Source organism: Streptomyces sp. CNQ329 (assembly GCF_000482585.1).
The window spans coordinates 57,672-151,282 of the sequence record NZ_AXVU01000012.1; the positions used below are offsets into that span (position 1 = coordinate 57,672).

Sequence of the window (93,611 nt, forward strand, 5' to 3'; positions counted from 1 at the left end):
CCGGCTCCGCCTCGGCGATCCACGGGCCGTCGCCGGACGGGTCGACGATGCCCTCCTCCAGCCACGTGTACGCGTCGTCCAGCACCCGCCGCACCACCTTGCGGTCCAGGTCGTCGGTGTTCGTCCACAACCGGCCGAAGAGCTCCTCGACCCGGATGCGGGCCTGCCGGCAGAAGGCGTCGGCCAGCTCGTACGCCTCCTTGCCGTGCCCGCCGCGGCCGGGGGCGGTGCGCAGCATCTCGGCCCGTACACACGCGGCGCTCATCGCGAACAGCTCCGCTCCGATGTCCACCACCCGGCCGAGGAACCCCTGCTTGGTCTCCATCTTCCCCTGCCAGCGGGACATCCCGTAGAACGTCGAGCGCGCCAGCCGGCGGGCGTTGCGCTCGACGAAGCGCAGGTGGGCGGAGAGGTCGCGGTGCCCGGGCGGGTGGAACTCGCCGTACGTCCGCGGCACCTGCCCCTTGCCCGCGACCAGCTTCGGCAGCCAGCGGGCGTAGAAGCCGCCGGCCCGCGCGCCCGCGCGGGCCTTCTCGGAGAGGTTCTTCTGCGGGTCGATGAGGTCGCCGGCGACCTTGAGGTGGGCGTCCACCGCCTCGCGGGCGATGAGCAGATGCATGATCTCGGTCGAGCCCTCGAAGATCCGGTTGATCCGCAGGTCCCGGACGATCTGCTCGGCCGGGATCGACTTCTCGCCGCGGGCGGCGAGCGACTCGGCGGTCTCGTAGCCGCGACCGCCGCGGATCTGGATCAGCTCGTCGGCGATGAGGCTGGCCATCTCCGAGCCGTAGAGCTTGGCGAGCGCGGCCTCGATGCGGATGTCGTTGCGGTCCTCGTCCGCCATCTGCGACGACAGATCGAGCACCGCCTCCAGCGCGAACGTCGTCGCCGCGATGAAGGAGATCTTCGAGCCGACGGCCTCGTGCCTGGCGACGGGCCGGCCCCACTGCTCGCGGGCGGCACCCCAGCCGCGGGCGATCTTCAGGCACCACTTGCCCGCGCCCACGCACAGCGCGGGCAGCGACAGGCGCCCGGTGTTGAGGGTGGTCAGCGCGATCTTCAGGCCGGAGCCCTCGGGGCCGATGCGGTTGGCGGCGGGAACGCGCACCTGGTGGAAGCGGGTGACGCCGTTCTCGATGCCGCGCAGGCCCATGAACTGGTTGCGGTTCTCCACGGTGACGCCGTCGGCGGCGGCCTCGACGACGAACGCCGTGATGCCGCCGCGGTGCCCCTCCGTCTTCGGCACCCGCGCGGTGACGACGAGCAGGTCGGCGACGACGCCGTTGGTGGTCCAGAGCTTGACGCCGTCGAGCAGGTAGTCCGCGTCGGGCCCGTCGCCGTCGGGGACGGCGGTGGTGGCCAGCCGGGCGGGGTCGGAGCCGACATCGGGCTCGGTGAGCAGGAACGCGGAGATGTCGGTGCGGGCGCACCGGGGCAGGAACTCCTCCCGCTGCTCCTCGGTGCCGAAGAGCTTCAGCGGCTGCGGCACGCCGATCGACTGGTGCGCCGAGAGCAGCGCGCCGATGGCGGGGCTCGCGGTGCCGACGAGGGCGAGGGCCTTGTTGTAGTAGACCTGCGTGAGGCCGAGACCGCCGTACTTCCGGTCGATCTTCATGCCGAAGGCGCCGATCTCCTTCAGCCCGCGCACGGTCTCGTCGGGGATCAGCGCGTCGCGCTCGATCCGGGGCCCGTCGATGTGCGTCTCGCAGAAGTCGCGCAGCTTGGCGAGGAACTCCTCGCCCCGCTCGACGTCCGCGGGGGCGGGCTCGGGGTGGGGGTGGATGAGGTCGAGGCGGAAGCGGCCGAGGAACAGCTCCTTGGCGAAGCTGGGTTTGCGCCAGTCCTGCTCGCGTGCGGCCTCGGCGACCTCCCTGGCTTCCTTCTCGGAGACGGACGGCCGTGTGGATGATGCGGTCATGAGGAACTCACCTCGCCGCTGCGTAGGGGTTACCAGCCGGTGCTACTTGTGCGTATGTACCCGATTCGGCCGGATGACACCACCCCGTGCGCGCCAATCGGGTGCCCGCACGCCGTCTGCGCCCCCGCACGGCCGCCTCCCGGCGCCCGCAGGGCCGCTCCCCGGGCACCGTGCCGGCGCTTTCGCGCGCCGCCCGTCGCCCTCCAGGGGCTCCGCCGCAACCCCTCCGGCCTCCCGCACAGCCCTCTGCTCTCCGGGCTCCCCGCCTCTCCCCGCACGCCCGCCCAAGGGTAGGCTCCCCCACCGACAAGATCACCCGGCCGGCTGCGCTCCGGGCGCGCGTCACGGGCCACAGCGTGCCCCGCCCGGTAGCCCGGCCTTCCGCTGCCTGTCCCGGCCCGCGACCCACGCGACAGAGGACCGGCAGAGGGCCGGCAGAGGGCCGGCAGAGGGCCGGCAGCCCGGCCCGTATCCCCGTGCCGCGCCCCCTCGCCGCCCTACCCTGCCGTCGCGTAGCGACGCGCCCGCCGAGTGCTACGCGCCGGACAACGCACCCTGCCCCGCCGACCGCCTACCGTGGGCAGCAGAGGTACTTGCACTCTCCGGAGGGACTCTGCCGTGACTTCCACACAAGCGTTCTGGCTCGCCGGCCGGCAGGCGACCGGCGAGGACACCCTAGACGTCACCTCGCCCTGGGATGGCCGCAAGGTCGGCACGGTGAGCATCCCCACCGACGCCCAGATCGAGGAGGCCGTCGCCGCCGCCCACGCGGTGAAGGACGAGTTCGCCGCCACCCCCGCGCACGTGCGCGCCGCGGCGCTCGACCATGTGACCAAGCAGATCGCCGCGCGCTCCGAGGAGATCGCCCGGCTGATCTCCGCCGAGAACGGCAAGCCGATGAAGTGGGCCCGCGGCGAGGTCGGCCGCGCCGTGTCCACCTTCCGCTTCGCCACCGAGGAAGCCCGCAGGTGGAACAGCGGCAGCGGCCAGCGGCTCGACACCGACCCGGGCGGGGCAGGCAGGCTGGCCTTCACCCGGCGCTTCCCGTACGGCCCGGTCCTCGGCATCGCGCCGTTCAACTTCCCGCTGAACCTGTGCGCCCACAAGGTCGCCCCGGCCCTCGCCGTCGGTGCCCCGATCATCCTCAAGCCCGCCCCCGCCACCCCGCTGTCGGGGCTGCTGCTGGGCGAGCTGCTGGCGGAGACCGACCTGCCGGCCGGGAGCTGGAGTGTGCTGCCGGTGCCGAACGACCGGATGCCCGACCTCACCGAGGACGACCGGCTGCCGATCATCTCCTTCACCGGCTCCGACAAGGTCGGCTACGCGATCCTGGAGGCCGTCCCCGGCAAGCGCGTCACCCTGGAGCTGGGCGGCAACGGCGCCGCCGTCGTCCTGGCCGACTACGCCTCCGAGGCCGACCTCGACCACGCCGCGCGGCGGATCGGCACGTTCGCCAACTACCAGGCGGGCCAGTCGTGCATCTCCGTCCAGCGTGTGATCGCCGACGCCTCGGTGTACGAGCGCCTGGTGCCCAAGATCGTCGAGGCCGTCGAGTCGCAGGTGACCGGCGACCCGGCGGACGACGCCACCGACGTCGGCCCGATGGTCAGCGAGGCCGCGGCCCAGCGGCTGGAGTCGTGGGTCGAGGAGGCCGTGGGCGCCGGTGCGCGGGTGCTCACGGGCGGCAAGCGGGACGGTGCGTCGTACGCGCCGACCGTGCTGACGGACGTGCCGGGCGGGGTGAAGATCTCCCGCGAGGAGGCGTTCGGGCCGGTGGTGACGGTGCAGCGGGCGGACGGCGAGGAGGCCGCGTTCGCGGCGGTCAACGACTCGAAGTACGGCCTGCAGGCGGGCGTGTTCACGCACGACCTGCAGTGCGCCTTCCGGGCCCAGCGGGAGCTGGAGGTCGGCGGCGTGATCGTCGGCGACGTCCCGTCGTACCGGGCGGACCAGATGCCGTACGGCGGCGTGAAGCGCTCCGGCGTGGGCCGCGAGGGCGTGCGGTTCGCGATGGAGGACTACACCTACGAGAAGGTCATGGTCTTCACGGGCCTTGACGCGCTCTGACCACACCCCGCACCGACGGCGGCCGCAGGACCCCCGGGACACCCGGGGGTCCTGCGCGTTTCAGCCAACCCGGGAATAACTACGAATTAATCAGTGACAGGCCCCTGACAAGGAAGGGCCCGGCCTCTAGATTGCTCGGCGACCGCCAACACCCAGGCTCCCAGGGGGGATTCACCACATGAGACGCATACGCGCCCGGCGGCGCGCGGGCGTGGCCGCCGTCCTGCTCTCGCTCACCGCGACACTCGTCTCCGGCGCCACGGCCGCCGAGCCGGACCCCGGGATGCAGACCGCCGCCCGCCCCGCCGCCGTCGCCAAGCCCGTCATCAACGGCCCCGTCTTCAACGACCCGCTCGGCTCCGCCGCCGAGCGCAGCGCCGTCTTCACCCAGCTCATCGCGCTCATCGACGCCACCCCCGCCGGCCAGACCATCCGCGCCTCGGTGTTCGAGCTGGAGGACTCGGCCGTCGCCGACGCCCTCATCGCCGCCCACGGCCGCGGGGTCGCGGTGAAGCTGATCGTCGACGACAACACCCGCGACAAGGGCAGCGCCGCCTGGACCTCGCTGCGCGCGGCGCTGGGCACGGACGACACCAGGGCGTCGTGGATCGTGGTCTGCGACGACCGGTTCGAGGACCCCGGCGAGGACAACGTCCAGCGCGGCTGCCTGCCGACCCCGCCGCCGGGACCCGCGTACAACCACAACAAGTTCTTCGTCTTCACCAGGGTCGGCCCCTTCGACGACGGGACCGCCTACGACAAGGTCGTCTTCCAGTCCTCCTCCAACCTCAACGACTGGTACAAGAACGAGTCGTACAACGACGCCGTGACCTTCACCGACGCCACGGTCCACGACGGCTACGCCACGTTCCACGAGGACCAGCGCCGGCTGCGCCACTCGGCGACCGGCGACAACACGTACTACTGGTCCACTCCCACCGGCTCCGCCTACCGCGCGTTCTTCTTCCCGCGCGGCGACTCGAACTACGGCAACCCGGCCACCGACACCATCGTCAACGCCCTCGACGAGGTGACGTGCGCGTACACCGGCACGGACGGCAAGCGGCACCAGACCGACATCCGCATCGCCATGTTCCAGTTCCTCGGCTCCCGCAAGCAGGTGGCCCAGAAGCTGGCCGAAAAGCGCGCCCAGAACTGCTGGGTCGACGTCGTGTACAGCGAGGGCGACGCGACGGTCGAGGGCATCCTCGACGACGCGGGCATCCAGCGGCAGTACTGCAACTTCAACAACGGCCCGGGCATCGACGTGCGTACGCACACGAAGTTCTGGCTGCTGGACGGCGACTACAACGGCAGCATCACACCGCGCGTGTACACCGGCAGCCACAACTGGACCGGATCAGGGCTCCGCTCCGCGGACGAGGCGATGGTGAGGATCACGAGCGCCGACTACCACGCGAAGTACCTGTCGTACTTCTACAAGATCCGCGACACCTGCAAGGCCCGTACGCCGTGAGCAGCCCGCGGCCGGCCCGGGGCACGTGCACCCCCGGGCCGGCCGCCGGGGCCGCGCCCTACGCCTTGAGGGCCAGCCACAGCTCCATCCGCGTGTCCGGGTCGTCGAGCGAGCGCCCGAGGATCTCCTCGACCCGCCGCATCCGGTAGCGCAGCGTGTGCCGGTGCACGCCGAGGTCGGCCGCCGCCGCGTCCCACTGCCCGTGCCGCGACAGCCACGCCCGCAGCGAGGCGACGAGGTCGCCGCGGCCCCGCTCGTCGTGCTCGCGCAGGGCGCGCAGCGTCCCGTCCGCGAACGCCTGCACCGCGTCGTCCGCCAGCAGGTCGACCACCGAGCCCGCCGTGACGTCCTCGTGCTCCACCAGCACCCGGCCGCGCCGCCGCGCCACCGACAGCGCCTGCTCGGCCTGCTTGTACGCCACCGTCGCCACCGCGGGCCCCGCCGGCGCCGACACCCCGGCGACCAGCGGCAGCGTCCCCTGCCCCGCGCCGGACCCGCGGGCCTGCCCCACCGCACCCGGGTGCGCGGCCTCGACCCGCCCGGCGTGCTGCGCGACCGCCTCCGCGACCGCGCCGCCGTCCGGGGCCAGGACCACCAGCCGGCCGGCGTCGGGCACCGCGAGGAACGTCTCGCCGGACCCGGCCGCGGCGGCGTCCAGCGTGTCGGCCAGCTCCCCCAGCGCCTCGGGCAGGGGCTCCGGGTCGCCCTCGCCCACCGGGGCCACCGGAGAGGCGGCCTCGGCGACGAGAAGGCGTACGGGCGCGTCCAGGAGCCCTCCGTACAGCGGTCCGGCGACCGCCCGCGCGTGGTCGGGCTGGCCGGCGAGCAGCAGCCGCAGCACGGCGGTGCCGAGGCGCTGCTCGGCGGCGGAGAAGGCGCTGGAGCGCTCGGTGACGAGGGTGAGGAGGGAGACGGCCGCGTGGACGGCGTAGCGCTCGGCGGGGGCGAGCTTGCCGCCGGTCCCGACGGCGAGCACGCCGCAGCAGCGGCGGCCGGAGCCGAGGGACTGCAGCTCGACGCGGTCCTCGGCGGCCTCGGCGGCGGCGCGCGGGGGGTGGTCGGCGAGCGCGCGGTCGGCGCCGGCCCGGTCGGCACCGGGCACGTCGGCGGAAGCACCGCCGGAGGAGCCGGTACCGGAAGGAGTGGCGCCGGAGGAGGCGGCACGGGAGGGAGGAGCGCCGGACGGGCCACCGCCCGGGGAAGACGGGGCGCCGCCGGAAGAAGCAGCGAGGGCGGGAGCATCCGGCGCGGCGCCGCCGGCCGGGTCCGTCGCCGCCCCCTCGGTGCCCGCGTCCCGTGCCGCGGCCTCCTCCGCGCCCTCCGGCTCCCCGGCCGGTACGCCCGCCACCACCGCGCTCGCCGGCGCGGGCCGCCGCCGCAGGCGCGCCACGTCGCCCTTCAGCGCCTCCGCCCGCCCCGCCGCCCGGGCCGGTGAAACCGCGAGCACCTCGCCCGCCGTGTCGTACAGCGCCGCCCAGCCGCGTACGTGCGCCGCGAGCCGGCCGACGACCGTCGCCGGGCCGTCCGCGCCCAGCGCCGCCCGCGTCAGATCCCGCTGCGCCTCGAAGCCCCGGGTCAGCGCCCGGTACTGGTCGGCGGCGATGGCCGCCGAGACCACCTTGGAGATGGCGATGAACGGCGTCGTCCGCGGCACCTCCAGCAGCGGCACCCGCGCCTCGCGGGCCGCCGTGAGCAGCGCCTCCGGGACCGTCTCGAAGTTCACGCCGACCCCGAACCCGACCCCGACCACACCGGCGTCGGCCAGCCGCCGCATGTAGCGGCGCATGGCGTCGGCGTCCTCGGCGTCGAGCTTGAGCGCGGTGGTGAGGATCAGCTCCCCGCCTTCGAGGTACGGCACGGGGTCGATCAGCTCACTGGTCTGCGCCCAGCGCACGGCCACGCCCAGATCGTCCGTGCCGGTGAGCACGGAGAGCTTGAGGGTGGGATGACGGACGAGGGAGGCGAGCGTGGGCATGGCACCTTCTGGCTGCTGCGGCGGCGGGGCCGCCGTGCTGTTCGTTCCTTGACTGCGCGACCGCCTCGGCCGGGCCGGTTCGTACACGACCGGCCCCTGACCGCCCCCGTCCGACCACGACCGGTGCACTGCCCCGCCGGGGTCCGACGATCCACACCGCCTCCGCCCTTCGCGGAGGTCTCCGACCGCTTGCAGACTGCCGCTCTGTCTTACGCCGCTCCGTATGAACGGCTTTGGCCATTGTGCCTCAGTGGTGCAAGTTGACGAGCACCGGAGGCGTCCGCTCACCGCCCACGGTCGTCACGGAGAGCACCGCGTGCCCGGGCGGGAGCGTGTTCGCCAGCTCCGAGGCCGACCAGCGCTCCCGCTGCACCCTGCGCACCGTCACCGAGCGGCTCGTGGCTTTCGTACCCGTGAAGACCTGCCGTACCCATCTGACCAGCCGCCGGATCAGCCCGCCGGATGATTTCGGGACATGCGTGACGTCCTCCGTCTCGACCCACTCCGCGCCCCACGCGTCCGCGAAGTGCCGGCCGTCCCAGGTGCTGACGCCGGTCAGCACCATCCGGCAGCCGACCGCGGCCAGCAGCGGGCCCCGCACCGGCTCCGCCACGTCGGCCATGCCGTGCAGCCCGAGCACCACGCCGGCGTGCGCGGCGCGCAGCCGGCCGATGGCCCGTACGGACTCGGGACTGGCGGTGCGCGCGGCGTCGTCGAGGACGAGGGCGGCGAAGAGGGAGCGGTCGGTGCGGGCCGGGACGGCGGCGGTGAACTGGGCGAGGAGCAGCCGGGCCAGCACGCGCGACGCCTCGGCGTGCGTACCCTCCGGCAGCACGATCCGTACCCGCATCGGGTGCTCCAGCGCGCGCATGGAGAACTGGCGGCCGCGGCCACGGGTGTCGAAGAACCGCGCGAAGGCGGGGCGGTCCAGCACCGCGAGCCGGGCGGCGAGGAGGGCGCCGACGTCGCCGGGGCGGGAGAGCTGGCGCTCGCGGGCGTCCAGCTCGCGGAGGGCGGCGGCGGCGCGGTCCGCGGCGTTGATGCCGGCGTGGGTGCCGGCGTCGATGCCGATATCGGTGCCGGTGTCGGAGTCGATGCCGATGTCGGTGGCGGAGGGGCCGCCGGGGGCCGCCGCGACGGCGGCGCAGTCGCGCCGCAGGACGGCGAGGGCGGCGCGGTCGCCGTCGAGGAGCCCGCGCAGCTCGGCGACGCCGGGGAAGGAGCCGTACGCCGTCTGGTAGGCGCCGATGAGCTGACCGAGGGCGGTGACGGCCGGCCGGCTGTGCGCCCAGTCGGCCTCCTCGCCCCCGAGCAGGGCCTCGGCGAGCAGGGCGGCGGCCTCGTCGGGGTCGGCGGTGCCGCCATAGAGGTCGAGGTCGTGGGGGGAGGAGGGATCACCGAGGCGGATGACGACGTCGTACGCGTCCTCGTCACCGGGCGGCGCGCCGGCGGCCCCGGCGACGACGACGGCGGCCCGGCCGGCGAGGGCCTGCAGGCAGAGCAGCTCGGCGACGGGGCCGGTGACGCGGTCGGCGACCACGTTGCCGGCGGGGCCGACGGCGAGTAACCCGGTGCCGAGGACCCCGGCGTCGAGGGCGACGCCGCCGCCGCGGTAGACGTGCGGGTTGCGCTTGTCGTCGGGGGCGGCGCCTATGCGGACCTGGCCGGTGACGAGGTCGTGCAGGTACGCGCGCCGGCCGATGTCCCGCAGCCCGGAAGGGTGCGGGCAGGCGGCGGGCCCGTCACGGCGCACGGAGTCGGCGAACGCGCGCAGCCGCTCGGGGCGGGCCCGTACGGACTCCCAGGCCCGCGTGATCCGCGCCAGATCGACGTCGTTCATCCCCCCGGCCCGCGCGGCCCCACCCAGCACCTCGGCCTCCCCCACAAGCCCGGCAGCCCGCAACTCGGGCCACGCCACGGGATCTTCCGCCTCGGCGTCCTCCGGGTCCCCGTCGGGCTGCGGTGAGCTGAGGACGGGCTGCAGGAAGCGTGTCCACACCTCGCGCCACCGGCCGAGGCGGCCGAAGACATATCCGAGCAGCGTGAGGAACAGCCCGTAATAGATGTATCCCGCGAGGACCATCGGACGGGACCCCCGCCAGGCGTCCAGAGTGATCCAGTCGAACGGCCACAGCCAGAATTCGATGACTCCGTTCCAGCACAGCGACCACACGATCAACCCGCTGAGCAGCGCAAGCGCGGCACCGCCGAGCAGTTGCCGGTCGGAGGCCCGGTCCGGGTCTTCGGGCGGCCGGGGTACGTGCCCGTACCGCCAGATCCCCGGCTCGACCTCCGGCCGCGGCGTGCGCATCCACTGGACGAACGGGTTCTCCCACGCCCCGGCCCCGCCACCCGCCACGGCTCCGGGCCGCGTCTCCGTTCTCCCTCCCCGCGACTGCGACGGCACCGCGGGGCCGATGGGCGGCTGCGCGGGCCACGCGGGACGACGGGGCCGATCCCCGTGCTCCGGTCCCGAATTCCGCGGCCCGAACCGGCCGTCCTCGCCCATGTTGCGCTCTTTCCTTCCTCGGGGCCCGGTCCCGTCCCCGGTGCCGGCCCCGGCCTTGCGTTCCTGTGCCCCGTCCGGGGCCGGGCGGCAACTCCGCGCCGTCCCGCCCAACTTAGCGCGTGCCGCCCACCGACCCGGTGCCCGTCCGGGGGACGCGTCAACCGTTCCCCGTGCGCTCACGCGCGCCCCCCGCGGTCACACATCCGCCCGGTGTGTCGTCCTCAGAGCATGGGAATCCTCACTTCCGCACCCCCGCCCGTCGACCGCCCAGGCCACCTCGCGAAGGAGGCGATGAGCATGCCGCATCACGACAATCTCGCCCAGGCGTTCGAGGACGAGCGGCCCCGGCTGCTGCGGGTGGCGTACTCCACCACCGGCTCCCTCGCCGAGGCCGAGGACTGTGTGCAGGAGTCCTGGCTGCGGCTGCGCCGGGTGCCCGACCCCGGTGCGATTCGCGATCTGCGCGGCTGGCTCACCGCCACCGTCGGGCGGCTCGCGCTCGACGCGCTCGGCAGCGCCCGTTTCCGGCGCGAGCGGTACGTGGGCACCTGGCTGCCGGAGCCGCTGGTGGAGCAGGCCGGGGGCGTCGGGACCGATCCGGCCGAGCAGGTGACGCTCGACGAGTCGGTGAGCATGGCCCTGCTCGTGGTGCTGGACGAACTGTCCCCCGCACAGCGCACCGCCTTCCTCCTCCACGACGTCTTCGGCATGCCCTTCGGCGAGGTCGCCGAGGTCGTCGGCCGCTCCCCCGCCGCCGTGCGCCAACTGGCCTCCCGGGCGCGGCGGCAGATCGAGCAGAGCCGTCCGCACTCGCCCGCTCCGCGGGCGGAGCAGTCGCGGCTGGTGCGGTCGTTCGCCGCCGCGTGCCGGGAGGGCGACCTGGAGGGGCTGGTACGGCTGCTCGATCCGGAGGTGGCATGGCGCGGGGACGGGGGCGGGCTGGTGTCGTCGCTGCCCGGTGTGGTGCGGGGCGCGGAGCGGGTGGCGCGCGGGCTGATCGCGTTCGGCCGCGGGCCGATGCCGCCCGGCACGATGCACGTGGCCACCGTCAACGGGGCCGCCGGGCTGGTGTTCTACACGCCGGGGGGCGAGGTGTCGGTGGCCTCGTTCACCGTGGGCGGGGGGCGGATCACAGCGATCGACGTGCAGCGCAACCCGGAGAAGCTGAGGTCGCTCCGCTTCCGGGGGGCGTAGGCGCCCGTACGGGGGCCGGGTGGGCGTCCCCACGGGCCCGGAGCCCGGCCCGTACCGGGGCGGGGCGGGGCCCGCGCGAGGCCCGCCCCGCGCCGTACGCCCGCCCCCGCTCCGCCGTACGCCCGCGCCGCCCTCGCCGTACGATCCCCGTGTTTGCCCAGCTCACCCGCTCCCTGTCCACCGTGGACAAAGCGACACGGCACACCGCTCCCCCGCGGAGCATGCCCCCGCCCGGTGCCCGGCCCTAGCCTGCGAGGGAGAACATCGTCGTCCGGACCCGGAGGAGATCCCCCATGACCAGCGCTTCCGCCACCGCAGGCGCCGCGCTCCCCCAGGAGCGGCGGCTTGTCACCCCGATCCCGGGGCCGAAGTCCGAGGAGCTGATGGCGCGCAAGCACGGCGCCGTGGCGCAGGGCGTGGGCACGGTGATGCCCGTCTTCGCCGCCCGTGCCTCCGGCGGCGTCGTCGAGGACGTCGACGGCAACCGGCTCATCGATTTCGGCGCCGGCATCGCCGTCACGTCCGTCGGCAACAGCGCCGAGGCCGTCGTCCGCCGCGCCTCCGCGCAGTTGGCCGACTTCACGCACACCTGCATGATGGTCACGCCGTACGAGGGCTACGTGGAGGTCTGCGAGCAGCTCGCCGAGCTGACCCCGGGGGACCACGCCAAGAAGTCGGCGCTCTTCAACTCCGGCGCCGAGGCCGTGGAGAACGCCGTCAAGATCGCCCGGTCGTACACCGGCCGCCAGGCCGTCGTCGTCTTCGACCACGGCTACCACGGGCGGACGAACCTCACCATGGCGCTCACCGCCAAGGACATGCCGTACAAGCACGGCTTCGGCCCCTTCGCGCCGGAGATCTACCGCGTGCCCGTCGCCTACCCCTACCGCTGGCTGACCGGCCCCGAGAACTGCGCCGAGGAGGCGGCCGCGCAGGCCGTCGACATGATCAGCAAGCAGGTCGGCGCGGAGAACGTGGCGGCGATCGTCATCGAGCCGATCCTCGGCGAGGGCGGCTTCATCGTGCCGGCGCCGGGCTTCCTGCCGCGGATCGCGCAGTTCGCGAAGGACAACGGCATCGTCTTCGTCGCGGACGAGATCCAGTCCGGCTTCTGCCGTACGGGCCGCTGGTTCGCCTGCGAGGAGGAGGGCATCGTCCCCGACCTCGTCACCACCGCCAAGGGCATCGCCGGCGGGCTGCCCCTCGCCGCGGTCACCGGCCGCGCGGAGATCATGGACGCCCCGCACGTCGGCGGCCTCGGCGGCACCTACGGCGGCAACCCGGTGGCGTGCGCCGCCGCGCTCGGCGCCATCGAGACGATGCGCGAGCTCGACCTGAACGCCAGGGCCCGGCGCATCGAGGAGATCATGAAGGGCCGGCTGACCGCGCTCAAGGAGAAGCACGACGCCATCGGCGAGGTGCGCGGGCGGGGTGCGATGCTGGCCATCGAGCTGGTCAAGCCGGGGACGAAGGACCCCGACCCGCAGCTCACGGCGGCGCTGGCCAAGGCGTGCCACGCGGAAGGGCTGTTGGTGCTGACCACCGGGACGTACGGGAACGTGATGCGCTTCCTGCCGCCGCTGGTGATCGGCGAGGATCTGCTGGCCGAGGGGCTGGACATTCTGGAAGGGGCGCTCTCGCGGAACGCGTGAGGCAGGCGGTACGGGCACGGCGCACCCCGCGCCGGCAGGCGGTGCGGGGTGCGCGGCGGGCACCGGAGCCCGCGCCGCGGCGCTGGACCGTCGCGGTGTGGGCACTCCTCGGCTGCGCCGTGCTGTACGGGGTGCTCGCCTGGCAGGTCGCGGTGGACGGGCCGGTGCGCGAGCTGGACGAGCGCACCGGCCCCGCGCTGGCGCGGCACGCCCCGCCGGGTGCGGAGCTGCTGGCCGATCTGGGCGGGGTGGTCGTGGCGCTGCCGGTGCTGGTGGCGGCGATGCTGTACGCGGTGTGGCGTACGCCGGTACGCGCCGGGGCGCCGCCCGCCAGCGGGGCACGGACCGCGACCGCTCCCGTACACCGCGGCACGCACGGACTCCTCCGTCTCCCGCACCGCCTCCTGCGCCGCGTCCCCGCCGCCGCCCGGGTGCCGCTGCTCGCCGGCGCCGCCGCGTTCGCCGTCCTGCCCGCCGTCGTCCTGCCGCTGAAGTCCGCGCAGGCCCGGCCGGGTCCGAAGGGCCCGCTCGCCGACGACTACGCCGGATTCTTCCCCTCCGGCCACTCCACCACCGCCGCGGTCGCCTACGGCGCCGCCGCGCTGCTCCTGCTGCCGCTGCTCCGCTCCCGCGCCGCCCGGCGGCTGCTGGTCGGCGCGGCGGGGGCGGCGGTGGCGGGAACGGGGGCGGGGCTGGTGTGGCGGGAGTACCACTGGCCGCTGGACGTGGTGGCGGGTTGGTGCCTGGCGGGGGTGCTGCTCGCGGGCTGCTGGTACGGGGCCGCCCGGCTCGCCGTGTACGCCGCGGCACGTGTCGTGGCGGCCCGGCCGGACCGCCTCCGCCGGCCGCGCCGCCCGTAGCGTCCGGGCCGTCCGCGGGGTGCGCCGCCGTGTACGCCGCGGCAGGCGCCGGGGTGCGTCAGGCGGGCCGGCCGCGGCCGGGGCCGTCGAGGTCCGTCCACCAGTACGCGTACTCGTACGGCCCGCCCGGTGACACCTCGAACTCGAGCTCGCCCGGCGCGTCGTCCAGCACGAAGCGGTACACGGCGACCGCGACGCGGTCCTCGGCGAGGGTCAGCGGCAGCCCGTGGCCGCTCTCCTGCTCCAGGTTCCCGCCGTCGGAGCCGAGCGGGTATGCGCTGACCTCGCTGTTCGCCAGCGTCGCCAGCTCACCGGTGCGGTTGTCGACCCGGACCCGTACCTCCAGCAGGCCGCCCCGCACGCGCTCGGCGTCGAGGGTCACGTCGAGGCCGTCCTCGTACCCGATGGTCCGGCCGGCCTCGACCGCGTTGTCCGTCTCGGGCGAGACGGGGGCGAAGAGGTCGACCGCGAGGACGACCAGCAGGATGCTCATGCCGATGCCGACGACGGTCGCGACGGCGCCGAGCCAGATCCCCGCGAGCCCGGAGCCCCTGTTGCGCGCCTCGCCGCGCCGCACACGGCGGAGGGTGACGATGCCGAAGCCGATGGCGAGGCCGCCGAGGATGACGGCGAGAGGGCTGAGGAGGAGCGTGAACGCGAGCACGGCGCCGATGACGCCGAGGATCATCGCCGCGATGCCGGAGCCGCTGCGCGGCCCCTCGGGCGGCACCCAGGTGTAAGGGCCGGGGAGGAAGGGCTTCGGGCCGTACGGGCCGGGGCCGGCCCCGGGCTGCGGGCGCTGCCAGCCGGGCGCGAGGGGAACGGGCGGACCGCCGTCGGGCGGGGACACGAAGGCGGCGTCGGGGGCCGCCCCGGGATCCGCGGGTGCGGCGGGCCCGGCGGGAACGGGGTCCGCGGAAACGGAAGCCGGCTCGTTCACCGCCCCCGTTTCCCGGCCCGCGCCGGCGCCCGCGGAGACGCCGGCTTCCGCATCCGCGCGCGTGTCCGCATCCCGGTCCCCGCCGGCCGCCGTGCCGGCCTCCGCCCCGGCGGGCACCGGGTGGGCGGGGTCCCCGGCCTCCCGGTCCTCTTCCACGCGAAGCGCGCCCCGCCCGGCCGCGTCGTCCCGCCGGTCCGTGTCCATGCGCTCAACTGTACGAGCCGTCGGTCCTGGGCCGGGGCTGCTCACCCCGTGCCGCCGGGCGGCCACGGCAGCGTCCCCGACCGGTCCTCCATGACCTGCACGCTCGTCCCCTCCTCGCGGTCCGCGGGCTTCTCCTCCTCGTCGTCCCCGGAGAAGATCACGCCCGCGAGGGTCAGCACGATGACCGCCGCCGCGCCGGCGAACGCCACCGCGCCCGTCGCGATGCCGATGACCGCGTTGCGCCCCGCGCCGACCCCGTCGCGCCGTGCGCGGCTGCGCGCGACCAGGCCGAGCGCCAGCGCCGCCGGGCCGAGCAGCACCGAGAGGACCACGCCGTAGACGGTGGGCAGGAGGGTGACGCCGACGATGCCGCACACCATCGCCTTCGTGCCCGGACCGGCCGGCCCCCGCCGTGTCCCGGCGGCGGCCGGCGCCGGTGGACTGCTCGCCGCCATATCCGCTCCCTCCGCTGCCCTCGCGCCGCGCGCCCGCGCGTGCGCACATGCTACGGAGCGGGGGCGGCCCCGTCAGTCCGTTGGCCTACGATGATGCGATGGCCGATCTCGACTCCTTCATCGCCGGTCTGCCGAAGGCCGAGCTCCACGTCCACCACGTCGGCTCCGCGTCGCCCCGGATCGTCGCCGAACTCGCCGCGCGGCACCCGGACTCCACGGTGCCCGCCGACGCCGCCGCGCTCGCCGACTTCTTCACCTTCCGCGACTTCGCCCACTTCATCGAGATCTACCTCTCGGTCGTGGACCTCGTCCGCGACCCCGCGGACGTGCGCCTGCTGACGTACGAGATCGCCCGCGACATGGCCCGGCAGAACATCCGCTACGCGGAGCTGACCGTCACGCCGTACAGCTCCACGAGCCGCGGCATCCCCGAGCGCGCCTTCCTCGACGCCCTGGAGGACGCCCGGCGCAGCGCCGAGTCCGAGCTGGGCGTCGTGCTGCGCTGGTGCTTCGACATCCCCGGCGAGGCCGGGCTGGCGGCGGCCGAGGAGACCACGCGGATCGCCGTCGACATCGGCTGCGAGGGGCTCGTGGCCTTCGGCCTCGGAGGCCCGGAGATCGGCGTGCCGCGCGGGCAGTTCAAGCCCTACTTCGACCGCGCGATAGCCGCCGGGCTGCGCAGTGTCCCGCACGCCGGCGAGACGACCGGGCCGCAGACGGTCTGGGACGCGGTCACCGAGCTGGGCGCCGAGCGCATAGGGCACGGCACGAGCGCGGCGCAGGACCCGAAGCTGCTGGCGCACCTCGCGCAGGCGGGCATCGCGCTGGAGGTCTGCCCGACCTCCAACGTCGCGACGAGGGCGGTCCCTTCGCTGGACGAGCACCCGCTGCGGCAGATCGTGGACGCGGGCGTCCTCGTCGCCCTCGGCAGTGACGACCCGCCCATGTTCGGTACGGACCTCAACACGGAGTACGCGGTGGCCGCCCGCCTCCTCGGCCTCGACGAGGCGGGGACGGCGGCCCTGGCGAAGAACTCGGTCACGGCGTCGTTCATGGAGCCGGCCGCGAAGGCGGCGCTGACCGCGGAGATCGACGCGTACGTCGCGGCCTGGCCCGCGACCGCCCCCGCCGGCGGCACCCCCCTGCCCGCGACCCCGCCCGCCCCGTGACGCGCGCCGCGCCCGCTGTGCTGGCCGTCGCCCACCGCGGCGATCCGTACGTCGTCCGCGAGAACACCATCGGCTCGCTGCGCTCGGCGGTGGCGGCGGGCGCGGACGCGGTGGAGTTCGACGTGCGGCTGACGCGGGACGGCGTGCCGGTGCTGCTGCACGACCGCACGCTGCAGCGGCTGTGGGGGCAGGAGGTGACCCTGGCGTCGCTGACGTACGCGGAGGTCGAGGAGCGCTCCGAGGGCGGCATCCCGACGCTGCGCGAGGCGCTGAAGGTCATGGCGGACAGCCCGGGTGTCCGCTCGTTCATCGACCTCCCGGACCCCGCGGCGGCGGAGCCCACGATCGCCGAGGTGCTGGAGAGCGACGCGGCGTCGCGCACCTACTACTGCGGCGGCACGGCCGCCCTCCTCACCATCCGTGCCGCGGACCCCGACGCGGAGATAGCGCTGACCTGCTCCTCCCCCGTCCCCTATCGCACGGGCCTGCTCAGGCGGCTGCGCCCGCAGTGGCTCAACTACCGCTTCGGTCTCCTCGACGAGGCGACGGTCCGTGAGGACCACGCGGCGGGCTACCGGGTGTCGTGCTGGACGGTCGACTGGCCGCGCAACTGGCGCCGCCTGACGGCCATGGGCGTGGACGCCATCACCAGCAACCGCATCTCCGGCCTGCGCCGCCACCTGGGCTCCTGAGGCGGCCGGCGACGCGGCCACGGGCGGGGGAGGCGGTGGCGGTCCCGTCCCCGGCCATCGCCTTCAGCCGTCCGGCGGCGGTGTACCCCGCCGCGCGACGGCGGGCGCCGCGCGGCGCGGGCTCGGCCGCCCCGCCGCGCGGCTCTCTTCCGCTCCGCACGCCGGCCGTCCCGGGCGGCGTACGGGCCTCAGCGTCCGGCCTTCGCCGGCACCGGGGTTCCGTCCCCCGCGGGCGGTGTCCCGGGTGTCGCCGGCTCCGGCTGCGGGGTGCCCGCGGCGGGGACGCGGCGCAGCAGGGTCACCGAGAGGACCGCCGCGGCGACCGCCAGCGCCGCCGCGACCGCCGCCGCCAGGTTCAGGCCGCTCGCGAACGCCGCCTTCGCCTGGGTCAGTACCGCGTCCCCGAGCGCCGCAGGGAGGTCCTCGGCGGCGGTCAGCGCACCCGGCAGGGTGTCGCGGGCGGCGGCGTCCGCGCCCTCGGGTACGCCGGCGGGGACGGAGTCCGCCATGTCGCCGCGGTAGACGGCGGTGCCGACGCTGCCCAGCAGGGCGATGCCGAGGGCCACGCCGAGATCGCTGGCCGTGCTGTTGACCGCCGACGCGGCGCCCGCCTTCTCCGGCGGGGCGGAGCCGATGACGAGGTTCGTGGCCAGCGCCATCACCGGCGCGATGCCCGGGTAGAGCAGGGAGAAGCCGGTGATCAGCATCGGCAGGCCGCCCACGCTGTCGACCTGGGTGAGCACCACGTATCCCGCCGCCGACAGCACGCTGCCCGCCGCCACGACGTACCCCGGGCGCACCCTGCGGGCGATCACCGGCGAGAGCATCGAGACGATCACCAGCAGCACCGCCGCCGGAAGGATCCACAGCCCCGCTTCCAGCGGCGTCAGCCCCTCGACGAGCTGCAGGTACTGCGTGAAGAGCAGGTACACGCCGCCCAGCGCGACCGCGCTGAGGAGGAAGACCCCCAGGGAACCGCTGAAGGTGCGGTCGCCGAACAGCCGCATGTCGAGCAGGGGGTCGGTCAGCCGGAGCTGCCGCCGGACGAAGACGGCCGACAGCGCGACGCCGAGCACGAGGGCGGCGATCGCGGTGGCGGTGACGCCGTGCGCCGCCATCTCCTTCACGCCGTAGACGACGGGAAGGACCGTGACCACCGACAGCGCCACGCTCGGCAGGTCGAGCCGGCCCGGCTGCGGCGCCCGGTACTCGGGCACCAGGATCGGCGCCGCGAGCAACACCAGCGCCATCACCGGCGCGCCCGCCAGCAGCGCGGCGCCCCACCAGAAGTTCTCCAGCAGCAGTCCGCCGACCAGCGGGCCGACGGCCACGCCGACGGACACCGAGGCCGCCCACAGCCCGATGGCGGTGGCCCGCTGCCCGGCGTCCCGGAACATGGTGCTGATCAGCGACAGCGTCGACGGCATCACCGCCGCCGCGCCGATGCCCATCACCGCGCGCGCCGCGATCAGCGCCTCCGCGCCCGGCGCGAACGCCGCCGCCGCCGACGCCGCGCCGAAGGCGGCGGCGCCGAAGAGCAGGATGCGGCGGCGGCCGACGCGGTCGCCGAGGGTGCCCATGGCGACGAGCAGGCCGGCCATCATGAAGCCGTAGATGTCGTTGATCCAGAGCAGTTGGCCGCTGCTGGGTTCGAGGTCGGCGGCGATGTCGGGGGTGGCGAGGAACAGCACGGTCATCGTGACGAACAGCAGGATCGTCGGCGCGAGCAGCACCGCGAGGCCGAGCCACTGCCTGGGGCCGGCGCGCAGCGCGCCGTCCTCCGGGGCGATTGCGGACATGTTTCTTCTCGTTTCGGGGTTCGGGGACGGTCGTGATCAGAAGGGGTACGGCGTGTGGGCGCGGGCGGTGCGCAGTGCGCGGGCCCACCAGATGAGTTCGTCCAGCGCGTCGTCGGGACAGTCGGTCTCGTGGACGATCAGCGCGTGCGCCTCGGCGAGGTCGGCGCGCAAGGCGCGGGCGGTCTCCTCCCCCGCGCGTACGTGCAGCGCCACCGGCCGCGCCTTGAAGGCCCCGGCGCACCACACCAGCGCGCGCTGGAGCGGTCCGGCGGGATGCGGCCGGGCGCCGGCCGGGGCCACGACGACGAATCCGTCGGCCGCGTCCAGCCACGGCCGCAGCTCGCGCACGGCGGGCGGCTCCGGTGCGCCGCAGGGCAGCACGCCGGGACACGGCTCCGGCAGGCACGCCGCCGCGAGGTCGATGAGGTCGACCTCCAGCCGGGCCCGCCGCCCCGCGAGCCCGGCGAGCCGCCGGGCCTCGGCGCCCGCCGCGGGGCCGGGCCCGAGACCGCCGAGGACGGTCAGCCGCAGCGCCGCGTCTGCACTCATCCCGGGCCTCCTCCCGCTCGCGGTGACGACGGGAACCACCGTCCGGCAGAGCACTCCAGGTCTCCTTCGGATCCGCTTTCGATCCGCTTCAGGGCCGCTGCGGGCAGGCGGAAACCACGGCTCGGGGCGGTGTCGGCGGGCTGGGTTACCGTGAACGCATGCGCTTCGGGGTGCTCGGTCCGCTGGCGGTGTGGACGGCCGGCGGCCGGGCTGTCCGCGTACCGGAGGTGAAGGTCCGCAGCCTCCTGGCCGACCTGCTGATCCACGCGGGCCGCGTGGTGCCCGCCGACCGGCTCGTGCACGATCTGTGGGGCGACGCCCCGCCCGCGAACCCCGCGGGGGCACTGCAGACCCGCGTCTCCCAACTGCGCCGCGCGCTGGAGGACGCCGAGCCCGGCGCCCGCGCGCTCGTCGTCTCCCGCCCGCCCGGCTATCTGCTGGACGCCGGGCCGGAGGCCACGGACACCGGCCGCTTCGCCGCCCTGACGGCCGCCGCCCGCCGAGCCGACGGCCCGGGGGCGCGCGCGGCGATGCTCGCGGACGCGCTGGCGCTGTGGCGCGGCGAGGTGCTGGCCGACTTCGCCGACGAGGAGTTCGCGCAGGCGGAGATCGCGCGGCTCGGCGAACTGCGGCTGACGGCGCTGGAGGAGCAGGCGGAGGCCCGGCTCGCTCTCGGCGAGCACGCGCTCCTCGCCGACGAGCTGGGCGACCTCGTCGCCCGTCACCCGCTGCGCGAGCGGCTGCGCGCCGCCCAGTTGCGCGCGCTGTACCGCGCCGGCCGGCAGAGCGAGGCGCTGGCGAGCTACGGCCGGCTGCGCGTGCAGCTCGCGGAGGAGCTGGGCCTGGACCCGGGCCCGGAGCTGGTCGCGCTCCACCGGTCGATCCTGGAGCAGGACCCGGCGCTCGGCGCGCCGGAGCGGGAAGGGGCGGCGGTACGGGGCAACCTCCCGGCGCCGCACGGTGAGCTGATCGGCCGCGACGAGTCGGTGACGGCGGTACGGGAGCTGCTGGCCACGGGCCGGCTGGTGACGCTGACCGGGCCCGGCGGGGTGGGCAAGACCCGGCTGGCGCTGGAGACGGCCCGCGGGCCGGCGGGGGCGTTCCCGGACGGGGTGTGGCTGGTGGAGCTGTCGGCGCTCGCACCGCCGCGGCCCGCCGCGGCGCCCCCGGACACCGGCGCCGGCGCCGCCCCGGGCGCCGACGAGGCGGCGGAGGTCGTGGCCGCGGCGCTGGGGCTACGGGATGAGACCGCCGGCGGCGGTCTGCTGACCGGTACCGGCGGTGCCGCCCCGGCCGAGCGGCTGGCGGAAGCCCTGCGGACGAAGCGGACGCTGCTGGTCCTCGACAACTGCGAGCACGTCGTGGACGCGGTCGCGGCCCTCGCGGCCCGGCTCCTGGCCGCCGCGCCGGGCGTGCATCTCCTGGCGACGGGGCAGGAGCCGCTCGGCGTCGGCGGCGAACGCCTGTGGCCGGTGACGCCGCTGGACGTCCCGCCGCCGGTGGCAGCCGCGCCGGCGGCGGTGCGCCCGGCCCCGGACACGACGACCGCGGCCGGCGCACGGGGCGCCGCCCACCCGGCCCCCGGTCCGGCCGCCGCCTCCACCGCATACGGCACCGCCGCCCCGGCCGCCCCCGGCCTCGCCGCCCTCCGTGTCTCCGGTGCCGTGCGGCTCTTCACCGAACGCGCGGCCGCCGCCGCGCCCGGCTTCGCCCTCGACGCCTCCAACGCCGCCGCCGTCGCGACCGTCTGCCGCCGCCTCGACGGCATCCCCCTCGCCCTGGAGCTGGCCGCCACCCGCGTACGGGCCCTCGGCGTCCACGAGCTGGCCGCCCGCCTCGACGACCGGTTCCGGCTGCTGTCCGCGGGCCCGCGCGATGCGCCCGCCCGGCAGCGCACCCTGCGCGCGATGCTCGACTGGAGCTGGGAGCTGCTGACCGCCCCCGAACAGGCCGTGCTCCGCCGCCTCTCGCTCCACGCGGACGGCTGCACACTGCGCGCCGCCGAGGCGGTCTGCGCGGGCGACGGTATCGAAGAGGGCGAGGTGCTCGGTCTCCTCGCCCGCCTCGTCGACCGCTCCCTGGTCATGACCGCTCCGGGCGACGGGGTGGTCCCCGCGCGCTACCACCTGCTGGAGTCCGTCGCCGCCTACGGCCACGAACAGCTCTGCGAGGCCGGGGAGTTCGCCTCCGTACGCCGCCGCCACACCGCGTACTACGCGGCCCTGGCCGCCGAGGCCGAGCCGCAGTTGCGCGGCCCCGCCCAGCGCCAGTGGCTGCTGCGGCTCGACGCCGAGTCCGCCAACATGCGCGCGGCGCTGGAGGACGCGGTACGGTCCGGTGCCGCGGCGGCGGCGCTGGGCCTGGCCAACGACCTGGCGTGGTACTGGGTGCTGCGCGGCCGGCTCGGCGAGGGCCGCCGCTTCCTCACCACGGCCCTGGCCGCACCCCCGGCACGGCCCCCCGCGGCCGGTGCCGAAACCGATGCGGAAGCCCGTGCCGCAGCCCCAGCCGCAGCCGCAGCCGGGAAGGGGGCACCTGCTCCCGGCCGGGACCTCTCGGCGGCCCGTACCGCCGCCCTGACCTGGCGCGCCGCCATGACCCTCCGCCTCGGCGAGCCCCTCACCGCCGACGACCTGCCCGCGGTCCGCCCGCCGCCGCCCGCCGCCCTCGCCGAACTGGCCGCCGGAGCCCGCGCGGACGCCTTCCTCGGCCTCACCCGGCTCGGCCTCGGCCCGCTGCCCGGCGACGACGACCCGCTGGGCCGCGCCGAGGAGGTCTTCCGCGCGCTCGGCGACCAGTGGGGCACCGCCGCGGTGTCCGGCACCCTCGCCCGGCAGGCGGTGCTCCGCGGCGACCTGCCCGCGCTCGCGGAGTACGGCCGGCGGAGCATGGCGCTCTTCGCCGGGCTCGGCGACCGCTGGGGCCAGTTGCACGCGACGTACGCCCTCGGCACGTACGCGGAGATCACCGGCGACTATGCGCGGGCCGCCCGGCTGCACCGCGAGGGCCTGCGGATGGCCGAGGACCTGGGGCTGTGGTCGGAGGTGTCGGACAAGCTGTCGATGCTCGGCCGCGTCGCGCTGCTCACGGGCGACGCCGCACGGGCCGACGAACTCCACGGGCGCGCCGCGCGGCTGGCCGCCGAGCAGGGCTACGTGGTGGGCGAGGAGTTCGCGGGTATCGGCCTGGCGATGGGCGCCCGCCGGCAGGGCCGCCTGCGGGAGGCGGAGGCGCATCTGCGGCGCTGGCTGGACTGGGACCGCACGATCGAGTCGGACGTGGGCACCGCCCTGATCCTCGCCGAACTGGGCTTCCTCGCGGAGCTGGCCGGGGACCCGGAGCAGGCCCGCGCCCACCACCGCGAGGGCCTGTCCTTCGCCCGCCCCACCGGCGACCCCCGCGCCGTCGCCCTGGCCCTGGAGGGCCTGGCGGGCGCGGAGTCCCTGGCCGGCGACGCCACCGGGGCCGCCCGCCTCCTCGGCAGGGCCGCCGCGCTGCGCGCCTCCGCCGGGGCCCCCCTCCCCCCGGCCGAACGCACCGACACCGACCGCATCACGGCGCGCCTGCGCGCGGCGCTGAGCCCGGCGGACCTGGCGGCCGAGCTGGCGAAGGGCGAGTCGGCGGACTGGGCGGACCTGCCGACCGGGGAGGCGTGAGCGTAGGGGCCGGGTGCCCGGGCCGGCGGCGGCAAACCCGGGTCAGCCGCCGTCGCGCAGGCCCCAGGGCGAGCCGTATGCCGTCAGCAGGTCCAGGAAGGGCTTCGGCGGCAGGGCTTCCGGGCCCAGGACGCCCGCGGCGGTCCACCGGCCGGTGGCCAGGAGTTCCAGGGCGATCACCGGGTTGATGCCCGTCTGCCAGACCACGGCCTGGACGCCGTCGCGGGCCATCGTCTCCTCGTTGTCCGCCACGTGGTAGAGGTACGCCTCCCGCGGCCCGCCGTCCTTCGTGCCGCGCAGCCACGTCCCCGCGCACGTCCTGCCGCGCATCCGGTCCCCGAGGGTCGCCGGGTCCGGGAGACACGCGGCGACGACGTCGCGCGGCGAGACCTTCGCGTCGCCGACCGCGACGGGGGCGGTGCGGTCCAGCCCCAGCTTGTGCAGCGTCTTGAGGACGTCGATGAACTCCTCCCCCAGCCCGTACTTGAAGGTGACCCGCCGCGCGTCGATCCAGCGCGGCACGAGGAGCACCTCCTCGTGCTCGACGTTGACGCACTCCACCGGCCCGATGCCGGCGGGGAAGTCGAAGACCTCCGGTTCGCTGAAGGGCTCGGTGGTGTACCAGCCGCGGCCGGCGTCCCAGATCACCGGCGGGTTGAGGCACTCCTCGATCGTCGTCCAGATGGAGAAGGAGGGCGCGAAGCCGTAGCCGTCCACGGTGAGGTTCGCGCCGTCGCGTACGCCGATCTCGTCGACGGTGTCGAAGAGTTCGTCCGCGGCGTAGCGGGCGAAGACATCGGAGAGGCCGGGTTCGACGCCCATGCCGACGAGCGCGAGGCGGCCGGAGGCCGCCCAGCGGTCCGCGGCGGCGAACTGCTCGTCGCCGAGCTTCACGCCGCACTCCTCGTACGGGCGGACGGGGTGCGGGCGGGACAGGGACATCGCCATGTCGACATAGGCGGCGGCCCCTTCGTAGGCGGCCTCGAAGAGCGGCATGACGAAGCGCGGGTCGGTGGCGTTGAGGAGCACGTCGCAGCGGTGGGTGCGCAGCAGGGCGGCGACCGCCGTCCGGTCCGCGGCGTCCACCCGGGCGGCGGTGAACCGGGCGCCGGACGGGCCCGGGTGGGCGGCCCGTACGAACGCGACCGCCGCCTCGGCGCGGCCGAGGTCGTAGTCGGCGACGACCATCGCCTCGAAGAAGTCGCGGCCTGCCGCGATGCGGGTGATCGCCGTGCCGACGCCGCCCGCGCCCACCAGCAAGATGCGCATTGCCCTCTCCCTGCCTGCGTCAACTGTCGAAGCCCATGCCCATCCGGTCCAGCGCCCTGAGCCACAGGTTCCGCCGGCCGCCGCCCGCGTCCGCCCGCGCCAGCGACCACCGCGTCAGCCCGATGCCGGCCCACGCCAGCGGCTCCGGCGGGAACGGCAGCGGCTTGCTGCGCACCATCCGCAGCTCCGTACGCTCCGTGCGCTCGCCCGCGAGCAGGTCGAGCATCACCTCGGCGCCGAAGCGGCTGGCGCCGACGCCGAGGCCGGTGTAGCCGGCGGCGTACGCGACGCGGCCGGCGTGGGCCGTGCCGAAGAAGGCGGTGAAGCGGGAGCAGGTGTCGATGGCGCCGCCCCAGCGGTGGGTGAAGCGGACGCCGGCGAGCTGCGGGAAGCAGCGGTGGAAGTGGCGGGCGAGCTTCAGGTGGGTCTCGGGACGCTGGTCGTACTCGGCGCGCACCGCGCCGCCGAAGTGGTGCACGGCGTCGTAGCCGCCCCACAGGATGCGGTGGTCGGCGGTGATGCGGAAGTAGTGGAACTGGTTGGCGCTGTCGGCGAGCCCCTGGCGGCGGTGCCAGCGCACGGCGTCGCGCTGGGCGGCGGTCAGCGGCTCGGTCATCAGCGCGTAGTCGTACACGGGGGCGACGTAGGGGCGGACGCGGCGGACGAGGTTCGGGAAGGCGTTGGTGCCCAGCGCCACGTGCGGCGCGCGGACCCGCCCGTACGGGGTGCGCACCTCCATCGCGCCGCCGCGCGCCCGCGCGCCCCGGCCGCCGGCGGAGCGCAACGCCCCGCCCCCGCCGCCTCCTCCGCCCGCGGGGGCGAGGGCGAGACCGGGGGTGTGTTCGTAGATCCGTACGCCCGCCTCCAGGCAGGCCCGTTTCAGCCCCCAGGCCAGCCGCGCCGGGTGGACCATCGCGACGCCGTCGCGGTCCCAGAGCCCGCCGAGGAACGTCGGCGAGTCGACCTCGGCGCGGACCGCGTCCCGGTCCATCAGCAGCAGCCCCTCACCCAGGCCGCGGCGGGTCGCCGCTTCGGCGAACTCGCTCAGTTCGTCGAGCTGGTACGGCTCGGTGGCCACGGTGATCTCGCCGGTGCGCCGGAAGTCGCAGTCGATGCCGTACCGGTCGACGGCCGCGCCGATCGCGTCCAGGTTCCGCGCGCCCAGCCGCTCCAGGGTCCCGATCTCCTCGGGCCAGCGCTCCAGCCCGTTGCCGAGGCCGTGGGTGAGGGAGGCGGCGCAGAAGCCGCCGTTGCGGCCGGAGGCCGCCCAGCCGCACTCGGCGGCCTCGATGAGGACGACGTCGCGGCCGGGGCCGCGCTCCTTGGCGAGCAGCGCCGTCCACAGGCCGCTGTAGCCGCCGCCGACGACGAGCAGATCGGCCTCCTCGGCGCCGGTGAGCGCGGGCAGCGCCGCGGGCCGGTCGGGGTCGTCGAGCCAGTACGGCCGCGGGACGGCCGACGCCAGGGAGTGCGCGGGGTCCGTCATGCCCGGGACCTCCGCCGCGCCCCGACGACCTGCCCGGCCACCACCAGCGCCAGCGCCGCCACGAACATCGCCGTGCCGATGACGTTGACCTGCACCGGGATGCCGCGCTGCGAGGCGCCCCAGACGTACATCGGGAACGTGACCGTGGAGGGCCCGGCGTTGAACTGCGTGATGATGAAGTCGTCCAGCGAGATCGCGAAGCTGAGCATGGCCCCGGCCGCGATCCCCGGCGCCGCCAGCGGCAGCGTGACCCGGAGGAACGTCTGCAGCGGCCCTGCGTACAGGTCCCGGGCCGCCTCCTCCAGCCGGGGGTCCATGCTCGCCACCCGCGCCTTGACCGCGACGACGACGAAGCTCAGGCAGAACATGATGTGCGCGATGAGGATCGTCGTCACGCCGAACTCGACCCGCATGTTGAGGAACAGGGTGCCGAGCGAGGCGGCCATGACGACCTCGGGCATCGCCATGGGCAGGAAGATCAGCGCGTTGCCCGCGGCCCGGCCGCGGAAGCGGTGGCGGGCGAGCGCGAAGGCGGCGAGGGTGCCGACGGCGGTGGCGACGGCGGTGGCGGTCAGCGCGATCCGCAGGCTGAGGCCGACGGAGTCGCACATGCCGGCGACGCCGCAGGGGTCCTTCCAGGCGTCGGCGGAGAAGGACTGCCAGGTGTAGTTGTAGCGGCCCGCGGGGTCGTTGAAGGAGAAGACCAGCACGACGACGTTGGGCAGCAGCAGGTAGACCAGGGCGAGGGTGCCGGCGATGACGACGAGGTGGCGGCGGATCCAGCGCATCACACCAGCTCCTCGGTGCCGGTCCGGCGGATGTACACGGTCACCATGATCAGGATGGCGGCCATGAGCAGGAACGACATCGCCGCCGCGGTCGGGTAGTCGAGCACGTTGAGGAACTGCTTCTGGACGGCGTTGCCGACCATCTGCTCGTTCGGGGAGCCCAGGAGCTGGGCGTTGATGTAGTCGCCGGAGGCGGGGATGAACGTCAGCAGCGTGCCGGCGACGACGCCGGGCATCGACAGCGGGAAGGTGACCCGGCGGAAGACGGTCGGCGGGCGGGCGTAGAGGTCCCGCGCGGCCTCGTGCAGACCGGGGTCGATCCGCTCCAGCGAGGTGTACAGCGGCAGGATCATGAAGGGCAGGAAGTTGTACGTGAGCCCGCAGACGACCGCGAGCGGGGTGGCGAGCAGCCGGTCGTCGGTGGTGAGTCCCAGGGTCGCGGTGATGTCGAGGACGTGCAGGGTGTCCAGGGCGCCGACCAGGGGGCCGTTGTCGGAGAGGATCGTCTTCCACGCGAGGGTGCGGATGAGGAAGCTGGTGAAGAACGGAGCGATGACCAGGACGAGGAGCACGCCCCGCCAGCGCCCGGCGCGGAAGGCGATCATGTAGGCGAGCGGGTAGCCGATGGCCAGGCACAGCACGGTGGCCGCGGCGGCGTAGCCGAAGGAGCGGGCGAAGTGCTCGGCGTACTGGTCGAGCGCCTCGGTGTAGTTGGCCCACCGCCAGGTGACCTCGAAGCCCTCCTCGAAGGAGCCGGACTGCACCGAGGTCGACGCCTGGTAGACCAGCGGCGCGGCGAAGAAGACCAGCAGCCACAGCGCGGCGGGCAGCAGCAGCCAGTACGGGGTGAGCCTGCGGCGCCCGCGGCGCGGGGGCGGAGGGCCGGGCGCGCCGGGGGTGGCGTCGGGCGGGGCGGCGAGCGCGGTCACAGGGCCTCCTCGCCCGTGCCCGCGTCGATGTCCTCGTCGCCGTCGAGACCGAAGGTGTGCGCCGGGTTCCAGTGCAGGACGACCTCCGCACCCGGCACGAGCCGGGGGTCGCGCTCGATGTTCTGCACGAACACCGACAGCTCGGGGCAGACGGGGCTGTCGACGACGTACTGGGTGGCGGCGCCCGTGAAGGAGGCGTCCGCGACCGTGCCGGATATCCGGTTGCGGCCGTCGGGGACGGCGGCGTCGCGGTGGGCGAGAGAGATCTTCTCCGGCCGCATCCCGGCGAGCACCCGGCTGCCCACGGCGGTGGACCGGGCCCGGCAACGGGCCGCGGGCAGCACCAGCTTGACACCGCCGGCGGCGGACAGCAGCAGGTCCGCGCCGGCGGTGCCGGCTATCTCGGCGGCGATCAGGTTGGACTGGCCGAGGAAGTTGGCGACGAAGGAGCTGGCGGGGTCCTCGTACAGCTCGACGGGGGCGCCGAGCTGCTCGACCCGGCCGGCGTTCATCACGGCGATGGTGTCGGCCATGGTCATGGCCTCCTCCTGGTCGTGCGTGACGTGCACGAAGGTGATGCCGACCTCCGTCTGGATCCGCTTCAGCTCCAGTTGCATCTGCCGGCGCAGCTTCAGGTCGAGGGCGCCCAGCGGCTCGTCCAGCAGCAGCACCTCGGGCCGGTTGACGACCGCGCGGGCCAGCGCGACGCGCTGCTGCTGGCCGCCGGAGAGCTGGTGGGGCTTGCGGCGCGCGAGGTGGCCGAGTTCGACCAGTTCCAGGGTCTGCTCCACGTCCTTGGTCACGGACCGGATGCCGCGGCGGCGCAGCCCGAAGGCGACGTTGTCGTGGACGTCGAGGTGGGGGAAGAGGGCGTAGCTCTGGAAGACGGTGTTGACCTTGCGCCGGTGCGGCGGCAGGGCGGTCACGTCGTCGTCGCCGAGGCGTACGGTGCCGGTGGTGGGCTGCTCCAGCCCGGCGATCATCCGCAGCGTGGTGGTCTTGCCGCAGCCCGACGCGCCCAGGAGGGCGAAGAAGGAGCCCCGGGGGACGGTGAGGTCGAGGGGGTGCACGGCGGTGACATCGCCGAACCGCTTGCTGATCCCGGTGAGCGTGACGCCCGCCCGCTGCTTCGCCACCGCGCTCACGCCCCGATCACCTTGGACCACTTGTCCTGGTAGGCGGTCTCCTTGTCGTCGTTCATCGACATGAAGACCCGGCCTTTGCCGATCATCCGCCGGTCGGGGAAGATCAGCGGGTAGTCGGCGAGCGAGGCGTCGATCTTCTTCATCTCCGCGCGGGCGCCGACCACCGGGCAGATGTAGTTGACCCAGGCGGCCAGCTCGGCGGCGACACCGGGCCGGTAGTAGTAGTCGATCAGCTTCTCGGCGTTGGTCTTGTGCCGTGCCCTGGCGGGCACGAGCAGGTCGTCGGTGGCGTAGAGGTAGCCCTTGTCGGGGATGACGAACTCGATGTCGTCGGTCTCCAGCTGGAGCTGCACGATGTCCCCGGCCCACGCCAGGCAGGCGGCTATGTCGCCCTTGACCAGCTCCTCCGTGTAGTCGTTGCCGGTGAAGCGGCGCAACTGGTCGTCGTCCACGGCCTTCTGGACCCGGGCGAGGGCGGCGTCGAAGTCGTCGTCGGTGAACGTCGTCGGCGACTTGCCCATGTCGATGAGCGTCATGCCGATGGTGTCCTGCATCTCGGTGAGCAGCGCCACCCTGCCCTTGAGCGCGTCGTCCTCCATCAACTGGGCGACGGAGGCGACCTCGCGGCCCCCGGTGGCCTTCTTGTTGTACGCGACGACCGTGGCCAGCCCCGCCCACGGCATGGTGAACTGCCGCCCCGGGTCGTGCGCCGCGTTGCGGAAGCGCGGTTCGAGGTTGACGTTGGCGTGCGGCAGGTTCCGCGGGTCCAGGCGCTGCGCCCAGCCGTGCCGGATGAGCCGGCCGGCCATGAAGTCGGACAGGCACACCAGGTCGCGGCCGGTGTCCTGGCCGGCGGCGAGCTGCGGCTTGATGCGGCCGAAGAACTCGACGTTGTCGTTGACGTCCTCGGTGTACGTCACGCGGATGCCGCTGCGCTCCTGGAAACGCTCCAGGGTGGGGCGGACGTTTTCGTTCTCGTCGTCGACGTCGATGTACAGCGGCCAGTTGGAGAAGGCGAGTTCCTTCTCCTTCGCCGAGTAGTCCTTCGCCGCGGCGGCTTCGCCGTCCGCGCCGCCGGTGCCGGCGGCGGGGATGCCGCACGCGCCGAGCACGGGCAGCGCCGCGGCCCCGGCCAGCGCGCCGCCCGCGGCGAGCAGCCGGCGCCGGGACATCGCGGCCCGGCCGCTGGTCAGGCTGCGCTCCCAGGCCCTCGCTACGGGTTCGGGGAGTGAGGCGAACGGATCCATGGAAGTCGGCCTTCCTCGGGGACGGGCCAATGGGCGGCGGGGCGCGTGGTGCGGGACGCCGGGCGGCGCGAGCGGTGCGCGGCGGCGGTGCGCGGGCGCCGGGCGCTCAGAGGGTGAAGACGGTGCGGTGCCACTCCTTGCGCGCGGTCCCGGTGATGTCCTGCATCACGTGCTTGATCTGGGTGTACTCCTCGAAGGAGTACGCGGACATGTCCTTGCCGAAGCCGGAGGCCTTGTAACCGCCGTGCGGCATCTCGCTGATGATCGGGATGTGGTCGTTGAGCCACACGCAGCCGGCCCGGATCTCCCGGGACGCGCGCGCGGTGCGGTAGGCGTCGCGGCTCCAGGCGGAGGCGGCGAGGCCGTAGGGGGTGTCGTTGGCGAGCGCGATGCCCTCGTCGTCGGCGTCGAAGGGCAGCACGGCGAGTACGGGCCCGAAGACCTCGCTCTGCACGATCTCGCTGTCCTGCGCGGCGCCGGTGACCAGGGTCGGTTCGTAGTACGCGCCCTTCAGGTCCGGCGCCCGGCCGCCGGTCACCACCCGGGCGCCGGCGGCGCGGGCCCGGTCGACGAAGGCGGCGACGCGGTCGCGCTGCGCGTACGACACGAGGGGGCCGAGGTCGGTCGCGGGGTCGAGGGGGTCGCCGAGCCGGACGCGGGCCATCAGCGCGGCGACGCCGTCGGTGAAGGCGTCGTACAGGGGGCGCTGGACGTACGCGCGGGTGGCGGCGGTGCAGTCCTGGCCGGTGTTGATGAGCGCGCCGGCGACGGCGCCGTGCACGGCGGCCTCCAGGTCGGCGTCGTCGAAGACGACGAACGGGGCCTTGCCGCCCAGCTCCAGATGGAGCCGCTTGACACCGGGGCCGGCCGCGGCGGCGAGGGCGGCGACGCGGCGGCCGACCGCGGTGGAGCCGGTGAACGAGGTCATGGCCACGTCCGGGTGGGCGACGAGATGCTCACCGGCGTCGGTCCCGGTGCCGCAGACGACGTTGACGACGCCCGCGGGGATGCCGGCGTCGGCGGCGGCCTCGGCGAACATCAGCGAGGTCAGCGGCGTCAGCTCGCTGGGCTTCAACACGATGGCGTTCCCCGCGGCGACGGCCGGCAGCACCTTCCAGGCGGCCATCTGCAGCGGGTAGTTCCAGGGCGCGATGGAGCCGACGACGCCGACGGGCTCGCGGCGGACCGCCGAGGTGTGGCCGGCGCTGTACTCCGCGGCGGCCCTGCCCTCGGGCAGCCGGGCGGCGCCGGCGAAGAACGCGGCGTTGTCGACGGTGCCGGGAACGTCGAACTCCGTGGTCAGCCGGATCGGCTTGCCGCACTGCAGCGACTCGGCGTACGCGAACTCCTCCGCCCGCTCCGCCAGCAGCCCCGCGAGCCGGTGCAGCGCGTCGGAGCGTTCGCCGGGCGTCGCGGCGCCCCAGCCGGGCTGCGCCGCCACGGCCGCGGCGACGGCGGCGTCGACGTCGGCGGGCCCGGCCGGTTCGTAGCGCAGGATGCCGGCGCCGTTCGCCGGGTCGGTGACGGTCTGGGAGCGTCCTGACGTGCCGGGGACGAGGCGGCCGGCGACGAACTGCGCGCCGGGTGCGAAACGTTCCGCCGCATCGAGGCGAGGGGCCATCGAACCACTCCGGATGTCGTTTCGGCCGGGGTTGATGGCTGATCATGACAGGGTGAGCTATATCCGGCAAGGGATTCCGTCGTCTTCATTTGAAGACGCGACGGAATCAGTCTTCGAGGGCCTTCCCGGACACCATCGTCCAGTCCAGACACCGGCGCTGGAACGCCGCCTCCTCCCCGAGCAGCACCAACTGCTCCATCCCGTACGCGCGCACCGGTCGCGCCATCCGCACCGGACGGTCCGCCGCCCCGGCCGCGCCCCCGGCCGCCGCCCGCACGCCGCGGCCCCGCTCCCGTACGGCCAGCACGCCCTGGCGCAGCAGTGCGCGGAAGATCGCGGGCAGCACCTCCGCCGGCAGCCGCTCGTCGGTGCAGACCCCGGCGGCGTCCAGGAGACGAAAGGTCCCCGGGAAGACGCTGCACCGCGCCCACAGCAACTGCTCCCCGGGCGTGAGCAGGCGGTGCGTCCAGCGCAGCGAGGCCCGCAGCGAGCGCTGCCGGGCCGGCCAGCGGGGCTCCTCGACGGCCAGGTCGAGGCAGCCGGCGGGACGCGAGATGCACTCCAGCAGCCGGTCGGGGCAGTGCCGGGCGAGCTGGGAGGCGGCGATCCTGGCCGCGAGCGGCAGGCCCTCCAGCAGGTCGCCGGCCGCACGCAGGGCCTCGCGGTCGGCGCCGGCGAGCGTGCCGTGCGGCGCCAGGCTCTCCAGCAGCGCCACGGAGTCGTCGGGCGCCAGCGGCTCCAGCCGCAGGGTCGCCCCGCGGGGTCCCGGCCGCCGCCGCGCCCCGCCGACGCCACCGGGGACCGCGGCTCCGGCTCTGGCTGCGGCTCCCGGACGGGAGACCCCGCGGGGGCCGGCGCCCAGCGGCAGCCGGCTCGTGGCCACCACCCGCAGCCCCGTCCGCTGCCGCAGCAGGGCCTCCAGGCCCTCCGCCACCGCCCCGGAGACGTGCTCGCAGGTGTCCACGAGCAGCACCGCCGCCCGCCACCCGCTGTCCGGCAGCCGCCGCGCCGCCTCCGCCAGCCGCCGGTGCACCGCCGCCGCCTCGCGCACCGGAGCCATGTCGACGCGCAGCACCTCCGGCGCGGAACGCCCGCGCCCGAGCCGGCCGATCGCCTCGGCGGCGAGCGCGCTCTTGCCGACCCCGCCGGGGCCGGTCACCGTCACCAGCCGCGTATCACGTAGGAGTTCCCCGAGGCGTACGGTGTCCGCCCGGCGTCCGATCAGCGTCATGTGGCCGTGCCCATCGTCCAGGCTGTGTCTCTGCGTCCCTGCGTCTCTGCGTCTCGGCGTCTGTGCGTCGTCGCGGGGACCAGCCTGCACCGCGGGACGGCCGCGGACATCGGTAGCCCGCGCGGATCGGTATACGTATCCGCGCGGGCCGGGTCCGCGGCCTACCTAGGTAGGTGTGCGGGGGTGGCGCTCAGAGCGCCGTCATCACGTGCTTGATCCGGGTGTAGTCGTCGAAGCCGTACGACGAGAGGTCCTTGCCGTAGCCGGACTTCTTGAAGCCGCCGTGCGGCATCTCGGCGACCAGCGGGATGTGGGTGTTGATCCACACGCAGCCGAAGTCCAGCGCCTTCGACAGCCGCATCGCCCGGCCGTGGTCCTTGGTCCACACCGAGGAGGCCAGCGCGTACTGCACGCCGTTGGCGAACGCGAGGGCCTGGTCCTCGTCGGTGAAGGACTGCACGGTGATCACCGGGCCGAAGACCTCGTTCTGGATGATCTCGTCGTCCTGCCGGAGCCCCGAGACCACGGTCGCGGCGTAGTAGTAGCCCTTGTCGCCGACCCGGCGGCCACCGGCCTCGACGCGCGCGTGCGCCGGGAGCCGGTCGACGAAGCCGGCGACCCGCTCCAGTTGCGCGGAGTTGTTCAGCGGGCCGTAGAGCGCGTCGGCCTCGCCCGGGCCGGTCTTCGTGTCCGCCGCCGCCTTGGCCAGGGCGGAGACGAACTCGTCGTGGACGGACTCGTGGACGAGCACGCGGGTGGCGGCGGTGCAGTCCTGGCCGGCGTTGAAGTAGCCCGCCACGGCGATGTCCTCGACGGCCTTGGCGAGGTCGGCGTCGTCGAAGACGATGACCGGCGCCTTGCCGCCGAGCTCCAGGTGCACCCGCTTGAGGTCCTTGGCCGCGCTGCCGGCGACCTCCATGCCCGCCCGGACCGAGCCGGTGATGGAGGCCATCGCGGGGGTGGGGTGCTCGACCATCAGCCGGCCGGTGCCGCGGTCGCCGCAGACGACGTTGAAGACGCCCTTGGGCAGGATGCCGCCCATGATCTCGGCGAGCAGCACGGTCGCGGCGGGGGTGGTGTCGGAGGGCTTGAGCACCACCGCGTTGCCCGCGGCCAGCGCGGGGGCGAACTTCCAGATCGCCATCATCACGGGGTAGTTCCAGGGGGTGACCTGGGCGCAGACGCCGATCGGCTCACGGCGTACGTACGAGGTGAGGCCGTCCATGTACTCGCCGGCGGACCTGCCCTCCAGCATGCGGGCCGCGCCGGCGAAGAACCGGATCTGGTCCAGCATCATCGGCAGCTCTTCCTCGCGGGTGAGCTCCAGCGGCTTGCCGGTGTCCCGGCACTCGGTCTCCAGCAGCTCGTCCGCCCGGGCCTCCAGGGCGTCGGCGACCTTCAGCAGGGCCAGTTGCCTGGCCGCGGGGGTGGCGTCGCGCCAGCCGGGGAAGGCGGCGGACGCGGCCTGCATGGCGGCGTCGACGTCGGCGGCGCCGGACAGGGGCGCGATCGCGTAGACCTCCTCGGTGGCCGGGTCGACGACGTCCATGGTCCGGCCATCGGCGGCGTCCCGGAACTCCCCGTTGATGTAGTTGCGCAGACGGCGCGGTTCGATGGTCACTGCGACCCTCCAGTACTCGGTCCGCTGATGCGCCCCACCCTAACGGCGGGAGATTTGCCCGTCACGGGGCGCCTGAACAGGAAGACTTCCGCCGGCGCCCCCGGCCCCGCCGACCCGGCCGTCTTCCCGTCCTCGTACGAGATTGACAGCTCAAGCATGACGTAACAAGCGAATCCATTGCTAGTACGCCATTCATCCACGGATTCAGTTTCCCAGCCCTTGCGGCGCGCTCCGGCGCTCAGGCAGAGTGACGGCGTGGCCACTCATGACAAGAAGCAGGCGGGCTCGGCGCTGGACGACGTCTCGCTGAAGATCGTCGAGCAGTTGCAGCAGGACGGCCGCCGCTCGTACGCGGCGATAGGCAAGGCGGTCGGCCTCTCCGAGGCCGCCGTCCGCCAGCGGGTGCAGAAGCTGCTGGAGCAGGGCGTCATGCAGATCGTCGCGGTCACCGACCCGCTGACGGTCGGCTTCATGCGGCAGGCGATGATCGGCGTCACCGTCGACGGCGACGTCGAGCCGGTCGCGGACGCGCTGGCCGGCCTCGACGAGGTCGACTACGTGGTGGTGACCGCCGGCTCCTTCGACCTGCTCGCCGAGGTCGTCTGCCACGACGACGCCCACCTGCTGGAGCTGATCAACAAGCGGATCCGGGCCCTGCCCGGCGTCCGCGCCACCGAGAGCTTCGTCTACCTGAAGCTGCGCAAGCAGACCTACTCGTGGGGAACCTGATAACCGTGAGCAAGGACAGCACCGCCGCATCCGGCGCCACCCCCTCCGCCACCTCGACGACCGCGTACGACCACCTGTGGATGCACTTCACCCGGATGTCGTCGTACGAGAACGCGCCCGTGCCCACCATCGTCCGCGGCGAGGGCGCCTACATCTACGACGAGACGGGCAAGCGCTACCTCGACGGCCTCGCCGGCCTGTTCGTGGTGCAGGCCGGCCACGGCCGCACCGAGCTGGCCGAGGCCGCCGCCAAGCAGGCCGCGGAGCTGGCGTACTTCCCGATCTGGTCCTACGCGCACCCCAAGGCCGTCGAACTCGCCGAGCGGCTCGCGGCCGGCGCGCCCGGCGACCTGAACAAGGTGTTCTTCGCCACCGGCGGCGGCGAGGCGGTCGAGACCGCCTGGAAGCTGGCCAAGCAGTACTTCAAGCTCACCGGCAGGCCCGGCAAGCACAAGGTGATCTCCCGCGCCGTCGCCTACCACGGCACCCCGCACGGTGCCCTGTCCCTCACCGGCCTGCCGGGACTCAAGGCCCCCTTCGAGCCGCTGGTCCCCGGCGCGCACAAGGCCGCGAACACCAACATCTACCGCGCCCCCGTGTACGGGGACGATCCGGAGGCGTTCGGCCGCTGGGCCGCCGACCAGATCGAGCAGCAGATACTCTTCGAAGGCCCCGAGACGGTCGCCGCGGTCTTCCTGGAGCCGGTGCAGAACGCCGGCGGCTGCTTCCCGCCGCCGCCCGGGTACTTCGCGCGGGTGCGGGAGATCTGCGACACGTACGACGTGCTGCTCGTCTCCGACGAGGTCATCTGCGCCTTCGGCCGGCTCGGCCACATGTTCGGCTGCGAGAAGTACGGCTACGTGCCCGACCTGATCACCTGCGCCAAGGGCCTGACCTCCGGCTACTCGCCGCTCGCCGCCTGCCTCGTCTCCGACCGCGTCGCCGAGCCCTTCTACGCCGGCGGCAACACCTTCCCGCACGGCTACACCTTCGGCGGCCACCCGGTCTCCTGCGCGGTCGCGCTCACCAACCTCGACATCCTGGAGCGCGAGGACCTCTACGGGCACGTACGCGCGCACGAGGAGGCGTTCCACGCCACCCTGCGCCGGCTGCTCGACCTGCCGATCGTCGGCGACGTCCGCGGCAGCGGCTTCTTCTACGGCATCGAGCTGGTCAAGGACAAGGCCACCAAGGAGACCTTCACGGCCGAGGAGACCGAGCGGGTGCTCTACGGATTCCTGTCCGGGGCGCTCTTCGACAACGGCCTGTACTGCCGCGCCGACGACCGCGGCGACCCGGTGGTGCAGCTCGCCCCGCCGCTCGTCGCCGACCAGGCGGTCTTCGACGAGGCGGAGCAGATCCTGCGGGGCGTCCTCACGGACGCCTGGGCGCAGCTCTGAGGCCGCCGCGGCCCCTCCGGCGCGGGCGGCGGGCGGTCCGTCCGTACGAGCGGACCCCCCGGCGCGCCGCCCGCCGCCTCACCTGCGCCTCCGCCGCCCCTTCCTAGGGTGCGAGTGACCGGATCCCCTCCGTCCTCGTTCCACCACCGTGGGGGCGTACGGGACCCGGGGAAAGAGGTGTGCGATGACCACGGCGACCACGGGGACCGCCCCACCCGACGACGACGTGCTGTGGGCCCGCTCGCTGCACTACGCCCATGGCGGCACCCCGGCGCTGGCCGGGGTCTCCCTCGGCGTCGCACGGGGCGAGATCCTCGCCGTCACCGGGCCGCGCGGCAGCGGCAAGACGACGCTGCTGAAGTGCCTGTCCGGGCAACTGCTGCCGCAGCAGGGCGAGGTGTGGTTCAACAGCGGCCCCGTGCACACCCTCTCGCCCGGCGCCCGCGAGCGACTGCGCCGCGACCGCTTCGGCTGGATCGGCACCCGCCCCGAACTGGTCCCCGAGCTGACCGCCTGGGAGAACGCCGCGCTGCCGCTGCTGCTCGCCGGCGAGACGCATCGCGCCGCGCGGAGCACGGCCATGGAGTGGCTGGAGCGCATGGACGCCGCCGGCGTCGCGCGCTGCCGGCCGGGGGCGCTGCCGCAGGAGCTGCGCCAGCGCATCGCCATCGCCCGGGCGCTGGTCGCCTGGCCCGACGTGGTCTTCGCCGACGAGCCGACCGCGCCGCTGCGGCGTGCGGAAGGGATGCAGGTGCTGCGCACGCTCGTCGCGGCGGCCCGCTCGCACGGGATGAGCATCGTGCTGACCGGAGCGGAGGGCGACCCGGCCGTCACGGCGGCGGCGGACCGGGCGCTCGCCCTGGTCGACGGGTGCGAGGCCGGTCGCGCACGATCAGGTGCGGCGCAGGTCGCGTACGAGGACGGGCGTACGGGCGGGAGGGCCGCGGGGCGGGCGGGGGCGAGGGGAGCCGCGGGGGGCGCGGAGGACCCGCGGGACTCGGAGGACTCGTGCTCAGTCTCCGCCTAGCCCGCGGCTCCCACCCGCTGGTGCTGCTGCGCCGGCTGCTCGTCGCCTGCGCCTCGGCCGGGGTCGGCTTCCTGCTGCTCAGCGCGCTCGGCCACGCCTCCCCCGGGCACCTGCTCTGGTGCGCCGCCCCCCTGGCCGCCACCGTCCACTTCGCGGTGGCCGTGGCCCGTACCGACCCGCACGCCACGCCGTCGCCGGGGCTGTCCTCCGCGGGCTTCGGACCGACCGCGGCGCCGGCGGTCGCCGCGGTGACGACGGCGGTGTCGTGCCTGCTGGGCAGCGCGCTGGCGCTGCTGTTCTTCCTGCACCTGCGCGGCGACCTCTCGGGGCTGCCGTTCGACGGCGCCGCCGCCGCGCTGCTCGGCGCGGGCGGCCCGCTGCCCGCTGTCGGCACGCTCACGCTGCTGGCGTGCGTGCCGGCGCTGGCCACGGCGGCGAGCGCGGCGAGCCTGCGCCCGCGGCGGACGGCGGCCCAGGGCTCCGCCGCGGCGGCGGCCCGGGTGCGCGCCCGGCGCGAGGCGGCCGCCGCGGCGGGCGTCGAGGTGGACGCGCCGCGGCCGGGCGGCGCCGCGGGGGACGACCCGCCGGTCCCCGCCGACCTGCCGTGGGGCATCGCGCTGGCGACGACGGGCCTGGCCCTCGGCGCGTACGCGGGCGGCTTCACGGACGCCGGCGACGGCGCGGCGCTGAAGCTGCCGCTGCCCGGTGGCTCCGGCGACGCGGCGCCCGCGGTCGTCGCGGGCTGGGCGCTGATCGCCGCGGGCCTGGTCCTCGCCGGGCCCGGCATCGTGCACCTGTGCGGCCGGCTGCTGTGTGCGCTGAGCCCGGGGGCGCTGCGGCTGCTCGCCGGACGGGTGCTGCAGCAGGAGGCCCGCCGCGTGGGCCGTCCGCTGGGCGCGCTGTGCGCGGTGGCGGCGGGCGGGGTGCTGAGCACGCTGGTGTGGCCGGACGGCGACGGCGCCCGGTCGCTGGGCCCGCTGACGGTGCTGGGCGCGAGCCTGGTGGTGGGCTGCGCGCTGGCGACGGTGTGCATGGCGGCGCTGGAGGCCAGGCGTGCCCGTACCCACGTCACGACGGCCCTCCTGCGCATCGGCGCCTCCCCCCGGCTGCTGCGCCGCGCCGCCCTGCTGCGTACGGCGCTGCTGCTGGTGGTCTTCGCGCCGCTGGCCGTGGCACTGGGCGAGCTCGCGGCGCTGCCGCTGCGATGAAGCCCGTCCCGTTCTCACGTCATCGGTGCCGGTACGACTGCCCGCCGGCGACGGCATGGAAGCCGCGGCCGTTCACGGCCTGAGGAGCTGCGCGAAATCGGTGACGTGCGTCCCGTAGCGCACGTTCCACCCCTCCAGGATGGCCGCCTTCAGAATCTCCAGGTCCACGTCCTCCCGGCGCCGGGGGGAGGGCGTCCCGGGCGTGTGCTCGTAGTTCCACGCGATGACGTCGAGGAACACGGGGGACTTCAGTTTCCAGCCGCTGGACAGCAGCGCCTGTGCGAGGGCGGGGTAGGGGGTGTGCTGCGGATTGCCGAGCCAGTCGCGCAGATCGGACTCCGGGACGCTGAAGTCCACGCCGCTCTCTCCCAGCGCACGAAGGGTGTCTGCGGGAGGCGTCTCGGCCGGGGCCGGTACGGGCGACGGCAACGGACGCCCGTCCGGCGGTGTGTGCGGGTTATAGCCGTTGGTACGGAAGATGCAGAAGATCCGCGGCTCAGTGGCCTCATAGGGGCCGAAGCGCGTGGCATGGACCTCATCCGTCGTACGGGTGATGTCGAACTCGAGGTGCAGGTCGTCTTCGCGCGGGTAGTTGTTGTCGTAGACCCACAGCTTGACCTTTTGACCACTTTGCTCGTAGGCGTAGGCGAGCACCTGGTGGTTCTCGCCGATATCGAGCGAGTCCGTCTGGATCAGCCCGATCGGGGAGAGCCTGCCCGCGTCGATGTCGTCGCGGATACGGGGCCACTCGTCCCGGTAGGTCACCCAGGAACGGCCGCGGGCCAGACCCAGGAGCTGGATGACACCCTCGTCACCGTTGGGATAGTGGGGCGACGAATAGCCCAGCCACCGGTGCCCGGAGCCGGTGATGTCGAAGCTGTCGAGCAGCCGGTCCCTGATGAACTGGAAAAGGGGATCGGCTTCGGAGTCCGGGGACGTCGTCGTTGCGGGCGGCAGCTTGCCGGCGGCGAAGTAGTCCATGGCACCGAACGTCATGCCACCGCACATGCCGGCGCGGGCCTTCGTGATGGGCAGCCAGCCGTCGTCGACACGGGCGATGCCGAGCAGGCCGGCGAGTTCGTCGTCGAGCTCGTCGAGCAGCCGATTCCAGAGGAACCCCACGGTCATCGCCGGAAGGCCGGCGTTCCAGCTGTTGGAGAACTGAAAGCCGTTGACCGACGGGGTGAAATCGGGGACTCGACGGCGTGCGGTGTCCCGGAAGCGAACGGTGAGCCGCGCGTGGTGGCCCTGGCCGCCGCTGTACGACGCTTCGAACCCCTGCGGCGCCTCGATCTGGAAGGTGTTGGCGTACTGCGACTCGATGAGAGGGCTGTTGAAGCGTATGAAGAACTGCCGCGTCGGGTCGCCGTTCACGTGGTAGTAGACCTTGCCCTCGGTACCGCTTGTGGGCACGCCGATCAGGTCTCCCTCGGCTCGCCATTCCGCGACGGAACCGGGGGCGATGGGGGTGGCCCGAGAGGGAAACCACGGAGAGGTCCAGTCGCCCGACCACATCTTGTCCGTGGCCCAGACGAGGGGAACAGAGGAATCATTGCGGACCTCCACCGCCATGCGTATGCGTGACACCGTGATCGCCTCGCTTCACAGTCATCCGGGCGCGGCGAACCTCAAGCGCCCGCCATACATCCGTACTGCCATGCCCCGATTGCTCCGCGGCCTTTCCGGCCTCGCGATTCGATCTTTCCGTGCCGATGAGGGCGCCCGGTCGGCGGCGCTCACCCCGACTGCCGGCCGTGGAGGCCTTCCCGTGCGGAGCCATGTCATTTACAGACTCCGACGAGGGTTACGGCGGTGCAACTCGGGGCCGCGGGGAGCGCGCCGCCCGGATGCCGCCCGGTCCTCTCCCCCGGGCGGGGGACCCCCTGTCCCCCGCCGGAGTGCGGGCGGTTCGCTCGCTCGCGTGACGATCCGCGGGACGCCCGCCGCCTAGCCTCCCGGCATGACGACGTACGCAGACATTCCCGGCCGGCGCGTGCCCGCCGTTCTCCTCGGGCTGCTGGTGCTGGTGCTCGCCGCGTGCGGGGCGGACCGTGACGGGGACCGGGACGTGGGAGGCGACGGCGGGTCCGCCGGGGCGCGCACGCAGGGGCGCGCCGGTGACCCCGCCGCCGGCGCCGTGGAGAAGTACCTCGACGAGGTCTGGCCCGAAGGCGCTCCCGGCACCGTCGTCGCCGCGCGCGGTGGCCGGCCGGTGACCTGCTCCGGTCGCGGGCCGGCCGATCCCGAAACCGGCACCCGGGCCCGCTGCGACACCGTGTACGACATCGCGTCGATGACCAAGCAGTTCACCGCCGCCGCGATCGTCAAGCTCCAGACCGAGGGCCGGCTGCGCACCACCGACCGCATCGGCCGGTACTTCGACGGCGTTCCCGCCGACAAGCGCGGCATCACCCTGCACCACCTCCTCACCCACACCGCCGGCCTCCCCGAGGCCGTCGGGGACGACTACGACCCCCTCTCCCGCGACGAGTTGGCCGCCGCCGCCTTCGCCGCCCCCCTCGACAATCCGCCCGGCCGACACCTACGCCTACTCCAACACCGGCTACAGCCTCCTCGCCGCCGTCGTGGAGAAGGCGTCCGGCACCGACTACGAGGCGTACCTCGCCGACCGCCTCTTCCGCCCCGCCGGCATGACCGACACCGGCTACGTCCTGCCCGGCTGGGACCCCGGCCGCATCGCCGTCGAGTACGACGACGAGGGCCGCCCGCAGGGCACCCCGCTGGACCACCCCTGGGCCGCCGACGGCCCGTACTGGAACCTCCGCGGCAACGGCGGCATGCTCTCCACCGCCCGCGACATGCTCCGCTGGCACCGCGCGCTCCTCGGCGACCGCGTCCTCGACGACCGGGCCACGTCCCTCCTCTTCGAGCCTTACGTCTCCGAGGGCGAGGCCGGCGGCCTCGAGTCCTTCTACGGCTACGGCTGGAGCATCCTCGACCTCGACGGCTCCCGCCTCGCCACCCACGACGGCGGCAACGACTGGTCCGCCGGCCGGGTCGCGCGCTTCCTGGACGACGGGACGCTGGTGTTCTGGATCAGCAACGCCGCCACGCGCGCGGGCGCGTGGGACCTGCCGGCCATGGACCGGGAGTTGACGACCGGAATCGCCGAACGGATACGCGCGCACGCCTAGGGTGGGGCGCATGCCGCACTCGCCCTTCGAGATCGAGTCCCTCGCCGAGTTCGACACCGCCGTCGCCTCCGGCTCCATCAGCGGGTTCCGCGTACAGTCCGTCGATCTGACGGACCGTACGCGCCTGCTGCTCACCGCCGACGTGCACGGCGCGGTGTTCCTCGGCTGCCCGATGGCCGAGGAGGCGGCGCACCGCGTACAGCGCGACGGCGCGCTCGTCTTCCCGACGGTGCCGGATCTTCCGTTCGATCCGTACCGGGGCACGCTGTACACCCCGGACGAGCTGTTCGCGGGCCTGGCGGACGGGTACGAACAGACCCCGGACGCCCGCTCGTACGCCTGGTTCCGGCGCACCCGCGCCGAGCACGACATATTCGCCGCCGTGATACGGGGCATGCACGACGAGTCGATGTCCAACGCGCTGGACGAGCGGCTGCGCGCCGGCCGGCCCGTCGTCGGCGTCATGGGCGGGCACGCCCTGGAGCGCGGCGGCGAGGACTACGCGGGCGCGGCCGGGCTGGGCCGGGCGCTGGTGCGCGCCGGGTTCGACGTGGCCACCGGCGGCGGTCCCGGCGCGATGGAGGCGGCCAACCTGGGCGCGTACGGGGCGGAGTTCGACGACGCGACGCTGGCCGAGGCGGTGCGGATGCTCGGCAAGGCGCCGTCGTTCACCCCGTCGGTGGCCCAGTGGGCGCAGGCGGCGTTCGCGGTCCGGGAACGGTGGCCGGGCGGCGGCGACTCGATCGGCATTCCCACCTGGTTCTACGGGCACGAGCCGCCGAACGCCTTCGCGGGGCACATCGCGAAGTACTTCGCGAACGCGCTGCGCGAGGACGGGCTGCTGGCCCGCAGCACCGCGGGCGTGGTGTTCCTGCCGGGCGCGGCGGGCACGGTGCAGGAGATCTTCGACGCGGCGACGCCCAACTACTACGAGTCGCACGGCGCGCCGCGGCCGATGGTGCTGGTGGGGCGGGGCCACTGGTCGGCGCGGCTGCCGGCGTGGCAGTTGCTGTCGGCGCTGGCGTCGGGCCGGTCGATGGCGCCGCGGATCGCGCTGGTCGACTCGGTGGACGAGGCGCCGGAGGCGCTGCTGCGGCTGGGGGCGGCGGACTAGGGTGTTCCGGGACCGGGAGAGGTTTTCCCGTCAGGAATGATCGCCGGAGTTTCTGCGTGCTTCCAGCCGCCTGCGGTACGCAGGTGTCGTAGAGCAGCAGGTCGCCCGCTGCGACCTGCGTACCGTTGCGGGCCTGGTCCACCCACAGGGAACCGCTGGTCATGTAGCCCAGCTCCCACAACTCGGGGTCCGACCGCCGTATCAACCCCGCGGAACGCACCGAGGTCAGGGGTGAGAACGACAGGACCGACACCCTGACAGGCCCGGACTCCGATCCGGCGATCGATCCGTGGTAGTCGTCGACCTGCTCACTGACAGCATGCGTGGATACGCGATCCTGCCTCAGCAGGTCGCGCCACCAGCCGAACCTCTCATCCTTCGGCACGTCGGCCGAACGGACCTCGGCCCAGCCCATTGATTCCTCCGGTTGCTTGTTGTGCACGTCGTGACAACGGCTCTGCGCTCCGTGCCAATTACCCGAGCCCAGACCAACGGAACACTTCTGATCCGAGCCGGAGAGACGAACCAGGCCGCGAAGAGGCCGGCCGGCCTGTGCTCACGGCGCGGCGCAGGGGCCGGCTGCACGGGCTGGCCGTGGAACGTCTCCCCGGCAGGAGGTGTCCGCTGCCTGGTCCGCAGGCCGGAAACGACTCGTCAACGTGAGGGAGCAGGAGAATGGCCCTGCGTCGTTATGCAGCAGCCACAACCGCGGCGCTCTGCCTGACCGCCGCCCTCGCCGCCCCGGCGGCACCGGCCTCCGGCGGTGCGGGCGGTGGAGCCGGCAACGGGGGCGACGGAGGCTGTCGACGGCGTGTACACCGTGGAGATCACCGCGGACGACTACCGGTCGGTGGAGTGGAAGGGCAACGCGAAGAAACTGACCGACGTCTGCGGCAAGCTCGACGGTACAGCGCAGACCAGGGCCGGTTGACAAGCCGTCCGGCACCTCCCACGCCCGCTCGTTCTCCCATGCCCCGGCACCAACGGGCCGTTGACCGGCAGCCGGTGCCGGGCGCGTCGTTGCCGTTCCCGTGCGGTCATGCGGGTCTCCTGGACTCCAGAGACCCACCCGTCACCAACGTCCGTCAGTTCCGGACCTGGCGGGTCACCGGCCGGCGGGTCACGGGTCCCGGGCCGCGGCCGGGCCGGTGGCCGGGGCGGGCGGCAGCGTCACCGTGACCGTGAGGCCGCCGCCGGGGCGGGGGCGGGCCGTTGCGTCGCCGCCGTGGGCGCGGGCGACGGCCCGGACGATCGACAGTCCCAGCCCGGCTCCGCCGCCCGTCACCTGCCGGTCGGCGTTGAGGCGGCGGAAGGGCTCGAAGAGGGCGGGGATCTCGTACGGGGGCACGGTGGGCCCGGTGTTGGCGACCTCCAGCTCCGCCCGGCCGTCGGCTCTCGCGGCGCAGGCGGCGCGGACGTACCCGCCCGCGCCGGAGTTGTGGCGGACGGCGTTCTCGACCAGGTTGTGCACCAGCCGCTCCAGCAGCAGCGCATCACCAGCGGTCCATGCCTCCGCAGGCCGCGCGGTCACCTCGATTCCGGCCTTCTCCGCCTCGGGTGCCGCCTGGGCGACGACGTGCGTGACGATGTCGGCGAGGTCGACCGGGTGCCGTTCGGTGACCTCGTTCTCGGAGGTGGCCAGGAGCAGCAGCCCGCTGATCAGCCGTTCGTGGCGGGAGTTGATCCGCAGCAGGTCCTCTCCCAGGCGCCGGAGGTCCGCGGAGGCGGCGGGCCGGTGCAGGGCGGTCTCGACGAGGGCGCGGCCGACGGTCAGCGGGGTGCGCAGTTCGTGGGAGGCGTTGGCGACGAAGCGGCGCTGGCCGTCGAAGGAGCGGTCGAGGCGTTCCACCATGGTGTCGAAGGCGTCGGCGAGTTCCCTGACCTCGTCGTCGGGGCCGCCGAGCGCGATGCGTTCGTGCAGGCCGCGGCCGGCGGCGGGGGCGCCGGCGATGCGGCGGGCGGTGTCGGTGACGCGGTGCAGCGGGGCGAGGACCCGGCCGGCGACGAGCCAGCCGCAGCCGGCCGCGGCGGCGCCGACGACGAGCAGGGCGAGGGAGCCCTGGGTGAGGAGGGAGGCGCCGGCGGCGTCGCGCAGGACGTCCTCGCGGCTCTCGGTGAACCGTTCGTGGGCGGGCCCGGGCGCGGGGCCGGGGTCCGGCACGCCGGCGTCCGTGGCCCCGGTCGGCGCGGCGGACGGCTCCGCAGAGCTGCTGCTGAAGGTGCCGCCGCCGCTGAGGCGGGCGTTGAACAGCACGTAGGTGAGGCCGAGGAGCACCGCTCCGGCGGCCAGGAACATGGCTCCGTAGACGAGCGTGAGGCGGGCGCGCAGGGTGAAGCGCCGCGGGCGCGGCGCCGGGCGCGGGCGGCTCACGGATGTGGTCGGGCGGCTCATCGGATGCGGTACCCGACGCCGGTGACGGTCTCGACGACCGGCGGTTCGCCGAGCTTGCGCCGCAGCTTGAGCACCGCGAGGCGGACCGCGCCGGTGAACGGATCGGCGTGCTCGTCCCACGCCTTCTCCAGCAGGTGTTCGGCGGAGACCGGGGCGCCGTCGGCGCGCAGCAGTTCGGCGAGAACGGCGAACTCCTTGCGGGACAGGGGCACGTAGCGCCCGTCGCGTACGACCTCGTGCCTGGCCGGGTCCAGAACGATCCCGGCGCGGCGCAGCACGGGCGGTGCCGCGGGCCGGGCGCGGCGGCCGAGGGCCTGCACCCGGGCGGCGAGTTCGGGGAAGGCGAAGGGCTTGGTGAGGTAGTCGTCGGCGCCGAGGCCGAGTCCGGCGACGCGGTCGGCGACGTCCGCGGCTGCGGTGAGCATCAGCACACGCGCGGCGGAGCCGGTCGCGACGAGGCGGCGGCAGACGTCGTCGCCGTGGACGGCGGGCAGGTCGCGGTCGAGGACGACGACGTCGTAGTCGTGGACGGCGGCCCGCTCCAGCGCGGCGGCCCCGTCGTACGCGAGGTCGACGGCGTGCGCCTCGGCGCGCAGCCACTCGCCGACGGCGGCGGCGAGCACAGGTTCGTCCTCGGCCACCAGCACCCTCATGGCACGGCCTCCCTCCGGCTGGACGGTTCGGGGTCATGGTGCCGAACGGCGCGTTTCCTCGCCGTTAGGGAACGGGCCGGGGCGGGCGGGAAGGCGCCGCCGTACGGCGGAAACGGCAGGGAAACGTGCGGCCGGGTTGCATCGGTCCGCGCGGCGCCGGCGTCCGGCCGGCGCCCTCTGGAAGGAGCGGAGACGACGATGCGACGACGTACGCGCAGCGCGCTCGCGGCCCTGCCGCTGGCGTTCGCCCTGGCCCTGGCCGGCTGCGGTTCCGACGGCGACGACGACGGGGTGGCGTCGGCCGGCGGCGACCGGAAGGACAGCGGCGGGCCGCAGCCGGTCTCCGAGGACCCGGACGAGCAGATGCTGCAGTTCACGCGGTGCCTGCGCGAGAACGGCGTGGACGTGCCGGACCCGGAGCCCGGGAAGGGCGCGAGCCTGAACATGGACGGCCAGAACCGGGCGGTGGTGGAGAAGGCCATGGAGGCGTGCCGGCGGTACGACCCGGCGACCACCTCGAAGGACGACCCGATCAGCAAGGAACTGGAGGGGAAGCTGCGCGCGTACGCACGCTGCATGCGCACCAACGGCGTGGCGGACTTCCCGGATCCGGTGCCGGGCGGCGGGCTGCAGATGGACGGCGCGATCGAGCAGGACCCGGACTACGACGGGGCGGAACGGGCGTGCAGGAAGCTGATGCCCGCGGGCGAGGGCGAGCGCTCCACGAACGCACGGGAGGGCGAGTGACCTCGCCGCCCGACGCCCGGCGGGCGCAGGAGCCGGAGCGGCAGCCGGAGCAGGAGTGGGAGCCCGGGGCCCCCGGGGCGTCGCGTCGCGGCCGGCACCGCCGTAGGCGGCGGCGGATCGCCGCCGGGGCGGTGTTCCTCGCCGCGACCGGCGGCGCCGCGGCGGCCGGCCTCGGCCTCGGCGCAGCCGGCGGCGAGCCGGCGGGCGCGACGGACGGCGAACTGCCGCCGGCCACCGCCGAGGTGGCCCGCGAGACGCTGGTCGACACCCGCAGCGCCGACGCCGAGCTGGGCCATGGCCCGGCGACCGGCGCCGCGGCCCGCACCGACGGCACGCTGACGCGGCTCCCGCGCTCGGGGGCGCGGATCGACCGCGGCGAGGCGCTGTACGAGGTGGACGACGAGCCGGTGACGCTGCTGTACGGGGACATGCCCGCGTACCGCGCGCTGGCGCCCGGCGCCGAGGGCGCGGACGTGGCGCAACTGGAGCGGAACCTGAGCGCGCTGGGCTACTCCGGCTTCACCGTGGACGAGGAGTACTCGGACGCCACGGCCGCCGCGGTCCGCGACTGGCAGGCGGATCTGGGGATGACGGGGACCGGCCGGGTGGAGCCGGGGCAGGTGGTGGTCGCGCCGGGGGCGGTGCTCGTGGAGAGCGTCGCCGCGCAGCGCGGCGACCTCGTCGCGCCGGGCGCCGACGTTCTGTCGTACACCGGCACCGCCCCGGCCGTCACCGCCGAACTGGACGTCGCGGACCGGCGGCTGGCGCGCCGGGGCGCGGAGGTCGGCGTGCGGCTGCCGGACGGGCGGACGGTGCGCGGCACCGTCGCGGACGTGTCCGTGACGACGCGGCCCGGCGGGGGCGAGGAGGAGACGCAGACGGTCGTGGAGGCCGTGGTCCGGCTGAAGGGCGCGGCGGCGCGGAAGGCGGCGTCCGCGTACGACGAGGCGGGCGTGCACGTGGACTTCACCGCCGGGCGCCGCGAGGACGTGCTGACGGTGCCGGTCGCGGCGCTGCTGGCGCTGGCGGAGGGCGGTTTCGGCGTGGAGGTCGTCGAGGGCGGCACGACACGGTACGTGCCGGTGGAGACGGGGCTGTTCGCGAACGGCCGCGTCGAGATCTCGGGTCCCGGCCTCACCGCGGGCACGAAGGTGGGCATGCCGCGGTGATCGAGCTGACGAACGTGACGAAGACCTACGCGGGCGGCGTCACCGCGCTCGCGGGTGTGTCGCTGCGGGTGGCCGCCGGCGAACTCGTCGCCGTCACCGGCCCGTCGGGGTCGGGGAAGTCGACGATGCTGCACGTGCTGGGCACCCTGGACCGGCCGACGTCGGGCGGGGTGCGGATCGCCGGGTACGACGTGGGGGCGCTGTCGGACACCGGGCTGTCCGCGCTGCGTGCGCACCGGATCGGCTTCGTCTTCCAGCAGTTCCACCTCGCCGGCGGCACAACGGCGCTGGACAACGTCGCCGACGGCCTCCTCTACACGGGGCTGCGCCCGGCGGAGCGCCGGCGGCGGGCGGCGCGGGTGCTGCACCGGGTGGGTCTGGGTCACCGGCTGGAGCACCGGCCGCACGAGCTGTCCGGCGGTGAGCGCCAGCGCGTCGCGGTGGCCCGCGCGGTGGCGGGGGATCCGCCGCTGCTGCTGGCGGACGAGCCGACGGGGGCGCTGGACACCGCTTCGGGGGCGGGGGTGGTGAAGCTGCTGCGGGAGCTGCACGCGGCGGGGACGACGGTGGTGGTGATCACGCACGAGCGGGAGCTGGCGGCTTCGCTGCCGCGGCAGGTACGGCTGCGGGACGGCCGGGTGGAGCGGGACGGGACGGTGACGGCATGAAGCGGAGGACGGACGACGCCATGCGCCCGGCGCGGCTGTGGCCGGTCGACGTGCTGCGCGGCGGTGCGGTGGGGTTGCGCACGCGGCCCCTGCGGGCGGTGCTCTCGGCGCTGGGCATCGCGATCGGGATCGCCGCGATGGTGGCGGTGGTGGGGATCTCGTCGAGTTCGCGGGCGGATCTGGACCGGACGCTCGATTCACTGGGCACGAACCTGCTGACGGTGTCGCCGGGCCGGACGATGAGCGGCGGGCAGGCGACGCTGCCGGCGCGGGCGGAGGACATGGTGGCCAGGATCGGGCCGGTGGCGTCGGTGTCGGCGATCGGCGAGGTCGCCGGCGCCCGCGTCTACCGCACGGACCGGATCCCGGAGGCGGAGACCGGCGGGCTGGCGGCGTACGCGGTACGCACCGATCTGCCCGCCGCGACCGGCGCACGGCTGCGCGACGGCACGTGGCTGAACGCCGCGACGGCGCGCCACCCGGCGGTGGTGCTGGGCGCGACGGCCGCGGAGCGGCTGGGCGTGGGGCGGGCGTCGCCAGAGGTGCGGGTGCGGGTGGGCGGTGAGTGGTTCACCGTCGTGGGGATCCTCCGGCCGGCGCCGCTGGCGCCGGAACTGGACCTCGCGGCGCTGGTGGGCTGGCCCGCGGCGGAGGACCGGCTGGGCTTCGACGGCCACGCGACGACGGTCTACACGCGCTCGGCGGACGCGGACGTGGAGGCGGTCCGGTCGGTGCTGGGCGCGACCGCGAACCCGGCGGCGCCGAACGAGGTGGAGGTCTCGCGCCCGTCGGACGCGCTGGCGGCGAAGCGCGCGGCGGGCGAGGCGTTCACGCGGCTGCTGCTGGGGGTGGGCGCGGTGGCGCTGCTGGTGGGCGGCGTGGGGGTGGCGAACACGATGGTCATCTCGGTGCTGGAGCGCCGCGCGGAGATCGGCCTGCGGCGCGCCCTGGGCGCCACCCGCGGCCACATCCGTACGCAGTTCCTGGCGGAGTCGCTGCTGCTGGCGGCCCTGGGCGGCGCGGCGGGCGCGCTGCTCGGCGCGGCGGTGACGGCGTCGTATGCGGCGTCGCAGGACTGGCCACCGGTGGTCCCGGCGTGGACGCTGGCGGGAGGTTTGGCGGCCACCCTGACGATAGGCGCCCTGGCCGGCCTCTACCCGGCCCTCCACGCCAGTCGCCTGCCCCCGACGACCGCCCTGGCGACGCCGTAGGGAGAGGGCCGCGGCGCGGGACGGCGGGGCGGGGAGTGCGGCAGTCCCGAGCGGGCCGGGCCGCAGCCCCCGGGGGGTGCCGGCCGCAGCCCGCGGGGCCGGGGCACAGCGCTCAGGGGGCAGGCCATCCCGGTGGACGGCCGGCGCCACAGCTCTCGGGGGCCGAGGACGCAGACCTCGCGAGTTCCGGAGCGCAGCCGCGCGGGGCCCGGGGCGACAGCCCCACGGGGGCCTCGGGGCGGGCCTCCGGGTTTCGGGAAGGGGCGGGACCGGGGGACACCCCCGGTCAACCGCTCACCCTCCCAGCACCACCACCTCCGACGCCTCGAACCCCACCCCCACCCGGTCCCCCACCTCCGGCGCACCCCGCAGCGCCACCGACGACTCCAGCGACGGACCCCGCTCGGGCCGCAGCGCCAGCAGCACGTGCTCCCCGCGGAACGTCCGGCCCACCACCTCGCAGTCCAGCCCGGTCCCCGCCGGCGACACCCGCACGCCCGCCGGCCGCACGAGCAGCGACCGCTCCCCCGGCGCACCCGGAGCCGGCAGCCCCAGCTTCCCCCACGGCGTGTCCGCCACCGTCCCCCGCACCGTCGCGCGCACCACGTTCGCGAACCCCAGGAACCGCGCCACGAACTCGTCCGCCGGCCGCTCCCACACCTCCACGGGCGTGCCGGTCTGCGCGATGCGCCCCTCCCGCATCACCACCACCCGGTCCGCCAGCGCGAACGCCTCGCCCTGGTCGTGGGTGACCGCCAGCACCGTCGTGCCGAGCCGCCCGAAGAGCTGCCGCAGCTCCACCACCAGCCGCTCCCGCAGCGAGCGGTCCAACTGCCCCAGCGGCTCGTCCAGCATCAGCAGGTGCGGCGACGGCGCCAGCGCCCGCGCCAGCGCCACCCGCTGCTGCTCGCCGCCGGACAGCGCCCCTACCGCCCGCCGCTGCGCCCCCGGCAGCCCGACGAGTGCCAGCAGTTCGGCGACCCGCTCCCGGGCAGCCGTCCGGGAGGTCCCGTGCATGCGCAGTCCGAAAGCGACGTTCCCGCCCACGTCCCGGTGCGGGAACAACTGCTGGTCCTGGAACATCAGCCCCACCCCCCGCCGGTGGGCGGGCACCCCCGCGAGGTTCCGCCCGCCGAGCAGTACCCGCCCGCCGGCGACGGGCTGCAGCCCGGCCACCGCCCGCAGCAGCGTGGACTTGCCGCTGCCGCTGGGACCGAGCACGCTGACGATCTCGTGGTCGGCGACGTCGAGGGAGATCCCGTCGACCGCCGCGCGGTCGCCGTAGCGCACGGTGACGTCGTCGAGTACGAGCATCAGAACTCTCCCGCCTGGTCCCTGCGGACGCGCTCCAGCAGCAGCAGTGAAGCCGCGCAGACCACCATGAGGAGGGTGCTCAGCGCCATGGCCTGCCCGTAGTTGGTCTCGCCGGCCCGCCCGAGGAGCCGGGCGACGGCGACGGGCAGCGTCGGCCGGTCGGGCCCGGCGATGAAGACGGTCGCCCCGAACTCCCCGAGGGAGACCGCGAAGGCGAAGCCGGCGGCGACGAGCACCGCCCGCCGGACCAGCGGCAGGTCGACCTCGCGCCAGGCCCGCAGCGGGGACGCGCCGAGGACGGCGGCGGCCTCCCGCAGCCGGTCGTCGACGGCGCGGAGCACGGGCAGCATGGTCCGTACCACGAACGGGACGCCGACCAGCGCCTGCGCCAGCGGCACGAGGATCCAGGAGGATCTGAGGTCGAGCGGCGGGGTGTCGAGCGCGATGAGGAAGCCGAAGCCGACGGTGACGGCGGAGGTGCCCAGCGGCAGCATCAGCAGCGCGTCGAAGCCGCGGACCAGCGGCCCGGCGCGGCGGGTGACGGCGGCGGCGGCGAGACCGCCGACGACGACGGCGATGACGGTGGCGACGGCGGCGTACGCGAGGGAGTTGCCGACGGCTTCCAGCGGCGGTACGGCGAACGTGCCGTCGCTCTCCTGGAGCGCACGGTAGAAACCGGTGCCGTGGCCGCCGGGGGTGGCGAAGGAGCGTTCGACGAGGACGGCGAGCGGTGCGAGGAGCAGTACGGCGACGACGGCGACGACGCCGCCGACCAGGGCGCGTTCGCCGGCGCCGCGGGGGCGGCGGGCGGTGGTCTCGGGGGCGACGAGGCTGAGCGCGGTCTCCCGGCGGCGTACGGTCCAGGCGTGCACGGCGAGGACGGCGGCGACGGCGGCGAGTTGGAGGAGGCTGAGGACGGCGGCGGTGGGGAGGTCGAGGAAGTCCGCGGTCTGGCGGTAGATCTCCACTTCGAGGGTGGCGTAGGAGGGGCCGCCGAGGATCTGGATGATCCCGAAGGAGGTGAAGGTGAAGAGGAAGACCATGAGGGCCGCGGCGGCGACGGCGGGCCCGAGCGCGGGCAGGGTGACGTGCCGCCAGGCGGCCAGGCGGCCGGCGCCGAGCACGCGGGCGGCTTCTTCCTGGCGGGGGTCGAGCTGGGCCCACAGGCCGCCGACGGTCCGTACGACGACGGCGAAGTTGAAGAAGACGTGGGCGAGGAGGATGGCCCACACGGTGGTGTCCAGACGCACCCCCCACCAGCCGTCGAGGACGCCGCCGCGGCCGAGGAGGGCGAGGAACGCGGAGCCGACGACGACCGTGGGCATCACGAACGGCACCGTGGCCAGGGCGCGCAGGAGCTGCCTGCCGGGGAAGTCGAAGCGGGCGAAGACGTACGCGGCGGGCAGCGCGAGGACGAGGGTCAGCCCGGTGGAGGCGGCGGCCTGCCAGAGGGTGAACCACAGGACGCCGAGGATGCCGGGGTCGCCGAGGACGTCGGGGACGCGGCCGAACTGCCAGCGGCCGTTCTCGCGCAGGCCGCGGGCGACGATGGCGCCGACGGGGTAGGCGAAGAAGACGGCGAAGAACGCCGCGGGGACGGCCATGAGCGCGAGCCGCGCGGCGGCCCCGCGTATCCGGCGGCGGCCCGCGCCCGGTCCCGTCTTCCCCGTGCCGGGGTCCGGCGTGCCGGGCCCGGCGGCCCGGGTTACTTCACGACCAGGGAGGTCCACGTCTTGATCCACTGCTCCCGGTTGCCGTCGATGACCGCCGGGTCGAGGGTGTGCGGGTCGGCGATCTCCTCGCCGTAGCGGGTGAACACCTCGGGCAGTTCGGTGTTCTCGCGGACCGGGTGGACGAACATGTTCAGCGGCATGTCCTGCTGGAACCGCTCGCCGATGAGGAAGTCGAGGAGGGCCTTGCCGCCTTCGGCGTTGCCGGCGTTCGCAAGGAGCCCGGCGAACTCGATCTGGCGGAAGCAGGTGCCGGTGGACACGCCGGTGGTGGCTTCCTCCGGACGGGACTCCATGTCGAGGACGGGCGGGCTGGAGGCGTAGGAGACGACGAGCGGCTTGTCGCCCTTGCCGGCGCCGGAGAAGCGTTCGTAGTACGCCTGCTCCCAGCCGTCGACGACCTCGACGCCGTTGTCGCGCAGCTCGCCCCAGTAGTCCTCCCATCCTTCACCCTTGCCGTACGCGTCGGCGGTGGCGAGGAGGAAGGCCAGGCCCGGGGAGGAGGTGGCGGCGTTCTCGGTGACGAGGAGGTCCTTGTAGCGGGGGTCCGCGAGGTCGTCGAAGGTCTGCGGCGGGTCGAGGTTCTTCTCCTCGAAGTACGCGCGGTCGTAGTTGACGCACACGTCGCCGTAGTCGACGGGGGTGACGCGGTGTTCGCCGGCGTCGAGCTGGAACTCCCCGGGTATCCGGTCCAGCCCCTTCGCCTTGTACGGCGTGAAGATGCCGTTGTCGAGGCCGCGGGAGAGGAGGGTGTTGTCGATACCGAAGAAGACGTCGCCCTGGGGGTTGTCCTTGGACAGGACCGCCTGGTTGACGGCGGAGCCGGCGTCCTTGGCCTTGAGGATGTCGACCTTGTACCCGGACTGCTTCTCGAACGCCTTGAGGACGTCGTCGGAGACGGCGAAGGAATCGTGGGTGACGAGGGTGACGGACGTGTCTCCGCGGCCGGACCCGGATCCGTCGCCGGAGTCCGAGCCGCAGGCGGCCAGGCCGAGGGCGACGGACGCGGCCAGGGCGGTGGTGACGATGCGCTTCATCGGACTGCTTTCGTGGCGGCGGGCAGCCCGGGCAGCAGCAGAGTCTCGACCGAACTTCCTACCCAGAATGACCTGGGCGAGGTTCGAGGGTCTGCGGCCTGGACGGTGCCGCACTCTCAGCGCTGCGAGCGCTCCCCTGTCGGTGTGTACAGATGAACGGTATCAGGCGGGTGTGCCCGTGGCGGAGGCGGCGAGCTGCCCGCAGGCTCCCTCGATCTCCTGGCCGCGGGTGTCCCGCACGGTCACGGGCACGCCGTGGGCCTCCAGCCCGGCGACGAACGCCCGCTCGTCCTCGGGCCGGGAGGCGGTCCACTTGGACCCGGGCGTGGGGTTGAGCGGGATGAGGTTGACGTGCGCGTGGCGGCCCTTGAGGAGGCGGCCGAGGAGGTCGGCGCGCCATGCCTGGTCGTTGACATCCCTGATCAGCGCGTACTCGATGGAGACGCGGCGGCCGGAGCGCGCGGCGTACTCCCAGGCGGCGTCGAGGACCTCGCGGACCTTCCAGCGGGTGTTGACGGGCACCAGGGTGTCGCGCAGTTCGTCGTCGGGCGCGTGCAGCGAGACGGCGAGGCGGCACTTCAGGCCCTCGTCGGCGAAGCGGTGCATGGCGGGCACGAGGCCGACGGTGGAGACGGTGATGCCGCGCTGGGAAAGGCCGAGGCCGTCGGGCGCGGGGTCGGTGAGACGGCGCACGGCGGCCAGCACCCGGTTGTAGTTCGCCAGCGGCTCGCCCATGCCCATGAAGACGATGTTGGACAGCCGCGCCGGGCCCCCGGGGACCTCGCCGTCGCGCAGGGCGCGCATGCCGTCGACGATCTGGTGGACGATCTCGGCGGTGGACAGGTTGCGGGTGAGCCCGGCCTGGCCGGTGGCGCAGAACGGGCAGTTCATGCCGCAGCCGGCCTGTGAGGAGATGCACATGGTGACGCGGTCGGGGTAACGCATGAGCACCGACTCGACCAGCGTGCCGTCGAAGAGCCGCCACAGGGTCTTGCGGGTGCTGTCGCCGTCGCAGCTCAGATGCCGTACGACGGTCATCAGCTCGGGCAGCAGCCCTTCGGCGAGCTTCGTCCGGGACCCGGCCGGCACGTCGGTCCAGCCGGCCGGGTCGGTGGCGTAGCGCGCGAAGTAGTGCCGCGAAAGCTGCGCGGCGCGGAACGGCTTCTCACCCAGCTCGGCGACGGCGTCCCGGCGCTCGGCGGGGCTGAGGTCGGCTAGGTGCCGCGGCGGCCTCTTGGCACCACGGGGGACGGCGAAGGTGAGCTCTCCTGGCTTCGGCATAGCCGTACCAGTGTCGCAGACGGATTCACCTGCGCCTGCATCATCCCCAGATGCCCTGATCCGCCCGTTCCAGGGCGCCGACGGGCGACACGTCTGGGGGCGCGACGCCCCAGTCGACTTCGGTGGGTGCCACCTTGTCGCTGCCCTCCCCTTCCAGCAGCGGCGCGATGCCGCCGGAGGGCGAGCCGGAGCCGTCCCCTGCCGCCGCCGTGGCGGCGCTCACCGCCACACCCTCCGTGGCCGGCAGCGCCACCGCCGCCGCTCGTGCCGTCGTGCGCATGATCCTCATCGAACTGCCCCTTCGGTCGTGGTCATCCGCCCACAACCGTGGCCCGCCCGCCGGCGCTGCTCCATGTGTTTCGGCCCTCGCCGAAACGGCCGGGAGCGGGCGGTCAGCCCGTGCCGACGAAGATCACCATCAGCAGCCACACCACCGGCGCCGTCGGCAGCAGCGAGTCGAGCCGGTCCATGATCCCGCCGTGGCCGGGGAGCAGCGTGCCCATGTCCTTGATGCCGAGGTCCCGTTTGATCATGGATTCGGCGAGGTCGCCGAGCGTCGCGCTGAGGGCCGCCGCGGCGCCCAGCAGGAGGCCCTGCCACCAGCGGCCGTCGTCGACGAGGAGTTCCATGCACACCGCGCCCGCCGCCATCGCGAAGGCCAGGGCCCCGCCCAGGCCCTCGCGGGTCTTGCCCGGGCTGATGCGCGGGGCGAGTTTGCGGCGGCCGAGCTTGTAGCCCACGGCGTACGCGCCGGTGTCGCTGATCACCGTGAGGATCAGGAACGTCAGCACCCGCTGGGGCCCGTCGTCCGCGGCGAGCATCAGCGCGACGAAGGTGGCGAGGAACGGCACGTAGAACGCGGCGAAGACGCCGGCGGTGACGTCGCGGAGGTAGTCCTCCGCGGGGCCCTTCAGCCGCCAGACGGGGACGGCGAGGGCGGTCAGCGCGAGCCCCGCTCCGGCGCCCTCGGCGCCGCGCGCGTACCCGGCGACGACCGTCGCGACGCCGCCGGCCACCAGCGGCACCAGCGGCGTACGGATGCCGCGGCACTCCGCCAGCCGCGATGTCAGCTCCCACAGCCCGACCGCCACGGCGATGACGATGACGCCGATGAAGAGCACTTTCACGACGAACAGCGTGGCCAGCACGATGGCGCCGAGCCCGAGCCCGACGCCTATGGCCGCGCCGAGGTCCCGGCCGCCGCGGCGCCGCTTGGGTGCGGGCGGCGGCGCGGAGGAGGCGTCGCCCGGGACGCCGGATCCCCCGGAGGGACCTGGGGAGGGTTCGTCAGGGGCGTCTCCGGACACGATGGGCATGCGCGGAGTCTGCGCCCTTTCACCCCCGCCGTACACGGGACCCGCCGGGGCCCCCCTGGAGGAGTCGTTCATCAGACCTCGAGCAGCTCTGCTTCCTTGTGCTTGAGCAGCTCATCGACCTGGGCCACGTACTTGTGGGTGGTGTCGTCGAGCTCCTTCTCGGCGCGGCGGCCCTCGTCCTCGCCGATGTCACCGTCCTTGATGGCCTTGTCGATGGTCTCCTTGGCCTTGCGGCGCACGGAACGGATGGCGATCCGCGCGTCCTCACCCTTGGCCTTGGCGACCTTGATGAACTCCTTGCGGCGCTCCTCGGTGAGCTGCGGGAAGACCACCCGGATGATGTTGCCGTCGTTGGAGGGGTTGACGCCGAGGTCGGAGTCCCGGATCGCCTGCTCGATGTTGCGCAGGGCGCTCTTGTCGAACGGTGTCACCACCGCCATCCGCGGCTCCGGCACCGAGAACGACGCCAGTTGGTTGATGGGCGTCTGGGCCCCGTAGTAATCCGCCGTGATCTTGTTGAACATCGCCGGATGGGCCCGCCCGGTGCGGATCGCGGCGAGGTCCTCCTTGGCGACCACGACGGCCTTCTCCATCTTCTCCTCGGCTTCGAGGAGGGTCTCTTCGATCACCACTGGCTCCTGGTCTCTTCTGTGAGCGGATCGGGAGTGGGCCCCCCGTTCGCCCGTACCATGCCTGCACGGTGTCCGACCGGCAGGCCGTTGTCCATCCCTCAGACCCGGCTGCCGTGCGCGCTCACGAGCGTACCGATCTTCTCACCCCGGACCGCCCGCGCGATGTTGCCTTCCTTCAGCAGCTCGAAGACGAGGATCGGCAGTTCGTTGTCGCGGCACAGGGTGACGGCCGTGGCGTCGGCGACCTTGAGGTCACGGGTGATGACCTCGCCGTATTCGAGCGCGTCGAACTTCACCGCGTCGGGATTCTTCTTGGGGTCGGCGTCGTAGACCCCGTCGACGCCGTTCTTGCCCATGAGCAGGGCCTCGGCGTGGATCTCCAGGGCGCGCTGCGCGGCGGTGGTGTCCGTGGAGAAGTACGGCATGCCCATGCCCGCGCCGAAGATGACGACGCGGCCCTTCTGCATGTGCCGGATGGCCCGCAGCGGAATGTACGGCTCGGCGACCTGGCCCATGGTGATCGCGGTCTGCACCCGGGAGTCGATGCCCTCCTTCTCCAGGAAGTCCTGGAGGGCGAGGCAGTTCATGACCGTGCCGAGCATGCCCATGTAGTCGGAGCGGGCCCGGTCCATGCCGCGCTGCTGCAGTTCCGCACCGCGGAAGAAGTTGCCACCGCCGATCACCACCGCGATCTCGTAGCCGTCGCGGACGACGGCGGCGACCTCGCGGGCGATCGCGTGCACGACGTCCGGGTCGACGCCGAGATCCCCGCCGCCGGAGAACGCCTCGCCGGACAGCTTCAGCAGGAAGCGTGCGCTGTCCCGTTTCGTGTGGTGGCCGTCGTCCGCCTTCTCGTGGTGGCCGTGGTCCGCGTCGGCGTCCTCGTTCATGAAGTCTCCTCGTGCGCATACGAAGGAGGCCATCGCCGTGGGGTTCTCATCCACCCATTCCCGGCAATGGCCTCCTCGTCACTTCCGCGGTCCGGCGGCGGTCCCCCGTGCCGGCCCGCTACAACTCAACCCGACCCTAGCGGGGCCGGTGGCCGTTCGCCGTACACCCTGCTCGCCGTCCGCCGCGGGGACGCGCCCCGCGGCACGTACCGCGGGGCGCGTGCCGTCCGGTCGCGCCTGCGCGCGCCGGGCGGCACGGTGCACGCCGGTGGCCCCGGCGCTCAGGCGCCGACGCGGATGCGCGCGAAACGGATCACCTGCGCGCCCGCCTCGCCGAGCACCTTCTGCACCGACTTCTTCGGGTCCTTGGCGAACGGCTGGTCGAGAAGCACGTTCTCCTTGAAGAAGCCGTTCACGCGGCCCTCGACGATCTTCGGCAGGGCGGCCTCCGGCTTGCCCTCCTCGCGGGAGGTGGCCTCGGCGACGCGGCGCTCGTTCTCCACCGTGTCGGCCGGGACGTCCTCGCGGGACAGCCAGCGCGGCCCGAAGGCGGCGATGTGCTGCGCCACCTCCTTGGCCGTCTGCGGGTCGGCCTTGTCCAGCTCGACGAGCACGCCGACCTGCGGCGGAAGGTCCGGCGAGGTGCGGTGCATGTACGCGCCGACGTAGGCGCCCTCGAAGCGCGCGAAGCGGTCGAGGACGATCTTCTCGCCGAGGGAGGCGTTGGCCTCGTCCACGTACGCCTGGACGGTCTTGCCGTCGATCTCGGAGGCGAGCAGCGCCTCCAGGTCGGCGGGCCTGGTCGCCGCGACGTGCTCGGCGAGCGCGTTCGCGACGGCGACGAACTTGTCGCCCTTGGCGACGAAGTCGGTCTCGCACTTCAGCTCCAGCAGGACGCCGGAGGAGTTGTCGTCGGCGATCACGGAGACGACGGCGCCGTTCTCGGCGGAGCGGCCCTCACGCTTGGCGACGCCCTTCTGGCCCTTGACGCGGAGCAGCTCCACGGCCTTGTCGACGTCGCCCTCGGCCTCTTCCAGCGCCTTCTTGCAGTCCATCATGCCGGCGCCGGTGAGCTCCCGGAGCTTCTTGACGTCGGCGGCGGTGAAGTTCGCCATGATTCGGTGGTTTTCTCTTCTCGACGGTGACGGGGGACGGCTGATCAGGCCTGCGGGGCGTCGCCCTCGGCGGCCTCGGTGGACGCCGCGGCCTCCGCGGGGGCCGGGGCTTCCTCGGCGGCCGGTGCGGCGGGCGCGGGGGTCTCGTCGGCCTGCTCGGCGTCGGCGACCTCGGCGGTCTCGGCGGAGGTCTGGACCTCGGACTCGGCCGCCGCCTCATCCTTCTTCCCGGCCGGCGCGTCCGCGGCGGCCTTCTCGCCGGCGAGCAGGTCGCGCTCCCACTCGGCGAGGGGCTCGGCGTCGGACTTGACGGCCTTCTCGTCACCGGTGGCGGCACCGGAGCGGGCGATCAGCCCCTCGGCGACGGCGTCGGCGATGACGCGGGTCAGCAGCGTGACGGAGCGGATCGCGTCGTCGTTGCCCGGGATCTTGTAGTCGACCTCGTCGGGGTCGCAGTTGGTGTCGAGGATCGCGACGACCGGGATGCGCAGCTTGCGCGCCTCGCCGACGGCGATGTGCTCCTTCTTCGTGTCCACGATCCAGACGGCGCTCGGCACCTTCTGCATGTCGCGGATGCCGCCGAGGGTCTTCTCCAGCTTGGCCTTCTCACGGGAGAGGACGAGCAGTTCCTTCTTGGTGAGGCCGGAGGCGGCCACGTCCTCGAAGTCGATGGCCTCCAGCTCCTTGAGGCGCTGCAGCCGCTTGTGGACCGTGGAGAAGTTGGTGAGCATGCCGCCCAGCCAGCGCTGGTTCACATACGGCATACCGACCCGGGTGGCCTGCTCGGCGATGGCCTCCTGCGCCTGCTTCTTCGTGCCGACGAACATGATGGTCCCGCCGTGCGCGACGGTCTCCTTCACGAACTCGTAGGCGCGGTCGATGTACGACAGCGACTGCAGGAGGTCGATGATGTAGATGCCGTTGCGCTCGGTGAAGATGAAGCGCTTCATCTTCGGGTTCCAACGGCGGGTCTGGTGCCCGAAGTGGACGCCGCTTTCCAGCAGCTCCCGCATCGTGACGACGGCCATGGCCGTACTCCTCGTGTGTCTCGGTTGTGCGCGGCGGCCGGCCGGCCACCGCTCCTGACGCCCCTGCGCGTCGCGCCTCCGGCGGGGAGCCGGGGGACCGAGTGACGCGGCCACCTTCAGGCAGGTGGCGGGGCGTGCGAAGTCGACCCGGAGAGCCGGGTCGCCACCTAGAAGTGTACGGGACGGCGTCACCCGCCTGCGCCACGAAGCCCGGTCCGCGCACGGGGTGTCCGTGGGCCGGCGGCACCGGGTTGTCCACAACCGGCCGGTTATCCACAGAATCCGTCCATGATCCCCGGACGCCCCCGCCTCCGGCCAAGCTACCCCCATGAACGGACGACGCGACCGCCGCCGGGCCGGCGCACGGGACAGGGCGGCCGCCGCCGCGGAGCGGGCGGCGGGCGCGGCGGGAGCGCCGGCAGACACGGCTGGTGCGGTGCGGCCGGCGCGAACGGGACCGCCGCAGGGGGCGGCGCGGCGGGCGGCGCGGCTCCGGCCGGGCCCGGGCCGCCCGGGCGGCGCCGCGGGGCGGGTGCCGCGGTGGCTGTGCGCCGTCGGGCTGGCCGCGGCCCTGACGGCGGGCGCCTGGCCGACGCCCCCGTTCACGGCGACCGGCACGGTGGAGGAGGCGGATGGGGAGGGGGCGGGGCGGGGGGAACGGGAGAGGCGGACGGCGGCGGAGATCCCGGCCGGCGGGGTGGCAGACGCGGTGTGGCCCGTTGACGGGGGGCCGCGGGGGCGGCCGGTGGTGGAGCGGGGGTTCGAGCCGCCGAGCACGCCGTACGGGCCCGGGCACCGCGGGGTCGATCTGCGGGCCGGGCCGGGACAGCCGGTGCGGGCCGCGGCGGCGGGGCGGGTGGCGTTCGCGGGCCGGGTGGCGGGGCGCGGGGTGCTGGCCGTCGAGCATCGGGGCACGGGCAGCCCGCCCCTGCGCACGACGTACGAGCCGGTGGTGCCGGCGGTGCGCAGGGGAGAGCGGGTCGGCGCCGGCCAGGTGGTGGGGCACCTGCAGGGCGGCGGGTACCACTGCGCGACGGCATGCCTGCACTGGGGGCTGCGCCGCGGCCGTTCCTATCTCGACCCGCTGTCCTTGCTGCCGCCCAGGCTGCTCACGGCGGGCCGTGCGCGCCTGCTGCCGGTGTTCGGCGTTCCGCCGCCGGCCGATGGCGCCTGACGGCGCGCGGCGCCCCGGGCGGCGCCGTCAGCGTACGGCGCCGCGGAGGGCTACGGCGACGGCCGTGCCTGCGACGGTCTCCGGGGCGTCGGTGCCGAGTTCGGTGCGCCGGACGGCCGCGTCGACGACACCCTGGAGCAGGGCGGCGGCGAGACGGGGTTCGTCGTGGCCGAGGTCCGCGAGGGCCTCGACGACCATCGTGACGAGCCCGCCGTGTGCGGCGCGGATCTTCTCCCGGGCGCCGGCGTCGAGTTCACCGGCGGAGATGGCGACGACGGCACGGTGGCGGCGGTCGCCGACCAGCGCGAGCTGCGTGCTTACGTACGCCTCGACCTTCGCCTCGGGGGTGGCGGCGCGTTCCATGGCCGCCTCCACCTCGGCGGCCCAGCGCGGGAAGTCGACGGCGCACAGCTCCTCGACCACGGCGGCCCGGCTGCGGAAGTACTCGTACACCGACGAGCGCGCGAGGCCGGTGCGCTCGGCGAGCGCGGAGAAGTTCAGCGCTTCGGTGCCGCCTTCGCCGAGGAGTTCACGCGCGGCGTCGAGCAGCGCGGCGTGCTGCATGGTCCGGTGCTCGGCCACGGAGGCCGCTCGAATCTTCGGCACGGTCCAACTTTAGACCGCGGATGTCGTTCAGCCGCTGGAGTCGGCCAGTTTCGCCCGCAACTGCAGAACGGACTTGGTGTGGATCTGGCTGACCCTGCTCTCGGTGACGCCGAGGACCTGGCCGATCTCGGCGAGGGTGAGCCCTTCGTAGTAGTAGAGGGTGACGACGGTCTTCTCCCGGTCGGGCAGGGTGTTCACGGCGCGGGCGAGCAGCCGGCGCAGCTCGCGGTCCTCGGCCACCTCGACGGGGTTGTCGGCGGCGGTGTCCTCAAGGGTGTCCATGAGGCTGAGGCGGTCGCCGTTGTCGGAGCTGACGTGCAGCAGTTCTTCCAGGGCGACGACGTTGGCCAGGGAAAGCTGGCTGAAAACCCCGTGCAGCTCTTCGAGCTGGATGCCCATCTCGGCGGCCACCTCGGCTTCCGAGGGGGTACGGCGCAGGGCGGCTTCCAGGGTGGCGTAGGCGCGTTCGACGGCCCGGGCCTTCTGCCGTACGGAGCGGGGGATCCAGTCCAGCGCGCGGAGTTCGTCGATCATCGCGCCGCGGATGCGGGTGATGGCGTACGTCTCGAACTTGATGGCCCGCTCGGGGTCGAACTTCTCGATGGCGTCGATGAGCCCGAAGACTCCGGAGGAGACGAAGTCGGCCTGTTCCACGTTGGCGGGCAGGCCGACGCTGACGCGCCCGGCGACGTACTTCACCAGGGGTGAGTAGTGCAGGATGAGCTGCTCGCGCAGCCTGCCGTCACGCGTCTCCTTGTACGACCGCCACAGCTCGTCCACCGAGGAAGGTGCTGTGCGTGAAGCGGCACGGTCGGACCCGGAGATGTGCTGGGGCATGCGTCGTCGCCTTGAACCGTTCTGGTGGGGGACTTGGGTTCGGTCGGGGCTGAGGGGGAGCTCGGGGGGACGGGGAAGGGCGGGGGTGAGTCGGCGGGAAGTGAGGGAACGTTCCGCGAGCGTAGCGTGACCGTACGGTCGCATTCTGCGACTGGCGGCTCTTCATGACGACGCGGATGCGTTCCGCGCAGTGCTCCCGCGGGTTATCGGGAGGTCACAGCGGGGGGTCGGCCACCGCGGCACCTGGTGGGGGTCGGTTTGCATCTCCCCCACCCTTTCACCCGAACGTCCCAGGTCAAGGAACGGCTCGTCACCTTTTGGGGTGCTCGCTGGGGCGCGGGGCGAGACGCCAGCCGGCGCCGTCGCGGGCGACGAATCCGAGGGACTGCAGCTCATGAAGCCTGCCCAAGGCTTCGTCGCGCTCCGTGCCCGCCTCCCGCGCGATCTCTTCCGGCCGGGCGGTCCCCCGTCCGGGGACGGCTTCGAGCACGCGTGCGGTGGCGGGCGGGAGAAGATCGCGTGGTACGACGGGGCCGCGGCGGACCGGGGCGAGGTCGGCGCCGATGCGGCCGACCAGCTCGACGACTTCGTCGGCCCCGGTGACCAGCTCCGCTTCGCCGCGCAGCAGCTCATGCACTCCCGAGGAGAGCCCGGACGTCACCGGGCCGGGTACGGCCATCGACGGGCGGCCCAGGCGCTGCGCCCAGCGGGCGGTGACGAGGGAGCCGCTGCGGCGCTCGGCTTCCACGACGACGGTGCCGCGGGTGAGCGCGGCCATGACGCGGTTGCGCAGCAGGAACCGCGACCGGGTGGGGTGGTCGCCGGGGGCGAGTTCGGCGACGATCAGGCCCTGATCGGCGATGCGGCCGAGAAGTTCGGCGTGACCGGGAGGGTAGACCCGGTCGACGCCGCAGGCCAGCACGGAGACGGTGGCTCCGGTGGCGGCGAGCGCGCCGCGGTGCGCGGCGGCGTCGATGCCGTAGGCGGCGCCGGAGACGACGACCCACCCGGCGTGGGCGAGCCCGTCGGCGAGGATCCCCGCAACATGCGCGCCGTACTCGGTGCAGGCGCGGGCGCCGACGACGGCGACGGACTTCAGTGCCCACAGCCGCAGGTCGGCGCGGCCCCTGACCCAGAGGCCGAGGGGGCGGGCGGCGGCGAGGTCGTCGAGCTGCCGGGGCCACTCGGCGTCACCGGGGCAGACGAACCGCGCCCCGACGGCCTCGGCGGCGGCGAGATCCTGCCGGGGGTCGGGGCCGCCGAGGCGGCGCCGGTACCGGGCCAGCCGGGGCTCGGCCTCCGGGGAGGGCGGCCGGGCGTCGCCGGTCACCCAGCGCAGGAGCGTCACGGCCCCGTGCGCACGCAGCCACCGCCCGGCCACCTCGTCCCCGGGCTCGACCAGCCGTGTCAGCGCGACCCGTGCCAGCCGCTCCGCGTCGCGGTCCCCGCCGGGAGCGGGGGGAACCGCCCCGGAGACGGGAGGCGCCGCGGGAACGGGAGGCGCTCCGGGTAGGGGAGGAGGCGGCGCGGGGGCGTCAGGCGTCCCGGGGACGGGCCCCTCGGACGGGGGACCGGGCGGCGTGCATCCGGGCTCGCTCCTCCGGCAGGTCCGGTCCTCCGGCGGGGCGCCGGAGGCGCCACCGTGTCCCGGCCGCGCCGACGGCGCCTGCATGACGCCCGGCGCCGGGCCCGCTGCCGGGCCGGAGGATGCGACGGACAGTGGAGGGCTCGGCAGTCCGCTCCGCGGCTTCCACGCGGGCTTTCGGGTCGTGTTCATCCCGCGGGCTCCATCGTCGCCGGGGTACGGGCGCCTCGGGGCACCCCCGTGCGGAGTTCCAGGGCGGCCGCCACGTCCTCGGGACCCGGGCGCTCGTGCCCGGCGAGGTCGGCGACGGTCCAGGCGACGCGGAGGACGCGGTCGAGGCCGCGGGCCGTGAGCAGGCCGCGCTCCAGATCGCGTTCGGCCGGGGCGAGGACCCCGGGCGCGGGGTGCCAGCGGCGGCGCAGCTCGTGACCGGGGACCTCGCCGTTGGTGCGCCAGGCCGTGCCCGCGTAGCGGGCGGCGGCGCGGTCGCGGGCGGCCCGGACCCGGGCGGCGGCGTCGGCGGTGGGCTCGGCGTATGCACCGGCGGCCGTCAGCTCGGCGCGGCTGACGGCGTCCACGGCGACGCGGAGGTCCACGCGGTCGAGGAGCGGGCCGGTGAGCCTGCCCTGGTAGCGCCGGACGGCCATGGGGGGACATTCACAGCCGCCTTCCTGCCGGGCGAAGCGGCCGCAGGGGCAGGGGTTGGCGGCGAGGACCATGAGGAAGCGGGCGGGGAACTGCACGACGCCGGCTGATCTGGCCACCACGACGTGCCCGGATTCCAGCGGCTGTCTGAGGGCGTCGAGGATCCGGCCGCTGAATTCCGGGGCTTCGTCCAGAAAGAGCACCCCCCTGTGAGCCAGGGAGACCGCTCCCGGTCGGGGCAGGGCGTTGCCGCCGCCGATGAGGGCGGGCAGGGTCGCGGAGTGGTGCGGGGCGGCATAGGGGGCTTCGCCGACGAGGGGCTGGCCCGCGGACAGGGTGCCGGCCACCGAGTGGATGGCGGTCACTTCGAGGGCTTCGGTCTCGGTCAGGGGCGGCAGCAGCCCGGGCAGCCGTTCGGCGAGCATCGTCTTGCCGGCGCCCGGCGGTCCCCTGAAGTACAGGTGGTGGCCGCCGGCGGCGGCGACTTCGAGGGCGAAGCGGGCCCGGTGCTGCCCGGCGACGTCGGCGAGGTCGGGCCGGTAGGCTCCGGGGCCGGCGGCCGCCGGGGTGCACCAGCCGGATCCGGGGACGGCACGGCGGGCCGACGGGATCGCCGGTGCGGTGCCGGGGCCGGCGGGTTCGTCGGGGGGCGGCTCGTCGTTGAGGACGGCGATGAGCTGACGCAGGCTGCGGACGCCGAGGACGGAGACGTCGGGGACGAGGGCGGCCTCCCCCGCGGCGGCCTCGGGCACGACGACCTGGCGGCAGCCGGCGTCCGCCGCGGCGAGCACGGCGGGCAGCACGCCGGGCACGGGCCGGACGCGGCCGTCGAGGCTCAGCTCGCCGACCATGACGAGCCCGGCGAGGGCGTCCGGCGCGATGCGGCCGGCGGCGCCGAGGGTGGCGCAGGCGATGCCGAGGTCGAATCCGCTGCCGGACTTGGGGACGGCGGCGGGGCTGAGGCCGACGGTGAGCTTCTTCTGCGGCCAGTCGACGCCGGAGTTGACGACGGCGGCGCGCACACGGTCGCGGCTTTCCGTCAGACTCTTGTCGGGGAGCCCGACCAGGGTGAACGTGGCGACGCCGGGCTCCAGGTCGGCCTGGATCTCGACGACGACGCCTTCCACCCCGGCGAGGGCGACCGAGCACGTACGCGCGAAGGACATCAGGCGGCCCCCCGTACGTGCTCGACGACGGGGGCGCCGCGCTCGGGGAGCACCACGCCCACCACGTCGATCCGCACGCCGCCCGGCGGCGCGCCGCCGTGCCGCAGGACCCAGGCTTCGGCGAGCCGCCGCAGCCGGTCGGCCTTGGCCGGCGGGACACCGGCCATCGGGTGCTCCCAGCCGCCTTCCCGTCGGGTCTTGACCTCACAGACGACGAGGGCCTCGCCGTCGAGCGCGACGATGTCGATCTCGCCGTCGCGGCATCTCCAGTTCCGCGCCAGGACGGTCATTCCGGCCTCGGCGAGCCGCCGCTCCGCGATCCGCTCCCCGTACTGTCCGAGCGCCTGCCGTTGCTTCGGCATCCGGCACCACCTCCCGCGTCCGACTGTGGCGTGCCGCGGGACAAATTGTTGATCTTGGTGGATAACCGGCGAGTTGTGGACAACTCCCTCACCCGGGAGGGTGAAGGCCGGAGGGAGATCAGCCGAGGTCGTCGGAGGGCAGCTCCAGATCGGACTTGCTCAGCTCCTCGACGTTCACATCCTTGAACGTGAGCACCCGCACCTGCTTGACGAAGCGGGCCGGCCGGTACATGTCCCAGACCCAGGCATCCGCCATGGTCACCTCGAAGAACACCTCGCCCTGGACCGAGTGGACCTGCATCTCGTAGTCGTTGGTGAGGTAGAAGCGCCGCTCGGTCTCGATCACGTATTTGAACAAGCCGACGACGTCGCGGTACTCCCGGTAGAGCTTCAGCTCCATCTCGGTCTCGTACTTCTCGAGGTCCTCGGCGCTCATGGCACGTTCCCCTTCCGCCTGTGCGTGACCCCATTGTGCGTCCCCCGGGCACGACGGGCCCGGGCATAGCCGGAAACCGGCCCGTAGGCGGCGCCGCCCAGGATCAGCACCGTGCCGGCGACGACCGCGGCCACCAGCATCGGCAGCGGCCCGGGCCCGGAGATCCCGCCGGGAAGGTCCGCGAAGCCGTCCGGGCGCTCCAGCATGCCCACGCTGCCGAGCGGCCACGCCGTCGCGTCGACCCGGCCTTCGACGGCGTCGCGGGGTATGGCGCCGCCGCCCGATTCGGCCAGGTGGCTGCGGGAGTCGACGGAGTCGCCGCGGTGGTCACCGAGCAGGAAGATCATCCCGTCCGGCACGGTGGTCGACGGAAAGCCCTCCTGGGCCGCCCGCTCACCCTCCGTGACGTACGGCTCCGCCACCGGCGTACCGTCGATGGTCAGCCGCCCCCGCCCGTCGCAGCAGCCGACCGTGTCCCCGCCGACCGCGACCACCCGCTTGACCATCGGTACGTCGCCCCACGCCGCGTCCTCGAAGACCACGACGTCCCCGCGGCGCACCTCGTCGCCTTCGATCCGCTCGGCCAGCACCCGGTCGCCGGAGGCGACGGTGGGCGCCATGGAGGACGTCGGCACGGTGTACGGCACGTACGCCACGGCGCCCCAGACGAAGCCGCCGAGGAACAGCACGCACCCGACCGCGACGGCCAGGCCCGACAGGACGTTCCCCTTGCGACCGGCTCCGCTGCTCATGGCCGCACACTACCCAGCGGTCCGGCAGGCAGTCAGCCCGCCCGGTGAACCACCGTGATCAGCGACGCCCGCTCCCACCGCACACCCGGCCCGGGCCCGTAAAGCCGCAGGCCGGGAAGGTCGCGTCTGCCGCGGGAGCCACACGGCCCCGGCGATCACGTCACCCGTACGGCCCCCGCGCCCCGCGGCCCGCGCACCCGGTGCCCCGCCCGCCGGGCACCGGCCGGGCCGGCCGCACCGGCCTGTCCCGGCCCGGTCCGCCTCAGTCGTTCAGGTCCGCCCTGCGGATCAGCCGGCGCCGCCGCCACAGCACCAGGGGCACCGCCCCCGCCAGCCCCAGCGCGGCCGGCGCCGCCCCCGCGGCGGCGTTCAGCCCGGGCTGGCCGAAGGTGCCCGGGACGGGCAGCGTGCCCCAGCGGTCGATCGGCCAGGCCCGCGCGATGGCCCGCCCGACGACCAGGTCCTCGTCGACGAAGCCCTTGTCCGGCGACTTCTCGTGGTAGCGGGAGTCGAGCGAGTCCTGCCGGTGGTCGCCCATCACCCACAGCTTGCCCTCCGGCACCTTCACCGGCCCGAAGTCGTTGTCCTCGCAGGGGGTGTCACCGGGGAAGATGTACGAAGTCTCGTCCAGTGCCTTGCCGTTGACCTTCACCGGGCCGACGCCCTTGCACTCCACGGTGTCCCCGCCGACGGCGATGACGCGCTTGATGAGGTCCTGCTCCTCCGCCGAGGGCATGAGGCCGATAAAGCTCAGGCCCTTCTGGATGCCTTCGAGTACAGGCCCGGAGTCCGAGGGCGGCGCCTCGTTCAGCCAGCCGCCCGGGTCGTGGAAGACGACGACCTCGCCGCGCTCCGGCTCGGCGCCGAACCACGGCGTGAGCTTGTCCACCAGCACGCGATCGCCGACCTGCAGGGTGTCCTGCATGGAGTTGGAGGGAATGGAGAACGCCTGGACCAGGAAGGTCTTGATGATCAGCGCCAGCACCAGCGCGACCAGGATGAGGATCGGCAGCTCCTTCCAGAAGGAGCGCTGCTTCTTCCCGTTCTTCCCCTCCGTGCCGGCCGTTCCGGCGTCGTCCGCGTCCCCGTTGCTCCCGCCGCCGTCCGTACCGTCCCCGCCGCCGTCGCTCATCGCTCCCGCTTCCGTCGCCGCAGGGCCGCCGGGAGCGTCGGGCGTCGCGTCCTGCCGGACGTCGCCCTTGGCGAACGAGGGTCGGTGGGCGTCGTCCCGGGGGGTGTCCGCGGGGACTTCCGCCGCCTGCTCCGGAGGACTGCCAGGGGGGCCGGCAGCCGGCTGCTGCGCACGCCCCTGACCGGGCCGGTCTTCGGGATCCTCGTGACCGGACCGGGCGCTGACTGCCACGTCCCCCACATCCACTCCTCACCTTGCCGCCGCCTGCCCCTGGTCAGGTGCAGGCCCACCACTCCCATAACGAGCGAGAGTTCCGCAGGAGTCGGGAGGGGCTCCATTCGGCCCACTTCTTTCGAGGACACCTTATTCGCCTGCTCGTCCGGGTCCGGAACCGAGGCATAGGTGTCCGGTGAGTCGAATTTGTTCCAGTGGTCGAGCGGCCAGGCGATGGCCATCGCCCTGCCGACCACGTCGTCCTCCGAGATCGTGCCGTGGTACGGGCCGTCCAGGTGGTAGCGCGAGTCGGCGGAGTTGGAGCGGTGGTCGCCCATGACGAAGATCCGGCCGTCCGGCACGGTGATGTCGAAGGTGCGCTGCGACGGCTTGTCGCCGGGGTGCAGGTAGGGCTCCACCAGCGCCCTGCCGTTGACCGTGACCCGCCCCGAGTCGTCGCAGCAGGCCACCCGGTCGCCTCCGGTCGCGACGACCCGTTTGATCAGGTCCTGCTCGTGCTCCGAGGGCAGCAGCCCGATGAACGTCAGCACGTCCTTGGCCTGCGCGACGCCCACCGGGTCGTCGAGCCGGTCCTCCTCGCGGTTGCTCAGCCAGCCGCCGGGGTCCTTGAAGACGACGATGTCGCCGCGCTCCGGCTTCGCGCCGAACCAGGGCGTGAGCTTGTCCACGACGACCCGGTCGCCGATCTGGATCGTCTGCTCCATGGATCCGGAGGGGATGACGAACGCCTGCAGCAGGAAGGTCTTGACGCCCAGCGCTATGAGCATGGCCGCGCCGATGATGAGCGGGATCTCCTTGATCCGCGAACGGGTCCTGCGCCGCCGCGCCCGCTTGGCGGCCTTGCGGCGCTCCGCGCGTCCGCCGGTGCGCGGCGTTTCACCGTCCTGCCCGTGGGCGCCTCCCGGTCCCCGCCCGCCCCCGGGCTCGTACGGGCCGTCCTGCCCGGCGCCGGGTCCGTACGGGTCCTCCTCGCCCCCGCCGGCCGGATCGTAGGGGCCACCGGCGTGCCCGCCGCCCGGCCCGTACGGGTCTACGCCCCCGCCGCCCGGCCCGTACGGGAGACCGCCGCCTCTGCCCCCGTAGGCGTCCTCGCCCCCGTACCCGCCCGCATACCCGTATCCGCCACCGCCGCCCTGCGCGCCGCCGCTCCCGTACGGCTCCCGGCGCCCCCGCCCGCCCTCCGCGCCGGGGCGGTCGTCCCGACCGCCGCCACCCGCGTGACGGCCGTGGCTACCCCCCATATCCGGGCCGCCCCAGCGAACCGGCACGGTCCGGCGGCCATCCGCGCCAGTCCGCCCTGCCGATCACCTTGTCCACCGCGATCGTGCCGCCGCCCGGCGATCCCAGGTGGTCGCGGGAGTCGCGGGAGTCACTGCGGTGGTCGCCCATGACCCACAGCCGGCCCGGCGGCACGATGATGTCGAATTCGACCAGCGACGGGGCGTCGCCCGGATACAGGTACTCCCGCTCGTCGAGCGGCTTTCCGTTCACCGTCACCCTCCCCCGCGCGTCGCAGCAGGCCACCCGGTCGCCGCCGACACCGATGACGCGCTTGACGTAGTCGGTGCCGTCGGGCTCCGCAAGTCCGGTGGCCGCACCGGCCTTGCGGAGCAGGCCCGGCACCGGTCCCCCGCCGTCGCCGGCGGCGGCGAAGGTTCCGGAGCCGTCGAAGACGACAACGTCTCCGCGCCTCGGTTCGTCCCCGAACGCGTAAGCGAGCTTGTTGACCAATACCCGGTCGCCGGGCTGGAGAACCGGCTCCATGGAACTGCTCGGCACCAGGAACGGCTGGACGACGAAGGCGCTGACGAGCAGCCCGATGACGGTGCAGGAGGCCGCAAGCACGAGGGCCCAGCGCAGCGGACGGACGAAAGAGGAGCGCGATGCCTCCTCCTGCCCGGACTCCGGGGAGGAGGAGTCGTCGCGCTCCTCGGGCCGCAGCTCAGTGTCCATCGCAGCGAAGCCTAATATGGCGGTTCGCCCGCGTGGACCGGCCGCGTCAGCTCTCGCGCTTCTCCTTGATCTTCGCGGCCTTGCCGCGGAGGTCGCGCAGATAGTACAGCTTGGCGCGGCGGACCTGGCCGCGGGTCACGAGCTCGATCTTCTCGACGACCGGGGTGTGCACGGGGAAGGTGCGCTCGACGCCGACGCCGAAGCTGACCTTGCGGACCGTGAAGGACTCACGGATGCCGGAGCCCTGCCGGCGGATGACGACACCCTTGAACTGCTGAACACGGGAGCGGTTGCCCTCGATGACGCGCACGTGCACGTTGACCGTGTCGCCGGGCCGGAAGGGCGGGATGTCGTCGCGCAGGGAAGCCGCGTCGACGCTTTCGAGAAGGTTCATGACCGTCTGCTTTCTTCGCCGATGCCACAGGTCATCGACAAGAGTCCGAAGTGGGACAGAGGATGCTGCAGCGTCGTACGGGCGTCATGTCCCCCTGTGGCAGGGGCGCCGCGTCGGACGGCAGGCAGCAGCGGCCTATTCTTCCACGTCGCCGCCTGTACGCCAAAATCGTCCGTCGGGCCCCTCGACCCAGCCGAGTTCGGCGAGCAGCGCCCTGTCGTGCTTGTCGTACGCCCCCGGGCCGGCCCGTTCGATGAGGTCGGGGCGGACCTCGGCGGTGCGGCGCAGGGCCTGGTCACGGCGCCAGCGGGCGATACGGCCGTGGTCACCGCTGAGCAGGACGTCGGGCACGGACCGGCCGCGCCACTCCGGCGGCTTGGTGTAGACGGGGCCTTCGAGGAGGTCGGCCATGGCGCCGGGGGCGAAGGAGTCGTCCTGGTGGGAGGCGGCGTTGCCGAGGACACCCGGCAGCAGGCGGACGACGGCTTCGGCGATGACGAGGACGGGGGCCTCGCCGCCGGCGAGTACGTAGTCGCCGATGGACACCTCGTGCACGCGGTAGCGGGCGGCGTACTCCTCGATCAGACGGCGGTCGATGCCCTCGTAGCGGGCGGGGGTGAAGACCAGCCAGGGCTCCTCGGCCAGCTCCACGGCCAGTTCCTGGGTGAAGGGCCGTCCGCTGGGGGTGGGGACGACGAGCACGGGGTCGCCGGGCCCGGAGGCGGCGACGGCGTCCAGGGCCGCGCCCCACGGCTCGGGCTTCATGACCATGCCGGGGCCGCCGCCGTACGGGGTGTCGTCCACGGTGTGGTGCCGGTCGAACGCCCACTGCCGCAGGTCGTGGACGCGGACGTCGAGCACGCCGCGGTCGATGGCCTTGCCGAGCAGGGAGAGCCGCAGCGGCTCCAGATACGCGGGGAAGATCGAGACGACGTCGATCCTCACGCGGGGACCTCTCCCCCGGCTCCGCCGTCCCGGCCGCCGTCGCCGGCGCCGCCCGCGGTCACGTCCAGCAGTCCCGGCGGCGGCTCGACGACGACGCGCTGCCCGTCGAGGTCGATCTCGGGCACGATCTCGGTGACGAACGGGATCAGTGCCTCGCCGCCGTCCGGGCGGGCGACGACCAGCAGATCCTGGTACGGCAGGTGGGCCACCTCCGCGATCCGCCCCACGGGAGTGCCGTCGCGCAGGACGACGTCGAGGTCGGCGAGCTGGTGGTCGTAGAACTCCTCGGGGTCCTCCGGGGTCGCCCCGGGGTCCACGTCGGCGACGAGGAGGGTGTTGCGCAGGGCCTCGGCGGCGGTGCGGTCGCGGACGCCCTCGAAGCGCAGCAGCAGCCGGCCGCTGTGCACCCGCCCCGACGCGATGGTCAGCGGCCCGGCGCCGGCCGGCTCCGTGGTCAGCACGGCCCCGGGGGCGAGCCGCCGCTCGGGCTCGTCGGTGCGTACCTCGACGGTGACCTCGCCCTTGATCCCGTGGGCGCGGCCGATCCGCGCGACTACGAGTTGCACGGGTGCCTTCCTCTTCGTACGTCCTCGGCCGTCACCCGGTACGCGCCGCATCCTCGCGGGCGTACGGGAGGTCCCGCCGCCCGCGTACGGCGACGGGCCGGGGCGCCTGCCGGCCTCCCCGGCCCGTGCCGGTGACGACTGTTCCGTCCGTCCGCGCGACGGCGCTTCAGCGGACCTGGTCCACGTCGACGAGGTCGACGCGGATGCCCCGGCCGCCGAGCGCGCCGACGACGGTGCGCAGGGAGCGGGCGGTGCGGCCGTTGCGGCCGATGACCTTACCGAGGTCCTCGGGGTGCACCCGGACCTCCAGCACCCGCCCGCGGCGCAGGTTGCGCGAACTGACCTCGACCTCGTCGGGATTGTCGACGATGCCCTTCACCAGGTGCTCAAGGGCTTCTTCGAGCATCGTCAGTTCCCGGCGGCATCGGCCGGGGCCTCGGCGGTCTCGGCGTCGGCCTTCTTCTCGGCCTTGTCAGTCCTGCCCGACTTCTCGGCCTTGCCGCCCTTCTCGGCCTTCTTCGCCTTGGGGGTCACCGCTTCACCCTTGGGCTCGTCGGCGGCGTCCTTGGCGGCGGCCTCGAAGAGGGCGCGCTTGTCGGCCTTCGGCTCGGGGACCTTCATCGGCTCGGGCGCCGGAAGGCCCTTGAACTTCTGCCAGTCGCCGGTGACCTTGAGGATGGCGAGCACGGGCTCGGTCGGCTGCGCGCCGACACCCAGCCAGTACTGCGCACGCTCGGAGTCGACCTCGATGCGCGAGGGGTTCTGGACCGGGTGGTACAGCCCGATCTCCTCGATGGCCCGGCCGTCACGGCGGGTGCGCGAGTCGGCGACGACGATGCGGTAGTGCGGCGACCGGATCTTGCCCAGGCGCTTCAGCTTGATCTTGACTGCCACGGGAGTGGTGTCTCCTGGAGTTGACGTGATTGGGCCGGCCGAGGTGCTGCGTGGGGTTGCAGTGCCCGGGCGCCCGATGGACGCGCCAGCCGGAGGAGAGAGGGGTCCTGTGCGGCTGTCGAGTTCAGCTCACCATTGTGCCACACGGCCCCGGCGCCCCTGCCCGTGCAGCCGCATGCCTCGCACCGCCCGCCGGTGCCCGCGAGGGCGTGCCGGTCGGGCGGCTGCGTGACGTCACCCGTGGGGGGCGGCTCATGCCGCGTGAGGCGGCCGCCTCACGCGATCCGGCCGGCGGCCCGGCGGTCGGCCGGCGCCCGGACGGGATCGCGGGGTCGGGGTCTGGAGTCGGCGGGCCGGGGGTCAGGCCGCGGCGGCGGGCTCCGGGATGCGGAACGGCTTGCCGCAGCCGCCGCAGACGATCGGGGCCTGGGCCAGGACCGACGGCACGACGCGGACGTTCCGCCCGCAGTCGCACACGGCCTTCACCCGCACGCCGCCGCCCGACGACCCGTGCCGGGCCGCGGGACCGCGGAAGCTGCGCGGGCTGTCGGCGGCGGTGGCCGCGTCATGAGCCCGCAGCGCCTTGCGCAGGCGCTCACCGGCGGCGCGATAGCGCTTCTTGGCGCCCGGGGTGAGGGTGACCAGGGAGAACCCGCTGCTGGGGTGGGGCTCGTCGGGGTGGTCGAGGCCCAGCTCCTCGGCGATGGAGAGGAAACGTCTGTTGTGGTAACGGCCGGCCCGGGAGGTGTCCCTGACCCCGCGGGCTGCGGCAATGCCGTGTACGGCTTCGTGCAGGAGTCGCTCGAAGGACAGCTCCGCCCCGCAGGCGGACGAGGACTCCCCGATCAGTGATTCCGGCGCGGCGAGGTCCGGCAATTCCGGGTGGTGCCGCTGAATCTCGGCCCACGCGGCTGCCAGCTCCGCGGCAAGTACAAGTGGTGTCGTGCTCACGTCGGGACTAACGAGCGGGCCCCCCTCGGTGTTCCGATTCCCGGCATCCCAAATAATTTGCTCCTACCCGTCAGTTCACGATGATGCGGTTGGGAGGGGGCGCCTGTGCTGATCTGTGGAGATCTGCCGCTTAAATGATCAGGTCACAACAAAGCCGTACGTGACCGCTTGTGCACCGTCATGCGGCCTTCGCACCGTGCGTCCCCGCGGCGCCCCGCCGGGCGGCTCCCGCCCCGGGCGGTCAGTACGCCCGGGCGACGACGGCGAGCGTACCGGGCTCGTCGTCCCCCTCCGGGACCGACCCGTCCGGCCCGGTCAGGCAGCGCACCGACACGGCCTGCTCCGCCAGCCCTGCCTCCCCCGCGGGGCCGAGGTCCGCCCACGGGATACGGGCCCAGCCGCCGGAAGCCGCCGCGTCGGCCGCCTCCGCGACCGTACGTACGTCCGTCGTCCGCTCCTCACGCATTCGACGTGACTCGGCCAGCAACCGTTCCTGATCGTCTTCGAGAATCCCCGGAAGCATGCCGGCCCGCTCGTCGAGCAGCGCGTCGAGCGCCACCGGCTCCCTGGTCCCGGGCACCCGCCGGACGAGCGTCGCCGTACCGGCGGCCAGGTCGCGCGGCCCGATCTCGACCCGTACGGGCACGCCCTTCAGCTCCCAGTCCACGGCCCGCCGCCCGAAGGGGACGTCGACGCGGTCGTCCACCCGGACCCGCACCCCGGCGGCGGCGAGCCTGTCGCCGGCCTCGCGCACCTTGGCGAGCACGGCCTCGTCGCCCTTCACGGCCACCACGACGGCCTGCACGTGCGCGAGCCGCGGCGGGACGCGCAGCCCGTCGTCGTCGCCGTGCACCATGATCATGCCGCCGAGCATGCGGGTCGTGGAGCCCCAGGAGGTCTGCCACACGTGCTCCCGGGTGCCGTCCGCGCTCAGGTACCGCGTCCCGAACGCCTTGGCGAAGTTCTGGCCCAGCTCGTGGCTGGTGCCCATCTGCAGTGCTTTGCCATCGCGCATCATCGCTTCGAGCGTGAGGGTGTTGAGGGCGCCGGCGAACCGCTCGGCGGCGGTCTTGCGGCCCGGGAGCACGTCGATCGCCAGCACGTTCACCATGAAGTCGGCGTACACGTCGCGGTGGATACGGGCCGCGTAGTCCCGGGCCTCCTCGTACGTGGCATGGGCGGTGTGCCCCTCCTGCCACAGGAACTCCGTCGTCCGCAGGAACATGCGCGGGCGCAGCTCCCAGCGCACCACGTTGGCCCACTGGTTGATCAGCAGCGGCAGGTCGCGGTAGCTCTGCACCCACCTGGCGAAGGAGTCGTTGACGATCGTCTCGGAGGTGGGCCGGACCACGACCGGCTCCTCCAGTTCCTTGCCGCCGCCGTGGGTGACGACGGCCAGCTCGGGCGCGAAGCCCTCGACGTGCTCGGCCTCCCTGGCCAGGTAGGACTGCGGGATGAAGAGCGGGAAGTAGGCGTTCTGCGCCCCCGCCGCCTTGATCCGGTCGTCCATCTCCCGCTGCGTACGCTCCCACAGCCCGTACCCGTACGGTCGGATGACCATCGTGCCGCGCACCGGACCGTTCTCCGCCAGCTCGGCCTTGGCGATGACGTCCTGATACCAGCGCGGGAAGTCGTCCGCCTGGGGAGTGAGTACGCGTGCCTTTGCCATGGCGGAGATCGTAGGGGCTGGCCGCGGGCCGCAGTACTCGTTTACGAGGACGCCCGCGGCCCGCCCGCCGGTGCCCTCAGAGCAGCTTCTTGAACTCCTCCGGCAGCTCGAAGTCCTGCGGGGACTGATCCGCGCCGCCGCCGAACGGGCTGCCCGCGGCGGCCCGGCGGTCGGCCGCGGCCTGCTCGTCGGCCTTGCGCTTCATCGGATTGCCGCTGCGCTGGCGCCCCTTGGCCTTCTTCTGCTGCTTGCCCTTGCGCTTGCCGCCCGCCTGGCCCGGCATCCCGGGCATGCCGGGCATCCCCGGCATGCCACCGCCCTGGGCCATCCGCGACATCATCTTGCGCGCCTCGAAGAACCGCTCCACCAGGTTCTTCACCGCGCTGACCTCGACACCCGAGCCGCGCGCGATGCGGGCCCGGCGCGAGCCGTTGATGATCAGCGGATCGTGGCGCTCCCCCGGCGTCATCGACTTGATGATCGCGGCGGTACGGTCCACGTCCCGCTCGTCGAGGTTGTTGATCTGCTCCTTCATCTGGCCCATGCCGGGCATCATGCCGAGCAGCTTGGAGATGGAGCCCATCTTGCGGACCTGCTCCATCTGCGCCAGGAAGTCGTCGAGCGTGAACTCCTTCGGCCCCTTCGCCAGCTTGGCCGCCATCTTCTCGGCCTCTTGCTGGCTGAAGGTCTGCTCCGCCTTCTCGATCAGCGACAGCATGTCGCCCATGCCGAGGATGCGGGACGCCATGCGGTCCGGGTGGAACGCGTCGAAGTCGTCCAGCTTCTCGCCGTTGGAGGCGAACATGATCTGCTTGCCGGTGACCTGCGCGATCGACAGCGCGGCGCCGCCGCGGGCATCGCCGTCGAGCTTGGAGAGCACGACGCCGTCGAAGCCGACGCCGTCGCGGAACGCCTCGGCCGTGCTGACGGCGTCCTGGCCGATCATCGCGTCGACGACGAACAGGATCTCGTCGGGGCCGACCGCGTCGCGGATGTCGGCGGCCTGCTGCATCATCTCGGCGTCGACGCCGAGGCGCCCGGCGGTGTCGACGATCACGACGTCGTACTGCTTGTCGCGGGCGTGGACGAGCGAGTCCTTCGCGACCCGGACCGGGTCGCCGACGCCGTTGCCCGGCTCGGGGGCGAAGACGGCGACCGACGCGCGCTCACCGACGACCTGAAGCTGGTTGACGGCGTTGGGGCGCTGGAGGTCGGCGGCGACGAGCATGGGCGTGTGCCCCTGGCCCGCCAGCCACTTGCCGAGCTTGCCCGCCAGCGTCGTCTTGCCCGCGCCCTGCAGACCGGCGAGCATGATCACGGTGGGCGGGTTCTTGGCGAACCGGAGCCTGCGGGTCTCGCCGCCGAGGATGCCGACGAGCTCCTCGTTGACGATCTTGATGACCTGCTGGGCGGGGTTGAGCGCCTGGGAGACCTCCGCGCCGAGCGCGCGCTCCTTCACCTGCTTGATGAAGGCCCGGACGACGGGCAGCGCGACATCCGCCTCCAGCAGGGCGACGCGGATCTCCCGCGCGGTGGCGTCGATGTCGGCCTCGGACAGCCGGCCTTTCCCGCGGAGGGTCTTGAAGGTCGCTGCTAGGCGGTCGGAGAGCGTATCGAACACGGCGTTCGCGATTCCTTGGCTCGGGTGGTGAGGCGGTGGGTCGGCTCTCCAGGGTATCCGCCCGGCGGCGCGCGCGGACCGGCGGTGCGCGGAGGCCCGTATCAGACCAGCGCGGACTGGAGCCGCCGGGCCAGTTCGCCGGCCTCGCGGTCCGCGAGCGGGCGGCCGGCGGGGTCGGTGACGTAGAAGGCGTCGACGGCGTTGGCGCCGAGGGTGCTGACGTACGCGCCGCGCACCCGCACGCCGGCCGCCTCCAGCGCGCGGCCGATGCGGTGCAGCAGGCCGGGGGCGTCCTGGGCGCGGACCTCGATGACGGTGGCGAGCTGGGAGCTGCCGGGGGCGACGGTCACGCGGGGCGGCGGTGCCGGGGTGGCGCGGCGGCGGGGGCGGTACGCCTTCTCCCGTTCGGCGAGGCGGGCGGGGACGTCGAGCGTGCCGTCGAGGACGCGCAGGAGGTCGGCGCGGAGGCGGTCGGCGGCGGGGAGGGAGCCGAACTCGGCGGCGATGCGCCAGTTGAGGAGGAGGACGTGGGGTGCGTCGGCGTCGCCGGCGGCGGGCCGTCCCGCCGGGTCCGCAACCGGCGCCGGGTCCCGCGGCGGCACCGGCCCGTCGGCCACGCCCGGGGGCAGCCGCAGGGGGCGCAGCTCGGCGGTGCGTACGGTCAGCCGGTGCAGCGCCAGTACGCCGGCGAGCGCGGCCAGGGCGTCCGGCCGGTCGGGAAGGGCCACCAGCAGCTCCACACCCAGCGGCGGGGTGCCCTCCTGCTCCGTACCGCCCCCGCCCTCCGCCTCCCCGGCCGGCGGCGGTGCCTGCTCGGTTCTGGCGCGCATCGTCAGCGCCGGCGCGCGTGTCCGCCACGCCTCGACCGCGAGCCGCTCCTCCGCCGCCCCGGGCGCCCGCTCGGCCCGCTCTCCCGCCCCGCCCGCGGCCGGCTCGCCGGCCAGCGCGGCGTCGACCCGCCCCGCCAGGTCGGCGACCAGCGAGGCGCGCCAGGCGCTCCACGCCGCGGGGCCCGTGGCCAGCGCGTCGGCCTCGGTGAGCGCGTGCAGCAGCTCCAGCGTGCCGCGCCCGCCGACGGCGTCGGCCACGAGGCGTACGGTCGCGGGGTCGTCCAGGTCCCGGCGGGTGGCGGTTTCGACGAGCAGCAGGTGGTGGCGGACGAGGGCGGCCACGACGTCGACGTCGCCGGGTGGGAAGCCGATGCGCCGGGCCATGTCGCGGGCGATGGTCTCGCCGGTGACGCTGTGCCCGCCGGGACCGTCCGGCCAGCCCTTGCCGATGTCGTGCAGCAGCGCGGCGACCAGCAGCAGGTCCGGCCGGCTCACGCGGCGGGTGAACGCCGAGGCCCGCACCGCGGTCTCCACCAGGTGGCGGTCCACGGTCCAGCGGTGCACGGCGTTGCGCTGGGGCCGGCAGCGCACCCGCTCCCAGTCGGGCAGCAGCCGGGTGATGAACCCCTCGGCCTCCAGGCTCTCCCACACCGGAACCGTGGCCTCGCCGGCGCCGAGCAGCGTCACCAGTTGCTCGCGCGCCTCGTCCGGCCACGGCACGGGCAGCGGCGGCGCCTGCGCGGCCAGCAGCCGCACGGCGTGCAGCGACAGCGGCAGCCCCGCCTGCGCGGCGGCGGCAGCGGCGCGCAGCGGCAGCACGGGGTCACGGGCGGGCCGGGCCGTACGGGCGAGCACGACCTCGCCGTCCTGCTCGACGACGCCGTCGGCCAGGGGGGTGCGCTCGACGGGGCCGCGCTGGCCCGAGCCGAGGAGGCTCCGCAGCCGGGCGGCGCCGCGCCGGCCGCCGCGGGCGCGCAGCACGCGGTCGACCTCGCGCCAGGTGACGTCGGTGGCGTACGAGAGAGTCCGGGCGGCCTCGTAGACCTCGCGCAGCAGGGTGTCGGCGTCGAGCAGGCCGAGGGCGGCGGCGACCTGGTCCTGTTCCTGCAGCGCCAGGCGGTCGGTGGCGCGGCCGGTGGTCAGGTGCAGCACGTCACGGGTGTCGAGGAGCCGGGCGCGGGCGCGGTCGAGGCCCTCGCGGGGGGCGTCGGCGAGCCAGGAGGCGGCGACGGCACGCAGGGCGGTGGCGTCGCGGAGGCCGCCGCGGGCCTCCTTGAGGTCCGGCTCCAGCAGGAACTGCAGCTCCCCGTGGCGCTCGGCCCGCTCCCGGCCCAGCTCGCGCAGCTCGGGCAGGCGCCGGGCGGCGCGGTTGCGCCAGTCGGCGAAGACGGCGGTGCGCAGCGCGGAGGTGAGGGCGGAGTCGCCGGCGACGTGGCGGGCGTCGAGCAGCCCGAGGGTGACCTTGAGGTCGTCACCGGCGGTCTTGAGCGCCTCGGCGGAGGTACGCACGGAGTGGTCGAGGGCCAGGCCCATGTCCCAGACGGGATACCAGAGCCGGTCGGCGAGGGCGGCGAGGGCGGCGGGGCGGAGGGAACCGTCGTGGAGGAGGAGCAGGTCGAGATCGCTGCGGGGGGAGAGTTCCCCGCGCCCGTAGCCGCCGACGGCGACGAGGGCCACACCGCGCGTGCCGCGCGTGCCGCCTGTGCCGCGGGCAGCGCGGGTGCGGCGGGCGTCGTGGGGGGCGCCGGCTTCGCCGGTGACAGCGGTGCCGTGGCGCTCGTTGCGTTCAGGGGCGCTGCCGGGACCGTTCGCGCCGGGGGCGCCGCCGGATCCGGCACCGGGTACGTCGCCGCCGAGAGCCCCGTGGAGCAGACCGGCGAGCCACCGGTCGGTGGCCCGGGCCAGCGCGGCCCGCCGCGCCACGCCGCCCTCGGCGCCGAGCAGCCGCACGCGGGCCGCGGCGTACGCCTCCTCGGCCAGCGGGGTGTCCGGCTCGCCGGCCTCCGGTACGACGCCCGCGATCCGGACCGCCGGTGGCGCGCCGGTGGTCGCCGGGCCCCCGGGTGTGACGGCCCCGGTGGGTCGCCCGGCCGGGGGCACGCCCGGTGTCCCTGCGGCGGCCCGCGCCACGGTCGCCGACCCGGCACGCTCCCCCGGTGCTCCGGCCGCCGGCCCGGCGGCATCCACCGCGGCCCGGCCCGCGGCGGGGCCTCCCGGATCCGCCCCCCGTGAAGGGCTCCGGGTATCCGTCGGGGTGCCTCTCTCCTCCTGCGCCCCGCCCGTGTGTCCACCCGGCTGCTGTCCGGTCTCCGTCACCCGCGTACTCCCGCCAGTTGGTCCGCCCGCGGCCGGCCCGCCTCCTTGCGGGCCGGCCGCGGGCGCCGGTCGCCGACCGCCCGGTCAGAGCGCGTCGGGGCCGCGCTCGCCCGTGCGGACCCGTACCGCCGTGTCCACCGGTACGCTCCACACCTTGCCGTCGCCGATCTTGCCCGTCCGCGCCGCCTTGACCACGACCTCCACCAACTGCTCGGCGTCGTCGTCCTCCACCAGCACCTCGATACGCACCTTCGGCACGAGGTCCACGGTGTACTCCGCGCCGCGGTACACCTCGGTGTGGCCGCGCTGCCTGCCGTAGCCGCTGGCCTCCGTGACCGTCAGCCCCTGCACGCCGAAGGCCTGCAGGGCCTCCTTCACCTCGTCCAGCCGGTGCGGCTTGATCACTGCCGTGATGAGCTTCACGCGTCCACCTTCTTGTCCGCGGCCGCTGCCGCCGTCGCCCTGTCCGTGCCCGGCGCCTGACCGCCCACCGGCGCCGGGGCCGCGGGCACGGCCGCCGAGCCCACGCCGCTGTAGTCGTACGCGCTCTCCGCGTGCTGCGAGCGGTCCACGCCGGCGAGTTCCTCGTCCTCTCCGACCCGGAAGCCCATCAGCCGGTCGATGGCCTTGGCAAGCAGCCACGTGACCACGAACGTGTACACGAGCACCACGCCCGCGCCCGCCGCCTGCCGGCCGAGCTGCTCCAGCCCGCCGCCGTAGAACAGGCCGATGTCGTCGATGGCGAAGAACCCGATCGCGAGCGTGCCGATGATCCCGCCGACCAGGTGGACGCCGACGACGTCGAGCGAGTCGTCGTAGCCCAGCTTGAACTTCAGGCCCACGGCCCAGGCGCAGACGACCCCGGCGATGATCCCCACCGCAAGCGCGCCGACGGCGTTGACGGACGCGCCGGACGGGGTGATCGCCACCAGTCCGGCGATGGCGCCGGACGCGGCGCCGAGCATCGTCACGGAGCCGTGCCGCACCTTCTCGTAGATCAGCCAGCCGACGACGGCGGCGCCGGTGGCGACCTGGGTGTTGAGGAGCATCGTGGCGGCGACGCCGTCGGCGGCCAGCTCGGAGCCGGCGTTGAAGCCGAACCAGCCGAACCACAGCAGCGCGGCGCCCAGCAGCACGAAGGGCAGGTTGTGCGGGCGCATCGGGTCCTTCTTGAAGCCGATGCGCTTGCCCACGACGAGCACGGCGGCCAGTGCCGCGACACCGGCGTTGATGTGCACGGCGGTGCCGCCCGCGAAGTCGATGGCCTTGATGTCACCGTTGAGGCCGATGAAGCCGTCCGGGCCCCAGACCCAGTGCGCGACGGGGAAGTAGACGATCGTGACCCACAGGGCGATGAACAGCGCCCAGGCGGCGAACTTCACCCGGTCCGCGAGGGCGCCGCTGATGAGGGCGGGGGTGATGACCGCGAACATGAGCTGGAAGGCGGCGAACGCCAGCACCGGGATGCCCTCGTCGCCGCCCGTGAGCGTCTCGGGGGTGATCCCGGCCATCCCGACGTGGTCGAGGTCGCCGAGGACGCCTCCCCCGATGTCGTCGCCGAAGGTGAGGCTGTAGCCGTAGAGCACCCACAGAATGCTGACGATCCCCAGCGAGATGAAGCTCATCATCAGCATGTTCAGGGTGCTTTTGACCCGCACCATGCCCCCGTAGAAGAAGGCAAGACCGGGCGTCATCAACATGACCAGCGCCGCGCTGATCAGTACAAATGCGGTATCGGCGCCATTCAACGTCGCGTCTCCTCCTCGTGCGGCCCGTGCGGGATGAAGTGGAGTGGGCCGGAATGCGCACGAGGCTGGCGCAGCGGGGTTTCCGCCACGACCCCCCGGTGTTTCGGACGCGTGACGAAGGCCACGGAGGTGTTACGGGGCGGTGAACTTCCCGCGCGCGCGGGCGGGCGCGATTACTCTCGGCCGCACCATCGGGATGGCCCGTCCGGGGGGCGGGCCAGGGTGGCCGGGCGCCGGGGAGGCCGCCGCGGGCTGACGTCAGCCGGCGGCTTCCGCGGTCTCGGGCAGCTCACGGGCGAGCCGGTCGGCCAGGTCGGTGACCTCACCCACGGCGCCGAACCTGCGCACGGCGGTGTCGACCGTCTTCCGCAGCCGGGTGTTGACCCGCTCGGAGCGCACGGTGCGGGCCACGGTCAGCGCCTCGCCGGCGCACAGCGCGCACTGCTCGGGCTGCTCCTCCAGCAGGTGGACGGTGGCCAGGCCGACGAGGTTCAGCGCGTACGAGCGGCGGCGCTCGGTGTCGGAGGCGAACAGCTCGACGGCGCGCGCCATCACCGGGCGGGCGAGGGCGGCGTAGCTGGGGCTGCGGCCCGCGACGTAGGCGAGGTCCCGGTACGAGTGGGCGTTCTCGCTGTTCAGTTCGGCCTCGGAAAAGAACCGGATCCAGTCGGGCTCGGGGCTGCCGGGGTCGATCTCGGCGAAGCAGTCCTCGGCCATGCGTACGGCCCGGTGGCAGCGGTCGGGGCGGCCCAGGTTGGCGTACGCGCGTGCCTCCATCGCATACAGCATCGACTGGGTACGGGCCGTGGCGCTGTCGCGGCTGCCGTACTGCGCGAGGTGGATCAGCTCCAGGGCGTCGTCGGCGCGGCCGAGGTGGATCATCTGGCGGGCCATGCTGGACAGGACGTACGCGCCCAGGGGGCGGTCACCGGCCTCCTTGGCGGCGTGCAGGGCGAGGACGAAGTACTTCTGGGCGGTGGGCTGGAAACCCACGTCGTAGCTCATCCAGCCGCTGAGCTGGGAGAGTTCCGCGGTGATGCGGAACAGCCGCTCGACCACCGCCGGCGGATGCGGCTCCTGCAGCAGATCGGTGATCTCGTGCAACTGCCCGACGACGGCCTTGCGGCGCAGCCCGCCGCCGCACTGGGCGTCCCACTGGCGGAACTTGGCGGTGGTGGTCTCCAGCAGCTCCAGCTCCGGGCCGGAGAGGGCGAAGGACGGGGCGCGGCCGGACGCGGCGGGCGCGGCGGCGGGGACGGCGCCCGCCGGGCCGCCGGGCGCGGGGGCGTGCGCCAGCCAGCGCTGCATGGGCTCGACGAGGACGGGGCCCGCGGCGACGTTCAGCGAGGTGCCCAGGAAGCCGCGGCGGGCGAGCATGAGGTCGCTGCGGGAGAACTCGCCGATGTGCTCGACGGTGGCGGCGGCGGTCCACGGCAGGTCGATACCGGAGGCGGCGGGGCGGGGACGGGCGGCGTGCAGCCCGAGCTGGTCGGTGCCGACGACGCAGCCGAAGCGCTCGGAGAACAGGTCGGAGAGGATCCGCGGGATCGGCTCGCGCGGCTGCTCGCCGTCGAGCCAGCGGCGGACGCGGGAGGTGTCGGTGCTGATGTGGTGCGCGCCGACCTGGCGCGCCCGGCGGTTGACCTGCCTGGCCAGCTCGCCCTTGGACCAGCCGCTGCGCAGGAACCAGGAGGTCAGCTCCTCGTTGGGGCCCTTGCCCGCGCCGGTGGCACCGGTCCGGCTGCCGCCCGTGCCGTCCAACTCCCACGCCCCCATCCCGCCTCGGCCGTCGTGGTGCCCCGGATTATCCCCGGAACCGAAGCCCCCGAAGCCCGGTGGGAATTCATGCCGTTGGCATATCCACATGTCGCATGCCGCCGCCGCTGGCACTCAAAGTAATCCTACGATCACCGTTATGCGAGCGCGAGCCCGGAAACGCCACCATTCGCCACCCCTACGAGTGAACACCGCGCGGGAGACACGCGGTTGACTTGACGAGGGATGACACCACCGCACGGGGCGGGTGACACCCGTACAGGGCGCGCGCCGCGGGCCACGCTACCCCCTGGCGCGTCATCACACCCCGGATACACCTCCCGGCAACATAGTGTTACCAGCAAACTGCTGTGAGTGAGGCAGCGGAGTAACCAACCGCACCGGCGAGCAGTTGGAGGGGGCATGGGTTTCACGATCGGCGGCATCCGCGGCCGACGCGACATCGGATCCGTCCGCCGCGCCCGTGCGTCCGCCGGACACGCGGTGACGGCGGTGGCCGAGTACACCGGGCTGTGGGGCTGGGACGTGCTGCCCGGCGCGCCCCTCGTCCGCCGGCCCGGCGGCGGGCGCGTTTGTTCCTGCGCGCGGGGCGCGGCCTGCCCCGCCCCCGGTGAGCACCCGCTGCCGGACACGCCCCCCGTCCCCGCGGGCACCCCGCTGGACATGGTGACGGACGCCTGGGCCGGTACGCCGGGCGCCGGCGTGCTGCTGCCGGCGGGCCGGTCGTTCGACGCCCTGGAGGTCAGCGCCGTCGCCGGGCGGCGTGCGCTGCCCCGGCTGGAACGGCTGGGGCTGCCGCTCGGCCCCGTCTGCGTCGCCCCGGACGGCCGGGCGCACTTCTTCGTCGCCCCCGGCGCCGCCGCCGAGCTGCCCCGGCTGCTGTACCGCATGGGCTGGGACGGCGCCCGGCTCGACCTGCGCTGCCTCGGCCGGGGCGACCACCTGCTCGCCCCGCCCTGCGATCTCCGCGGTCTCGGCCCGGTCCGCTGGCTGCGCCCGCCGACGCTGGACACGGCGGGCGGCCCGCCGCCGGCCCGGCTGCTGCTGGGCACCCTGGCGTACGCGCAGAGCGCCTGGCTGCGCTCCGGCTGACGCCGGGCCCGCGTACGCGCAGCCGCGGGGGCGCCGTGCGCCCCGGCCGCCGCCCACCCGAGCCGGCCCTTGATCGCCCGGGGCCGGCACGGCGATCGGCCGGGACCACCCGGGCCCGCCGGGATCGTCAGGCCGGGACCGTCCCGGCCGCCCGGCTCAGTCGCCGATCAGCGCCTCCACGAACGCCTCGGGCTCGAACGGCGCCAGGTCGTCCGCGCCCTCGCCCAGGCCCACGAGCTTGACCGGCACGCCCAGCTCCCGCTGCACGGCGATCACGATGCCGCCCTTGGCCGTGCCGTCCAGCTTCGTCAGCACCAGCCCGGTGATGTCCACGACCTCCGCGAAGACCCGTGCCTGCACCAGCCCGTTCTGGCCGGTCGTGGCGTCCAGCACCAGGAGCACCTCGCCGACCGGCCCGTGCTTCTCCACCACCCGCTTGACCTTGCCCAGCTCGTCCATGAGCCCGGTCTTGGTGTGCAGCCGCCCGGCGGTGTCGATGAGCGCGACGTCCGCACCCTCGTCGATGGCCTCCTTCACCGCGTCGTACGCGACGGACGCCGGGTCTCCGCCCTCCGGCCCGCGCACGGTACGGGCGCCGACCCGTTCGCCCCACGTCTGCAACTGGTCCGCGGCGGCGGCCCGGAAGGTGTCGGCCGCGCCCAGCACCACGGACCTGCCGTCGGCGACCAGTACCCGGGCGAGCTTGCCGGTGGTCGTGGTCTTGCCGGTGCCGTTCACGCCGACGACCAGCACGACGCCCGGCACCTCCCCGCCCGCGGGGCCGACGGACTCGGCGGTGTGCAGCGTCCGGTCGGCCTCCGTGCCGACGAGCGCGAGCAGCTCCTCGCGCAGCAGCGCGCGCAGCTCCTCGGGCGTGCGCGTACCGAGGACCCTGACGCGCTCACGCAGCCGCTCCACCAGCTCCTGCGTCGGCTGCACGCCGACGTCGGCGGTCAGCAGCGTGTCCTCGATCTCCTCCCAGGTGTCCTCGTCGAGGTGTTCACGGGAGAGGAGGCCGAGCAGCCCCTTGCCGAGGGAGTTCTGCGAGCGGGCCAGCCGGGCGCGCAGCCGTACGAGCCGGCCCGCCGACGGCTCGGGTACCTCCAGCTCCGGCAGGGCGGGCGCCGGCGGCTCGGCGACGACGGTGCCCGCCGCGGACTCGCCGGGCAGGCCCACCTCCTCGATGGTCCTGCGCTGCTCGTCGCCGGGCTCCTCCGCCTCCTCGCCGACCTGCGGCTCGGCGGGGGCACGGGTGCCGGGCGACGGCGGCGGAGGTGGTACCTGCTTGCGGCGGCGGGAGCCGACGACCAGGCCACCCGCGGCGAGCAGTGCGACGACGGCGATGGCGATGACGATGAGGATGATGTCCATAACGCCCCCCAGTATCGCCCGCCCGCGACGTGTTCGCGGCACCCCGCCCGCATCCGCCCCGCGGAGCGGCGGGGCAGGGCGCTTCAGCTCAGCCGCTGGCTGATCACCTTGGAGACGCCGTCGCCCTGCATCGAGACGCCGTAGAGGACGTCGGCGACCTCCATCGTGCGCTTCTGGTGCGTGATCACGATGAGCTGCGAGGTGCGCTGCAGCTCCTGCATCAGCCGCACCAGGCGCTGCAGGTTGGTGTCGTCGAGCGCGGCTTCGACCTCGTCCATCACGTAGAACGGGCTCGGCCGGGCCATGAAGATCGCCACCAGCATCGCCACCGCCGTCAGCGACCGCTCACCGCCCGACAGCAGCGAGAGCCGTTTGACCTTCTTGCCCGGCGGACGCGCCTCCACCTCCACGCCGGTGTTCAGCATGTCGTCCGGGTCGGTGAGGATCAGCCGGCCCTCGCCGCCGGGGAAGAGCCGGGAGAAGACGCCCTCGAACTCGCGGGCGGTGTCGTGGAAGGCGTCGGTGAAGACCTGCTCGACGCGCTCGTCGACCTCTTTGACCACCTGCAGCAGGTCGGCGCGGGTGCGCTTGAGGTCGTCGAGCTGCTCGGTGAGGAACTTGTGCCGCTCCTCCAGCGCCGCGAACTCCTCCAGTGCCAGCGGGTTGACCTTGCCGAGCTTGGTGTACGCCCGCTCCGCGGCCTTCAGCCGCTTCTCCTGCTCGGCGCGCACGTACGGCCGCGGCCGGTTGCGCGGGTGCCCGGGGTCCTCGGGCAGCTCCTCGCCCTCCGCCGGCAGCGACGGCGGCACGAGCTGGTCGGGACCGTACTCCGCCACCAGGTCGGCCGGCTCGACGCCCAGCTCCTCCAGCGCCCGGCCCTCCAGTTGCTCGATGCGCAACCGCTTCTCGGCGCCGAGCACCTCGCCGCGGTGTACGGAGTCCGTCAGCTTGTCCAGCTCGTCGGCCAGCTCGCGGGAGAGCCGGCGCTGCCGGCCCAGCTCCTGCTCGCGCTCGGCACGGGCCCGCTCGGCGGCGGCGCGCTCCTCCTCGGCACGGGCGAGGGAGACCTCGACGTGCGCAAGGAGCTGCCGGGCGCCGGCGGCGACCGCCGTGGCCACGGCGGCTTCGTGCCGCATCCGGGCGCGGCGGCGCTCGGCACGGGTGCGTGCCTCGCGCTCGGCGCGGGCGGCGCGGTCGAGCCCGTCGGCACGGCCCGCGAGGCCCTTGACGCGCTCCTCGTGGGTGCGGACCTGGAGCCTGGCCTCCATCTCGGTCTGCCGGGCATTGGCGCCGTCGGCGGCGAGCCGGTCCCGTACGGACGTATCGGAGCCGTCGTCGCCGTCCTCCGCGGCGCCCGCCTCCTCCTCGGCGGTCTCCAGTTGCGCCGCCAGCTCCGCCGCCTCCGCGGCGGCCCGGGCGAGGGCCTCTTCCGCGCGGGCCGCCGCGGCGGCACTGCGCTCGGCCTCCCCGGCGGCGGCGCGGGCCTGCCCGGCGAGACGGCCCAGCTCACCGGCGACGCGGGACCTCTCCCGGTCCGCGGCGCTGCGCCGGCCGCCCAGCTCCTCAACGAGCGCGGCGCACTCGGCGCGGCGGGCGACGGCCGCCTCCTGGCGCATGGCCAGGCGCGTGCAGCGGGCGTCCAGCTCGGTCAGCTCCGCCGCCGCCTCGTCGACGGACGCCTGCACCTCCAGCAGGCTGGGGGCGCCGGCGGAGCCGCCGTGCGCGAAGTGGCCGCCGAAGACGTCGCCCTCCGCGGTGACGGCGGTCAGCCCCGGCCTGGCGGAGACCAGGTCCTCGGCGTCCTCCAGCGTGGCGACATACACCGTACGGGCCAGTAGCCGGCGCACGGCGGGCAGCAGTTGGTCGGGGCCGGCGACCAGGGCGGCCAGGTGGCGGGCACCGGGCGGGAGGTCGCCGTCGGGCAGCGGCTCGTACGGGGCGTCGCCGAGGAGGAGCGCGGCGCGGCCCGCGTCGTGCTTGCGCAGCAGCCGCAGCGCGTCGGCGGCGGCGGCGGGGCCGGAGACGGCCAGGGCATCGGCGGCGGCGCCGAGCGCGGCGGCGACGGGGACCTCGTACCCGGGCGCGACGGTGAGCAGTTCGGCGGCCGGGCCGAGCACGCCGGTCAGCTTGTCGCGGGCCTGGAGCAGAGTGCCGGTGCCGTCCTTGCGGCGCAGGCCCAGGGCGAGCGCGTCGCGGCGGGCGGTGGTGGCGGCGCGGGCCCGTTCGGCCTCGGCGGCTTCGTCGCGGGCGGCGGTCAGCTCGGCCTCGGCGGCCCCGAGGGCGTTCTTCGCCACCTCCTGCTCGGCGGCCAGCTCACCGTCGTCCCCCGCCAGCCCGTCGACCTCGGCCTTCAGCGTCTCGTACGCCTCCTGCGCCCGGGCGGCGCGCTCCTCGGCCTCGTCGCGCGCCGCGGCGAGCCGGTCGATCTCGGCCTGCGCCGAGGCGGCCCGGCCGCGGGCGGCGGTGACCTTGCCGCTGAGCCGGGCGAGCCGCTCGCGGCGGTCGGCGACGGCGCGGGCGGCGTCCTTCAGCCGCCGCTCCTCGGCGGCGAGTTCGCGCTCCAGTTCGGCACGGTGGGCGACGGTGTCCTCCAGCGCCCGCTCCGCGGCCTCCAGGGCGGCTTCGAGCTCGGCCTCCTGCTCGCGGATGCGCTGCGCCTCGCGCTCCAGGTCCTCCGGGTCACGCCCGCGCCGCTCCTCCTCGGGCGCGGCGGTGGCGTGCTTGGCGCGGGCGTCGGCGAGGCTGACGGTGCCGCGGACCCGCTCGGCGAGCTGGCCGAGTTCATGCCAGGCGGCCTGCGCCTCCGTGAGACGCGGAGTGAGGGCGCGTACCTGCTCCTCCAGGGCCGACTCACGGCCGCGGGCGGCGGCCAGCTCGGCCTCGGCGGCTTCCTTGCGTTCCTTCAGCGCCGCCTCGTCGGCGATCTCGGCGGAGAGCGCCGCGCGCAGGGTGACCAGGTCGTCGGCGAGCAGCCGCAGCCGGGCGTCACGCAGGTCGGCCTGGATGACGGCGGCCCGGCGGGCGACGGCGGCCTGCCTGCCCAGGGGCTTGAGCTGGCGCCGCAGCTCGTCGCTGAGGTCCTGGACGCGGGCGAGGTTGGCCTGCATCGCGTCCAGCTTGCGCAGCGCCTTCTCCTTGCGCTTGCGGTGCTTGAGGACGCCCGCGGCCTCCTCGATGAAGGCGCGCCGGCCGGAGGGGTCGGCGTGCAGCACGGAGTCGAGCTGCCCCTGGCCGACGATCACGTGCATCTCGCGGCCGATGCCGGAGTCGGAGAGCAGTTCCTGGATGTCCAGGAGGCGGCAGGTGTCGCCGTTGAGCTGGTACTCGCTGCCACCGCTGCGGAACATCGTCCGGGTGATGGTCACCTCGGAGTAGTCGATGGGCAGCGCGCCGTCGGAGTTGTCGATCGTCAGCGAGACCTCGGCGCGGCCGAGGGGCGGCCGGCCCGTGGTCCCGGCGAAGATGACGTCCTCCATCTTGCCGCCCCTGAGGGACTTCGCCCCCTGCTCCCCCATCACCCAGGACAGCGCGTCCACCACGTTGGATTTCCCCGAGCCGTTCGGGCCGACGACACAGGTGATGCCGGGCCCGAAGCGGAGGGTGGTGGCGGAGGCGAACGACTTGAACCCCCGGAGCGTGAGGCCCTTCAAGTGCACTGGCGAGCTCTCCTCCGGCGACGAATCATGTGCCCGAGACTCTATCGCGCAAGCCGGTTTCACTGGGTAACCGCCGGGGCACATCAATTACGGAGCATCACCCCCCGGGGCGCGGGCTCCGGGACGGGTTCCCTGCCGGGGATCCGTAAGAGCAGTGGAGAAACGACGAAGGGACGCGGTTAAGCGTCCCTTGACAGTTATCGCAAGCGGTTGAGGTGCAGACCTGACGGGCCTCGCATGATTGTCAGGTAAGCGCAGGCTCCGCCTGGGATACGTCGAGCAGTGACTCGCTGTTGTGAGCAGCGGCGGCGGCGAGCATGTCGTTCTCGGCCTGGACGCGGACGAGCTCCGACTCCAGGTCCTGGACACGCTGCTGCAGCCGTCGCATCTCGGCGAGGAGTCGCGGGTCAGTGCCGCCGACGTAACCGAGAAGCGCCTTTGCCATGATTGAAGGTCCTCCACACTGAGTGACCGACCGAGCGGTGTGGGTCGTGAGGGATTCGCACCCGCGTGTCTGCCCATGGCACATACAGCTAGGGTGCGCGGGGCTTCAAGCGTCTCACCAAATAGTTTGACGGTCAACACGATCACACCCCGTATCGGGCGCGGCCCGTGCAATTGCAGGCCTGCGGGGGGTGGCGGGACCCGTCTGGTGTGAGAGCTTCGCACGCCCGGAAGCCGTTGGCAACCCGCTGGTCATCCCTGTCGGACCAGCCCTTATGGCGGAGCGTGCTCAACGGATGGCAAATGAGTGATATCCGCCGCGCGGCTCGTCCCAGATCTCCGTCACACCGGTGACACGCCCCGGCGTGTCGGAGGAGTGCAGCCACTCCAGCAACTCCTGACACCGCGCTCGCGGACCCTCGGCGACGACCTGGACCCGGCCGTCCGCGAGATTGGCCGCGAAGCCGCTGAGTCCGCCGATCTCCAGCGCCCGCGCGCGGGTGTACCACCGGAACCCGACCCCCTGCACCACACCGCGCACCCATGCCGTCATGCGGACGTCTGTACTCATGGACGCACGCTATCCGGACGATCGGGCCGGGGGCACGTGCGGCCCGGGGGCCATGGCGTACAGTCTGCCGACAGCAATATCACTCGTGTGTACGAGTGGCGTGTGTGCAGTAGTTGTTGTCGTCGGACGTGAGGGGTCGCCGGATGGGCCGCCACAGACGCTCGGAGCCGCAACCCCCGACAGCCCGCCACCGGGAGACGCCGGGCGCGCACGGCTCGTGGGACCAGTCCGGCTCATGGGACCGGCCCGGCTCGTGGGACCTGCCCGGCTCGTGGGACCAGTACGACTCGTACGACCGGTACGACTCGCACGGCGGGCGTGAGGCGCACGGCGGGCATGAGGCGTACGGCGGGCATGAGGCGTACGGCGCGGGCCGGTCGCGGGGGCTCCACCGCAAGCAGAGCCCGGTCAGGGCCGGGATGCTCGGTACGTCGGCGGCGCTGGCCGTCGGCGCGGTGGCGATGGCCTCCGGGGTCCTCGGCAGCGGATTCGACCTCGACCGCGGCACCGGCGGCCCCGCCGGCCACGTGGAGGCGGGCGATCCGCCGTCACCGAGCACGCAGGGCGCCTCGGAGCTGCCGACGCTGGAGTCGTCGCCGTCCGCGAGCGGCGGCTCGGACTCGCCGGAGAGCCGCACCCCGGAGGCGAAGAAGGCCGGCGGGAAGGACGGCGGGGAGTCGAAGAGCGCGTCCCCCTCGACGTCGGCGCCCGAACGCGACAAGGCGGAGTCCGCGGAGCCGTCGTCCGAGTCCGCGAGCCCGTCCCGTACGGCGTCGAAGTCGCCGTCCCCGACGAAGTCGGAGACCTCCGAGCCGACCCGCTCCGCGAAGCCGACCGCCACCGCCGACGCGGCCACCGCCGCGGAGGCGGAGGTGCTGCGACTGGTCAACCAGGAACGCGCACAGGCGGGCTGCCGCCCGCTGACGAACGACCCGGAGCTGGCGAAGCTCGCCGGCGACTACAGCCAGGACATGGCCGAGCGCGGCTTCTTCGACCACACCGACCCCGACGGCAACGACCCGTGGGAGCGCGCGCAGGAGTACGGCATAGCGGACCTCGGCGGGGAGAACATAGCCCGCGGCCAGGCCAACGCACAGTCGGTGATGGACGCCTGGATGAACAGCGAGGGCCACCGCGCGAACATCCTGAACTGCGACTTCCGCACCCTGGGCGTCGGCGCGCACTTCGCCGACGGCGGCCCCTGGTGGACGCAGAACTTCGGCTTCTGAGAAACCAGCAGGTCAGAGAGGTCGGGGGTTGACGGGGCCGTCTTCCGGCCGTCAGCCACCGAGGCGGACGCGAGGGGCCCCGAGGGGCCGGTGGCCAAACCCACTGCACCATCCGACGCCGGGAGAGGGCTGGCCGGGTGGCTGACGCCGGGGGTCGGGGGCGGGCCCGGTGCCGGAATGGGGCCGGTGCCGGGTGTGCCGGCACGGCAGAGTCGCGATACCGGGGCGGGCCGGTACCGGGGGCGGGTTCGATTCCAGGGTGGTGCCGATACTGGGGTGGGGTTTGCGTCGGTGTTCGCCCAGATCCCCACGTCCCCTCACACCCGCCCAAGGGTATACGCCCGCTCTGACAGTGAACCCGGGCCGACGGCCCCGGCGACTGGACCG

The 93,611-nt window shown here is 74.2% G+C and carries 76 protein-coding genes and 2 pseudogenes (1 of these 78 only partly in view); 23 read left to right on the forward strand and 55 right to left on the reverse strand.

The window, feature by feature from the left end:
* Nucleotides 1-1,918, reverse strand: partial view of an acyl-CoA dehydrogenase family protein gene (locus I003_RS0110495; protein WP_027771482.1) — the 5' portion only. It extends 41 nt beyond the left edge of the window; only the first 1,918 of its 1,959 coding nucleotides appear in the window; its start codon is at nt 1,916-1,918; the stop codon falls past the left edge of the window.
* A gap of 618 nt (nt 1,919-2,536) precedes the next feature.
* Here I003_RS0110495 and I003_RS0110500 point away from each other — a divergent pair.
* Together I003_RS0110500 and I003_RS0110505 are read left to right on the forward strand one after the other, a co-directional pair.
* A complete protein-coding gene (locus tag I003_RS0110500) occupies nt 2,537-3,985 on the forward strand; it encodes an aldehyde dehydrogenase family protein (RefSeq protein ID WP_027771483.1) in 1,449 nt (482 codons plus the stop codon).
* A 178-nt stretch (nt 3,986-4,163) separates the two neighbouring features.
* A complete protein-coding gene (locus I003_RS0110505; RefSeq protein ID WP_027771484.1) occupies nt 4,164-5,462 on the forward strand; it encodes a phospholipase D-like domain-containing protein in 1,299 nt (432 codons plus the stop codon).
* 58 nt (nt 5,463-5,520) lie between these two features.
* On the opposite strand, the gene I003_RS0110510 is transcribed toward I003_RS0110505, so the two are convergent.
* Nucleotides 5,521-7,437: a PucR family transcriptional regulator gene (locus I003_RS0110510; protein ID WP_027771485.1), complete on the reverse strand. Its 1,917-nt coding sequence runs from the start codon at nt 7,435-7,437 to the stop codon at nt 5,521-5,523.
* A gap of 247 nt (nt 7,438-7,684) precedes the next feature.
* The gene (locus I003_RS0110515; RefSeq protein WP_199784271.1) at nt 7,685-9,946 is read right to left on the reverse strand and encodes a hypothetical protein; all 2,262 of its coding nucleotides are present in this window, start codon (nt 9,944-9,946) and stop codon (nt 7,685-7,687) included.
* A 297-nt stretch (nt 9,947-10,243) separates the two neighbouring features.
* Here I003_RS0110515 and sigJ point away from each other — a divergent pair, with 297 nt between their 5' ends.
* The 3 genes from sigJ to I003_RS0110530 all read left to right on the forward strand — a co-directional run bounded on the left by sigJ (nt 10,244) and on the right by I003_RS0110530 (nt 13,652).
* The gene (sigJ, locus tag I003_RS0110520) at nt 10,244-11,140 is read left to right on the forward strand and encodes an RNA polymerase sigma factor SigJ (RefSeq protein WP_027771487.1); all 897 of its coding nucleotides are present in this window, start codon (nt 10,244-10,246) and stop codon (nt 11,138-11,140) included.
* Between the two features lie 293 nt (nt 11,141-11,433).
* Nucleotides 11,434-12,792, forward strand: coding sequence for a 4-aminobutyrate--2-oxoglutarate transaminase (gene gabT / locus I003_RS0110525; RefSeq protein ID WP_027771488.1), 1,359 nt, complete (start codon nt 11,434-11,436; stop codon nt 12,790-12,792).
* Nucleotides 12,789-13,652, forward strand: coding sequence for a phosphatase PAP2 family protein (locus tag I003_RS0110530; RefSeq protein WP_027771489.1), 864 nt, complete (start codon nt 12,789-12,791; stop codon nt 13,650-13,652). Before gabT ends, I003_RS0110530 begins: the two co-directional genes overlap by 4 nt.
* A 58-nt stretch (nt 13,653-13,710) precedes the next feature.
* Here the strand turns inward: I003_RS0110530 and I003_RS0110535 are convergent, their stop codons facing one another.
* Both I003_RS0110535 and I003_RS0110540 read right to left on the reverse strand, forming a co-directional pair.
* Nucleotides 13,711-14,796: a DUF4190 domain-containing protein gene (locus tag I003_RS0110535; protein ID WP_027771490.1), complete on the reverse strand. Its 1,086-nt coding sequence runs from the start codon at nt 14,794-14,796 to the stop codon at nt 13,711-13,713.
* Between the two features lie 41 nt (nt 14,797-14,837).
* Nucleotides 14,838-15,251: a DUF4190 domain-containing protein gene (locus I003_RS0110540; RefSeq protein ID WP_486584172.1), complete on the reverse strand. Its 414-nt coding sequence runs from the start codon at nt 15,249-15,251 to the stop codon at nt 14,838-14,840.
* Nucleotides 15,252-15,349: 98 nt separating this feature from the next.
* Between I003_RS0110540 and I003_RS0110545 the strand changes: the two genes are divergently transcribed.
* Together I003_RS0110545 and I003_RS0110550 are read left to right on the forward strand one after the other, a co-directional pair.
* Nucleotides 15,350-16,420, forward strand: a complete 1,071-nt coding sequence (locus I003_RS0110545; RefSeq protein ID WP_027771492.1) for an adenosine deaminase — start codon at nt 15,350-15,352, stop codon at nt 16,418-16,420.
* Nucleotides 16,360-17,112: a glycerophosphodiester phosphodiesterase gene (locus I003_RS0110550; protein WP_027771493.1), complete on the forward strand. Its 753-nt coding sequence runs from the start codon at nt 16,360-16,362 to the stop codon at nt 17,110-17,112. The genes I003_RS0110545 and I003_RS0110550 overlap by 61 nt, the downstream gene beginning before the upstream one ends.
* Nucleotides 17,113-17,300: 188 nt before the next feature.
* Here I003_RS0110550 and I003_RS0110555 read toward each other — a convergent pair whose 3' ends face one another.
* Entirely contained in the window at nt 17,301-18,911 is a 1,611-nt protein-coding gene (locus tag I003_RS0110555; RefSeq protein WP_027771494.1) for an MFS transporter, read from the reverse strand.
* 36 nt (nt 18,912-18,947) lie between these two features.
* Nucleotides 18,948-19,460, reverse strand: a complete 513-nt coding sequence (locus I003_RS0110560) for an NAD(P)H-dependent oxidoreductase (RefSeq protein WP_027771495.1) — start codon at nt 19,458-19,460, stop codon at nt 18,948-18,950.
* 158 nt (nt 19,461-19,618) lie between these two features.
* On the opposite strand from I003_RS0110560, the gene I003_RS0110565 reads away from it, so the two are divergent.
* On the forward strand, nt 19,619-23,116 hold the full coding sequence (locus tag I003_RS0110565) for a BTAD domain-containing putative transcriptional regulator (protein WP_027771496.1): 3,498 nt from the start codon (nt 19,619-19,621) through the stop codon (nt 23,114-23,116).
* 42 nt (nt 23,117-23,158) lie between these two features.
* Here the strand turns inward: I003_RS0110565 and I003_RS0110570 are convergent, their stop codons facing one another.
* The 9 genes from I003_RS0110570 to I003_RS0110610 form a co-directional block, all read right to left on the reverse strand.
* Nucleotides 23,159-24,385: a saccharopine dehydrogenase C-terminal domain-containing protein gene (locus tag I003_RS0110570; RefSeq protein WP_027771497.1), complete on the reverse strand. Its 1,227-nt coding sequence runs from the start codon at nt 24,383-24,385 to the stop codon at nt 23,159-23,161.
* Between the two features lie 19 nt (nt 24,386-24,404).
* Nucleotides 24,405-25,871: an FAD-dependent oxidoreductase gene (locus I003_RS0110575; protein ID WP_027771498.1), complete on the reverse strand. Its 1,467-nt coding sequence runs from the start codon at nt 25,869-25,871 to the stop codon at nt 24,405-24,407.
* Complete coding sequence (locus I003_RS0110580; protein ID WP_027771499.1) at nt 25,868-26,659, reverse strand: ABC transporter permease; 792 nt, start codon at nt 26,657-26,659, stop codon at nt 25,868-25,870. The genes I003_RS0110575 and I003_RS0110580 overlap by 4 nt, the downstream gene beginning before the upstream one ends.
* Nucleotides 26,659-27,588, reverse strand: coding sequence for an ABC transporter permease (locus I003_RS0110585; protein WP_027771500.1), 930 nt, complete (start codon nt 27,586-27,588; stop codon nt 26,659-26,661). The genes I003_RS0110580 and I003_RS0110585 overlap by 1 nt, the downstream gene beginning before the upstream one ends.
* Nucleotides 27,585-28,733: an ABC transporter ATP-binding protein gene (locus I003_RS0110590; RefSeq protein ID WP_027771501.1), complete on the reverse strand. Its 1,149-nt coding sequence runs from the start codon at nt 28,731-28,733 to the stop codon at nt 27,585-27,587. The genes I003_RS0110585 and I003_RS0110590 overlap by 4 nt, the downstream gene beginning before the upstream one ends.
* Nucleotides 28,730-29,980: a polyamine ABC transporter substrate-binding protein gene (locus I003_RS0110595; protein WP_027771502.1), complete on the reverse strand. Its 1,251-nt coding sequence runs from the start codon at nt 29,978-29,980 to the stop codon at nt 28,730-28,732. Before I003_RS0110595 ends, I003_RS0110590 begins: the two co-directional genes overlap by 4 nt.
* A gap of 106 nt (nt 29,981-30,086) precedes the next feature.
* Complete coding sequence (locus I003_RS0110600) at nt 30,087-31,601, reverse strand: gamma-aminobutyraldehyde dehydrogenase (RefSeq protein ID WP_027771503.1); 1,515 nt, start codon at nt 31,599-31,601, stop codon at nt 30,087-30,089.
* 106 nt (nt 31,602-31,707) lie between these two features.
* Nucleotides 31,708-32,832: a hypothetical protein gene (locus I003_RS0110605; protein WP_027771504.1), complete on the reverse strand. Its 1,125-nt coding sequence runs from the start codon at nt 32,830-32,832 to the stop codon at nt 31,708-31,710.
* Between the two features lie 190 nt (nt 32,833-33,022).
* Nucleotides 33,023-34,453, reverse strand: coding sequence for a gamma-aminobutyraldehyde dehydrogenase (locus tag I003_RS0110610; RefSeq protein WP_027771505.1), 1,431 nt, complete (start codon nt 34,451-34,453; stop codon nt 33,023-33,025).
* Nucleotides 34,454-34,708: 255 nt separating this feature from the next.
* Here I003_RS0110610 and I003_RS0110615 point away from each other — a divergent pair, with 255 nt between their 5' ends.
* From I003_RS0110615 to I003_RS0110630, 4 genes are all read left to right on the forward strand, one after another.
* A complete protein-coding gene (locus I003_RS0110615; RefSeq protein ID WP_027771506.1) occupies nt 34,709-35,182 on the forward strand; it encodes an Lrp/AsnC family transcriptional regulator in 474 nt (157 codons plus the stop codon).
* Entirely contained in the window at nt 35,170-36,582 is a 1,413-nt protein-coding gene (locus I003_RS0110620) for an aspartate aminotransferase family protein (protein WP_486584173.1), read from the forward strand. The genes I003_RS0110615 and I003_RS0110620 overlap by 13 nt, the downstream gene beginning before the upstream one ends.
* Before the next feature lie 184 nt (nt 36,583-36,766).
* A complete protein-coding gene (locus I003_RS0110625) occupies nt 36,767-37,609 on the forward strand; it encodes an ATP-binding cassette domain-containing protein (RefSeq protein WP_027771508.1) in 843 nt (280 codons plus the stop codon).
* Nucleotides 37,591-38,817 (forward strand): hypothetical protein, encoded by a 1,227-nt coding sequence (locus I003_RS0110630; RefSeq protein ID WP_027771509.1) that lies wholly within the window; start codon nt 37,591-37,593, stop codon nt 38,815-38,817. The genes I003_RS0110625 and I003_RS0110630 overlap by 19 nt, the downstream gene beginning before the upstream one ends.
* A 72-nt stretch (nt 38,818-38,889) precedes the next feature.
* On the opposite strand, the gene I003_RS0110635 is transcribed toward I003_RS0110630, so the two are convergent.
* Nucleotides 38,890-40,230 (reverse strand): hypothetical protein, encoded by a 1,341-nt coding sequence (locus tag I003_RS0110635; RefSeq protein WP_486584174.1) that lies wholly within the window; start codon nt 40,228-40,230, stop codon nt 38,890-38,892.
* Nucleotides 40,231-40,777: 547 nt separating this feature from the next.
* On the opposite strand from I003_RS0110635, the pseudogene I003_RS36835 reads away from it, so the two are divergent.
* The 4 genes and pseudogenes from I003_RS36835 to I003_RS36015 form a co-directional block, all read left to right on the forward strand.
* Nucleotides 40,778-41,287, forward strand: a pseudogene (locus tag I003_RS36835) (serine hydrolase domain-containing protein); the annotation flags it as partial.
* 115 nt (nt 41,288-41,402) lie between these two features.
* Complete coding sequence (locus I003_RS36840; protein WP_486584175.1) at nt 41,403-41,972, forward strand: serine hydrolase domain-containing protein; 570 nt, start codon at nt 41,403-41,405, stop codon at nt 41,970-41,972.
* A gap of 10 nt (nt 41,973-41,982) precedes the next feature.
* The gene (locus I003_RS0110645) at nt 41,983-43,086 is read left to right on the forward strand and encodes an LOG family protein (protein WP_027771511.1); all 1,104 of its coding nucleotides are present in this window, start codon (nt 41,983-41,985) and stop codon (nt 43,084-43,086) included.
* A 772-nt stretch (nt 43,087-43,858) separates the two neighbouring features.
* Nucleotides 43,859-44,017: a hypothetical protein gene (locus I003_RS36015; protein WP_158688961.1), complete on the forward strand. Its 159-nt coding sequence runs from the start codon at nt 43,859-43,861 to the stop codon at nt 44,015-44,017.
* 189 nt (nt 44,018-44,206) lie between these two features.
* Here I003_RS36015 and I003_RS0110655 read toward each other — a convergent pair whose 3' ends face one another.
* Both I003_RS0110655 and I003_RS0110660 read right to left on the reverse strand, forming a co-directional pair.
* Entirely contained in the window at nt 44,207-45,478 is a 1,272-nt protein-coding gene (locus I003_RS0110655; RefSeq protein ID WP_027771512.1) for a sensor histidine kinase, read from the reverse strand.
* Complete coding sequence (locus I003_RS0110660) at nt 45,475-46,131, reverse strand: response regulator transcription factor (protein WP_027771513.1); 657 nt, start codon at nt 46,129-46,131, stop codon at nt 45,475-45,477. The genes I003_RS0110655 and I003_RS0110660 overlap by 4 nt, the downstream gene beginning before the upstream one ends.
* 198 nt (nt 46,132-46,329) lie before the next feature.
* Here I003_RS0110660 and I003_RS0110665 point away from each other — a divergent pair, with 198 nt between their 5' ends.
* The 4 genes from I003_RS0110665 (at nt 46,330) to I003_RS0110680 (ending at nt 49,926) form a co-directional block, all read left to right on the forward strand.
* Complete coding sequence (locus I003_RS0110665; protein ID WP_027771514.1) at nt 46,330-46,878, forward strand: hypothetical protein; 549 nt, start codon at nt 46,330-46,332, stop codon at nt 46,876-46,878.
* 116 nt (nt 46,879-46,994) lie between these two features.
* Nucleotides 46,995-48,047: a peptidoglycan-binding protein gene (locus I003_RS31920; RefSeq protein WP_051368184.1), complete on the forward strand. Its 1,053-nt coding sequence runs from the start codon at nt 46,995-46,997 to the stop codon at nt 48,045-48,047.
* On the forward strand, nt 48,044-48,715 hold the full coding sequence (locus tag I003_RS0110675; RefSeq protein WP_027771515.1) for an ABC transporter ATP-binding protein: 672 nt from the start codon (nt 48,044-48,046) through the stop codon (nt 48,713-48,715). The genes I003_RS31920 and I003_RS0110675 overlap by 4 nt, the downstream gene beginning before the upstream one ends.
* On the forward strand, nt 48,712-49,926 hold the full coding sequence (locus I003_RS0110680; RefSeq protein WP_037720590.1) for an ABC transporter permease: 1,215 nt from the start codon (nt 48,712-48,714) through the stop codon (nt 49,924-49,926). The genes I003_RS0110675 and I003_RS0110680 overlap by 4 nt, the downstream gene beginning before the upstream one ends.
* A 294-nt stretch (nt 49,927-50,220) precedes the next feature.
* Here I003_RS0110680 and I003_RS0110685 read toward each other — a convergent pair whose 3' ends face one another.
* The 10 genes from I003_RS0110685 to rpsB all read right to left on the reverse strand — a co-directional run bounded on the left by I003_RS0110685 (nt 50,221) and on the right by rpsB (nt 60,269).
* Nucleotides 50,221-51,240, reverse strand: a complete 1,020-nt coding sequence (locus I003_RS0110685; protein ID WP_037720593.1) for an ABC transporter ATP-binding protein — start codon at nt 51,238-51,240, stop codon at nt 50,221-50,223.
* Entirely contained in the window at nt 51,240-52,844 is a 1,605-nt protein-coding gene (locus I003_RS0110690; protein WP_027771517.1) for an ABC transporter permease, read from the reverse strand. The genes I003_RS0110685 and I003_RS0110690 overlap by 1 nt, the downstream gene beginning before the upstream one ends.
* Nucleotides 52,845-52,945: 101 nt before the next feature.
* Entirely contained in the window at nt 52,946-54,007 is a 1,062-nt protein-coding gene (locus I003_RS0110695; protein ID WP_027771518.1) for a thiamine ABC transporter substrate-binding protein, read from the reverse strand.
* Nucleotides 54,008-54,169: 162 nt separating this feature from the next.
* On the reverse strand, nt 54,170-55,288 hold the full coding sequence (gene rlmN / locus I003_RS0110700) for a dual-specificity RNA methyltransferase RlmN (RefSeq protein WP_027771519.1): 1,119 nt from the start codon (nt 55,286-55,288) through the stop codon (nt 54,170-54,172).
* Between the two features lie 40 nt (nt 55,289-55,328).
* Nucleotides 55,329-55,568 carry a hypothetical protein gene (locus tag I003_RS0110705; protein WP_027771520.1) on the reverse strand — a complete coding sequence of 80 codons (240 nt, stop codon included), beginning with the start codon at nt 55,566-55,568 and terminating at the stop codon, nt 55,329-55,331.
* Nucleotides 55,569-55,680: 112 nt separating this feature from the next.
* Nucleotides 55,681-56,604: a phosphatidate cytidylyltransferase gene (locus I003_RS0110710; protein WP_027771521.1), complete on the reverse strand. Its 924-nt coding sequence runs from the start codon at nt 56,602-56,604 to the stop codon at nt 55,681-55,683.
* A gap of 71 nt (nt 56,605-56,675) precedes the next feature.
* Entirely contained in the window at nt 56,676-57,233 is a 558-nt protein-coding gene (gene frr / locus I003_RS0110715) for a ribosome recycling factor (protein ID WP_027771522.1), read from the reverse strand.
* Nucleotides 57,234-57,334: 101 nt separating this feature from the next.
* Nucleotides 57,335-58,126 (reverse strand): UMP kinase, encoded by a 792-nt coding sequence (gene pyrH, locus I003_RS0110720; protein WP_027771523.1) that lies wholly within the window; start codon nt 58,124-58,126, stop codon nt 57,335-57,337.
* 281 nt (nt 58,127-58,407) lie between these two features.
* A complete protein-coding gene (gene tsf / locus I003_RS0110725; RefSeq protein ID WP_027771524.1) occupies nt 58,408-59,241 on the reverse strand; it encodes a translation elongation factor Ts in 834 nt (277 codons plus the stop codon).
* A 44-nt stretch (nt 59,242-59,285) separates the two neighbouring features.
* Entirely contained in the window at nt 59,286-60,269 is a 984-nt protein-coding gene (rpsB, locus tag I003_RS0110730) for a 30S ribosomal protein S2 (protein WP_027771525.1), read from the reverse strand.
* A 328-nt stretch (nt 60,270-60,597) separates the two neighbouring features.
* Between rpsB and I003_RS31925 the strand changes: the two genes are divergently transcribed.
* Entirely contained in the window at nt 60,598-61,443 is an 846-nt protein-coding gene (locus I003_RS31925) for a peptidoglycan DD-metalloendopeptidase family protein (RefSeq protein ID WP_078563906.1), read from the forward strand.
* A gap of 27 nt (nt 61,444-61,470) precedes the next feature.
* Here the strand turns inward: I003_RS31925 and I003_RS0110740 are convergent, their stop codons facing one another.
* From I003_RS0110740 to nsdA, 22 genes and pseudogenes are all read right to left on the reverse strand, one after another.
* Nucleotides 61,471-62,025: a TetR/AcrR family transcriptional regulator gene (locus I003_RS0110740; RefSeq protein ID WP_027771526.1), complete on the reverse strand. Its 555-nt coding sequence runs from the start codon at nt 62,023-62,025 to the stop codon at nt 61,471-61,473.
* 51 nt (nt 62,026-62,076) lie between these two features.
* Nucleotides 62,077-62,886, reverse strand: coding sequence for an RNA polymerase sigma factor WhiG (whiG, locus tag I003_RS0110745; RefSeq protein WP_027771527.1), 810 nt, complete (start codon nt 62,884-62,886; stop codon nt 62,077-62,079).
* A 310-nt stretch (nt 62,887-63,196) separates the two neighbouring features.
* Nucleotides 63,197-64,558 carry a DNA-processing protein DprA gene (dprA, locus tag I003_RS0110750; RefSeq protein WP_078563908.1) on the reverse strand — a complete coding sequence of 454 codons (1,362 nt, stop codon included), beginning with the start codon at nt 64,556-64,558 and terminating at the stop codon, nt 63,197-63,199.
* A 101-nt stretch (nt 64,559-64,659) separates the two neighbouring features.
* Nucleotides 64,660-66,282, reverse strand: coding sequence for a YifB family Mg chelatase-like AAA ATPase (locus tag I003_RS0110755; protein WP_027771529.1), 1,623 nt, complete (start codon nt 66,280-66,282; stop codon nt 64,660-64,662).
* Entirely contained in the window at nt 66,282-66,644 is a 363-nt protein-coding gene (locus I003_RS0110760) for a YraN family protein (RefSeq protein ID WP_027771530.1), read from the reverse strand. Before I003_RS0110760 ends, I003_RS0110755 begins: the two co-directional genes overlap by 1 nt.
* Before the next feature lie 118 nt (nt 66,645-66,762).
* On the reverse strand, nt 66,763-67,080 hold the full coding sequence (locus I003_RS0110765; protein WP_027771531.1) for a DUF2469 domain-containing protein: 318 nt from the start codon (nt 67,078-67,080) through the stop codon (nt 66,763-66,765).
* Nucleotides 67,077-67,832: a signal peptidase I gene (lepB, locus tag I003_RS0110770; protein ID WP_027771532.1), complete on the reverse strand. Its 756-nt coding sequence runs from the start codon at nt 67,830-67,832 to the stop codon at nt 67,077-67,079. The genes I003_RS0110765 and lepB (I003_RS0110770) overlap by 4 nt, the downstream gene beginning before the upstream one ends.
* A gap of 262 nt (nt 67,833-68,094) precedes the next feature.
* The gene (gene lepB, locus I003_RS36845; protein ID WP_486584176.1) at nt 68,095-69,204 is read right to left on the reverse strand and encodes a signal peptidase I; all 1,110 of its coding nucleotides are present in this window, start codon (nt 69,202-69,204) and stop codon (nt 68,095-68,097) included.
* A pseudogene (gene lepB, locus I003_RS36850) lies at nt 69,143-70,139 on the reverse strand (signal peptidase I); the annotation flags it as partial. The pseudogene lepB (I003_RS36850) and the gene lepB (I003_RS36845), both read right to left, overlap by 62 nt.
* A 289-nt stretch (nt 70,140-70,428) precedes the next feature.
* The gene (gene lepB, locus I003_RS0110785) at nt 70,429-71,151 is read right to left on the reverse strand and encodes a signal peptidase I (protein ID WP_027771534.1); all 723 of its coding nucleotides are present in this window, start codon (nt 71,149-71,151) and stop codon (nt 70,429-70,431) included.
* 46 nt (nt 71,152-71,197) lie between these two features.
* Entirely contained in the window at nt 71,198-71,545 is a 348-nt protein-coding gene (gene rplS, locus I003_RS0110790; RefSeq protein ID WP_027771535.1) for a 50S ribosomal protein L19, read from the reverse strand.
* 135 nt (nt 71,546-71,680) lie between these two features.
* Nucleotides 71,681-72,490 carry a tRNA (guanosine(37)-N1)-methyltransferase TrmD gene (trmD, locus tag I003_RS0110795; RefSeq protein ID WP_027771536.1) on the reverse strand — a complete coding sequence of 270 codons (810 nt, stop codon included), beginning with the start codon at nt 72,488-72,490 and terminating at the stop codon, nt 71,681-71,683.
* Nucleotides 72,487-73,056 carry a ribosome maturation factor RimM gene (rimM, locus tag I003_RS0110800; RefSeq protein ID WP_027771537.1) on the reverse strand — a complete coding sequence of 190 codons (570 nt, stop codon included), beginning with the start codon at nt 73,054-73,056 and terminating at the stop codon, nt 72,487-72,489. The genes trmD and rimM overlap by 4 nt, the downstream gene beginning before the upstream one ends.
* Nucleotides 73,057-73,222: 166 nt before the next feature.
* Nucleotides 73,223-73,462 carry an RNA-binding protein gene (locus I003_RS0110805; RefSeq protein ID WP_027771538.1) on the reverse strand — a complete coding sequence of 80 codons (240 nt, stop codon included), beginning with the start codon at nt 73,460-73,462 and terminating at the stop codon, nt 73,223-73,225.
* A 2-nt stretch (nt 73,463-73,464) separates the two neighbouring features.
* A complete protein-coding gene (gene rpsP / locus I003_RS0110810; RefSeq protein ID WP_027771539.1) occupies nt 73,465-73,950 on the reverse strand; it encodes a 30S ribosomal protein S16 in 486 nt (161 codons plus the stop codon).
* 360 nt (nt 73,951-74,310) lie between these two features.
* A complete protein-coding gene (locus I003_RS0110815; RefSeq protein ID WP_027771540.1) occupies nt 74,311-74,901 on the reverse strand; it encodes a hypothetical protein in 591 nt (196 codons plus the stop codon).
* Between the two features lie 241 nt (nt 74,902-75,142).
* A complete protein-coding gene (gene proS / locus I003_RS0110820) occupies nt 75,143-76,570 on the reverse strand; it encodes a proline--tRNA ligase (RefSeq protein ID WP_027771541.1) in 1,428 nt (475 codons plus the stop codon).
* Nucleotides 76,571-76,646: 76 nt separating this feature from the next.
* Nucleotides 76,647-78,191, reverse strand: a complete 1,545-nt coding sequence (gene ffh / locus I003_RS0110825; RefSeq protein ID WP_027771542.1) for a signal recognition particle protein — start codon at nt 78,189-78,191, stop codon at nt 76,647-76,649.
* A 101-nt stretch (nt 78,192-78,292) separates the two neighbouring features.
* On the reverse strand, nt 78,293-81,043 hold the full coding sequence (locus tag I003_RS0110830; protein ID WP_486584177.1) for a [protein-PII] uridylyltransferase: 2,751 nt from the start codon (nt 81,041-81,043) through the stop codon (nt 78,293-78,295).
* A gap of 378 nt (nt 81,044-81,421) precedes the next feature.
* Nucleotides 81,422-81,760 (reverse strand): P-II family nitrogen regulator, encoded by a 339-nt coding sequence (locus I003_RS0110835; protein ID WP_027771544.1) that lies wholly within the window; start codon nt 81,758-81,760, stop codon nt 81,422-81,424.
* Nucleotides 81,757-83,085, reverse strand: a complete 1,329-nt coding sequence (locus tag I003_RS0110840; protein WP_027771545.1) for an ammonium transporter — start codon at nt 83,083-83,085, stop codon at nt 81,757-81,759. The genes I003_RS0110835 and I003_RS0110840 overlap by 4 nt, the downstream gene beginning before the upstream one ends.
* A gap of 258 nt (nt 83,086-83,343) precedes the next feature.
* Nucleotides 83,344-84,861, reverse strand: coding sequence for a transcriptional repressor NsdA (gene nsdA, locus I003_RS0110845; RefSeq protein ID WP_078563910.1), 1,518 nt, complete (start codon nt 84,859-84,861; stop codon nt 83,344-83,346).
* Between the two features lie 402 nt (nt 84,862-85,263).
* On the opposite strand from nsdA, the gene I003_RS0110850 reads away from it, so the two are divergent.
* The gene (locus tag I003_RS0110850; RefSeq protein ID WP_027771547.1) at nt 85,264-85,953 is read left to right on the forward strand and encodes a bifunctional DNA primase/polymerase; all 690 of its coding nucleotides are present in this window, start codon (nt 85,264-85,266) and stop codon (nt 85,951-85,953) included.
* Nucleotides 85,954-86,109: 156 nt separating this feature from the next.
* Here I003_RS0110850 and ftsY read toward each other — a convergent pair whose 3' ends face one another.
* The 4 genes from ftsY to I003_RS0110870 all read right to left on the reverse strand — a co-directional run bounded on the left by ftsY (nt 86,110) and on the right by I003_RS0110870 (nt 91,995).
* A complete protein-coding gene (ftsY, locus tag I003_RS0110855) occupies nt 86,110-87,324 on the reverse strand; it encodes a signal recognition particle-docking protein FtsY (protein ID WP_027771548.1) in 1,215 nt (404 codons plus the stop codon).
* A gap of 83 nt (nt 87,325-87,407) precedes the next feature.
* Nucleotides 87,408-90,980: a chromosome segregation protein SMC gene (smc, locus tag I003_RS0110860; protein WP_027771549.1), complete on the reverse strand. Its 3,573-nt coding sequence runs from the start codon at nt 90,978-90,980 to the stop codon at nt 87,408-87,410.
* A gap of 244 nt (nt 90,981-91,224) precedes the next feature.
* The gene (locus I003_RS0110865; RefSeq protein ID WP_018839639.1) at nt 91,225-91,425 is read right to left on the reverse strand and encodes a hypothetical protein; all 201 of its coding nucleotides are present in this window, start codon (nt 91,423-91,425) and stop codon (nt 91,225-91,227) included.
* A gap of 288 nt (nt 91,426-91,713) precedes the next feature.
* A complete protein-coding gene (locus I003_RS0110870; protein ID WP_027771550.1) occupies nt 91,714-91,995 on the reverse strand; it encodes an acylphosphatase in 282 nt (93 codons plus the stop codon).
* A 143-nt stretch (nt 91,996-92,138) separates the two neighbouring features.
* Here I003_RS0110870 and I003_RS0110875 point away from each other — a divergent pair, with 143 nt between their 5' ends.
* Nucleotides 92,139-93,224: a CAP domain-containing protein gene (locus I003_RS0110875; RefSeq protein ID WP_027771551.1), complete on the forward strand. Its 1,086-nt coding sequence runs from the start codon at nt 92,139-92,141 to the stop codon at nt 93,222-93,224.
* Nucleotides 93,225-93,611: the final 387 nt, after the last annotated feature.

What these genes read in the sequence shown, in the direction of transcription:
- I003_RS0110605 (WP_027771504.1), bottom strand. Translation starts at nt 32,832, where the DNA reads ATGACGCTGATCGGACGCCGGGCGGACACCGTACGCCTCGGGGAACTC.
- I003_RS0110575 (WP_027771498.1), bottom strand. Translation starts at nt 25,871, where the DNA reads ATGACGGACCCCGCGCACTCCCTGGCGTCGGCCGTCCCGCGGCCGTAC.
- nsdA (WP_078563910.1), bottom strand. Translation starts at nt 84,861, where the DNA reads ATGGGGGCGTGGGAGTTGGACGGCACGGGCGGCAGCCGGACCGGTGCC.
- I003_RS0110505 (WP_027771484.1), top strand. Translation starts at nt 4,164, where the DNA reads ATGAGACGCATACGCGCCCGGCGGCGCGCGGGCGTGGCCGCCGTCCTG.
- I003_RS0110680 (WP_037720590.1), top strand. Translation starts at nt 48,712, where the DNA reads ATGAAGCGGAGGACGGACGACGCCATGCGCCCGGCGCGGCTGTGGCCG.
- I003_RS0110695 (WP_027771518.1), bottom strand. Translation starts at nt 54,007, where the DNA reads ATGAAGCGCATCGTCACCACCGCCCTGGCCGCGTCCGTCGCCCTCGGC.
- I003_RS0110535 (WP_027771490.1), bottom strand. Translation starts at nt 14,796, where the DNA reads ATGGACACGGACCGGCGGGACGACGCGGCCGGGCGGGGCGCGCTTCGC.
- rpsB (WP_027771525.1), bottom strand. Translation starts at nt 60,269, where the DNA reads ATGGCCGTCGTCACGATGCGGGAGCTGCTGGAAAGCGGCGTCCACTTC.
- I003_RS0110865 (WP_018839639.1), bottom strand. Translation starts at nt 91,425, where the DNA reads ATGGCAAAGGCGCTTCTCGGTTACGTCGGCGGCACTGACCCGCGACTC.
- I003_RS0110710 (WP_027771521.1), bottom strand. Translation starts at nt 56,604, where the DNA reads ATGCCCATCGTGTCCGGAGACGCCCCTGACGAACCCTCCCCAGGTCCC.
- I003_RS0110510 (WP_027771485.1), bottom strand. Translation starts at nt 7,437, where the DNA reads ATGCCCACGCTCGCCTCCCTCGTCCGTCATCCCACCCTCAAGCTCTCC.
- I003_RS0110765 (WP_027771531.1), bottom strand. Translation starts at nt 67,080, where the DNA reads ATGAGCGCCGAGGACCTCGAGAAGTACGAGACCGAGATGGAGCTGAAG.
- I003_RS0110515 (WP_199784271.1), bottom strand. Translation starts at nt 9,946, where the DNA reads ATGGGCGAGGACGGCCGGTTCGGGCCGCGGAATTCGGGACCGGAGCAC.
- I003_RS0110690 (WP_027771517.1), bottom strand. Translation starts at nt 52,844, where the DNA reads ATGGCCGTCCCCGCGGCGTTCTTCGCCGTCTTCTTCGCCTACCCCGTC.
- tsf (WP_027771524.1), bottom strand. Translation starts at nt 59,241, where the DNA reads ATGGCGAACTTCACCGCCGCCGACGTCAAGAAGCTCCGGGAGCTCACC.
- I003_RS0110875 (WP_027771551.1), top strand. Translation starts at nt 92,139, where the DNA reads ATGGGCCGCCACAGACGCTCGGAGCCGCAACCCCCGACAGCCCGCCAC.
- I003_RS0110705 (WP_027771520.1), bottom strand. Translation starts at nt 55,568, where the DNA reads ATGCGCACGACGGCACGAGCGGCGGCGGTGGCGCTGCCGGCCACGGAG.
- rlmN (WP_027771519.1), bottom strand. Translation starts at nt 55,288, where the DNA reads ATGCCGAAGCCAGGAGAGCTCACCTTCGCCGTCCCCCGTGGTGCCAAG.
- I003_RS0110655 (WP_027771512.1), bottom strand. Translation starts at nt 45,478, where the DNA reads ATGAGCCGCCCGACCACATCCGTGAGCCGCCCGCGCCCGGCGCCGCGC.
- I003_RS31925 (WP_078563906.1), top strand. Translation starts at nt 60,598, where the DNA reads ATGAACGGACGACGCGACCGCCGCCGGGCCGGCGCACGGGACAGGGCG.
- I003_RS0110545 (WP_027771492.1), top strand. Translation starts at nt 15,350, where the DNA reads ATGGCCGATCTCGACTCCTTCATCGCCGGTCTGCCGAAGGCCGAGCTC.
- I003_RS0110570 (WP_027771497.1), bottom strand. Translation starts at nt 24,385, where the DNA reads ATGCGCATCTTGCTGGTGGGCGCGGGCGGCGTCGGCACGGCGATCACC.
- I003_RS0110755 (WP_027771529.1), bottom strand. Translation starts at nt 66,282, where the DNA reads ATGTCCTTCGCGCGTACGTGCTCGGTCGCCCTCGCCGGGGTGGAAGGC.
- rplS (WP_027771535.1), bottom strand. Translation starts at nt 71,545, where the DNA reads ATGAACCTTCTCGAAAGCGTCGACGCGGCTTCCCTGCGCGACGACATC.
- I003_RS0110565 (WP_027771496.1), top strand. Translation starts at nt 19,619, where the DNA reads ATGCGCTTCGGGGTGCTCGGTCCGCTGGCGGTGTGGACGGCCGGCGGC.
- ftsY (WP_027771548.1), bottom strand. Translation starts at nt 87,324, where the DNA reads ATGGACATCATCCTCATCGTCATCGCCATCGCCGTCGTCGCACTGCTC.
- I003_RS0110600 (WP_027771503.1), bottom strand. Translation starts at nt 31,601, where the DNA reads ATGGCCCCTCGCCTCGATGCGGCGGAACGTTTCGCACCCGGCGCGCAG.
- sigJ (WP_027771487.1), top strand. Translation starts at nt 10,244, where the DNA reads ATGCCGCATCACGACAATCTCGCCCAGGCGTTCGAGGACGAGCGGCCC.
- I003_RS0110760 (WP_027771530.1), bottom strand. Translation starts at nt 66,644, where the DNA reads ATGCCGAAGCAACGGCAGGCGCTCGGACAGTACGGGGAGCGGATCGCG.
- I003_RS0110560 (WP_027771495.1), bottom strand. Translation starts at nt 19,460, where the DNA reads ATGAGTGCAGACGCGGCGCTGCGGCTGACCGTCCTCGGCGGTCTCGGG.
- lepB (WP_027771534.1), bottom strand. Translation starts at nt 71,151, where the DNA reads ATGGACACTGAGCTGCGGCCCGAGGAGCGCGACGACTCCTCCTCCCCG.
- I003_RS0110625 (WP_027771508.1), top strand. Translation starts at nt 36,767, where the DNA reads ATGACCACGGCGACCACGGGGACCGCCCCACCCGACGACGACGTGCTG.
- I003_RS0110665 (WP_027771514.1), top strand. Translation starts at nt 46,330, where the DNA reads ATGCGACGACGTACGCGCAGCGCGCTCGCGGCCCTGCCGCTGGCGTTC.
- pyrH (WP_027771523.1), bottom strand. Translation starts at nt 58,126, where the DNA reads ATGAACGAGGACGCCGACGCGGACCACGGCCACCACGAGAAGGCGGAC.
- I003_RS0110870 (WP_027771550.1), bottom strand. Translation starts at nt 91,995, where the DNA reads ATGAGTACAGACGTCCGCATGACGGCATGGGTGCGCGGTGTGGTGCAG.
- I003_RS0110645 (WP_027771511.1), top strand. Translation starts at nt 41,983, where the DNA reads ATGCCGCACTCGCCCTTCGAGATCGAGTCCCTCGCCGAGTTCGACACC.
- proS (WP_027771541.1), bottom strand. Translation starts at nt 76,570, where the DNA reads ATGGCAAAGGCACGCGTACTCACTCCCCAGGCGGACGACTTCCCGCGC.
- gabT (WP_027771488.1), top strand. Translation starts at nt 11,434, where the DNA reads ATGACCAGCGCTTCCGCCACCGCAGGCGCCGCGCTCCCCCAGGAGCGG.
- I003_RS0110540 (WP_486584172.1), bottom strand. Translation starts at nt 15,251, where the DNA reads ATGGCGGCGAGCAGTCCACCGGCGCCGGCCGCCGCCGGGACACGGCGG.
- whiG (WP_027771527.1), bottom strand. Translation starts at nt 62,886, where the DNA reads ATGCCCCAGCACATCTCCGGGTCCGACCGTGCCGCTTCACGCACAGCA.
- lepB (WP_027771532.1), bottom strand. Translation starts at nt 67,832, where the DNA reads ATGAGCAGCGGAGCCGGTCGCAAGGGGAACGTCCTGTCGGGCCTGGCC.
- I003_RS0110580 (WP_027771499.1), bottom strand. Translation starts at nt 26,659, where the DNA reads ATGCGCTGGATCCGCCGCCACCTCGTCGTCATCGCCGGCACCCTCGCC.
- I003_RS0110595 (WP_027771502.1), bottom strand. Translation starts at nt 29,980, where the DNA reads ATGGATCCGTTCGCCTCACTCCCCGAACCCGTAGCGAGGGCCTGGGAG.
- I003_RS0110660 (WP_027771513.1), bottom strand. Translation starts at nt 46,131, where the DNA reads ATGAGGGTGCTGGTGGCCGAGGACGAACCTGTGCTCGCCGCCGCCGTC.
- I003_RS0110850 (WP_027771547.1), top strand. Translation starts at nt 85,264, where the DNA reads ATGGGTTTCACGATCGGCGGCATCCGCGGCCGACGCGACATCGGATCC.
- I003_RS0110555 (WP_027771494.1), bottom strand. Translation starts at nt 18,911, where the DNA reads ATGTCCGCAATCGCCCCGGAGGACGGCGCGCTGCGCGCCGGCCCCAGG.
- I003_RS0110685 (WP_037720593.1), bottom strand. Translation starts at nt 51,240, where the DNA reads ATGCTCGTACTCGACGACGTCACCGTGCGCTACGGCGACCGCGCGGCG.
- I003_RS0110805 (WP_027771538.1), bottom strand. Translation starts at nt 73,462, where the DNA reads ATGCTCGAAGAAGCCCTTGAGCACCTGGTGAAGGGCATCGTCGACAAT.
- dprA (WP_078563908.1), bottom strand. Translation starts at nt 64,558, where the DNA reads ATGCAGGCGCCGTCGGCGCGGCCGGGACACGGTGGCGCCTCCGGCGCC.